Here is a 113,882-nt window from a genome sequence, read left to right as displayed (position 1 = left end):
GGCGATTCGGCAGGTGCGTAATGACGTCGGCAAAACCCGCATTGTTCCAGGCATCCAGAAATGAGGTGACCAGCGTAGCCAGTGAGCGCAGCGTAGCGAGTTTCTCATCACTAAAGGGATGTGGCTGGGTGTCGGTGACGCAGAGCGTGCCCAGCACCGCGCCGTCGAGGTTCTGCAGCGAGACACCGGCGTAGAAACGAATATGCGGATCGCCTTTCACAAATGGGTGCGTGACAAAGCGCTCATCCAGTAAGGTGTCATACACCACCAGATGTCCCTCACCATCAATGACGTGGCGGCAAAGAGATTCATCACGGGTCGATTGCTTAAGATCGAAGTTGCGGGACGCTTTAATATATTGGTTATGATCGTCAATAATTGAAATGAAGCTGCCAGAAATACCCAGCACCTGGCTGGCGAGATTAACGAATCTTTCCAGCACCTTATCCCGGGCTTCATCCGGGGACAAAAGTGCCTTGATCGCACTCAGACGTTTTACGTCGCTGCCATTTTGCTCGTTATGCACTGAAACCTCTCCTATGCAGGCGCAAAAATCGAAAATAATTTAGCTCAGAAATGCTCAATTAGCGCCCAATTATCAGATAAATAGCGGCTCAATCTGACAGTACTTTCACAGTGAAACAGTGTCGCATGATATCTGATCGCTGTCGAAATCATTTAACGCTCTTCTTTCATGTGCGCAACCTGCGGCGACTCCGTCCTGAAGCCCAGACCGATCAGGCGTCCCAGTACAAAACGCAGAAACGGCAGGCGCTGGATAATCACGGGAACCTTGCTGCTTCCCGTAGGTTTTCTTTTTGCTTTGCTGCGGCTCATTTTGATCTGCAAAAACTGTGTGGCGACGGTAGGGAACTGACGGCGCTTCTGCACTTTTTCCAGGTCGCGCAGCTGCAGTTCTCCTCGCTTCAGAGGATCGGTCAAAAGATTCGCCGTCGCTACCGCATCCTGAATCGCCAGATTTACGCCAACCCCACCAATCGGCGACATGGCATGCGCCGCATCACCAATGCAGAGAAGCCCGGGCTTCGCCCACTTATCCAGGCGGTCAATACGTATCGTCAACAGTTTGAACGCCTCCCAGCTCTTGATTTCCGCCATGCGCGCAGGCCCGAACGGCGACAGTGCGGCAACTTCCGCTTTAAATGCGTCGAGTCCGGCGGCCTGTTTCGCTTCAAACTCCCCTTTCGGAATAGTCAGTCCGCACTGCCAGTAGTCGCCGCGATCGATAACAATAAAGTTCTGGCGTGGCCCTTTATGCCCCATACCCAGATCGGGATCCTGCGGCTGTTTACTTAAGCGGAACCAGATGACATCGCGTGCTGCGCCGAATTCCTGTCCGGTCAGTCCCGCCGCTTCGCGTACACGTGAATGGCGGCCATCTGCACCGACCACCAGTTTACAGCGGATGTGCAGTTGCTGATTCCCGCGGGAAGCGATCACACCACTGACCTTGCCATTTTCAACATTCAGCGACTCAAAAGAGGTCGACTGCAGCAGGCTGAAGCCCGAATACCGGGCGCTCTGTTCAGCCATATAGTTCAGGAAATCCCACTGCGGCATAAAGGCGATAAAACGGCACTGAACCGGCAGCCGTGAGAAATCGGCCATCGTAATACTCTGTCCGCCGATTTCCGCCTCCAGCTTTTCAGCACGCTGATGCGGCAGCGTCAGGAAAGATTCCAGCAGACCGAGCTGGTGCATAATTTCCAGCGTCGAGGGATGGATGGTGTCACCGCGAAAATCGTGGAGAAAATCGGCGTGCTTTTCGATCACCACCACGCGCAGGCCTGCGCGGGCGAACAGATAACCCAGCATTAATCCGGCCGGGCCACCGCCGACGATACAACAGTCAGCGGTGAGAATTTCAGTGGAATGTGGCTGCATGTCAGCTCCCTGTCACGCCAGTATTGCTATGATTATTGCGTCGACCGTGGCGACGTTGCCGCAGTCGGTCGGGGATATTGTGCTCAGGCTAATCACTCAATGCGATTAATATCAACTGAAAACTGCCGAAGACCCGATCCTGTCCTCAGCAGTCAGGAGACCATCATGAACGTGATCCGCAACACGCTGTTTATTCTGCCGCTGTTAAGCCCGCTGATTGTGGCAGCCGCACCCTACGACACGCTGAAGTTTGCCCTGAACAAGCAGCAAATAACTGACGATTTGCGCCAGAAGTGCCAGTTATCACCAGCCATCTCCGATGAAAAACTGCGTCAGACGTTTCTTAACGATAAGCAGAACCAGAAGCAGAATCAGGTCACGCTGACTGCGGCGGCTCAGGCGCTGAAAAACCAGGATGATCCAGCCTACCGCGAACGCATGGCGCAAGTGGTTTGTCCACCACAGACGAATTAACCCTTTACCCCGATGAAATTGATCCTGACGTTTGTTTTCACCTTATCACTCAGTAAACTGGGGCGCTGGTCTGGTTGAACAAGAATGTCTCTCAATGAATGAAGAATCACCGCAGCCGGTTTATGTTCCCCGCTCCATCGCGGCGCGCAGTCGGATGTTTCGCGCCCTGCTCTATCGTGATAAAACGCCGCTGGCGATGCTGTTCTGTGCCGCGCTGGTCGGTACGCTGGTTGGCCTGGCGGGCGTGGCGTTTGCCCGGGCCGTTGAAACAATACAGCAGTGGCGTGCTGACACGCTTATACCATCGCAGTTTCAGGGCTGGATGCTCTACGCCGCCGCCTTTGCCATCTCGGCTCTGCTGGCGATGGTGGGATATTTTCTCGTCAGGCGCTTTGCTCCCGAAGCGGGTGGCTCCGGTATCCCTGAAATTGAAGGGGCGCTGGAAGAGCTGAGGCCTGTGCGCTGGTGGCGGGTGATTCCGGTGAAGTTCTTTGGCGGCATGGGCACGCTGGGTGCCGGTATGGTGCTGGGCCGGGAAGGCCCGACAGTGCAGCTGGGCGGGAACATTGGCCGCATGGTCATTGATATTCTGGGGATGCGCAGCAATGAGGCACGCCATACGCTGCTGGCAACCGGCGCGGCGGCCGGTCTGGCGGCAGCGTTTAATGCGCCGCTGGCGGGCATCCTGTTTATCATCGAGGAGATGCGTCCGCAATTCCGCTATAACCTGATTTCAATTAAAGCCGTGTTTACCGGTGTGATTATGGCCAGCATCGTGTTCCGCTGTTTCAACGGCGAACAGGCGGTGATCTCCGTCGGCAAGCTGGCTGATGCGCCCGTGCAGACGCTGTGGCTCTATCTGGTGCTCGGGATGATTATCGGTATGGTCGGCGTCCTGTTTAACCGCCTGATATTTATCACGCAGGACCTTTTTGCGCGCTTTTATGCCGGTAAAACGGCGCGCGTGGTGCTGGCCGGTGCATTGCTGGGCGGCAGTTGCGGTATTCTGGCTCTGCTGTTTGCACCTGGCGCAGGCGGCGGTTCAGAACTGATCCCACAGGCGGTCCATGGCGTCTTCCCGTTCACCCTGCTGCTGATCATCTTTCTGGTCAGGCTGGTGACCACCCTGCTCTGTTTTGGCTCAGGTGCGCCGGGCGGTATTTTTGCGCCGATGCTGGCGCTGGGTACGCTGCTCGGTACAGCCTTTGGGGTGGTCATGTCGGACCTGTTCCCGTTTTATCATCTGGAAGCGGGCACATTTGCTATCGCGGGGATGGGAGCACTGTTTGCGGCGTCGGTAAGGGCACCGCTGACCGGTATCGTACTGGTGCTGGAGATGACCGATAACTATCAGCTGATATTGCCGATGATTATTACCTGTCTGGGCGCTACGCTACTGGCGCAGTTTCTGGGAGGGAAACCACTCTACTCATCAATCCTCGCCCGCACGCTGGCGCGTCAGGCAGAAGCTACCCGCCCGTAGGGGCGGGTGACCGGCTTAATTACTTACCATCAAAATAGTCAGCAGGCATCTGTCCAGGTGCCTGATTGATCACTTCATCGTTATCTGGACCTTCATTCTTCATATAGGTCACTTTCGCAAACTCTGGAATGATCACATACGGATAGGCCGGCCCTTCATCGCGGAAGCGGTGCATATCTTCAATGAAGTCATTCTGATAACAGATAGTTTTTTCCGGATGCTGACCTTCACCGGCAATCCACTGCGGGAAGAAAATTGTGCCGTGAACCAGGGTGCGATTCAGATCAAACAGCAGGCTGACGCAGGTGCCGGTGGGCTCATGCCAGTCTACTTTGTAGATGCCAGGGGCGAACTGAATCGCATGCATTTTCTGGTTGGTAACCCAGCGGCCACCTACCAGTCCCTGATGAATGCGGTAGTCGCAGGTGGTTTCGTTGCGAGCATACCACTCATATTTCCAGCCATTATCATAGGTATAGACAAAATGTGTACCGACGAACTGAGAAAGATCGCTAGAGATATTCTCTGGAGATTCTGCAGACATTTTAACCTCTGTTTGAATAGCGCACTTGACAGGCGCAGATGAATTTCAAAAGAAAGCTATAGCGCAATAACTCGGTGAATATTGACTATGACGCAGATTGATTTTTTTGCCATCTGAAAACGGAAAAGGTTTGCGATGGGTAAATTAAAAACCCATTAAAAAACCCTTCCCGGCCCCCTGAAGGCTATACACTCCAGAAAAGAGATATTTTCATATAAATTACTAATTAAATCTTATAGATGAATAGTTTTGATGTGAGATATCTATCAGTCATCTATCACCATGCTGAGTAAGTCTTTCTTCAGTATAATTTCGATATAGAGCTTATTTTTCAATAATTTAAAAATCTATAACGGATGTATTTTCCTTTTTTTGGGTTGATTATGCTTTCATCATTACTTTGCCAGATAAGACTCTGTCAGGACAATTTGAAACTGGGCAAGTTGATGTGGCGTTGCTGACGCCAGAGACCACGCCGCCGACATTGCATACGCAGCAACTGTTCAATGAAGAATATGTTTGTCTGCTGAGTGAAAATCATCCTCTGGCGGGCAGTGCGACGCTGTCGCTGGATGAGTTTTGTGCGCAGGATCATGCGCTGGTTTCGTGGCCCGGCGGAAATTTTCATGGGGTTACCGACCAGGCTTTGGCTGCGATTGGCCGGGCCCGCCGGGTAACGCTCTCAGTTTGCAGTTTTCTGGTGCTCCCGGAAATTTTGCGCGTCACTGATTTGGTAAGCGTGGTACCGAAACGACTGGCGGTCGACACTACGGGTCTGGTCATGTTGCCAGCCCCCCTGGTCATCCCCGGCTTCAGCAAAATCATGGCCTGGCATAACCGAACCCATCATCACAAAGGGCATGAGTGGCTGCGTGAACGACTGCCGTCCGTGGCTAAAATGGTGGTGCGCTGACAGGGATACCGGACTGCGGCTCACTGTTTTGCGATTTTGTTTAAGCAACAGACAGGATAACGGGGCGTTATATCGCATTATGTCCGACGTCGAAAAGGCAAAATCGCGCTTTGCTATGTCGATAGCGGGGTAAAAATTGATGCTGGGGAATTCAGGAAAGAGAGTGTTGAGCTGAGGAAAAAATAGCAGGAGAATAAATCGCGCGTGAATCACTTTAAATATTATCAATAAAAGCTGCTTTGATAATGTTAATTACTCATATTTACGTTCTGAAAAGAACTGACAGACAACGTAAAATGATAAAAGCCCTGACTGAAATAGCCAGGGCTTTTAAGGTACTACAGATTTTACGTTTACCATTAACTAACTTAATTGATAGGTACTACTTCGGTACTGCTATTTATGAACAGATCCTGCGGATAATAATGATCACGATACTGAAATGTCACTATTATTAGCGGTTTCAACCACCTGATAGTCTTTCAGGAGACAAAGACAGGTCAGGCCCGTATAAATCTGCACACCCCCATCGCGATATATACTCTTTGATGCGTTGCCTTACTTTCATTACGACGTTTAAACCGCAATCGTATCCTGTCGTAACGTAACGTTCAGAACTACGAGGCCTTACATCATCGCGACGCGATACTACATACTTCTTACAGACTTACTTCGACTCCATTTAACAGGGTTATTTTAACTAACGAACAGTTTTAAAGAACAATGTTTAACAGAACCACCGACAAGTTCAACTCACAAATTTGTCGGACCTTTTTACTTTACTCGTAACGCTTTTGTTTCCGGTTTATCAGGGCAACTGCACGCCGCTGATGAGTCCTACTTTACGGATATAAAAAACGATGTCAACACTGGTTTTAAAAACATGTTTATATTTTCAGTGAATTTTTCAGGCAATAATTTAGCTCTGAAAACGCCCGTAAATTTATTATCAATGTTAAAAAAAATTGAGCTCTAATCTATTCAACCTGAATAATTAAGCAGGTCACTATCTATCCTGACACTTAACGGTAGCAATAAAAAAAGGCGCCCGCAGGCGCCCTCAAAACTCAGCATGCTGTAAAGATCTTTATTTCGCCAGGCTTGCCAGTAAAACCTTCGCGGTCTCGGCTGATGAACCTGGGTTCTGACCGGTAATCAGCAAGCCATCCTGAACCGTATAGGACTGCCAGTCATCGCCTCGTGAGTAGAGACCCCCGTTCTGTTTCAGCACATCTTCAACCAGGAACGGCACCACCTCAGTCAGGCCAACGCCCTCTTCTTCACTGTTCGTGAAGCCAGTAACTTTCTTTCCTTTGACCAGAGGCGTGCCATCAGCATTTTTCACATCACGCAGGACACCTGGAGCATGACAGACCAGCGCAACCGGTTTGCCCGCCTGCAGGGTTTGCTCAATCAGCGAAATGGAGTGTTTGTCGTTTGCCAGATCCCATAAAGGACCATGGCCGCCTGGATAGAAAACGGCATCAAACGCTTCCTGATCAACAGTATCAAGCTTGACGGTCGAGGCCAGTACTGCCTGAGCAGCAGAATCGGCATGGAAGCGGCGGGTCTCATCAGTCTGAGAATCGGGTTCATCACTTTTTGGATCGAGTGGAGGCTGTCCGCCCTTCGGTGAAGCCAGGGTAATCTCTACGCCCGCATCAAGAAATGCATAGTAAGGTGCTGCAAGCTCTTCCAGCCAGAAACCGGTCTTCTTGCCAGTGGTGCCCAACTCATCATGCGAGGTCAAAACCATTAAAATTTTCATTTCCGCTCCATATAACAGTTAGTCGGTTTCAGGTGTAAGGATAGTCAGAACCAGCGTCTGAGCCGCTATCTTCTGCGTTGACCCGTTAATCATGGCGGGGTTACGAATATTTATGAAATTTATTTCTTCAATTTCAGTTATTCACATAGCATTATAGCTTAATGAAATACGATCTGAATTTACTGCCAGTTTTGCTGGTCATGATGGAAGAGCGCAACGTTACTCGCGCAGCGGAACGGCTTGGTATAACCCAGCCGGCGCTTTCTAATGCATTAAACCGGCTGCGTGAAACGCTCAACGATCCGCTATTTATCCGCGAGCGTTACGGGATGCGACCGACGCCGAAAGCGGAACAGCTGGCTCAGGTGGTCGGTGCTACGCTGTCATCGATCGACAAGGTTATTCTTGGCCAGCAGGACTTTGATCCGCTTCATGCCACCCGGCTCTTCACGCTTGCGCCTAACAGCTATGTCGAATTCATCATGATGCCTGCCATCGTGGCTCGTCTGAGGAGCTGTGCGCCCGGCATCCGACTCCGCCTCACTCCTTTTGGCAATGACGTCACTGAAACCGGTGTGATTTCAGGTAATACCGATATGGTGCTGGGCCGTATCGTGGAGCCGCCCGACAATCTCGTCGTTCAGCACCTGATGAATGAAGGTCTGGCCTGCGTGATACGCGCCGATCATCCGCTGGTGGGCGAAAACCTCAGCGCAGAGCAATATGAGCAGTTAAAGCACGTCAACGTTCTGCCGCCTGGCCGTATGCGCGCCGGGTTATATCAGGCGCTTGAGCAGCGGGGCCTGCGTCGTCAGGTTGCAGTCTCCGTCACACACTTTCTGGCCGTGCCGGAAATGATTGCGGTCACGGACTACTGCGCGACCCTGCCGCGTTTGATCTGTCAGCACCTTTCACGCGATCAGCGGCTCAGAATCATTCCCGCGCCGGTTGACCTGGGCACCTTTCCGGTTGAAATGGGCTGGCATGCACGCTATCGCGACGATCCTGCCCATCGCTGGTTCAGGGCGTTGATAACGGAGACGGCACAGTCGCTGTCTGATCCTCAGATAAACAATTAGCACGATCACCATTGCCGCACTAATAGTTAATATTGATATCATAACCTGAGTTACTATTATTCCCATCGGAGGCAAACATCCTCCCAATTCATAACTCAGGAATATGACCATGAAAAACGTAAAAGCACTTTCAATCGCCGCACTCGCAACTCTTTCTCTGATCTCTTTTGGCAGCTTTGCCGAGAGCATTTCTGTCACCTCATCCACACTGGATGGCGCAGAATCAAAAATTGCTGCTCAGGCTCAGGAACAGGGCGCGCAGTATAAAATTACGGAAGCGAACACCAACAACCGTGTTCACATGACCGCAGAACTGTATAAATAACGGATGGTCGCAAACGGATTTGCCAGAAGAGGCTGCCCAATGGGCAGCCTTTTTTGTGTCCGATCAGGCCAGACGGGCGGCTGGGGCGCTACCGGTGCGCCACCATAGAATCAGAGCTGCCAGCGCAATTGCGCCGAGTACCGCAAACGCGGTGCTGTAGGAATAACGTGCGGCGATCATGCCCGTCATGGCGGGACTCAGCGCTGCACCTGCGCCCTGCATCAGCATTATAACGCTTTGCCCGGCGTTAACATGCCCCGTACCCCGCAGCAGGGAGACAATATAGCCTGGCACTGCCACACCGAGAATCCCAGCCGCAATACCATCCAGAACCTGAACCGGAATGACAAAAATCGGCCCGGCAAAGCCGGCGGCGAGAACCGCGCGCAGCGGTAATATCATCAGGGCGATCATGATAAACAGGCGATAGCCGTGCGTATCAACGCGTTTAGATACCCACAGCGCGACCGGGATCATCACCAGTTGGGAAATCACCACCGTTGCCGCCGCGTAAAGGCCCGGACTGATCGCCGCCTGGCCGCCTGCCGAGGCGACGCGCATGCTCAGCATCGGCAGCAGCGCGGCATTGGCAAGATGAAACAGCAGCAGCGTCAAACCGGCGATCATCAGCGCCGGGTTTCGCAACAACATTGATAAGTGCAGCGCTGGCTTACGCTCTTCATGCGGTTCATAACCGCGCGCCACATCGTTATCGATCTCATTTCCGCGAATTGCCAGCGTAGCGAAGGCAGCGAAAACCGCCATTACCGTCATAAGAATGAAAACGGCACCCATGCCCCAGTACCAGGCTGAAAAACCGGCCAGCAATGCAGCAATCGTATTACCGCCATGATTAAACGCCTCATTGCGTCCCATCTGCTGGTTAAAGCCGCGCTGACCCGTGAGCCCTAAGGTGATCCCCGCCACAGTCGGGCCGATAAACGCCGCAGCCAGGCCGGCTACAACCTGCGAGACCATCGCCGTCCAGGTCTGATTGCTGTACCACAGCAGCAGCGTGGCAACGGTAATCACCAGACAGCCCAGCAGCACAATGATTTTTTTATGGCGGGTCGCATCGGCGGCGATCCCTGCCGGCAGCGTGGCAAGTAATCCGGCGATACCGCCACAGGTCATTACCAGACCGATTTCGTCGGGTCGCCAGTGTCGCTCCGTAAGAAAGATGCCCAGAAATGGTCCCAGGCCGTCGCGGACATCGGCCAGAAAAAAGCTCATTAAACAGAGCGCGTAGAGTGAACGCTGAGACATGTTATTTCCCTGGAAGGTAAGTGTTAGAGGCAGTTGCGCTTCGGTTAAAAGGGAAATTATGTGTTACGCCGTGGAAAGTCACCTTTCGTTATAGTAACAAAATGAAAAAGGCCACCCGTAAACGCTACGGATGGCCTTTTTCTATTCACTCAATAACGAGAGCGAACTATTTATCTGTGCCAAAACCCTGCTTCAGCAGTGCTGGCAGTACATCCGGGAAGTAGATGTTTTTATAGTAACCGCTGACGCTTTCGCTCCAGCTCTCACCGTCATTACGACCAATCGTCTTCCAGTGCTGAACCATCTCATCGTTGTAGGCCGCAATCTGCTGCTCCAGACCCTGAGTCTGGTAAGTCTCATCATGGCGGAACGTCGCCAGAGGCAGACGTGGTTTCTGATGAGCCGGTTCGTCTACGTGACCGATTACCACACCCGCTACCGGGAAGGTCAGTGGCGGCAGCTCCAGCAGTGAAATCATCGCCTGCGGGTCGCGACGGATACCGCCAATTGGCACAATCCCCAGACCTTCCGCACGCGCAGCCGCCATTACCGATCCCAGCGCGATACCGATATCAGTAGAACCCGACACAATACTCTCAATGCTCTGATGGGCGATCTGCTGCTGATCGACAGCGGCCATTCCCACGGCTGATTTATGCATATCCAGCACAAAGGTGATAAACACCGGTGCTTTGGCAATCCACGGCTGACCGCCTGCAATGGCGGCGATCTGTGCGCGACGTCCGGCATCACGCGTGATCACCACAGAAACCTGCTGCGAGTTTACTGATGTCGGTGCGCGATAAGCGGTACTGATAATCCGATCCAGCACAGCTTCATCGACAGGTTGCTCAGTGAAACTACGTTCACTTTTATGACTTGTAAAAATATCAATCAGTTCGCTCATGGTTCCTCCCATATAAAGCGCAAGAATAGCAGCAAGTCACAAGGAAAAACTTAACCGCACTGGTCATGCTGTCGCGGCGTTTCTCAGCCTCCCCAGCGGCTTTTAAGATAGCTTACCGCCTGCTGAGTCTGCGGCTGATTCAGATAGTTCTCTCTGAACAGAATCGTGCCATCAATATTGGGGTTCGATTCATTAAGGTCGAGCTGCTTTTTCAGCTCCGGTACGCCGCCCTGCTGTGTCCAGTCAGGCTCAACTTTTGACGGCTCGCCCACTTTATAGAGAGCAAGGCCGATGTAGAGCCGGGTTTTAGTCGGTTTCACGACCTCTGCCCACCAGTTTGCCAGCACATCGTATCGGGCCGCCTGACGGGAAAAAGGCCAGTAGAGCTGAGGTGCAATGTAATCCAGCAAGCCCTGCTGCACCCAGCGGCGGGTATCGGCAAAAGCTTCATCATACGCCGCCGCTCCGCGAGTATCGGAACCGGCAGGATCATGCGACAGATTACGCCAGACGCCCGCCGGGCTGACACCAAACTCCACGTCCGGCTTCAGTTGTTTGATGGTACGTGACACCTGCTCAATCAGCTGCTGAGTATTGTGACGCCGCCAGTCCGCTTTGCTGGCAAACCCCTGACCGTAACGGCTGAAGGTCTGATTATCGTTGAGCAGTGAACCGGCAGATTCCGCATAGAAATAGTCATCGAACTGCACACCGTCGATGGGATAACGCGCCACCACCTCGGCCACAATACTGGTGATCCAGTCACGCGCCTCAGGGATACCTGGATCGAGCACATAGCGATCGCCTGCAGTGCGGATCCAGTCGCGATGCAGCACAAAAACGCTGGCCGGGTGCAGTGACAGCGTGCGGTTCAGTTCACTGACGGTAGATGATTTAGTGTTTACCGACACCCGGTAAGGGTTGAACCAGGCATGGACTTTGATACCGCGCTTATGCGCCTCATCCAGCATAAACTGCAGCGGATCATAGCCCGGATCTTCACCAATTTTTCCTGTCAGCATATCTGACCAGGGGAGGATTTTTGAGGGCCAGAGCGCCGTGGCATCAGGCTTCACCTGAAAAAACACCGTGTTGATGCCCAGGCTTTTCAGCTTATCCAGCTTGTCGATCAGCGATTGCTGCTGCTGGCGGATACGCTGCGCCGGATTGGTGCCATTCACCGAGGCAACCGGCGGCCAGTCAAGACGTGAAACCGTGGCTAACCAGACGCCCCGCATCGGTTCCTGCGCATGAGGTTGTGCTGGCTTGCCAGGCGTCGGTAGCGGCTGTTTCGTCACGGGCGGAAAAGGTGTGACCAGCGATTTCGGCGGCTCAGATGCGCAACTGACCAGCAACAACGCGGCAGCCAGCGCGGCGCCTCGCTTAATAGCCGCACGGGCCGGTGCAGTAAAGGGTTTAAAGGCGATGATAGACTCCAGTATTGTCTGGTCGGGGCGCAAAGAGGAGTATTCTCGGTGACTCTGATTAAATGTCAATGCGTTAGCACAGAGGCGGCAGTAAAACCGCCCTCCTTCAAAACAAGTGTCCCTGAACCCGCTAGCGCTGCGGAGTGAATACCATTCCGGCGGACGCAAGACAGGCTTTAAGTGTGCCAAACGCATCCTGACACTGCCGCTCATTGACGCAGGCGTAACCCAGCAGCAATCCGCGCGCCTCCTGAGGGTGCATATAATATTGCGAAAGTGGCCGTACTTTGACGCCGCGCTTTAGCGCCTCCGCGGCTATCGCCACGTCATCCGCGCCTGCTGGCAGCGGGATCACCAGATGCAGTCCCGCTTCATGATTGAATGCCGGTAAAAAGGCTGGCCCCAGATAGCGTTCGATCAGCCGGCAGAGAAACTGCCGCCGCTGGCGGTAAAGCAGGCGCATCCGGCGGATATGCTCCATGTAATGGCCCAGCCGGATAAACTCCGCCAGCGCACGCTGAATCAGCAGATGTCCGCCGCGATAGAGCTCTGCCGCGGCGATGCGCAACGGCTGTGCCAGCGGTTTCGGCACCACCATGTAGCCAATGCGCAGCGCGGGATAGAGCGTTTTGCTGAACGTTCCCATGTAAATGACCGGCGCATCCGCTTCCAGCCCCTGCAGTGAGGGATGAGGCTGGCCGGAAAAACGAAATTCGCTGTCGTAGTCATCTTCCACAATCCAGCTCTGATGGCGACGTGCAAGGGTGAGCAATGCCTGACGACGGGCCAGACTCAGATGCACACCCAGCGGATATTGATGAGAGGGCGTCACAAACACCATCTTTGGTGCCGGGCCGCTGTCCGGCACCAGTCCCTGCTCATCCACGGGCATCGCCCGAATCTTCAGGCCATTCATGCGTAGCAGATTGCGTGTTCCCCAGTAGCCTGGCTCCTCCATCCAGACCCTATCGCCAGGATCGCACAACACCCGCGTCACCAGATCAACCGCCTGATGAACCCCTTCGGTGATCAGGATCTGGTCAGCATCGGCCCGCACTGAGCGTGCCACCCGCAGATAATCCACCAGCGCATGGCGCAGATCGGGACAGCCACCGCCGCTGCTGTAGACCAGGCGGTGAACGTCAGGTTCGCGATTCAGACGCGCCTGAATCTGACTAAACAGCTTATGGGGGAATTCGGTCACATCCGGCGCGCCAGGGACAAACGCGCCCCACTGGTAAGGCGATGCTGTAGCATGCCCCAGCAGACTGGCGCCACGCTTCGACAGCGTTGCCGGTCGTTGCGCCTTCACCGCCTGAAGGTCGGCAATTGCATCACTCTGCAGAGAGTTTTCCGGCAGCGTCTCTGCAATCCAGGTGCCGCTGCCGGTCCGCGCAGTGACATAGCCCTGAGCCATCAGGCTCTCATAAACATGCATAACCGTGTTTCGCGACACGCCCAGTTCGCGCGCCAGATCGCGGGTTGGCGGCAAACGGCTTCCGCGCGGAAACACCTCTTCAGCGATCGCGGCCTGCATGCAGTTCAGCAGCCGCTGATGTAATGAGCCAGTTCTTATAAACTGTAACCGCGCTAATAGATGATCTGCGTATAAGAGTCGCAATTGGCTCCACCTTTCCTCTGACAATTGGCTCTGGCAACTCACCACGCCTCAGGCATAAATAAACGTGTTTGTCGGGAATTGTAAACACGCATATTAACGAGGTGGAATAAATGAGCGAAAAAAATAACCTGTTGCAGCAGCGCAAAGCACAGGCTCTCCCCAAAGGTATCGGTACGCTGTGCGACTGGTACGTTGCCCGGGCAGAGAACGCCACCTTATGGGATCAGGAGGGTAATAGCTGGATCGACTTCGCGGGCGGCATCGCGGTACTGAACACCGGCCACCGCCATCCACGCATTGAACAGGCGATTGCCGATCAATTAACAAAGTTTACCCATACGGCTTTCCAGATCACCCCGTACGAAAGCTACATCGCACTGGCCGAGCGTATTAATCAGCGGGTTCCCATCGCCGGTGCGGCGAAAACAGCCTTTTTCACCACCGGGGCGGAAGCGGTAGAAAATGCCGTAAAAGTGGCGCGTGCCTATACCCGCCGCCACGGCATCATCACCTTTGGTAACGCATTCCATGGCCGCACCTTTATGACCATGGCGATGACCGGAAAAGTGGCGCCTTACAAACGGGATTTCGGCCCGATGCCGCCGTCAGTCTTCCATGCACGCTATCCCAGCGCGGTTCAGGGGATCAGCATCGAGGCGGCACTGACCAGCCTTGAAGAAATTTTTACGCAGGACATTGCGCCCCATGACGTCGCCGCGATCGTGCTGGAGCCGGTGCAGGGCGAAGGTGGATTCCATGCGGCACCTGCAGAGTTTATGGTGCAGTTGCGGGAGCTGGCTGACCGTCACGGCATTCTGCTGATTGCGGATGAAGTCCAGAGTGGATTTGCCCGTACCGGCAAGCTGTTTGCCATGGAACACTACCCGGTGAAGGCCGATATCATCACCATGGCGAAAAGCCTGGCAGGCGGGATGCCGCTCTCCGCAGTCGCCGGTCGTGCAGAGGTGATGGATGCACCTGCACCAGGTGGGCTGGGCGGAACCTATGCCGGAAACCCGCTGGCTATCGCCTCGGCCCATGCGGTGCTGGATGTAATAGAAGAGGAGCAGCTCTGCCAGCGCGCCGTTGATCTCGGTGCCCGGCTTGAAGCAGAACTCCAGGAACATCAACGCAAACATCCGGACATTGCTGAAGTGCGTGCGCTGGGTTCGATGGTGGCGATGGAGTTCTATCAGGCCAGCACCGCGCAGGCGGTTCAGAAGATGGCGATGGAACAGGGCTTGCTGCTGCTGACCTGCGGAGCCAAAGGCAACGTCATCCGCTTCCTCTACCCGCTCACCATTCCGGATGCCCAGTTCAGCCAGGCGCTGACCATTCTCTCCACGGTGATCGATCACTGTGTCGCACCCGCCGGACATCCCGTCGTCCCGGCCTGATTTCGCTGACGCGTTAACGCAAGTTCATCCCCGTTCGTCCGGCCATCCAGGCCGGACGTCGACAGGAGACGTTTACATGACGATGACTCAGAGTGCGAATGCAGATTCGCTGGCTCAAAACCTGAAACCGCGCCACGTGCGTATGCTCTCAATTGCGGGCGTGATTGGCGCCGGGCTGTTTGTTGGCTCCGGCCATGCTATTTCTGAAGCGGGCCCCGCGGTGTTGATCTCTTATGCCGCTGCCGGTGCGCTGGTGGTCCTGATTATGCGGATGCTGGCCGAGATGGCCGTCGCCTCACCCGATTCAGGTTCGTTCTCAACCTACGCCGATAAAGCGCTGGGACGCTGGGCCGGATTTACCATCGGCTGGCTCTACTGGTGGTTCTGGGTGCTGGTGATCCCGCTGGAAGCCAACGCTGCGGGAACCATTCTTCATGCCTGGTTCCCCGATGTCGCCATCTGGCAGTTCACGTTTGCTATCACCCTGTTGCTGACCATTACTAATCTGCTCAGCGTGAAAAATTATGGTGAGTTTGAGTTCTGGTTTGCATTGATCAAGGTCGTTGCCATCATCCTGTTCCTGGGCGTGGCAGGTGCGGCAGTGTTTGGTCTGCTGCCTGACAGCAATACCAGCGGCCTGTCGCATCTCTATGACACTCACGGATTTATGCCGAATGGTATCGGCGCGGTAGTGGCTGCCATCCTGACCACCATGTTCTCTTTTATGGGCACAGAAATTGTCACGATTGCCGCCGCAGAGTCAAAGAATCCCGGCAAGCAGATTACTCAGGCGACTAACTCCGTCATCTGGCGTATTGCACTGTTCTATCTGCTGTCGATTTTCTTTGTGGTGGCGCTGGTGCCGTGGAATGCACCAGGGCTGGTTGAACAGGGTTCATGGCAGACGGTGTTACAGGCGATGAACATCCCGCACGCCCGACTGATTGTCGATCTGGTGGTGCTGATGGCGGTGTGCAGTTGTCTTAACTCTGCGCTTTATACCTCATCGCGCATGCTCTACTCCCTGTCACGCCGCAAAGATGCACCGGCGGCTGCCTCACGCACCAATCGCAGCGGCACGCCGTGGATTGCGGTGCTGCTCTCTACCGCGGCTGCATTTCTGGCGGTGATCGCCAATTATCTGGCGCCCAGCGTGGTGTTTGAATTTTTACTGGCCACGTCGGGAGCGATTGCACTGCTGGTCTATCTGGTGATCGCTGCGTCCCACCTGGTGCTGCGTAAAAAGCGCGAGAAAGCGGGTGAAGTCCTGAGTTACCGGATGTGGTTATTTCCTGGCCTGACGTGGGTCACTATCCTGTTTATCGTCACGGTGCTGGTAATCATGTTGTTTGATGCGAAACATCAGGCTGAATTACTGGCAACCGGCGGTTTGACGCTGCTGATTATTACCACCAGCCTGGTGCTGCGTCGTAAAAAGGAGAAGCGTCAGAGCACGAAATATTTTACTCAGCGCTCTTCTGACTCTTACTGATCTTCACGCAAGCTTTTTATAAATTAAACCCACCTTTGACAGCAAAGGTGGGTTTTTCTGCATATCAACAGATGCAACGCGTGTTAACCCTTAATTATGCAGGGGTTTAATAAGATGCGCACACTATCTGATGATCAATCCGGTAAAATGAATTCCCCGATGCTGACTTAAAAATTTCAAAAAAGATACTTCACTGACTCTTAGTGACTTAATGATAAACCCTGTATTGGCTATGGGTTTATATCTTTAGGTTCCATGTCACCGTTGCTGCTAAGGCATTGCACTGTCGTTCAGAATAAAACTTCAGGAGAAGCGTTAAAGATAGGTAACGTAAAGTATCCCTTTGCTCTTTTCAGGATTAAACCAGTGCATTTTTACTTCCAGAGGTAACTTGGTCAGCGATTCGGGATTCATCAGGTCAGCAGTAGTGACCACAGCCTTACCACTGGCGGGATCAAAACAGTCAAACACGACAGGATTTTGTCCGACATTCATATTACATGAACCATTAGTAATGGCTCCGCTGAAGGTGAGCATGCCTGAATTTGAATCCGCAATAACCGGTCCGGCCAGGGCAATCAGCAGCGTGCTAATGCAGACAGATAAAAAAGATTTCATTGTGCGTCCTCCTGAGTATGTATCACCTGTTATCGGCTCACATTCCCAAAGATTAAGTGCTGAGTGAACGAATAAATGTAAATTTACGAACGCTTAGCCCAATGAAATCCCTTAAAAAAACTTTTGTTAAGAATAATCCTAATCCAGCCAGCTAACGAGAGTGTAGACCATCGCTGGATAAATTTTCTTTCTTACATTCATTTTTTATTATGGCCTTGTAGCAGCAAATCATGGCCGCCTGTGACTTAATGACGCTTTGCAATAGTTAACACGCAATGCATAGCGCCTTCCGTAAGTGGAAAAGGTCATGATTAATGTGACGGTGGTAAACAGCAGGTAACTCTTCGCGCTTTAGATGACTTCACTACGCTGCTATTAAAGGCTTCCGTTGATCATGATTGAACAGTCAATATAAAATATCCGAAGAGAACGTTTATTTTACTCAAGCCATTCTCCTGCTGATTAATATTGCCAAAACACGTTCAGCTTATTCCAGATACTGGCTGAAACGCAGCAGATAACCATCGGGGTCCTGCACCAGAAACTCCCGCTGACAGGCGGTGGTCTCGCCGATGTCATAGTGGTTGTCCCGAAGCGGCCGATAGAGCGGAACAGCATGCTGCTGCAAACGCGTCAGCACAGCCTGAACATCATCGACTTCAATCTGGAAATTAATACCCCGCCCCAGCGGCCAGCGCAGATCGGCTATGTTCCAGCCCTGCGGGTGGAACTGCTCAATCATCAATTGCACCTCTCCATAGCAGAGGTAAGCAAAATCAGGCTGCTGGCGCTGAATTCTCACACTGAAACCCAGCACCACGGTGTAAAAATGCAGCGAAGCGGCAAAGTCAGTGACGGTCAGTTCTGGCACCATAGGGTTCCAGTAATGGGTTTGATTATCACTCATAGTAAGGTTCCATTTTGATCGGTTACTCGCCCCTCTGATCACCGGTTCTGGATTCTGCTTTGCAGCTCATCCAGCATCAGCCGCAGTGCGGCAGACTGGTGCTCACGCGACAGGTAAAGCCCCCATATGCCAATACGTTGCGGCTCATAATCGGGCAGTAATTTTACCAGCTTCCCTGTTTCCAGTGCATGGCGAGCCTCCTGCTCAGGCACCATCGCTATCCCGCAATGCGCTATCGCCGCGTCACACAACAGTGAAGAGATACCCGCACTGAAATTTCCTCTGACGGCAACCGCGATTTTCTCCCCGCCAGCCGCCGTAAAATGCCAGCTCTGTCCGGCAAAGCGACTGTAGTAGAGGCAATTATGCTGAGCCAGATCGTCCGGGGTTTCCGGGTTACCCCGCGCCTTAAGATACTCAGGTGAAGCGCAGAGTACCGAATGACATTCGCCAAGACGGCGTGCGATCGCCCCCGGCTCTGGCGAGTCGGTGATGCGAATAGCGAGATCGATACGCTCACCAATCAGGCTTACTGGCTGATTGTTAATTTCCAGCTCAATGCGCAGTGCCGGATAACGCGCCAGAAAATCGGGGATCACCGGGCCGACAAGATGAAGAGCCGTAAAGTGGGCGCAGGCGATGCGAAGCGTTCCGGCCGGGACGCCCTGGGTGGTTTCCTGCTGGATCGCCTCTGAGAGCAGGGCCAGCTGACGGGTTTTTTGCAGGATCGCCTCACCGGCAGGCGTAAGGGTCAGCTGGCGCGAAGAGCGATGCAGCAGACGCGTTCCCGCCCACTTTTCCATCTCCTCCAGATAACGGCTGACCATCGGGCGAGAGATCCCCAGCGATCGTGAGGCGGCACTCAGGCTGCCCAGTTCACATATCCGGTTGAAAACGGCTGCCGCCGTGACTCTGTCCATCCACTCCACCTGTTCGGATTATGAAACTCAGCATCTCTGATTGCGGGAATTCTAACAGATAGCCAGATGCGTAGAATAGCGCCACTGATACTGAACATCGCCCGTTACGCCTGCCTGAGTCGGGCATTTATCTCTGAGGATCCTCAATGAAAACTACGCTGTTACCTGTGATGCTGGTGCTGGCCTCGGCCTCCACCAGAGCGGCCACCCTGCAACTGCAAACCTATAATCCGCAGGAAAAGGGCATCTTTGCCGTCTCCTCAACGCTGGTTAGTGGGCCAACCGAAGCGATTCTGTTTGATGCCCAGTTCAGCACCCAGGACGGTGAAAAACTGGCAGAGATGATTAAAAAGAGCGGAAAAACGTTAAAGGAAATTGTGATCACTTCTGGCGATCCCGATTTCTACTTTGGTCTGGAGCCAATTGTTAAAGCCTGGCCGGACGTGAAGGTGGTTGCCGCGCCGGCGGTGGTGAAGCATATCCAGCAGACGCATGACGCCAAGCTGAAATACTGGGGTCCACAGATGAAGCAGGGCGCGCCGGATAAGGTGGTCGTGCCTGAAGTGACCCATCAGACCCGCTTTAGCGTCGACGGCGAGGTGCTGGAGCTGCGTCATCCGGAGCAATACGCCGCTTATATCTGGATCCCGTCTGCGAGCACCATTCTGGGCGGTACCGCCCTCTCCTCGGGCATTCATGTCTGGACGGCTGACACTCAGACCGTTCAGAGCCGCGCTGAGTGGCGTCATATCCTGACCGAAATGCAGACGCTGAACGCGAAGAACGTGATTCCGGGTCACTATCTCGGTGCCCGTCCGGCCGGTTCACAGGCGGTGGATTTCACCCTGAATTATCTGAAGAGTTTTGAGGCGGCGCTGGCGCAACATAAAACCTCAGCGCAGGTGATTACCGCCATGAAAGCCGCCTGGCCGAAACTGGCAGAACCGGCTTCACTGGAACTCAGCGCCAAAGTCAATACCGGCGAGATGAAGTGGTAAATCCCGCTGAGAGGTCAGCTGACTACCGGGTTTGCAACGTTTAAGCAGACCCGGCTGAACCCATTGACCTGATCTAAAGATGCCCGGGCGCTATCTTTTCGCCAGATAGCGCCTGTCATCGCGCGCCTGCAACCGCGCCTCCGCTGGTGAGGGGAAGATATAGTGAAACAGATCGCGGTAAAAACTCAGGTGCTTCAGTAATCCTTCCTGTATGGATCTACTGATGTCTTTGATCAGAAATTCCTGGGTGGTGCTGAAGTTAGTCACGCTAAAAAAGGTTTTGTCATAGACGTTGACCACACCTTCCCATTTCATCACCTGCTCTTCCGGGGAAGCCCCTTCTGAGGCGACAAATATCCCTTTATGGGATTTCACACCCTGCTTGCTGACATAGGTAGTTAACGCATCATAGCCGCGCTTGTTACGCCAGCGGCAGAATTCGTAGGGCACATCGTAATGGGGCAGCACAAAGTCCGGACTACGAAAATGTTCATCACCAATTAACCCATCCAGCGTAACCGTGAAATGCAGAAAGTCCTGCAGGAAGTCGAACTGGCGGGTTTTAGTCAGTGTGACATTAATGGTGTAGTGACCTGCATGCACATACCAGTAATTGGTAAAGCCGGTGACCAGAATACAGAACGCCTGCCAGTCACTGAGTCTTCGATCCCCCGCCAGCCCCCTGAAACGGCTGATCATCATCCGTGATTTGGGATGCTGATACGCTTTCAGCAGCGGATCGTTCATACCTTTCAGTAACATCAGGCACACTCCTTGATAGATTGCGCTTATCCTGCCACGCCCTGATCAGGGTGAAAAGTGTCGTTGGTCTGAATGTGACCCCCCATTAAAATCTGGCGGGTGGCGTGGAACGGACTATCGGATTGGGGAGAGGGGTTAGCGTTTTAAATTCGTCAGAGAGGGGAAACCGGAGGCATCGATAATGAAACAGGATGCCAGCCTTACGGGCTGGCCTGTCAGAGCTTCGCGAGCGTCTTCAGCGTTTCCGGGTTCTGCTGCACCATGCGGATCAGTAAAACTGCCTGGGCGTTAGGTCTCGCCCTGCCCTGTTCCCTGCAACCGCACCAGCTCCTGAGTTAACAACGTGACCAGCTTCCGCACTTTATCCGGGATAAAGCGGGCATCGGGGAAAACAGCATAAAGATAACGGTCGGGAAGCCGCCAGTCCGGTAAAACCCGCACCAGTCGGCCGGATGCCAGCGCGTCTGCGCCGATAAGTGTTTGTAACCCACCGATCCCCAGCCCCGCTTCAAGGGCCTGCATCAATGCATCACTGTTGTTAGAGCGAAAAGCACTTTCCACCGGCACAGACACCCTCGCGGTCGCGGACACCAGCTGCAGCGGCGCATCGGGCGATACGCCGCTAAAACGTATGTGGGGATGGTGCTGCAGGTCACTGGGAGTTTGCGGCGTGCCGTTTCGCGCTATCCACTCAGGGGAAGCCACCAGCACGGTTTCAACCGTGGTGAGTGAACGGGCAGCCAGTGTAGCGGGCGGCGATTCGCTGAGGCGGATTGCCACATCAACGCCTTCACCAATGAGATCCGACAGGCGATCCTCCAGCGCAATATTCAGACGCAGCGCGGGATGCGCCTGCTGGAATGCAATCAGATGCGGCATAAGCCGCTGCCCGATGCCGCTCGGCAGTTGCATATAGAGTTTGCCGTGCAGAGGCTGCGATTCAGGCCGTAGTTGCTGCTCCAGCTCTTCCATCGCGCTGAGCAGCTGCCTGACCTGCTGCAGATAATGCTGACCCTGCTCCGTCAGCGCCATTTTGCGGGTGGTGCGGTGCAGCAACACAACCCCCAGTGCCTCTTCAAGCGCGGCAATCTGCTGGCTTACCGCCGACTGCTTCATGCCGTTTTGCCGGGCCGCCGCCGAAAAAGATCCCGCTTCCGCCACCCGGATGAAGGTCTGAATCGCATTCAGTTTGTTCTGCATTTATTGATTTTCCTGATAAGTGACGTCCGGTTCAGGGGATTTAATCAGAAATAAACGCAGGTGAGAATGCGGCTTCTCTCTTAACAGGGCAATGATCATGAAAACGACGCAGGATAAGAAGGTTGCGCTGGTGGCGGGTGCCAGCGGGATTGTCGGTCAGCAACTGAGTCAGGCGCTGGTAGCAGACCACTGGCAGGTCAAAGCACTGACGCATCGGTCAGACTATGCAGTCAGCGGCACAGAGGTGATTGCGGTTGATCTGCGCGATAGCCAGCAGTGCCAGCAACGGCTGGCATCACTCACCGACGTCACGCATATCTTTTACAGCGCCTGGCTGAACGCTTCTGACTGGGGAACGATGGTCGGGCCAAATCTTGCCATGCTGCAAAATCTGGTTCAGACCATGGAGGATGTCGCACCACTTGAGCATGTCAGCCTGATGCAGGGATACAAGGTGTATGGCGCCCATCTCGGACGCTTTAAAACGCCGGCGCGGGAAAGCGATCCTGGTGTACCGGGTGCTGAGTTTAACGTCGCGCAGCTGAACTGGCTGAGCGCACAACAGCAAGGTAAAGCCTGGCACTGGAGTGCGCTGCGGCCCGGTGTGGTCGGCAGTGACAGGCCGGGCAACAGCATGAACCTGGCGCTGAGCCTGGCGCTGTACGCCTCAATCTGTCGCGCGGCGCGGCTGCCCTTACGCTTTCCCGGTTCGCCGGAAACCTGGCACAGTATGGTCGATTTTACCGATGCCACTCTGCTGGCCGACGCGACGATCTGGGCCGCACGCACTTCTGACGCACGCAATCAGGCCTTTAATATCAATAATGGCGATCTCTGGCGCTGGAGTGAGCTATGGCCGGTCATTGCAGCGTGGTTTGAACTGGAGATCGCGCCGCCGGTTTCGCTGTCGTTCCGGCAACTATTTCAGGATTATCGTGCGCTGTGGCGGGAAATCGCCGCTGCCGACGCGCTGCTCCAGCCCGATATTCTGGCGCTCAGTGATGGTGTCTTCGCTGATTTTGTTTTTGGCTGGGATTATGACATGTTTGGCGACGGCAGCAAGCTGCGGCGGGCGGGATTCCACGGTTATCGCGCAACGGATAAGATGTTCTGCGATCTGTTTGCCCGCTTCCGGGCGGCCCGGATCATTCCGTGATGATCCGCTGATTACCGATGCAGAGAGCAGGAAAGTCGCTCTCTGCATCGGGCCAGCATTAGCGCCCTTTCTTCTTACGTCCCGGCTGGACAAAGCGCTTGCGTGAGGCACCGTTAGCATCCGCTTTTTCAGCGGGTTTCGCCGCACTCTTCTGCGGTTTTTTAGCGGCGGCCGGTTTCGCCGGAGCTTTAGCTTTCTTCGCTGGTTTATCTTCTGAAGAGGAGTTCTCCAGCAGTTTAAACAGCTCAACGAGTTCGTCGTCAGTGAGATCGCGCCATTCCCCCAGCGGCAATCCCTTGAGATTGACGTTCATGATGCGGGTGCGCTCAAGCTTCGTCACTTCAAAGCCAAAATGCTTACACATACGGCGGATCTGGCGATTCAGCCCCTGGACCAGCGTGATGCGGAAGACAAACGGTGCTTCTTTCTTCACTTTGCACTTTTTGGTCACCGTGCCCAGCATCGGCACGCCCGCGCTCATTCCGGCAATAAACTCATCGGTGATCGGCTTGTCGACCGTAACGACATACTCTTTTTCGTGATTGTTACCGGCCCGCAGTATTTTGTTGACCAGATCACCGTGATTGGTAAGGAAAATCAGCCCCTGAGAATCTTTGTCGAGTCGGCCAATCGGGAAGACGCGCTTGCTGTGATTGACGAAATCGCTGATGTTATCGCGCTCGCCCTCTTCCATGGTGGTGATAATCCCCACCGGCTTATTCAGGGCAATCAGCACCAGATCGTCTTCATCGCGCGGCTCGATAAGCTGACCATTGACCTTCACCACATCGCCTGCAAATACCTGCTCGCCTACAGTGGCGCGTTTGCCGTTAATGAAAACGTTGCCCTGCTCGATGTAACGATCGGCGTCACGACGGGAGCAGATGCCGCTCTCGCTGATGTATTTATTAAGACGAGTTGATGAGTCAGTCAGCATGATTCCTCCAAAAAACGCGGACTATACCTTACCGGCGGGGGCTTGCGAAGTCTTTGCACCGGAAACTTTTGCTCTGCTTTGCCAGCCTGACGGCAGCGGGCATTCACAGATCAATCGCCATCTCAGTACAGCGCAAATCGCTGCCCGCCAGCTTTGACGGATAGAAACTTTCGCCCAGCGGCCGGAAGCCATGCTGCTGGTAAAAACCCACGGCGTTCGGCGTCGACGCGAGCGTCAACCGGCGGTAGCCACGCTGCAGCGCCTCCGCTTTGATGGTGTTGATGATTAGGCCCGCCATTCCCTGTCCGGTGAACCCAGGCAGGGTAAAAATGGCTTCCACGCTGGCGGCGGCAAGGTCCAGCGATCCCATAGCAACCGGTACGTCGTCCGGACCATCAATCACGAAGAAGGGATTCATGCGGATCATTGCGGGAAAGCTGGCGGGCATGCGGTCTGGCGTCCAGGCGGCGAGCACGTCGGGTGGATAAGCATGCTGGCAGCCATGACGGATGGCCAGATTTCTGATGTTCCATAAATGATGCGCCTCTTCGGGCGATGCCTGTCTGACAATCATAGTGCCCTCCGGCTCTGCAACAGAACCGCTACGTTATCACATCGCTTTGCGGCTATCTGCGAATACCGCCGGGTTCAGTGCCCCTGGCCTCGCCGCAGTTACGCGCGGTCATGAAGCGCTGCTGCATTGGCAACCGTGCTGTTTACGTGTTGCTGCATTTGCAACATCCACTTTATGCAACATTGGTTTTTAATCTAGTAACATCAATCTATTACGCTCTGGCATGGTTACTGCTTGGTCTTTTCTTTTATATCTGAAAGTTTGGAAAAATTAACTGTTCCATTAATCCAGCTATATGCCAGGAGAAAACCATGTCACTGAACCAACCTTTACAGTTCGCCTACTGGGTGCCGAATGTCTCGGGCGGACTGGTGATCAGTCAGATAGAGCAGCGTACCCGCTGGGATGCCGAATACAACCGCAAACTGGCGCAGATCGCTGAACAGGCGGGTTTTGATTACGCGCTGACGCAGATTCGCTTTACTGCCGGATATGGCGCAGATAATCAGCATGAATCGGTCACATTCTCGCAGGATTTACTTAGTCACACCTCGAAATTAAAAGTGATTGCCGCTCTGCTTCCCGGCCCGTGGAATCCGGTATTGGCGGCAAAGCAGATTGCCACTATCAGCCATCTTTATGGTCCACGCATCGCCGTTAATATTGTCAGCGGCTGGTTCCGGGGCGAGTTCAAGGCAATTGGTGAACCCTGGCTCGATCATGAAGAGCGCTATCTGCGTTCAGAAGAGTTTATTCGCTGCCTGCGCGGCATCTGGCGTGAAGAGAGTTTTAGCTTTGCCGGCGATTTTTATCGCTTCCGCGATTACGTGATGAAACCCAAGCCGTTGTCACCGCTCCCGGAAATTTTCCAGGGTGGCAGTTCACGCGCGGCGCGCGACATGGCCGCCAGGGTGTCAGACTGGTATTTTACCAACGGTAATACCCCGGACGGCGTTCGTCTGCAGGTCGCGGATATCCGTGAAAAAGCCGGACGTCATCAGCATCAGGTCAGAATCGGGCTGAACGGTTTTGTGATTGCCCGCGAGAGCGAACAGCAGGCGCAGGCGGTGCTTCATGAGATCATCAGCAAAGCCAACCCGGATGCGGTAAAAGGCTTTCAGCATGAGGTCAAAAATGCTGGCAGTGCCTCACCCGAAGGAGAGGGAAACTGGGCGAAATCGTCGTTTGAGGATCTGGTGCAGTACAACGACGGCTTTAAAACCAATCTGATTGGCACACCGCAGCAGATTGCTGAACGCATTATCGAACTGAAGCAGGCCGGTGTGGATCTGCTGCTGCTGGCATTTCTGCACTTTCATGAAGAGGTCGAATTCTTTGGCCGCGAAGTGATACCGCGGGTCCGCGATCTGGAGGCGCAGGCTTTGATCGAAGCGTGAAAACGACACGCCGCAGAAGAGAGTTATACCCGACTGCATCCGGGGCGTGATGAACGCTCAGATCTGCTGCAACGTCGCCCGCCGCTATCATTATGAGAGCGACAGACAACGTCTGCAGGGCTTTTCACTCCGCAAAGCAGATCGGTTAAAAGCGGGCGTTAAGCCCGACGTTCCATGTCACCTGATGCATGTCGCTGTTGCCTGTTACCGCCGAGACGCCCGCAAAGGCATTCACCGAGGTGCCAAGCGGCACGCTCGCACCCACCGCCATATCGATCCAGTTATCATCACTGGAATCGCTGCTGCGGGTAAAGGCGGTGCGGGTCGATTTCAGTCCGGCGGTCACCGCCGAATCGCTGTCACCAAACTGGTGGTTGTAGCTGACCTGCGCCCAGGGATTGATCAGCAAATCTTTGCTGTCGATACGCCAGCCCACTGCGCCGATTTGAGAGTGCAGCGTCTGGTCGCCAAAGCGCATTGAGGTGCTGCTGTTGCCCTCCTCTTTATAGCCATCGACCTGGGTGTAGTCGAGCGCATAGCTGGCCACCGGGCCAGTAGAAACATAGCTACCCAGCGGCAAATCCCAGCCGGTCTGCAGCCGCATTCCCAGCACCTTACCGTTGCTGTTGCCCTTTTCCGTGCGGGTCGCCGGTCCCAGCCTGATCTGACGCTCAATATCATCAAAGTCGAGATCGGCATAATGGGCGTCCGCATTAATCCATCCCCGATCGAGATAATTCAACTGACTCCAGAGTGCCACCAGATTGCCGCGTAAACGGTAATCAAAGCGCGACGAGGGATCCTGACGTTGCGAGGTCGTAGAGAGCATGGCACCGGCCTGCCAGTGATCGGTCAGCTGATAGCCCACACCCACGGTGCCGCTGGCGCTGGTCGCATCGCCATCCTGCAGGCTGTCGCCGCGGAAATCACGCTGCTGCCCGGCATAACCGCCGAAAACAGTAAACTCGCCAGCACTGGCGGGCTGCTGACGCTGCTGCTGCAGATGTCCATCCAGCGTATTGCGCGCATCGCCCACCAGCATCGACGGCGCCTGACTCAGTGCAGCTACCTGCAGCGGCGCATTCAGCACCGACTGAATGTAATCGGCGATCAGCGCATGGACCGCCGGGCTGGGATGCAGTCTGTCTGCAAACAGATACTGCTGTGACTGCGAAAATCCTGTCGTCGAGGAGGTGCAGTCCATCGCCGAGACACCTGGCGGACAGGCCATTCCGGCCGTATTCGTGAGTCCATACAGGCCCGGATTATCGATCACCTCATTAAACAGGCCATTGATATCCACTCGTGCGATGTTCCCGCGTGCGGTCACCAGCCCCTGCTCTTCAGCCTGGTTGTAACGGTCGGTGAGGGCCGCCGCCTCCTGACTCAGTAACTGCCAGGCGGCAATCAGCTGCTGTGCAATGGCATCCCGGATCAGCGGAATTGAAGAGATTTGTCCGGCCGCCTCGCCAAGCGCGGTTTCAATCGCCTGCTCTCTTGCGGCACGGTCAGGCGTAGTGGTGGTGCTCAGCGACTGAAACAGCGCCGCCGTGGCAGGTTGTGCCGCTGGACCAGGCACCTGCAGAATCGCCTGCAGCAGGGCGGGCGTTGCCCCTACATTGGGTACCGTCGGAACAATCACCGTTCCTGCTCCGGCATCCAGCAACCGGCTGACCTGTGAGGCCGCTGCACTGGCGCTGTTATCCACTATCTGCCGGGCAGCGAGAGGGGCAAGAGCCGCCGCCGCTAAATCATTGCCACCAATCCAGTGAATATAGAGACCGTCCGGATCAGCCCGTCCGCCCCGCGCCGCAAGGTAGTTATCAAGCTGATCCTGAGTGTTAAACAGGGGATTAATCGCAGGCACCGCAACTGCGCCACCTTCGGCATAGTTGTTTCCGCCCTGCGATGAAGGGCGCAGGTTATCACCCAGCGACTGCGCTACGATCTCGTCATAGAGCGGATGGGTCGCGCCATCATAGGTAAATCGCCCGACGTTCCCGCCATCACTCAGGCTATCGCCAAAGACGGTGAGGTCGCTCCAGGCCATCGCAGGCAGCGGCGACAGCAAGCTAAGCGTGGCACAGCAGAAAAGGTATTGCGCGTGAAGGGGTTTCATCAGCAGCTCCGCACAAATCAAATGAAAGTCAGTATGAGTAAGAACCGCACCGGCTGGCGCAGCAAGCTGTAAGCGTAGACGGCTGAGGAAAGGGGTGGCAGAAAATACGGGATCGCGCTCGCAAAGCGGAGAAATTTGACTTAAAGATCAGCCGTGCCGGTTCAGGTGAAATACCGGGAACCCGCCACAGCGTCGTTACACTGGCTACTTTTTGCTGGCGGGCTTCAGCCCGCGATTAAGATCCTGTAACCGTTTCATCGTCTTAACGGTACGCTGTGGCAGCGTTGAGGCAACGGACAGGATCAGCATCTCCAGACAGACCATAATCGTGCCGTGCAGGGGAATGCGTCCCTTCTCGCCGCCGCGCGGCACATTGATTACGACATCCGCCTCGCGGGCGAAAAAGGAGTCGGTGGCGTTGGTCAGCAGAATAATCGGAATATCCAGCCGCTTCGCTTCACGTACCACGGTTGTCCCTTCCCGGTGCGCCGACTGTTGCGCCATCATGATCAGCACGTCGCCACGCTGTAGCGCCAGCATCTGCTCTGCCAGCGCAATTCCAGCGCGGTTAAGGGAAAAGGCGGGCAGACCGATACGGTTGAGCAGCCGCACGCTGTAGTCCGCCAGAATACCTGAGGCGTTGATGCCAAAAATAGCGACCTGCCGAGCATCGCCCAGCAGCGCCACGCTATCCGCTACCGCCACCCGATTCTGCGGCTGCGACAGCACCTCACAGGCGTGCCGGTGGCCCTCCAGCACAAAGTCGATGGCGCTGTTCACATCACTGGTCACCTCACTGACGGTGGTAATCATCTTATCTTCAGAGGTCAGCGAAGGACCAAACCAGGCCTTTAGTGTCTGTTTGAGGTCGCGCAGCCCGCTAAAGCCCAGCGCCTGAATCGCGCGGATTACAGTGGCATCAGAGGTGTGATTCGCCACAGCGATCTCCATCGCGGTGCTCTCCAGCACCGTTTCCCGCTGTTGATCGATATAGCGCGCCACAGCCAGCAGGCGGGGTGAAAGCTGCTTTTCACGGGCGCGAAGACGTTCTGCCACCACATCCACTCTGTTTTTAACGGGCCTGCTCTGTTTCATGCTGCACCTGCAACTGGGGTTAAATGTGTGAAAGACTCATTGCTAGTCTGGCTAAATAGATAGTTTCAGGGCCGGGAGATGTAGTAAAAACGTCATGCTGTTTTATATTTCACCTGAAGAAGATGTGGATTTAACCAAAAACCTCACCTCCCCATGAAAATATATTCATTATTTTCAATTAAATAAAAATGCCAGCCAACATTTTTGCAGCGATAAACGACACGGAAAAAATGTAGTCAATTCTATTCAAATTATGTTTACTACTACAATATCGGATGTTTGAATGATTCTCAATTACAGATGAGAAGTATTGTCGTCCGGGAGACGAAATGATGTCTGACCCCTGATGCGATTCTCCTCTGCTTAAAGCGCTGCATATTGCAGACCACCTCCAGGGAAGCCCTGAGTGACAGACCGTCATGCAGGGCGTATTTGCTTCAGAAACTGCCAGTTACAGACACCAAAAGAAAAATGATAAACAAAGACTCACGATATCCGGCCCGGCACCCCGCTCTGGTCGTGGCGATCTGCAGCAGCATCATGCTGCCACAGGTCAATGCAGCAACCGACAGCGCCCCGGATATGACCGTGACCGCGGATGCCAGTTCAGAGGGAAATTACAGCGCCAGCCAGAGTAGCGTTGCCAGTAAAATGCCGACCGCGCGGATCGATGAGGCGCAGTCGGTCAGCGTGGTCACGCAGCAGCAACTGGACGATTACCAGGCAAGCTCACTGGCGGATGCGATGCGCTTTGTCAGTGGTGTGACCGAAGCGAACACGCTGGCTGGCACCGAAGATGGCTTTGTACGACGCGGATTTGGCAGCAACGCCGATGGCTCCATCTACCGGGATGGCATTCGCAGCAGTCAGGGATTGAATTTCGATGCCACGACCGAGCGGGTTGAGGTGCTGAAAGGCTCCTCCTCGCTGCTGTATGGCATTCAGAATCCGGGCGGCATTATCAATGTGGTCAGCAAAAAGCCGCAATACAGCTGGCACTCCAGCGTCAGCGGACGTTACGCCAGTGAAGGTGGCGGTGCGGGCACCCTGGATGTCACCGGCCCGCTGGGCAACGGCTTCGCCTTCCGGCTGATCGCCGAAAAGCAGAATCAGGATTACTGGCGCAACTTTGGCAGTGAAGAGCACACACTGCTGGCACCCTCTCTGCAATGGTATGGCGAGCAGGCAAGTTTTCTGATCAGCTATGCCGACTACCGCTATGACATTCCCTACGATCGCGGCACGGCCTTTATCGACGGCAAGCCGATCGACATCGGTTATAAAGATCGGCTGGATGACAAAGCCAATCACGCCTGGGGCCATAACAAAACCCTGAATGCTCATTATGACTGGCAGTTTAATGATGAGTGGCGCACCCGGTTAACCCTGGGCTGGAACCAGCGGCGCTATGACAACAATGAAGTGCGCGTGACGGCGGTGAACGCCAGCAGCGGCGTGGTCACACGTCGCGCCGATGCCAATCGCGGGTTTAACCACAAAACCAAATATCTGAGCTGGGATCTGCTGGGTAATCCCGAAATTCTGGGTATGCAGCACGCGCTGGTGGTGGGCACCGACTATGAGATGAACCAGACTTATCGTGCCCATCAGTATCAGGGCAAGGTCAACCGCCAGTTCAACTATTTCACGCCTGAATATGACCTGCTGTCACCGGTCACGGACGCCAGCACGGAAAATAGCGCAGCCGCCAATAACCTGAACCGCATTCATAGCCGGTCACTCTACGCCAAAGACAGCATTTCTCTGTCACCCGACTGGATTGTGGTGCTGGGCGGTCGTTATCAGCATTATGAACAGCGCGCCTCGCGCGGCTTTAATCCGCAGGTGGAAACCCTGAATGATGAGGGTAATAAGTTTCTGCCGCAGGCGGGGGTGATCTACAAATTCACACCTGACCTCTCTTTCTACACCAGCGTCAGCAAGTCGTTTACGCCGTCAACCGATGTGGATGATGATGGCAATGTCGGCAAACCGGAACAGGGCACCAGCTGGGAAGTTGGCAGTAAATGGCAACTCTCGCCGAAACTGTTCGCCACCGTCGCGCTCTATCGGATAGACGAAAAAGCGATGTCGCTGAATATTAATGGCAGCACGCGGGCCATTGATAAAGCCCGATCGACCGGCGCTGAGTTTGAGCTGAACGGCGAAATTGCACCCGGCTGGGATTTGAGCGCGAACTACAGCTATGATCAGGCAGAGATCGTAAATGACCGGGTTAATCCGGATAACAATGGTAATCGTCTGCAGAATGCGCCGCGCCATGCCGGTGCGCTCTATCTCAGTCATGAGATGCAAATCAGCAGCCTGCCCGGCTCGTTCCGGCTCGGCGGAGGCGCACGCTATGTCGGCAGCCGTGCGGGCGATCCCGATAACAGTTTCACCCTGCCCGACTATGTGGTGGCAGACAGTTTCGTGGCATGGAACAACCGCCTGTTCGGTGAAAAAACGCAGCTGCGTCTGAACATTAATAACCTGTTTAACCAGCACTATTACAGTTCAAGCGGCGGCAACCTGCGCGTCCGTGAAGGTGAAACCCGCAATCTGATGGTACAGGCCCGTGTTGAATTTTAAATCGCTGCGCTGTGCGTTAATGCTGAGCGTGATACTGGTCAGCGCTGGCGCACACGCCCGCACGCTGACCGACATCACCGGCCGCGAAGTAGAGATACCCGACCATCCGCAGCGTATTGTGCTGGGTGAAAGCCGGATGCTCTACAGCGTCGCGCTGCTGATGCCCGGCAATCCGCTGCAGCATATCGCTGGCTGGCCACAGGATCTGAAAAAGTATGATCCCCAGACCTGGCAGATTTTTGCCAGTAAGTTTCCGCAAATGGAGGACATTCCGGTTCTGGGTCTGGATGGCGTCAATGACATGAATCCCGAACAGGTGATCGCACTGAAACCGGACCTGGTGATCCTGCCGCAGCTGGCGCGCGGCAGTGAAAGCGGAGCAGTGCTGGAGAAGATGCTCAGCGCGGCGCATATCCCGGTGGTGAAGATCGATCTGCGGGTTGAGCTGCTGAAAAATACCGAGCGCAGCATGACCCTGCTGGGCGAGGTGCTGAATCAGCCCCAGCGGGCTGCTGACTTCAATCGCTTTTACCGCAGCCACATGCAGCGCATTGAGAGCCGACTGGCGGACTATCACGGAGCTAAACCTAAAGTTCTTTTGCAGCTGCATCTCGGGCGGCGCAGTGAATGCTGCGTGACGTCGGTGAATGGCAACCTGGGTGAGCTGCTGCGCTTTGCCGGGGGCGACAACATCGCCAGTCAGCAGATCAAAGGCGTGTTCGGACGGCTGAGTGAGGAGAGTGTGATTGCGGCACAGCCCGACTTTTACTTCGCCACCGGCACCGGCAGCGCCGGTGAAGCGGGAGCCTTAAAACTCGGCCCCGCCGTCATAACAGCGCAGACCCGGCAGAGCCTGCTGGCGCTGACCGGTCAGCAGAATGCGCTGAAGCAGCTGACGGCATTGCGGGACGGTCATGCCGGGGCAATCTGGCACAACTTTTACCTCAGTCCGTGGCACTTGGTAGCGACAGAATTCTTCGCCACCACGCTCTATCCGCAACTGTTCCGCGATGTCGATCCTGAACAGACATTGCGGCAGCTGTTCCATGATTTCCTGCCGATCCCCTATTCGGGCAGCTACCTCTACCGGCTCGCACCGGAGGCGACGCCGGGATCAGGCGGCTGACAGCCCGCGATTTTTCACCCGGACGATATCGGCCATCACCGACAGCGCTATCTCCGCCGGGGTTTTGCTGCCGATAGGCAGGCCGATGGGCGCATGGATGCGGTCCAGTTCGGCACGATCCATGCCGGCGATCTGTTGCAGTCGCGCCCGTCTTTTCTCGCTGTTTTTCGCCGAGCCCATGATGCCGATATAGAACGCGGGTGTCGCGATCGCCTCCATCATCGTCAGGTCATCAATGCGGGGATCGTGGGTCAGTGCCACTATCGCCACCGCTGCATGCGCGCCGTTCAGCTCCAGCCAGCGCGCCGGATGCTGTGACACCAGCGTCACGTTGTCCGCAGCGCTGAAGTGGCTCTCCAGCTCCGTCAGCATCTCCGGTCGGTGCTCACAGACCCGCACGTGAAAACCCAGCATCTGCCCAAGCCGGATGCACTCATATGCCACAGTCGAGTAGCCCGCGATCAGCAGTTCCGGTATCGCACCAACCGGCAGTAACATCTGCTGCTCACTGGCATCCAGCGCAGGCAACACCCTGTCCGGGGCGAGCACTTCCCACTGCGCACGTTCACCGGGTCGTATCATTTTCACCATCGGCTGCTGTCCGCTCAGCGCGCGCTGCATGGCCGTCAGCAGCGCCAGCGTGGCATCATCGGGCGGCAGAAACTCAATGACGATCTCCAGGCTGCCGCCGCACGGCAGGCTGACGTCAGGACGCATTCCGCCTTCACCGTACCGCACCCGCTGACTGCTGGCGCGATAGGCTCCTGCCGCCAGTTGCGCCAGAAAGTCCTCTTCAATGCAGCCGCCCGACAGCGATCCACAGTAAGCACCCGTTTCGTTGACCGTCATCAGGGTGCCAGGCGCGCGCGGCGAAGATCCATAGGTGCGCAGCACCGTGCAGAGCCAGACCTGCTGACCCGCCTGGCAGCTGCTCAGTGCCGCATTAATCACACGTTGATCCAGCGTAATCATGAAAATTCCTTTATTAACTGCAGATCAGCAGGGAGATCGATATCACACAAACAGCCGCGATCCTGAAGCGGCAGCCGGACGGCGAGTGACTTCACCGCCGCCTGCGGCCCGGCATCGCCCTGTAGCGTGCTCAGCATCGGATAGCAGGGGTGCTGAAAGCCAACCGGATGGCCCGGCCTGCCGTCAATCCACGGCCTGACGATCGGCGCGTCCGCCAGCGCGGCGCTGACGGCGCGGTAACTTTCAGGCGTGACAAACGGCATATCGCCCAGCGCAATCAGCCAGCCGTCATAGTCACGGCTGGCTTTGACACCTGCGGCGATTGATTCGCCCAGCCCGCCGCTGTCACACAGCACCAGGGTAGCCTGCGAGCAGAGCGCCTTAAGCGCAGCGGCGTCCGGGCGCGTGACCACAAACAGGTCAAGACCACTGGCAGCGGCCTGCTCCAGCGTGCGTTGCAGCACCGGTTTGCCATTCAGATCGGCCAGCAGCTTATGCTCACCCGCCTGCTGGCGAAAACGGCGACTCAGCCCGGCGGCCAGCACAATCAACGCTATCTTCACTCTTTCTCTCCGCTAAGCGTGAAAAACGGGCGCAGGTTTCAGCCCGCGCCCGCATATCCTCACATCGATCTGCTGGCAGCAGGTCAGGAACAGGCTCAGATAATCTTATCGAGAGTAATAGGTAAGTCGCGCACCCGCTTACCGGTGGCATGGAACACCGCATTACTGATCGCTGCCGCCACGCCCACGATACCCAGCTCACCCACGGCTTTACCGCCCATGGTGGTCGCCTCAAAATCGGGCTCGCCAACGTTGATGGTGGTAATGCTCGGGATGTCACCGTTAACCGGCACCAGATAGTCCGCCAGGTTGTTGTTGATCACCCGACCATTGCGTGGATCGACGATGCCCTCTTCCATCAGCGCCTGACCGACGCCCATGATCATGCCGCCAATCCACTGGCTGCGCGCCAGTTTAGGGTTGTAGAGACGACCGCTGTCGAGCGCCGCCACCATCCGTTTGACCCGGATAGTGCCGAAATCTTCATCGACCCGCACTTCCACAAACTGCGCGCTCCAGCTGTGGGCCGAGAATTTTTCAGGGCGGCTCATGTCATTAAGGTTGCGCACCATCTTGTCGCGCTCGCTCTGTGACAGATCGTCCGGGAAAGTGCCGCCTTTCACCGTCAGACTCTCCGCCGGTGCCAGGCTTGCCAGCCGGGCAAATGAGACCGCCAGACCGCTGCGCAGATTATGCTGAACCCCGTCGCCTTTCAGCGTGAGCTGAGATGCCGGAGTGCCATTCAGTGGCGACTGTGGCAGCTCGCTGGCGAGTTTCAGCAGCTGGTCGCGCATTCGTCTGGCGGTATCGTTCACCGCCGCGGTCACGTTGCCCGCAAGCTGCGATCCACCTGCGACACCGGCACGCGGCAGCTCAGTATCACCCAGCTGAACCTCAATGGTGGTGGAGGCGACGCCAAGAATGTCGGCAGCGGTCTGCGCCAGGATGGTATAGGTCCCGGTGCCGATATCCGCACCGGCGCACTGCACCACAAATTTACCCTGTGGCGTCAGGATGATTTTTGCCTCAGCAGGCAGTTTGTTGACCGGATAGGTGCCAGAGGCCATGCCCCAGCCAATCAGTTCACGCCCTTCGCGCATCGACCGCGGCGTCATAATGCGCTTATCCCAGCCAAAGGCCTCAGCCCCTTTATGATAGGCTTCTTTCAGGCGACGCGAACTCCACGGTAGATCGAGCTGATAATCTTTGTCCGCCCAGTTGCGCAGACGCAGCTCCAGCGGATCGATATTCAGGGCATAGGCCATCTCGTCCATCGCCACTTCCAAGCCAAAGGCGCTGGGGTTTTCACCTGGCGCCCGCATCCAGCCTGGCGTCACGGTATTGATCGGCCTGACCTGATGCTGGGCGGAGACGTTGCCCACCGCATACATGCGGGCGGTGACTTTGCTGCAGTTCTCAGCAAATACATCGATTAATGAGGTTTCACTGAAGCTGCGCTGGATAATCGCCTGGATTTTGCCGTCACGCGAGGCACCCAGTTCCAGCTGCTGCGAGGTGGCGGGACGTCCGCCCAGACCAGTAAAGGTCTGCGGTCGGGTCAGCGACACTTTGATAGGACGCTTCAGCGCTCGTGACGCCACACTGGCCAGTGCGACGTGGGTGTAAGGCACTGGCTTGGACCCAAATCCCCCGCCGACATAGGGCGAAATGATCCGCACATCTTCAACGTCAATGCCCATCCACTCGGCGATTTCCACCTGCGCGCCTGCCACCCACTGACTTGGCTCCCAGACGGTAATGCGTCCATCCAGCCACTCAGCGACACAGGCGTGCGGTTCCATCGGCATGTTGTATTCGCGCGGCGTGGTATAGCGCTGGCTCAGACGCACCTCGGCCTGCTGCATCGCCGCCTGTGCATCGCCCATATCGATATCCTGTTTCGATACCGGTTTCGGTTCGACACCCTCATCGGTGGCAAAAATCAGTGCAGGCGAGGTTTCATAGTCGATCTCCACCAGCGAGGCGGCATAAGTTGCCTGCTCAAACGTCTCTGCCACCACCAGACCGATGTTCTGGCCGTTGTGAATAATCACATCGTCCTGAATCGGGGTATAGGTTGACTGCGCCGCGCCGCCGTCTGCAATCGCGGTAGGTTTGTTGATCTTCAGGCTATTCAGATGGGTATAAACCGCCACCACTCCCGAGGCCTGCTGCGCCTTTTCCGTAGACATCCGGCTGATACGGCCGCTGGCAACAGTAGACTGGATCACCACGCCATAGAGCGGATTTCCCGGCTGATGTTCTACCGCATACCGCGCCTCACCGGTGACTTTTACTTTGCCGTCACCCCGCGAGCGCCCGGCGCCCAGTCCCTCAATCGGATCGGTGGTTTCTGGTTCCGCCGTGGCAGTATCACTGGCACTGGCGCTTTGCATACTCAGACCCAGGCTGCCCGCCGCTGAGATCGCCGCCGTCGCCTTCAGTAACTCCCGACGTGCTTTGTCATTTACGTCACTCATGCGGTTTCTCCTGCTGCCATCAGCGCACGTGCAATCACACGCGGCGCCAGTTTTACTTTATAGGCGTTGTGGGTCAGCGCCTGCGTCTCCTGAGTAATCCGTTCTGCCGCCTGGAAGACCGTCTCTTCATTAAACGGCTGGCCCTCCAGCGCCTGCTCCACCGACCTGACCCGCCAGGGTTTGGTGGCGACGCCGCCCAGCGCAATATGCACCTGACGCATCACACCGTTCTCCAGCGTGAAGCCTGCGGCCGCGCTGGCTGCAGCAAACTCATAAGAGCTGCGGTCACGGACTTTAAGGTAGTGTGAGTGCCGCAGTGACTCGGTTTGCGGCACTTCGATAGCCACAATAATTTCGTCATCGCGCAGATCGTGCTCACGATCAGGTGTGTCACCCGGCAGCAGGAAGAAATCATCAATCGCGATGCGGCGGGTTTCGCCCTGCTGATTCTGCAGCACCACGATGGCGTCAAACGCCACCAGCGCCACCGCCAGATCGCCGGGATAGACCGCGATGCAGCTGTCGCTGGCGCCCAGGATGGCATGATTGCTGTTAACGCCATCCAGTGCGACGCAGCCGGAACCCGGATTGCGTTTGTTGCAGGCGGAAAAGGTCGCCGGATCGCGGTAATAGGCGCAACGGGTACGCTGGCGTAAATTACCGCCCAGCGTGGCCATGTTACGAATCTGCGGTGACGCGGCCTGCCACAGGCTTCCGTAGATGGCTGGCGCGTTCTGCTGGCAGGCGGGATGATCCGCCAGGCTGCTCATGGTGACCAGCGCGCCGGCCGTGATCTTATCGTCGTCAAACTGCAGGTTTTTAAGCCCGGTCAATCCAGTGATGCCGATGAGCTGCGGCGGCGTGAAGACCCCACACTTCATCAGATCGAGCTGTGTGGTGCCGCCTGCCAGAAACTGGCTGCCAGGCTGCTGTTTCAGAGCTGCGGCTTCCTCAGGCGACTGCGCGACTTTCCAGCTGAATTCATTCATGCGGACTCCTTCGCCATCTCTGCTGCGGCCTGTTTAATCGCATCCACAATGTGCGGATATGCTCCACAGCGGCAAAGGTTGCCGCTCATATACTCACGGATCTCATCTTCTGAACCCGCATGGCCCTCTTTGATGCAGGCGACGGCGGACATAATCTGACCCGGTGTACAGTAGCCGCACTGGAAGGCGTCATTCTCCATAAAGCAGCGCTGCACCGGGTGCAGTTCACCTTCGGTGGAGGCTAGCCCTTCAATGCTGGTCACTTCGGCGCCATCCGCCTGAGCCGCCAGCGTCAGGCAACTCAGCACCCGCTGGCCATTAATCAGTACCGTGCAGGCACCGCACTGCCCCTGATCGCACCCTTTTTTGGTGCCGGTCAGGTTAAGATGCTCACGCAGCGCATCAAGCAGGGTGACACGGGGATCGACCTGCATCTGCTGCGACTGACCATTAACCTGCATTGTTAGCGATATTTTTTCCGACATTGTCTGCTTCCCATTGTTGGGGGCCAAAAGATGTAATTTTTTATAGGTTTATTTCTGACGGGGTTCGAATCGGGGGAAAATCGTGATAACCCTAATCTTTACGCGCGTATCTCTGCTTTAAGGTTTAGCAGCTTTTTGGCAATTTTGCGGGGAAGCAGGGAAAAGTAAGTGTTATCTGAATGGCGGAGCGAGGTTGAATCGGGATAAATATGTGTTCATACAACGCTCATCTAAATGATTTTATTAATTTTATTGAAAAAAGCTTTTATAGCCGTCGTTCATAGGGTTTATCTGTCCGCCTCATTAATCCTGCCGCGAAATGTGTAACCCTGAAAGGCAATTTCGGGTCTGATAGCAGGTCGGGTAGCGAAGCCGTAGTTAACGTCGATAAATCGGCCTGTCCCGACCAGGAAAACCGATCAAACAGGTCAGAGGGCCTATGCTGAAAGAAAATTTTAACGATCTGATCTATCTGGTGGTGGTAGCAGAAGAGCGCAGCTTCACCCGGGCAGCGGCGAAGCTGGGTGTGTCGCAGTCGGCACTGAGCCACGCGATTCGCGCTCTGGAAGAGCGTCTTAGCGTCCGGTTGCTGACGCGCACTACACGCAGCGTTGCCCCGACAGAAGCGGGTGAACGGCTGATCACTACCCTCGCCCCGCTGTTCAGCGAGATTGAGTCTGAACTGGTCAATGTCACTGACAGTCAGGGTAAAATCTCCGGCAACATTCGTATCACCGCAGGCGAACATGCGCTCACCTCTACACTCTGGCCGCTGCTCAGGCCCTTTCTTCAGCAATACCCCGATGTCCATGTTGAAGTGTCGGTGGATAACAGTCTGACCGATATTGTCAGCGGCCGTTTCGATGCGGGCGTGCGACTGGGTGAGCAGGTCGAAAAGGATATGGTGGCGGTGCGCATCGGGCCGGACTGGAATATGTGCGTGGTGGCAGCCAGCAGCTATTTTGATCAGCACGGCAGACCTGAGACGCCCTATGATTTACAGCATCATAACTGCATCAACCTGCGGCTGCCGACGCTGGGTGGCCTCTATAACTGGGAGTTTATGCGTGATGGCAAGGAGATCAGGGTCAAAACGCAGGGTCAGTTAATTTTTAATCATCTCGCGTCGCGCATTGATGCCGCACTGAGCGGGATGGGGATCTGCTATGTGCCGCAGGATAGCGTTGCGGAACACCTTAAAAGTGGCCGTCTGGTTCAGGTGCTGGCTGACTGGTGTGAGCCTTTTCCGGGTTATTATCTTTACTATCCCAGCCGCAGACAGCACACCAGCGCCTTTACACGCTTGATTGATGCGGTGCGCTATCGCGGTTGAGAGACAGCCGCGATAGCCAGTCAGCTGGCATTAAGCCGCTGTCGTTCAAGCTGCCGCGTTTTGCGGCCTGAAATCACCATCGCCACAATAAACACCAGTGCAAACAGCACCACGATCGTGGGTGCTGGCGCGCTGTCGATAAAGAACGAGAGATAGACCCCGCTCAGCGACACCAGCACCGACACCACGACCGCCACCAGCAGCGCATGTGAAAAGCGGCGGGTAAGCAGAACTGCGATAGCACCGGGCGCGATCAGCAGGGAAATCGACAGGATAATCCCTACTGCTTTCAGCGTCGCCACAATGGTCAGCGAGACCATGCAGAGCAGCCCATAATGCAGCCAGCGTGCGGGTAAGCCAGAGACCTGCGCCTGCTGCGGATCAAAACTGAATAGCATAAAATCACGCCATTTCACCGCAATGACCCCAACGATCACCGCTGCGATAAGCGAGGTCTGAATTATGTCAGCGCCCGTAATGCCGAGCATGTCACCAAACAGAATGTGATCAAGATGCACCTCCGGTTTCACGGCGATATAGAGGATCAATCCCACCGCGAACATGCCGGAGAAGACGATTCCCAGCACCGTATCCTGCTTGATGCGACTGTTGTCCTGCAGAAATCCACTGGCAACAGCACAGAACAGACCTGCGACAAACGCACCCACCGCCAGCGGCAGCCCGGCCATCCAGGCGAGGACGATGCCGGGGAATACCGCATGGCTCATGGCATCGCCCATCAGCGCCCAGCCTTTCAGTACCAGAAAGACCGACAGCAGCGCACAGGGGATCGCCACCACCAGCGCAATCAGCAACGCGCTGTTCATAAAAGCGAACTGGAAAGGTTCAAAGATCCACATCAGCCAGGCTCCTTTTCGGGACGATGGCGGCCACGACGCCGGTTAGCCAGCAAGCCATGTTTGGGCGCAAAGACAAACGCCAGCAGGAACAACAACGTCTGCGCCACCACGATGATGCCGCCCGTTGCGCCATCCAGGTAGTAACTCGCCCACGCACCGAGAAAACTGGTGATACTGCCAATCGCTACGGCAATCATCAGCAGACGCGGGAAGCGGTCGGTGAGCATCCAGGCCGTCGCGCCTGGCGTCACCACCAGACAGATCACCAGAAATGCACCGACGGTTTGCAGCGCCGCCACGGTTGAGACTGCCAGCAGGGTAAAGAAGAGGACTTTCAGTCGTTCAGGACGCAGTCCGATAGCGCGCGCGTGATTCTCATCAAAGAAGGTGACCATCAGATCCTTCCACTTAAACAGCAGAATGATGATCGACAGCCCGCCAATCAGCGCCAGCTGAAGTATATCTGCGGGCGCAATCGCCAGAATATTGCCGAGCACAATGGTCTGAATGTTTACCGCGGTCGGATTGAGCGACACCATAAACAGACCCAGACCAAAGAAGGAGGAGAAGATCAGGCCGATGATTGCATCTTCTTTTAAGCGGGTGCGCTGATTGAGTAACAGCATACTGCCCGCCGCCAGCCCACCTGAGAGAAACGCGCCCAGCGCAAAGGGCAGTCCCAGCATGTAAGCACCCGCTACGCCCGGCACGATGGAGTGCGACAGCGCATCGCCAATCAGCGACCAGCCTTTGAGCATCAGATAGCAGGAGAGAAACGCACACAGGCCGCCGACCATGGCGGAGACCCACATCGCGTTGAGCATGTAGTGATAACCAAAAGGCTCCAGTAACAGTTCCATGGTCAGTTTCCGTCTTCAGGTGCCGTACGTGGCGCAATAAAAGGCCGTTCATCGTCGGTGATAATCTGATCGTCCAGCCCTTTCACCATCACATGACGCAGCACCCCACTGAATGCACGCTCAAGGTTGGCGGCGGTAAAGGTGGTGCGGGTCGGGCCGCTGGCCAGAATGGTGCCTTTGACCATCACGGTGTAATCGCAGAACTCCGTGACCGATCCCAGATTATGCGTTGAGACAAGCATCGTCTTGCCTTCATCGCGCAGCTCACCCAGCAGGCTGATGATTCTGGCCTCGGTCTGAACGTCCACGCCGGTAAACGGCTCATCCAGCAGGATAACGCTGCCCTGCTGGGCGATGGCGCGCGCCAGAAATACCCTTTTCTTCTGTCCGCCGGAGAGTTCACCGATTTGACGATGGCGGTAATCCAGCATATCGACCCGCGCCAGCGCATCACTGATAATCTGCTGGTCGTGCGGTTTCGGTCGACGCAGCAGGCCCATATGACCATAGCGACCCATCATTACCACATCTTCCACCAGCACCGGAAAAGACCAGTCCACCTCTTCCGACTGCGGCACATACGCGACCAGACTCTGACGCAGTGCTTCACGGGTTGGCATGCCGAGCACTGAGATGCTGCCGCTGGCGAGCCGGACAAAGCCCATCAGCGCTTTGAACAGGGTTGACTTGCCTGAGCCATTGACGCCCACCAGCGCCGCAATCGATCCGCCCGGCACGCTGAAGCTGGCATCATGCAACGCGGTGTGACCGTTGCGATAGGTCACGGTAACATCGGAAACCACGATGGTGTCTGTCATTGCGCTTTCTCTCCCGCTTTGATGCCCTGTGCCAGCGTCTCCGTGGTGACTCTGAGCAGATCCAGATAGGTCGGCACCGGTCCCTGAGCATTGCTTAAAGAATCGACGTAAAGCACCCCACCGTAATGCGCACCCGTTTCCCGCGCGACCTGACGGGCTGGCTTATCCGACACGGTGCTTTCACTGAACACCGCCGGAATCGCATTTTTCTTCACCTGGTCAATCACTTTTCTCACCTGTTGCGGCGTGCCCTGCTGATCAGCATTTACAGGCCACAGGTAGAGTTCTTTCATACCCAGGTCGCGAGCCAGATAGGAGAATGCGCCTTCGCTGGTCACCATCCAGCGTTTATCCTCCGGGATGTCGGCAATCTGCTGGCGAAGCGGATCCAGCGCTGCGGTGATTTTTTGTTTATAGGCGCCTGCGTTCTGACGATAGGTTTCCGCATGTGCCGGGTCATATTTCACCAGCGCATCACGGATATTATCGACATAGATCAACGCATTGTCCGGAGACATCCAGGCGTGCGGATTCGGTTTACCGTTGTAAGGTCCCTCGCCGATACCAATCGGTTTTACCCCGGCAGAGACAATCACTTCCGGCACCCCATCCAGATGCTGGTAAAAACGCTCAAACCAGCGTTCGAGATTAAGACCGTTCGCCATGATTAACTGCGCACCCTGCGCACGTTTGATATCGCCGGGCGTCGGCTGATATTCGTGTATTTCAGCACCCGGTTTGGTAATGGAAGTGACTTCGGCCGCATCGCCCGCCACGTTTTTTACCATGTCAGCGATGACCGTAAACGTCGTCACTACCTTAAATTTTTCTGCTGCATAGCTGCTGGTCGCCATCAGGGTTGTCAGTAGCGCACTCAGTAGCATCATGGTTATTTTTCTTTTCGGGACCATAGGGCGATCTCCAGAGGTGATTAAAAACAGAACATAATTAGCATAGGCTATTTTTTATAGCACAGGCTATACCTTTGTAACAGCGAAGGGTTGTGAAGTTTCTTCAGCGTCCGGGCCCGAATGTGAAGTTTTGTAAGCTAGGTGTTTTACTTATTGATATGTAAAAAGTTAATTTCATTGATGGAAAGTTTATGGAAAGCGTGATGTATAGCTATAACCGGGTTTTACGCCTTTCTCATCTGTGGTTGAGTAAACCGCAAAAGCGATAACAGGATTACAAAAAGACCATCCTGGCTGTGCAATTGACCGAAAAGCGCTCTGACACCTGGCGGCACTCACATGACACGCATAGCAGACCGACAATTAAAATAATCTTATTGATAGGCTGAATTGATTAAGCTTCGTAAATTTTTTTGCTACAGTTAATGTTACTTACCGCAATCACCCAGGAGGATAATTTGTATTTTTCCAGCGACGAAAAAGCGAATGTCATCATTGGCGAAGCCGCAATGAACCTGTTTAATGCCGGTCAGGAAGTGAATGTTGAACTGCTGATTAATGAACTAAGGGTCATGGCTGACTCTGAAGTTAATGAGACTCGCCTTGAGCAGATGCAGCATGCGCTTCAATGGCTGATGGGGTTCAAAACCATCGGTTCCCGCAGCACCGCCCCGGCGAACTGGCTTGCCAAAACCACTGGCAAAGAGCCCGCTGCTCCCGTCTCTGCCGATGACATCTTCTTTAAACACTAACCCAGGTGTGCCGTTCCTCTCCGGCCTTAATATTCAGGTCGGAGCGTCGGTGGGGTGTGAATGATACAAGAATCTGGTACAATTTTTACCTCGCTACAAACTCCTCGTAACACCCTGTTTTAAAAGCCTTAGCACTTTTTGCACAAAAAAATTAATCCCAAAAATCCAAAATTCTGTACAAGTTTTGCAAAGATGTATAACTTGCGCATCCAGAGTGCATACATTTAAATCACCTGAGGACAACAACATGCGTCAGAACGGACAAGCCCCGGAAACGATCAGCGATATTGCCCGTTACTTTAATCAGGCCAGCTCACCGTCGCAACAGGAGACGCTGGGTTCGGTTGTGGTGGAAATTCTGCGCGCAGGTCATAGCCTTAGTCGGAAAACGATTTGCAGTAAACTGCTGAGTCGCCTTGAACTGGCTGCCACGCCAGAAGAAGAGAGTCATCTGCATGAACTCATTGCGATGCTGTTTCGTCGCGAAGATTAATGCCCTCTCACGGTCGTGCATGTTAATCAGGACGCCTGTTTCAGCCATCACCCAGGAAGATCTATCCTAGCAATAAAGCCCAGTTCTGCTTCCCGTATCGGGTGCACTAAGTCGCACCCGCTGACGCATACGGACCCGCAGCATGGCCATTGATTCGCAATCAGAGAAGCCAGTATGTACAGAAGTGAAGATGAGAAACTGACAGATGTTATGATCGGCGAAGCCGTTCTGACATTACTCAAGTCAGACAAACCGGTATCCAGCAACGCCTTAATCGCACAGCTCGAACTGATGGCTGCTGATGCTGACGACGCCGTGAAAGTGTCAGTGATTCGCAAAGCCATCACTGAAGTCCGTAATGGTATGGTTGCCGCGCGCAAACGCGTGCAGGGCGACGGTGCCGAACGTGATAACACGGCTCATCGTATGAACAGTGATGGCCCGCCTGAAGGTTCGAAAAAGCACTGATTGAGCGTACTGCGTACCTGATACATGCGGCTAATTTTAAGCGAAGCGGCAGACCTGAACAGAATTTTTAAGGCGGGCTGGGCAAAACGAAAACTGCGCCTACACTCGTTTTTGACTTCAACCATTGCATCTGACCCATTTTCCTCAGAGAAAGAATAATCATGCAGCATTCATCATCAGATTCTTCAATCATTGACTACTTCCGTAGCGCAGGCGACCAGCTTGCTCCGGAAACCGAACTGCTGGGCGCAGTGATTCGTGACATTGTTGCTGATCAGGGACGTGTAACCAATAAAGCGATCATCCTCTATTTGATCGCTGAACTGGAATGCACTTCAGATGTTGTCAGGCTGGATGTGTTACGCAAAACGCTGGAAATCGTGGTTGGCCGCACGCCAGACGATACCGGCATCTGATACGCCATTCTGCGTTACCTCTGGTAACGCAGGATACTCTTCCCCCTCGCCCGCTTTTGTTTCCTTCCCTCACTTTCGCTGTATACCCGATATGCCACACAGAAATTATCCGATATAAAAATTCTTTTGCAGGTTAATGATGTAGCAGGGATTTGATCCCGACGATAACGCTTTTTTGCAATCATGCCAGATGATGATCATTCAGGCTTAATAAGACCTGCCAATGAAAAGGCGAACTTCTTTATCAGAAATTCGCCACCCCTAATGAATAATCAACAGAAAGATCTGACTGACATTTTTAATGCGGTCATCAACCGTCACGCTGAATAAAAAAGAAACAAACGACTCACAAAAAATCCGTTTTAATGGCTGCCAGCAATATGCAATGCCTCTTATTCTCGCCGATGTCAAAGGTAGCAGGGCCGCTATCATGACACAGGCCGGGACAACGCCCGGCATCAGGCCTGGCAACCTTAATGCATCTTACGAGTGAAAAAGCTTATCGCTTCCTGACACAATGCTTTCAGCCTGCTGTCACGCGTCTCTTCGCTCAGGCGAAACAGCGCGTCCGTAATGTCGTGGAAATGAACCGGCTCTCCCGCCTTGATCAAATCACTGACTACCGCACCAACCAGCGCACGGATTTCATTATCGTTGTCGTACTTCACACGACCTCCCGATGGTGTATGCATATACAGTCTATCATTAGCGGGAGCCAAAAAACAAAAAAGCCGTCAAGCGGGAAATATAAGCGAAGCGGCAAAAAGGTTATTAACTATACAACCTCAGAATATTATCTTGATTTATTTTCACCCCATGCAGCCCTGAAGCTATAAATAGCCAAAACGTGGTAGCAACCGCTGTAATCTATTTATGCCCATGTATATTGAGAGTTGGATAGTTATATATCGCGGAAACAGACTTTTGGCTGAATGTGTTATAAACACTTTTTCGACTCACTGTTTTTTGCGATAACCTGCGCGGCAGGCTTCCCTGCCTGATATGTTCTGACCAGCCTGTGTTAAATGATCATCTGACAATGGCCAGCAGTATGATAAAACTATCGTCATCCTCTGGTGTCACGAGCAGCACATGGCTAAATTTACCCTGAAACAGATTGCTGCCCAGTCGGGACTCAGTCTGGCGACCATCGACCGGGCACTGCATCAGCGCGGCAACGTGCATGCCACAACCCAGCACCGAATCCAGCAGGCGATAGCGGACCTGGAACTGATGCAAAAAGCGGGACTCGCCAGGGGAAGAACGATCTATTTCGACGTCATCATGCATACACCTGACCGCTTTCAGCCACTGATACGTGAGGCGTTCAGCAGTCAGATTGCCAGTTTTACTGCCTTTAAACTTCAGCTGCGTTTCCACTTCGGCGCGAATTTGACTGCGGAGGCGATTAACGCGCTGCTGAATAAAAAAGCGTTGCATAGTCACGGCGTCATTCTTAAGGCAGCCTGTTCTGGTGAAATTCATCCCACCCTTGAATCACTGCTGAAACAACGCGTTCCGGTGGTCACCATGATGAGTGACCTGCCCGGCAGCGCGCGCCTGCGCTATATCGGCATGGATAATTTTGATGCCGGTAAAGTGGCGGCTTTTCTGATGTCAAAATGGCTGCGGGTAAGTCGTTCGCATATTGTGGCTGTGACCGGCAGTCACGATTTCATTGGCGAACAGGAGAGAATTCAGGGATTTCAGCGAGCAATGCAGGAGTTTGCGCCCCAGCATCAGGTGAGCGTGGTAGCAGGCGGTTATGGCATTGACGCCCGGATGCAGCAGTCGGTGACACAGTTCTTGCAGAGCCATCCGGATGCAGATGCGGTCTACACAGTCGGTGGCGGTAATCCCGGCATACTGCGCGCTTTTGCCGAACAAAAGCGGACGGTTAACGCTTTTATTGGTCACGATCTCGATCGTGAGAATCGTGTACTGCTGCAGGCCGGTAAAATTGATGCATTAATCGAGCATAATTTACAGCTTGATGCGCTGCACGCTTTCAGAACGCTGCTGGCGTTTCATGGATTTTTGCCCGCCTCAGAACCGCCCGCGCCCTACTCTAAAATCAACATCATCACCCGTTACAACATGACAGCCTGAAAAACTGTCAGGCAATTAATGAGCCCGGCTCATAACCGTTTGCCGACTGAGCGGGCTAATCACGCTCCGGCTTGCCGGTTACACTGTGCATGACACGTTAACAACAGGAGTGAGTAATGAAAATTATCGCCAACGGATCGCTGCCTTCGCGTAAAGGACCTGCTGAATATTTTACCGGTACGGTTCGGATTGATGCACCATTCCAGGCAACCGAACCCGCCCGCGTGGGTGGCGCAACGGTGACTTTTGAACCGGGTGCCCGCACCGCATGGCATACCCATCCACTCGGGCAAACCCTGATCGTCACGCATGGCCAGGGCTGGATTCAGTGTGAGGGTGAAGCCATTCAGGTGATGAACACCGGTGATATCGTCTGGATCCCGGAAAACGCGAAGCACTGGCACGGTGCAACGCCGGATAACGCCATGACGCATATTGCTATCGCTGAGTCACTGAACGGCTCGCCGGTTGACTGGCTGGAGCAGGTCAGCGATCAGCAATATCAGCGCTAAATCAGACGTGCATTCTGTCGCTAAAGTCTGACGTGATCGATCAGCGCCCTCAGCTTGGGGGCCAGATTTTTGCGGCTTGGAAAATAGAGATAGAAGCCGGCAAAGGCAGGCAACCATGCGTCGAGCAGGGTCACCAGTTCGCCACGTGCGATGTAAGGCTGGAAGGTTTCTTCCATGCCAAAGCTGATGCCGCCCCCGGCGCAGGCGGTGCGGATCATCACCCCCATGTCGTTGGTGGTGAGTTGCGGATTGACGGCAACATCAAACTCGCGCCCCTGCTCTGCAAACTCCCAGCGATAAGGGGCCAGACCAGGCCCTTTTCGCCAGCCTATGCAGCGATGATTGACCAGATCCTGAGGATGTTGCGGCGTGCCTGCGCGAGCCAGATAGGCGGGTGACGCCACCGCCACCTGACGCTGCGCGGTGGATACCGGCACCGCAATCATATCCTGAGCAATCACCTCCCCCAGCCGCACGCCCGCGTCATAGCCTTGCCCGACAATATCAAACTCCTCATCGGTGACGGTGATATCCAGCTCCACCTGCGGGTAAGCGGTAATAAAGCTCGCCAGTAGTTTTCCCCCCAGCATCCGCTCAGCAATCGAGGAGATCGCCAGCCGCAGCTGGCCCCGAGGTTCCGCAGCCAGTTCGGCAATATCGGTCACGGCGCGATTGAGCTGGTTGATCGCCGGCGCCACTTCGGCATAGAGCCGCTGTCCGGCTTCGGTCAGCTGAACCGATCGTGTGGTGCGCTGCATCAGCGTGAGGTTAAGCCGGTCTTCCAGACGCCGCAGACTCTGGCTGATCGCCGGACGCGTAACACCTAATTGTTCTGCGGCCAGCCGGAAATTTCGCGTCTGCGCCACAATCACAAAAACTTCGAGAGCATTTTTATCGGCATTCATTGGTCAGATTGAGTTACCAGTGCGTAAAGTGTTCGGTGGATTATCTTTATAATCCAGTCGCCGTATGATCGCCAGTGACAACCTGACTGGAGAAACAAAATGACTCAGAAAGTGATTTTAATTACCGGCGCCTCAAGCGGCATCGGTGCAGGCATTGCACGTGAACTGGCGAAAACAGATGCCATTCTGCTGCTGGGTGCGCGGCGGGAAAGCCGCCTGGCCGCGCTGGCTGAAGAGCTGCAGTTCAATGGTGCAGAGGTGGCGATCAAAGCGCTTGATGTTACGCGCCGCGAAGAGATGACGCAGTTTGTTGAGTATGCGCTGGAGAGATGGGGCCGGGTGGATGTAATGATCAATAACGCCGGTATTATGCCCTTGTCTCCGATGGCGTCGCTGCGGGTGGAAGAGTGGGATCAGATGATCGATGTAAACATCAAAGGGGTGCTGTATGGCATTGCGTCAGTGTTGCCGACCATGCTGGCCCACCAGCGCGGTCACATCATCAACGTCGCGTCGATAGGGGCGCTGGCCGTGTCGCCCACCGCGGCCGTCTACTGCGCCACCAAGTTTGCGGTGCGGGCGATTTCCGACGGATTACGGCAGGAGAACAGTCAGCTGCGGGTGACCTGTGTTCATCCCGGTGTGGTGGAGAGCGAGCTGGCATCAACCATTACCGATCCGGCAGCCGCCGAGGCGATGCAGCACTATCGCGCTATTGCATTGCAGCCGGACGCCATTGGGCGCGCCGTGCGCTATGCCATTGAACAGCCTGAAGAGGTGGATGTGAACGAAATCGTGGTGCGGCCAACCCGAACGCAGCAGTAAGCAACCCGCCCGATGCGCTGTGCGCATCGGGCGGGCGGCTTTACTGTCAGTAGAGGCTTCTGCGGGTACGCTGCACGGTGATAGCGATGGCCGTCAGTGCCACCAGCATCAGAAATATTCCCAGTCCAACCATGGCGTTAAAGCCATAGACTTTGAACAGCAGCAGACCGGCAATACAGCCGCTCAGGAATGAAAACACGGTAGTCAGATGGGTGTGCAGAACCTTCTGGAAAAAGCGACGATCGTCGGTTTCAAGATGCACGGCGTGAGAAGTATGGGCAAAGATCCACGACCCCAGCGCAATACCCGCATCGGTCAGCGTGCCGGTAATGTGGGTCGATCTGACGCGGCCATTGGAGAGCTGCGTCGATGTCGCATTATGAATCCCCATTAAAAAGCCCAGCATTAACAGCACTTCCCCGTTAAAGCTTGGCCGGTAGAACACGATCTCAAAGATTGATGCCGCCGTCAGTGCCGCCCCTTCCGCCAGAATGATCAGACAGAATATGGTGCGTAACTTATGTCTGATCCCCACTACCACCGCCAGCCGGGCAACGGTACAGCCCAGCACAAAGGCAATAATCAGTGCCATCAAAAACAGCATGGTATGGAGGTCGCTGGTGGTCACTTCCTGGGAGATTTGCGAGGTGTTACCCGTCATATGCGATGGAAAAAATCCAAACGCGCCCAGCGCCATGGCATTAAGGATGCCGGCGGTAGTGGCAAGCACCAGCGCCAGCAGTCGATCTTCGGTATGCGAACGAACTTTCTTCTTTTTTATCAGCACAGGCTTCCCCACCTCAGGTGAATGCAAAACGTTCTTATAAGGCTTCTAGCATACAACCTGATGGAAATTATTCCTGTCAGAACCAGATAACTCTGATGAAATAAGCCATTAATTTTGCTGATTTTTATAAAGCTGATTCAGTTTACTTTTAAAAGTGTCAACGACGCGATGATTCACCAGCAGCTGATCACCAGAGAGGCTGACGGTGAACTCAGTCAACGATGAAGAGTTGCGCGCCTGTGGACGTAAAGGAGCGATGTGGTTCAGCATCGTCCGCCACCTGATAGCTGACGCCCGGTGTCAGCACGAAACGGCGACCATCTGCCAGTTCAGTGTGCAACTCACCCGCCATACACAGCAAAATATGGCCCTTTGTGCACCAGTGATCGGCGACATAGCCTGGTGAATAGTCGACCATCCGCACCCGGATATCGTTAAACTTCACGGTTCGCCAGGTCGCCTGCCCCTGGTCGCCGGGATGAATCGTCTCTTCAATCTGATCCCACTGGGTCAGGCCAAACGGCAGATTTTCAATTTTCATGCGATTCCCTCAAGGCTAAGTGCAGGATAAACGTCAGGCCAGAGCCTGGGTAACGGCCTCTTCCGCGTGGATAAGCGTGGTATCAAACAGTGGCACGCTGGCATCCGTGGCATCCACCAGCAGTGTGATTTCGGTGCAGCCCAGAATAATGGCCTCCGCCCCCTGCGCGACCAGCTGCTGCATGATCTCACCATAACGGCGACGCGACGCGGGATTGATCTCGCCCAGACAGAGCTCGTGGTAAATCACCTCATGCACAAAAATCCGATCCTCTCTATCCGGCGTGATCACCTCAAGACCAAACTGCTGCTGAAGTCGCCCGCGATAGAAATCCTGTTCCATGGTGAATCGCGTCGCCAGTAATCCGACCTTACGCACCCCGGCCTGCTGAATGCGCCGTCCGGTGGCGTCGGCGATATGCAGCAGCGGGATGCCCGTTGCGGCGCTGATTTGTGCTGCCACTTTATGCATGGTGTTGGTACAGAGTACGATGAACTGCGCGCCAGCCCGTTCCAGATTGCGTGCCGCTTCAGCCAGTATCTCTCCCGCCTGCTGCCACTCGCCCGCGGCCTGTAGCTGCTCAATGCGCTGAAAATCCACGCTATAGAGCACCAGCTCCGCCGAGTGCAGGCCGCCCAGCCGCTGTTTAACCAGCTGATTGAGAATACGGTAATAGAGCGCGGTAGACTCCCACGACATACCGCCTAACAGACCAATGACTTTCACAATGCACTCCGGGTTCAGGGGTTTTATTCCAGCATGCCAGATCGACATTGATCGGCAACGGCTTTGTTCAGTTGATACTGTTCTGAGGTCTGAAGCGTCGGGCAATCACCATTAACAGCACAACGCCAGCGCTCATGATCAGCCAGGCCTGAGTCATTGACGTTCCGCTATCACGCACCCAGCCTGCCAGCAGCGGCATCAGAGCCGCAATCAGATATCCGCCTCCCTGTACACGTGACAGCAGAATGCCCGCTTCTCTGGCACTGCGCGCATGATCCAGCGTGACGATCAGCGACAGCGGAAAGAGCGCACCGATGCCCGTACCCAGTAACAGTGAAGAGAGTATCGGCATCGTACCCGGGTAAAAGACCAGACTCAGCAGCCCCAGCAGCAACAGGGCCAGCACGCCGAGCAGCAGCGGACGGCGATCGGGAAAGCGATGTAACGTCGCCGAGACGATGAATCCTGCCACCACTTCGGTTAACGTCAGGGCCGCGAGCAGATAGCCACTGTGGCGAGCACTCCAGCCTAGTTGAATATAGAATGGCGGCAGCCAGGCCAGCACTAATGTATAAGCACCCGTGCCAATGCCGAAAAAGAGCATCAGCAACAGGGTACGCCGCACAGGCAGCGTCGCTGCATCAGAGGCCACGCTCACCTGCGGCGATCGTCTGACTAAAGTCAGCCAGATCAGCAGTGTGACCAGCGTTAACCCGCCGGAAAGCGCCAGCGCGGGTTGCAGGCCCAGCCATGAAAACAGCGGGTCAGCACCGGCAGCAGTCAGTGCCGCGCCCGCCATAATGCCCGTGCTGAACAGCGCCATCAGCGTCGCCGCGCCCTCAGCAAAGCGTTGCCGGATCAGAGCGGGCATCAGCGCCTGTATCACACCAATCCCTGCGCCCCCCGCCAGCGCGGTGAGCAGCAGTTGAGAGGGAGTAAGCGTAACCCCGCGCCACAGGCAGGCGACCGTCAGACAGAGCAAACCGGCGGCGATTCCCTTTACCGGCCCGATGCGGGCGATCAGCCACGGGCCTGAGAGTGCGGCCAGACCCATCATCGCCACTGGCAGCGTGGTCAGCAGACTGAACGTCGTTGCCGACAGCCCGGCCTGCAGTTGCAACACCGGGAACAGCGGGCCGATAATCGCCAGCATAGGCCGCAGATTCAGCCCGATAAGAAAAGCGATCACGGCAAACAGAATGGGGAACAACACCTTATTTTTCATCATCGACGCCTTAACAGAGGATTGACGATGACAGCACCGGGCTGCCACCATTTATCTTAACGTTAAGATAAATTTCCCCCGGTGTTAAGAGGCTGCGCACAACCCGACAACATAACCACAATATTTAAAGGTGATTTATGCATGACCATATTGATTTCGTTGTCAGTCAGTGGGACGACGCGATGCCCGATCTCGACGCCTCTTCAATGCGGATCTTCGGCAGGGTGCTGCGTCTGATGAAACATCTGGCGAAAGCGCGCAGTCAGGCACTGGAGCCTTTTGGTTTTCAGGAGGGAGAATTTGATGTGCTGGCGACATTGCGACGGGCGGGATCGCCTTTTCGCCTGTCGCCCACCCAGCTCTACCAGGCGCTGCTGGTGACTTCCGGTGCGATGACAAATCGTCTGAACCGGCTGGAGCAGCAGCATCTGATTGAGCGTATTGCCGCGCCAGAGGATAAGCGCAGCATGCTGGTCGGGCTGACGCCGCACGGGCAGCAGCAGATTGAGCATGCACTCCGCGTCCATACCGCTACGCAGGAGGCGGTGCTGGCCCCGCTTGGCGCTTCAGAGCGTGCCGAACTGGAAAGGTTGCTGAAAACGCTGCTGCTGGCGTGTCCAGGCGAAGCGACAGCCGCAGAATAGCGCCGTCAGCGCTGCAGTTCGGCCACCGTCATGGTGAAGATAACCGGCAGGTGATCGGCGCTGGCATAGGCATGCGGCATATCGGTTCGCGCTACGGCTGCACAGCCCTGCTGCACCACCAGGGTCTGCTCACCCACCGTTAAGGCGAGCGTGCCCTGCTCGACATGCAACAGTTCGAGTGTGCCTGAGGAGTGACCGGCAGAACGGAAAGCTTCGCCCGCAAACATCTGCCAGCGCCAGAGCTCGATCATATCCGGCCCACGGGTTCCCGCCAGCAGCTGCGCATAACCGCCCTGCTCACCCTGCCACAGCCGGGGCATTTCGCTGTTCTCAATCAGCCAGGCGTCAGGCGCATGCGAAACGTTGACGATATCTGCCACCGAGACGCCCAGTGCGGCAGCCACTTTACAGAGAATGGCGATGCTGGGATTGGCGGCACCCTTTTCGATCTCCACCAGCATGCCTTTACTGACGCCAGCCCGGCGTGATAACTCATCCAGCGAGAGTTTCTGACTTTTACGCCAGCTTTTGATGCTGTCCGAAACAGCCTGATTGACACTGGCGACATCGGCACCCGCATCGGTCGTTATATTGACTTTTTTGGTCATCGGTCATTACTATGAAATAAATTAGTCACTGAGAGAGTATCCGATGTTATCTGTTCACCCGTCAATCGATCCTGCTGTTTTCGCGCTCGCTCCCGGCTTTCGTGCCATGAGTATTGTGGTGGAAGCCACACCGATTACCCGACCAGAAGTTGCCAGCGATGCACTGAAAAGCGCATGCCAGCAGGTGTTAAATGATGATGCGACGTGGGCAGACGCGCATCTCGCCGCCTGGGCTGAGGTATTTAAAGCCTTTGGTGCCAAAGCGAAACGTACACCCTGTTCGGCAGAAGCATTGCGTAAGCGTGTGCTGCGGGATGGCGCATTGCCTGCCATCGATCCGGTTGTCGATCTCTATAACGCCATCAGCATTCGTTATGCGCTGCCGGTCGGAGGTGAAAATATCGAGGCCTATGCTGGCGAGCCACATCTGGTGATTGCTGACGGCAGTGAACGTTTCGATACCGTTAAAGAGGGCGAGGTGGTTTATGAGTCGCCGGAACCAGGCGAAGTGATCTGGCGCGACGATCAGGGCGTAACCTGTCGCCGCTGGAACTGGCGTCAGGGTGTAAGAACCCGACTGGATGCCAGTGCGCAGCAGATGTGGTTCATTCTGGAAAGTCTGCCCGCTATGCCGCTTTCCGCGCTGCAACAGGCCAGCGACGATCTGGTTTCGGGATTACAGCAGATGATGCCGGGTGCGCAAATCAGTACGACGCTGATTGAAGCGCCAGCAAACTGAACATTGCCTCAACCGCGGCTGAACAAGGTTAACGGTTAGCGGAAACTGTGGCAGGATACGCGCCCTGCGTCTGGCCATACCCGGCTGACTTAACGGCACTCAACCGGTGACTAAAATGGCTAAAGTAAAATATATCCTGCCCCTGCTGCTGATCCTCGCCCTGGCCGCCTGGTGGTTTATCCCACACGACAGTGAGGAAGATAAGGCGTATTACGTCGCGGTGTTGTGCGCGATTGATCATGATAGTAAGCAGCCCCTCGACCGGCAGATGCAGAACGTCATTGAAGGCGGCAACTCTGATTATGCGCTGCAAAAAATGGCTTATAAACCGGGGCTGGGCCGCAGCGTGATTGCTCGCTGGCAGCAACTGACACCTGATGAGCAACAGCGCGCCGTGCAGGATAACCTCGCCTGCCAGCAATTGCTGAAACGCTGATTTCTGACGGGCGTGTTCATATCATTAATCATATGATTTCGCGCTGGTCATCATTATGGCCGCGCCCGTCCTGGCTTATCCCTACGCATCTGAAATTACCGTGTTTTTTGTCTACGACTTACAGGTAAGCGGGCTTATGAATCCCTGATAACCTGATGCCGGAAGAATATGGGCTTATGGCTGAGAATCCGGAAATCTCAAAAATTGAGTGAAACTAAAACGGGGATGCTGACAGTGGCACTTACGTCCATAAGCTTTCATTTTGAAAAAGCCCGCATTAGCGGGCCCTGAGCGTCATTTCAGTATGTTGTATCTGTAGAGCAAATTTCCGAAATCCTGTTTCATGCTAACGAAAAGAAGAATCTGGATAGTATTGTCCACGAAATCGTACAGAACACGATACTCTCCTTCAACATCAAGACGTTCGCGTAACAAAAGCCCGCGCTCTGAAAGATAAGCATTGTAGCGATACCTTTCAGGATCCTGACTGATATTGTCGACTGAATCCATGAGTAGATTATCGACAAATGCAGCCGCTTGCTGCGCCCCAACTGTTCCGCTCTTATAGGACTCAATGTCCTTGAGACACTGTTCAGCCAGAGGCGCGATTACCAGCTGATATTGTTCTGACACTCAAAGCCTCTCTATTATTTTCTTGCGGCACGTAACCTTCCCAGAACGTCTTCAGGGGTCATGCCTTTGCCATCAGCGACTTCCTTTTTAGCTTGCAAGGCCAGCTTGAAAAGGGCGTTTATGTTTCTTTCCTGCTCGATCTCTCTAATCTCAGCCTGACGCTCAGCAGCAGTCTGGATGAAGAGTTCAGAGACGCCGTTTTTTGTTACGTATACTCCTCCTTCGAAGGCGGCAGCATTTCCGAGACTGTCTCTGGCAAGCTTCTGGGACATGGTTTGATTTGAGTTCATACATGATTTCCGATTAGACAGGACGGGTAAAATCAAAGGGATTGCCGGTAGAGCCATCCAGATTTCATCGTTGATTAAAAAATTTCACAGACCGTAAGATTTGAACTGCCCCTCTCTTTTCCGAGGGTCATAGGATGAATATAACCTACGAGTGAAATCGTGTACATATTTATCCACCCTATCCACGTTACTGAATCAGGATGGCAAGGCATCGTCCTGATAGGTTTAAAATCAGAAGGTAGTCATGCTATTCAATGTATTGTATATAGCACGCAACACAGGACCGGCGTTGATGTCTGAAATCGACTGAAATCGTCAAAAGATCGCCTTAACCACTAGCAATCACCTCTTCTGCCTATTGCCGATTTGTTAACACAACCCGCTATCGACTCTCAGCCTGCTTTAATGCCAGTAGCCTGTATGGTATGAAATCACTTAAAAGAGAAAAATATGACGATGCCAGAACGCAAAAATTACCCGCAACTGGGCGAAGTAAAAGCGCCTTATGTCCACGCAGTGAAGCATGGCGCGACGCTGTATGTCTCAGGACTGACCGCTTTCGGTACGGCGGCTCAGCAGGGAGATATGGCTGAACAGGCAGAAGCCATTTTTAATCAACTCAGGGCGGTTGCCGCGGCTGAGCATACGTCGCTCGCAGCGCTGCTGAAGGTCACGATATTCATCACCTCTTTCACAGAGATCACCGCGCTGCGGGAAGTGCTTTATCGCAACTACGGCGAGCATCTGCCCGCCAGCTCGCTGGTACAGGTCAGCGGACTTTTCTCCGCTGACCTGCGCATAGAGATAGAAGCCATTTTTGCCCTGTGAGTAGAAAGCAGCGACATTCCCGATGCTAGAGTTGCAGATCCGCGGCGGCTGCACCCCGTGCCAGATAACCGATCCGATAGACTTCCTGCTCGCCAGCGGGGCGCTGGTGTGAAGCGTTAACGTCTACTCCCTGCCAGCGGCTCACATCCCAGGCGCTGATCCCTGTTGTTACCGGCAGTGTCGTAAGGTCTGAATGCGGTGGAATCGTCCAGCGGTTCAGCGTTATAAAGCGGGCATCGGCCAGATCAGGGATATGGGTCTGCCCCTCAAGCGCCAGCCAGCTTTCGATGATCGGCCAGCCAAAATCCCTGACCAGCGTCGCAAAGCCAGGACTTTGCAGGAAACGCTGCATACCACTCGCCTCCCGCCAGAAATAGAGCGGCGCATAACGGTTTTCATTCTGTCCGTCATCATCACGGCAGGTGTAGAGATACGCCTTGGCCACCAGCCCTGGAAAGCCATCAAGGCGGGCACCGTTCAGACTGATGCGCTGTTCGATGATACCCATGTCGTAGTCAGCGGGCAGGGTAAAACGGTAGTGCATTATAATCATAACGCCTCCTGTGCCAGCATCCGGCCGCCGCTAAAGCTCCACTCTTCGGTGCTGTTAAACTGAATGATGATCATCACGTCGTCAGGATCGATCGCCATCTCCGCCTGAAGCGTCGTACAGAGTGAATGATAAAACCGCTGCTTCTGTTGCCGGGTTCGCGGTCGGCCTGCCGTCACCTGAAACAGCACGAAATTATCGCTGCGCCCGCCGCTGAGATAGTGACGATCAAATACCCGCTGTCCGGCGGGCAGCATCTCAATCACCTGAAAGCAATCATGCTCAGGAACGTCAAATTCTGCGACCAGCGCCTGCTGAAGCAGCGTGGAGATCTGATGCAGAGCCGCCTCGCTGTAGCCCTGACGCAGGGTAATTCGGGTATAGGGCATCAGTGATTATCCTCCAGATAACCCAGCGCGGTGACGGCGGCGGGCCAGCCTGCGTAAAACGCCAGATGGGTGAAGCTCTCCACCAGCTCATCCTGCGTCAGCCCATTTTGTCGGGCGAAATCGATGTGCCACGGCAGCTGCTGGACCCGCCCCAGCGCGGTTAACGTTGCCAGCGTCAGCAGGCTGCGTTCACGCGGTGACAGCAGTTCGCGCTGCCAGATATCACCAAACAGCACCTGCTGTGTCAGTTCGGCCAGTTTTGGCGCGCGCTGCGCCAGTGTTTCCCGATCAAGCGATTTTTTCATTGCACACTCCTCAGTGGTGAGACAGAGTGTCACTCAGGCCTTCAATCCTGAAAATCAAATTAATCAGCTCTTACCATCCATAATTACAGGACAATAATGAACAAGGTACCGGAGTCCCTCGATATGGATGCGCTGCGCAGTTTCGTCGCGGGCATTGATGCCGGCAGCTTTGCCCTGGCGGCACAGCATCTGTGTCGGTCTGCCTCGGCCGTGAGTGCGCAGCTTAAGAAACTGGAGCAGCAATGCGGCACGGCGCTGGTGATGAAAAAAGGGCGGCATGTGCAGCTGACCCGCAGCGGTGAACAGCTGATGAGTTACGCCAGACGCCTGCTGTCGCTGAACGATGAGACATTGCGGGCAGTGAAAGGCGAAGCGTTACAGGGCGAAATACGCATCGGGATGCAGGAGGATTTTGGCGAGGCATTGATGCCGGACATTCTCGGCGCGTTCAACCGGCAGCATCCGGAGGTGATGCTGACCGCACGCGTCGACAGAAATCTGCCGCTGCTTACGGCGCTGGCCCGTCATGAGCTGGATCTGGCGCTGCTGTGGCAGGCAGAGCAGCAGGCTGGCACGCAGTTAATTGGTCAGTGTCCGTTAGCCTGGATACAGCATCCGGCGTTTGATCTGGCGGGATATCTGCAGCGCGGCGAGCCGCTGCCGCTGGTGGCATTCGATGCGCCGTGTGTCATGCGATCGCGCGCCATCGAGGCGCTGGATAAGGCAGGTATTCCGTGGCGGGTTGTGTTCACCAGCCACAGTCTTAGCGGGATCTGGGCGGCATTACAGGCCGGGCTGGGCATCACCCTGCGCACCCGCGCAGGGTTGCCGGAGACGCTGGTGATTGAATCACACCGGCTGCCAATGCCCGGCTATCTGGGTATCGCGCTCGCCCGCTCAGATCAGGGTGACGATCCGGCGCGAGCACTCTTGCAGCATCTGATCACGCAAGCCGCCCTGCCCTTTATTCAGCGCTGACTGCTGACTGAAATGCCCGCTGAACCAGAGACGAACAGTATTCTGCTGAGATTTCGCGGTCACCGAACAGAATATGAAACATCACCGGCGCCACGACCACATCGATGATGCGATCAACGTCAAAACCTGATTCGCCGCGTGCCTCGGCCCGACTTTTCAGTGTTTGAAGATGCTGATAGGTAAACCCACAGCATTTCTGGCTCGCCACTTCAGCCTGACTTCCTATCACATCAGCCAGAAGCTCACGACCGACTTTGGACGACATCTCTTCAGCATACTGCTGGATGAACGCGGTAAGATCGCCGGCCGTCGATCCGGTATCTTCCGGTTCTGCAATGGGCCGCATCCGTGCCACGGCCACATCCGCCAGCAACTGGGACAGATCGCCCCAGCGCCGATAGATCGTGGAAGGTGTCACACCTGCCTGTTCGGCGATCATCGGCACTGTAATAGCTGAACGATCAAGCGTTTCAAGCAAGCGGTTAACGGTGTTATGCACTTCCGCCTGAATACGTGCGCTGCGCCCACCCTGCCGAATCATCTCCCTCGCCATCACTTTCTCCCGCTTTTATCAGCCTGAACGTCATGGTTAAAGCAACGAAGTTGCATTAACAGATACCGGCAGTGTACCGCATCTCAGGCTGAGCAGGCGCTAATGTGTGCTATCGGACGATTGAGAATCAAGGCTGCAGTTTACTCAGGACAGATTTAACCGGCTCGGCGGTGAGATGTGACGAACGGTTATCTGATGCGCCTATCCATAAAAGACTGACTGCCATAACTGCTGAAATAAAAATTGTACGAATATCCATAAAGCCTCCCTTGATTAAGGTGGCTAAAGTAATCCACACAGCGGAGTATTAATCGCGGGATAAGAGAAGGTTTAAAGGGACTTTGCGCGAAAAGGTGGCGCAGATTTCGCCACGCCTGAATCACAAACGGGAAAGATCAAACTTATTCGGTAACGATGTTGCCAGCCGCAAGCCAGTCACGTCGTGTCAGGGTGTACATCAGGCTGGGAGGCAACCCCTCAGGATCGTCGACCTTTTTCAAAAAGGTCAGGCCCGCTTTTTCCAGTACCCGCCGCGAAGCAAGATGGTTTTCGCGCGTCACACCCGTAATGATGCTCAGCCCGGCCTCTTCGAATCCGTAGCGAATGGCTCTGCGGGAAAGCTCGGTGGCATACCCTTTTCCCCAGGCAGCAGGCTCAAACCGGTAACCGAGATTATTCGTCTGACGACCGTCAAACTGGCTTCTGAAAACGCCCCCAAAGCCAATGATTTTATCCGGATGGGCTTTCTCAAATATCGTCCAGTCGCCAAAACCCTGTTCCTGATAGCTCTGTAATATGCGCTCTATGGCCTGAATGGCATACGTTCTGTCGGGCCATGGACCTCGCGGGTTAAATTTATGCGTTTCGGGGTCGCCATAAATTCTGAAGAGGTCGTCAAGATCCTCGCGAAGAGTATATCTGTAGAGCAGCCGCTCTGATTCCCAAACCATCATGCGCTCCTTTTGGGTGCTGAATAAGCAATCTTTACTCTTTATATCAGCAACTTCTGCTGTCACCAACTCTGTTAATACGCTTAACGAACGGCGGCTAATTTCAGTGCGCAAGTCGCGGTTTTCGTGCTCATCTGATTGCAAAATATGGATCTCTCATCAGAGGCTGTCACTACGTTGTGTTGTGCTTCTGATATTGGTAAAGGGTGGAAAGAGGTTGCCGCCCCAGGTAATAAGCTGTTTTCGCGGCGGGAAGACGGATTCACCTGGGGCGATTGCCATAAAGGGTGGCGCACGGGTTCTGAATACGCTGCATGGGTGTTAAAGTGCAGCTTAAACTGGCGCGTCGGGTCTGTGTAGTCTCACCTTCAGCGTTATGAGGATCTGAATAGTGAAAGGAAAGTGCAAAAATGTCTGAACAGAGCAGCATTATCACTGAACTTACCGAACTTGAAGGTCTTTACGGCACGGTCGCCCGGCCCTCTGTCGCTAAAGAGACGGATCATATTCATCCCGCCTATCGTCCGTTTATCGCCGCCTCGCCTTTTGTGGCGCTGGCAACGTCGGGGCCTGAGGGACTGGATGTTTCACCGCGCGGCGATCCGGCCGGATTTATCGAAATCGAAGATGACAAGACCCTGTTACTACCCGACAGACGCGGCAATAACCGCATCGACAGCCTGCGCAACATTCTGCATGACAATCGGGTAGCGCTGCTTTTTCTCATCCCTGGCATTGGCGAGACGTTGCGCGTGAACGGCACGGCAGCGATAAGCACCGACCCGGCGCTGCTTGAGCGCTTTGCCATCAACAATCAGCTGCCAAAAACCGTATTGCGCATCACTGTGGAGAGCGTTTTCTTTCAGTGCAGTCGGGCGATTATTCGCTCCGGATTATGGGATGCCGAAACGCAGATCTCACGGCAGTCGCTGCCCAGCACCGGTTCGATCCTCAAACAGATTGCAGAGATTGATGGCGATGCCTACGACAAAGCGCTGCCTGAGAGATTGAAGAACTCACTTTATTAATCGCCGTTCAGGGCCTGGAGGCTTAACTTCCTCCAGCGTGCTGATGAGTGAAGTACTTATACTTTCGGAACGGAGATCACAGTGCGCCTGCAGTCACGCCTCTAAGCGCAAACTGCGATAGCGTTACGCAAAGCTCTCCAGTATCTGCTTTGCATGCAGGTAGTCGTAAGAGGTCACTTCAATTTTATTATTACTGAGATCGCTGAAATAGACGGACATCGACACGTCGTGGTCACTGACGCTGAAAGGGATTTTATTGTTACGGAGTACAGGCATAAGTTCGTTGAAAGATAATGCTGCCACCCCGAAAGCCACCGTATGGCCTGGTGGCTGAGATTTTCGCAGGAAAAGAGAGAGTGATGCCCTGTTATTTCTTATGACCAGCGGCCCACCCTGTTCAAACCAGAAGTACAGGGAAGTTTCGCGTTCAAAGCCCAGGATCTCGTTGTACCACTTTTCTGCCTGTTCAATATTTTCAACGTAGAGATGGATATGATCAATCTCAGCTATCTTCATCATCTGGCTCCCTGATTGCTATTAACAGTGAGACTCGTCGAAACGTTGTTGATAAACAACCCGCAAAGCACATAACAACATAACATTTACCATAATTCAGTTCGCAAAGCGGTCACCCTAAAGCTCCTGCGATAGTCATTTTGCTGAGTTTTTTTAATAAAAGCCTCACTTACCCTTTGCTATGCAGGCCAATGCAAACCTTCCTCGTTCGGCTACAGATTCCGATATATCGGATGCCAGCTGAGTAGCCATGGTTAAGGCTTCTTCATCCATATTTTCTAATTCTTTAATCAGCATTTCTCCGGCTATACGCCGCACCATGGGTGAACGGTCGACTATTGCCAGCTTTAAAGTCTCAATAAATGGCCTGGAAACGACTAGTATTCTTTCTTTTAAAACAGGGACACGGCGTCGTATGCCAAAGGCTTTATCAATCCACTTCCATTCCAGCCCCTCGGACCAGATAATTTTGCCTTCGAACAGGCAGCGGTACGCCTTCCCACGCAGTGAGGGCTGAATGGAGGATTCAGCAATCTCAGACAGGAAATTATCTAATACTGACGTGCGTCCTGCCTGGGTAAAAACAGTGGCAGCAGGCCCCGAAGAAGCGCAGATAAGTCTTTTTTTCAGAGAGGCGGTGACATTCTCCATTGAAATAATGTCTGTCAGTACCTCGTGTTCCTTCTCATCCGCTCTTCCCCATGAGTTCCAATAGGGTAGCGTTACAAACAAGACATCCACGATAACTTCCGGGTCTGAAGCTGCTGCGATTGAGAGCAGTGCTTCACGGGCAGCTTCTCTGACCTGAGGAACCCAGTCATTCAGTTTTCTGACGGCTAAGGCAAACAAAAAACTGTTGGGTGCCCCAACTGATAACGTCCGTAATGCACGCTCCCGCCGAAAACCATCGGCATGACATAAGTCCAGCCACCTGAGAGAACCAATCTGAAGAGTTTGAATGCCTGCCTGTTTATAATCCAAACGATAAACTAAGAGATCGATCTCCCTGCGTATTAATCCCTCCCACTCCTTAAGACTTTTTAATGGTAATTTCGACGTTGCCGCCACAAAGGGTGATATGTCGGGTCTTAATCTCTGATACAGAATATCGAAAGTGAGTGATTTTTTAACCGCTTCAGTAACTTCCTGTTTAAGGCTTTCCTTCAGTAACATGTGCCTGTTTCCTCATATTAATTTTATAACGGCTTCAGTTTATCTTTTAAGTGACGGTGGCCCAAAGTCAGCGTGTGGTTACCAGCACATTAATTTCCATCAGGAGGTTAGAGATATCACCGCAACAAACGTTAAAGCAAAGATATTGCATTAAGGCACAGATAGCCGTATACCTTATTAAAAGCTAATACTTTGCATTAAGGTGATTTCCATGAACCCCACATTGACGCCTCAGGCTGCTGCCCGCACCACGCTTTTCAGTTTTACCGGTGCGGCGCTGATCTCCGCCACCAGCAGTGCGCCAACGCCGCTCTACCCACTTTATCGCAGCCTGTTCCATCTGACGCCGACCATGCTGACACTGATTTTTGGCGCCTATGCATTCGCGTTGCTGGCCGCGCTGCTGACAGTGGGTAAAGTGTCCGACTATACCGGCCGCCGTCCGCTGATGCTGCTGGCGCTGGCGATCAATGCGGTCGCGCTGGTGATCTTTATGACTGCCAGTTCTGCTACCACCTTAATCGTTGCCCGACTGGTGCAGGGCTTTGCTACCGGTATTGCCTTGCCGACCTTTGGTGCCAGCCTGATTGACGCCAGTAAAACCCGCGGACCTCTGCTGAACTCGTTCACCGCCTTTCTGGGGATGACGCTGGGCACGCTGGCGGGCGGCATACTGGTCACCTTTGCGCCCTTTCCCACGGTGACGCTCTATGCGCTGCTGCTGATACTGATGCTGTTTGCCATGGCGCTGTTGCCGCTGATACCTGAAACCATTGCGCCTCAACCGGGTGTTCTGGCCGCACTGCGACCCCAGGTCAGCATACCGCGACGCGCACTGGGTCCGTTGTTAATGGTGACGCCGGTTAACATCGCAACCTGGATGCTGGGCGGATTTTACCTTTCACTGATGCCCTCAATGGTGGCGAACGCAACCGGCCTGACATCGCCTTTTATCGGCGGCTCGATTGTGGCAACGCTGATGCTGAGCGCAACGGCAGCAGTATTTCTCTTTCGCCCGTTACCGCCCGCGCGGGCATTAGTTATCGGTACGCTGATGCTGATAGCGGGCGTCAGCGTCACTCTTGCGGGCCTTTCTCTGCACAGCGTGGCCTGGCTCTATCTCGGCACTGCCATTGCGGGTCAGGGATTTGGATCGATTTTCTCCAGCGTGCTGAAGATCATTATGCAGTTAGCTGAAAGTCATGAACGCGCCGGACTGTTCTCCGCCTTTTTAATCAAAAGCTATCTCGCCTTTGCCCTGCCTGCGATTGCCGCCGGAATGGCAGCGCCCCATATCGGGCTGAACCAGACCGCCTGGTTCTATGGCATGACTATTATCGTGCTGGCGCTGGTGTCGCTGCTGGCGATCAGAGGTCGCGCTTTAGCCGGAGCGGCCAGTTAATAAACCCGCCCGACGCGGCCAGATATCTGCCGCGTCATCCACAAACGGTAATTTTCACATACACTCAACGGATTAATTTCAGGCGCAGTTGCTGCGTGATACCGTGAGTATGATGTCGAAATCCCAATCTGATGCGGTTTTAGCCCGGTTTTCATCCGCCACACGACGCTGGTTTTCTGCCACCTTCGCTGCACCCACGCCGGTGCAGCAGGCGGCATGGCAGGCGATAGCCAGCGGAGAACATGCGCTGGTGATCGCCCCGACCGGTTCAGGGAAGACGCTGGCGGCCTTCCTCACCGCCATCGACACGCTGTTTCAGTTCCGAACCAACCAGCACTCACCCTCGCGTGAAACGACCACCCGCATACTCTATATTTCACCGGTTAAAGCGCTGGCCGCGGACGTACAGCGCAACCTTAATCTGCCGCTGGTGGGCGTTTACGCTGAGCGGCAGGCACTGAATGAGCCAGAGATCACTCTGAATATCGGAATGCGATCCGGCGATACGCCCGGTGCAGAGCGCGCCAGGCTGGTGCGCCGCCCGCCCGATATCCTGATCACCACGCCCGAGTCACTGTTTCTGATGCTGACCTCAAAAGCCCGCACGACGCTGCAGGGCGTGACCACGGTCATCGTCGATGAGGTGCATGCGGTGGCGGGATCAAAGCGGGGTTCCCAGCTGGCGCTGAGCCTGGAGAGGCTGGATGCGCTGCTGCCACAGCCCGCCCAGCGTATCGGGCTTTCCGCCACGGTACGACCGGTTGAGCGGGTGGCCGCCTTCCTTGGCGGCTGTCAGCCCGTTCAGGTCGTTAATCCGGCCGCCGATCGGACGCTGCACCTGACCATCGAGGTTCCGGTCGAAGATATGACCGATATCGCCAGCCCCGATGACCTGACCGGTGAAGCCACCTCTGCCAGCGGTTCGATCTGGCCGCACATTGAAGCGCGCATTCTGCAGCAGGTCATGGCCCATCGCGCCACGCTGGTGTTTGTGAATTCGCGTGGCCTGGCAGAAAAGCTGACGGCGCGGCTCAATGCGCGTTATCTGGCGCAGCAGACAGCCGCTGGCGATCGGGATGCAGCACGCGACGACAGTGACGATCTTATTGCCCGCTCGCATCACGGTTCCGTCTCGAAAGAGCAGCGAGGCGAGATTGAAGCCGCACTGAAGCTGGGCAGACTGCGCTGCGTGGTGGCGACTTCCAGTCTGGAACTTGGCATTGATATGGGACCGGTGGATCTGATGATCCAGGTGGGCGCACCGCTTTCAGTCGCCAGCGCACTGCAGCGCGTGGGACGCGCCGGGCATCAGGTTGGCGGCGTATCAACCGGCATCCTGTTTCCGCGCACCCGGCGCGATCTGCTGGATTCGGCCGTCATATTGCAGTCGATGCGTGCGGGCCAGCTCGATGCGCTGGCTCCGCCGCGTAACCCGCTCGATATTCTGGCGCAGCAAACCCTGGCGGCCGTCGCAATGGATCCCTTACAGGTCGATGATTGGTACGCGCAGGTCTGTCGGGCCGATCCGTTTCGCACTCTGTCGCGTCGGCTGTTTGATGCCACGCTCGATATGCTGGCGGGTAAGTTTCCCTCAGACGCTTTTGCTCAGCTGCGGCCGCAGCTGGTGTGGGATCGTCAGAGCGGATTGCTGACGCCGCGACCCGGCGCTCAGCATCTGGCCGTGACCAGCGGCGGCACCATTCCCGATCGCGGCATGTTCAGCGTCATCCTGCCGGAAGGCGAAGAGCAGGCTGGCTCACGCCGTGTCGGCGAACTGGATGAAGAGATGGTCTATGAGTCGCGGGTCAATGACATTATTACCCTGGGCGCAACGTCGTGGCGGATTCAGCAGATTACCCACGACCAGGTACTGGTGGTGCCTGCGCCAGGCCGTCCGGCTCGTCTGCCTTTCTGGCGCGGAGAAGGTGTGGGCCGCTCGGCCGAATCGGGTGCCAGCCTCGGGCTGTTTCTGCGTCATCTGAGTGCGGCTTCACCGGTAGACGCGCAGGAGCAGTTGCGCACGCTGGGGCTGGATGCCCGCGCAGTCACGAATCTGCTGGCTTTGCTGGCTGAACAACGCGCCGTCACCGGCGTACTGCCGGACGATCGTACATTGCTGATCGAACGCTGTCGTGACGAAATCGGCGACTGGCGGGTGATCCTGCATTCGCCCTGGGGAAAGCGGGTCAATGCGCCCTGGGCGCTGGCGATTGCCGCCCGAATCCAGCAACGCCTGGGCATTGATGCTTCTGTCGCGGCCAGCGATGACGGCATTGTGGCCCGCTTTCCCGCCAGTGAGGGAGTATTACCCGGCGCTGACCTGTTTATGTTCGACGCCGACCAGTTGACCCGGGAGGTCACTGAGAGTGTCGGTCAGTCGGCGCTGTTTGCCGCCCGCTTCCGTGAATGTGCCTCACGCGCTCTGCTGCTGCCGAGGCGTAATCCGGGCAAACGTTCGCCACTCTGGCAGCAGCGGCTGCGCGCCGGTCAGTTGCTGGAAGTTGCACGACAGTATGACGATTTCCCAATCCTTATCGAAACCGCACGCGAATGTCTGCAGGATGTCTACGATCTGCCTGCCCTGCACCAGCTGATGGAACAGATGGCACAGGGAAAGGTAAAACTGGTCGAGGTGACGACCGAACAGCCCTCCCCTTTTGCCGCGCCGCTGCTGTTTGGCTATGTTGCAGAGTTTATTTACGCCAGCGACGCCCCCCAGGCAGAACGGCGCGCCTCACTGCTGGCGCTCGACAGTAACCTGCTGGGTGAGCTGCTCGGCCAGACCAGCAAGCGTGATTTGCTGGCACCTGACGTCGTTGAGCAGGTTGAACAGGAACTGCAGCGCATCGATTCCCGCTATCAGGCACAACACGCCGAAGGCATTATCGATCTGCTGCGCGATCTTGGCCCGCTCGCGGTTGCCGGTATTGCGGCACGTTTCAGTGGCAACGCTCAGCAGATCGCGGAAGCCATAACGCAGTTTGCTGCCGCGCAGCGAATGATCCCGATCACCCTTGCCGGTGAAGAGCGCTGGGCAATCATTGAAGATGCAGCCCGCCTGCGCGACGCACTGGCCGTTGTACTGCCTGACGATCTGCCCGAAACATTTCTGGAGCCGCAGGCCGATCCGCTACGCGATCTCATTAATCGCTACGCCCGAACCCATACCCTGTTCACTGCCCGACAGCTGGCCACGTATTTTGGTCTGGGTATCGCCATTGTGAATGAGGTGCTGCTTTCCCTGCATCAGCAGGGCAACCTGCTCAATATGGGTTCGCCAGAGGGCGCATCGGATACGGAGTGGGTTTCCACAGAGATCTTCAAACGGTTACGCTTACGTTCACTGCAATCAGCACGTGACGCAACCCGGCCTGTTCCACCTGCCGCCTGGATTAGTCTGCTGCTGGAGCGTCACGGTGTGCTTAACACGCAGCGTGAAGAGCATCAGGGTGTCAGCGGGCTGTTACGGGTGATTGAGCAACTTGCGGGCGTGCCGCTACCGGCCTCGCTGTGGGAGCCACAAATCCTGCGTGCCAGGATAGCCGACTATCAGCCCGCGATGCTCGATGAACTGTTAGCCAGTGGCGAGGTTACCTGGTGCGGACACAAAGCGCTGGGTCAGAATGATGGATTGATCTCGTTGCACCTCACGGAATATGCCGCTGAAACACTGCCGGTGATTGACACTACGCAGCCTCTGACGCCGATTCTGCAGGCGACTCTCGAAGCACTGAGCCGGGGTGGCTCGTGGTTTGTTCATGAGATCATGGCACAGATGAATGAGGCAGAAACGCAAACCACCGACATTTATGCTGCCCTGTGGCAACTGGTGTGGCAAGGCTATGTCACCGCCGATAGCTGGATTGCGGTGCGTGGGCTGCTGACCACGGCAGGCGCCCCCCGTTCACGTCCCGCGCGTACCCTGCGCACCCGTTTTGGTCAGCGTTTTACCCCGGGCGCACTTTCTGCACGCCGACCAGCGGTCAACACGCTGGCTGGTCGCTGGTCGCGGATTAACCGACAGGAGATTGATCCTGCCCGGCTGGCCCTGTCGCTGGTGGAAAATCTTCTCGACCGTTATGGGGTGATCAGCCGTGGTAGCGCGATATCGGAGCAGATCCCCGGAGGATTCCCGGCGTTACAGCCGGTATTACGCAGCATGGAAGATGCCGGACGGCTGCTGCGTGGCAGGTATGTCGCTGGTGCGGGCGGCGCGCAGTTTGCCGACCATAACACCATTGAGCGGCTGCGGGAGCTGGCAGAAAAGCCGCTGACCGCGACAGAGGCGGTGGCGCTGGCCGCACCGGACCCGGCGAATCCGTTTGGCGCGTTACTGAGCTGGCCGCTCCACGCCAGCGGCATCCGCCCGACCCGCCGTCAGGGGGGACGCGTGGTGATTGCAGGCGGCGCGCTGTTGCTTTATCTGACGCCCGGAGGCAAAGAGTTGCTGACATTCATCGACGATCCCGCGCTGCAGCAGGTCGCGGTGGCGGCGCTGGGCCTGGCACTGAAGCGTGAAAAGCCCGCGAGTTTCACGCTGGAGAAGGTAGATGGTGAACCGGTTTCGCAGTCACCACTGCTTAACGCGTTGCGACATGCCGGATTTTCACGCGTGCCACAGGGGTTTAGCTGGTATAGCTGAGTTGTTTTCGCGCCCGTTTTTTTCGCGCACAAAGTCGATAAATGCCTGAAGCGGGGCGGGGATCAGGCGGCGATCGTTGTAGTAGAGCCACGGACCGGAGAAAGTCAGCCACCAGGGTTGCAGCAGCGGGTCCAGCCTGCCGCTGTCAAGGGCTGGCCTGAGCCACTCATCAAACAGATATATCACGCCGCTTCCGGCGATGGCCGCCTCCACCGCCAGATCCATTGCGCCACCGACCGAAACCACCAGCGGCCCGCTGGTTTCAACGCTGATCTCTTCGCCCTCGTGGCTGAAGGTCCAGTCAGCCATGATGCCGCTGGCATAACGGCCACGCAGACAGCGATGATGGATCAGGTCGCGCGGATGTTCCGGTCGGCCATGTTCTGCCAGATAAGCCGGAGAAGCCGCCAGCGCGAACCGTTGCTGTCTGGGGCCAATGGGCATCGCCACCATATCCTGCTCCAGCCGCTCATCATAACGAATCCCGGCGTCACAACCGTCACGAAAGACATCCTGCACGCTGCTCTCCGCCACAATTTCCAGCCGGATGTCGGGATAACGCTGCAAAAATTCCGGCACCAGCGCCGGCAGCACCAGCCGGGTTGCACTGACCGGCACATTCAGCCGCAGCGTGCCACCAGGGGTGTTACGGTAGCGATTAACCGCATCCAGCGCGGCGTTAACTTCATTGATCGCGGGCAGCAGACGTTCCATCAGCGCCCTGCCCGCTTCGGTTAACACCACAGTGCGGGTGGTGCGGTGAAACAGACGAATGCCCAGCTGTTGTTCCGCCCGTCGTACCGCATCGCTCAGGCGTGACGCATTGCTGCCGGTGACGCGTGCCGCTTCCCTAAACCCTCCCGCTTTTGCCACCACCACGACGGCATCCAGCAGCGCCATATCGATCGCCATTGTGCATCACCCCGTACAGTCTGTCCTGATTTCACCGGATAGTTGCACAGCTGAATCACCGTTACAATTGATCTACATTCACGCAGGAGGTTTTCATGTCAAACACCACCATGACTTTTACGTTAGGCGATCGTGAAGTTAACCGTATCGGCTACGGCGCAATGCAACTGGCCGGGCCGGGCGTGTTCGGCCCGGTAAAAGATGAAGCCCGGGCAATCCGGGTTTTGCGCGACGCTGTCGCGGCAGGCGTTAATCATATCGACACCAGCGATTTTTACGGTCCGCACGAAACCAACCAGCTGATTAAAAAGGCGCTCCATCCCTATCCGCAGGATTTCTGCATTGTCACCAAAGTGGGTGCCCGACGCGACGCCAAAGGCGGCTGGCTGGCGGCGATGGAGCCAGAGGCGCTGACGCAGGCAGTTGAAGATAACCTGCGCAACCTGGGGCTGGATGTGATTGAGGTGGTGAACCTGCGCAGTATGTTGCATCCGGCCAGGCCCAAAGAAGGCTCTCTTAAGCCACAACTGGAGGCGCTGCTGGCGTTACAGGCACGCGGACTGATTCGCCATATTGGACTGAGTAACGTTACCGCCACGCAGATCGCAGAAGCTCAGGCGATGACGCCGATTGTCTGCGTGCAGAATATGTATAACCTGGCGCATCGACAGGATGATGAGCTGGTGGATCAGCTGGCGCAGCAGGGAATTGCGTATGTGCCGTTCTTCCCGCTGGGCGGCTTCTCTCCGTTGCAGTCGGATCAGCTTAATGAAGTGGCTGCATCCCTGAATGCCACGCCGATGCAGGTCGCACTTGCGTGGCTGCTGCGGCGATCGCCAAATATTCTGCTGATTCCAGGCACCTCTTCCCCGGAACATCTTAAAGAGAATCTTGCCAGCGGCAGCCTGGAACTGTCGGATGAGGTGATGGAAAAGCTGAACGCTATTTAACATCAGGCCCGCACGATGCGGGCCTGATGCTGTACTGATTCAGAAACTGCTGAGGCAGGCCGCAAGTTGCGGCTTGTCGCTACAACTGATGTGATGATCGATTCGGTTAATCATATAAGGATAAAACGGGTTAGAGGTGGCGCGCATAATTGAGTCCAGCCCGACAATCAGCACTGCACTCTCGCCGCGCAGTGACAACGTCCCAAAACTGATACCAAACTCATTCTTCTGCGCGGGCGCACTGCCATATAACCCATCCTCGGCCGGGAACGGAATCGCAACGTGCGACAGCGAGTAGAGACCCGCAGGATAGGCAATTGCCAGCGGCTGAATCCGTTCCTGCATCTCTCCCGCGGGAACGCTTTTTGTCACCATCTCCAGTGAGGTGGCGGAGGCATTAGTGATCACCGTGGATGAGTAATTCCGACGCGCTGCAGGCAACAGCTGATTAACCGCGGTATATGAGGAGTGGCGGAATAACGGACTGACGCTGACCGCCTGATTGATATCGAACAGCACCAGTTCGCTGCCGTTCACTGGCAGATAATTATAGAGCGAGCGGATGACCGAAGGCGTACTGACGGTGGAATCCATTACCGACTGAAAGGTTAGCACGGGCGGGAAACCGGAGAGCTGCTGATTACGCGCATATTGCAGGATCTCTTTCTGCAGCGCCTGCGTCAGCAAATAGGTCTGCCGGGCAGCGTGAACCGGAAAAGAGTTGTATTTAAACGGATTAAACTCCGGCACGATATTCAGCCAGGCCGTTTTCGAAAAGGCAGGGAAAACAGAGGGCAACCCGGCAACACCTGCGAACCGGGCAAAACGAGTCACACCGATCATCGGCGATAACAGAATCAATTGCTGCGGACGACGCAGCGTGTGATCGCCCAGGCTGTCGAGCGCATATTTTACCGCCAGCGCCCCGCCGTTCGAGAAACCCACCAGATGCAGCGGCGTCTGCGTGCCCGCCAGCCGGGTCGCTTCCCGCACCGCCAGGCGTGTGGCGGCCATCCAGTCCTGCCAGTCAACATCGGTCAGACCCGCAGGCACCGTACCGTGACCCGGTAACCGTATCGCCACCGCCACATAGCCCTGCTGACGGTAAGCCTCTGCCACATGCCGCAGACTGTAAGGACTGTCGGTCAGTCCATGTAACAGCACTACCGCACCGCGCGGCCTGCCCGTCGGTTGCAGAATATAGGAACGGTTCCAGTCCTGCGCGAAATGCCCCGGATAGATCATGCTGCCAGCATAGTATCGGTTGAGTGGCGTTTTTTCTTCCGCATCCAGTCGGTCGCTGACCTGCTGCTTCATCTCGTCGAACAGATGATTTTCGGCCTTGAGGTAGTCAGCATAGGTCGCATTATCAAGCTGTTCCACTGTCAGTTCATGCGGGACCCAGGTGTGCCAGCGATGTAACTCCGGCCCGCGCTCCGCTTCATAGATTCGAATAATCAGTAGCAGCAGTAACAATACTCCAGACACAATCGCAAGACGCCAGAGCCTGCGGGTGACGGTTTTCCACCTCCGGGTCATAAATCCTTTCCTGAAAAATTAAAATGCATAGCGAAACCACGCGAACAGCACGTTGCCATTATTGTACGTGCCCGGAATATAGGTGAACTGTACATTCAGCGCCTTATAACCGGCAGAGAACAGCGGCAGAATAATCGGTAGCGGAATATAGTTACCAAAATCTTCGCGTGCGGTGATACCGGCGGTTAATCCCGCGCCAAGACGAAAGTCCTGATTCGAACCAGGATACCAGCCCTTCTCCCAGCCATAACCGACAATCGGCTGCCACTCATTGTGTGAGTCTTTGAAAGCCATTGCATAAAGCGCGCTCCAGTTGCCGCTGTCGCTGTAGCGGGAAATGCCCAGACCGCCTCCCCAGGGATTCTCGTTATAGTTATCGGTTTTTTCTTTGTCGTACATAAAGCGGGCGTGCCAGCTGATAAATGGCAGGTAGAGATCGGTATGCTGAGGCGCGTTCCAGGTCTGCGCAACATCGTCAGTGAATCCATTCCACCAGGAGGAGATTGGTGTGTTTTCAGCATGCAATGGCGCAGTAGTCAGCAATGCGGCAAAAACTGCCGTGGTGGTTGAAATTTTCATAGTGCGTACCGGTCAGCGTGCGGAGCAGATGAAAAATGAGTATAGCGCAGAGCCTGATGCAATCTTTGTCAGCGGTCATGCTTCGCTTAACCGGTAGTTTCTGAAGACAATAACGACAGCTTATTCAGTCAGGGTCTGGCGATTTCAGCCTGAAATCGCCAGACCTGTATGGAAATTAATCGAGGGAAAATTGCTGATTACAGTGAATGTTGTCTGCTGGGATTTAGTGAGGATAAGGACCGGGAAAATGCGGTGCAACGGTATGTAAGTAAGAAGATAACAAGATAACAAGATAAGGAGGTAAGGAGGTAAGGAGGTAAAACCGGATTCAGCCGGTGGGCTGAATCCGGTGGGAGACTCACGAGGCTTGAGCCTCTTTTGGCTTTTCACCAAACTTCTCTTTCATGTGTGACTCAATCTCTTCCAGGCTTTTGCCCCGCGTCTCTGGCACCATCGCCATCACGAAGAACAGCGACCCGACGTTAATCGCGGCAAAGATGAAGAAGGTGGTGCTACCAGCATATTCCATTATCGGTGGAAAACCGAAGGCGACTATCGCGTTAAAGATCCACTGTAGTGAGACAGCGCCGCCGGTTAATACGCCACGCAGCTGCATCGGGAACAGCTCCGACATCATCAGCCAGTAGACCGGCGAGATGCACATCTGCATGCAGAACAGGAACAGCAGAATACAGGCCAGGGCGAGGTAGCTCTGCATCAGGCTGGGAGCGATAAAGGTCATCACGCTGCCCAGCATAATCTGCGAAGCGACCACCAGACACAGGCCGGTAATCAGCATCGTCCGGCGCGGGAAGCGACTAACCGCCCAGATACCGACAATCGCCGCCACCACTGAGACCACGCCGTTACCGATGGTCGCGGCAATCGAGGCGCTGGTGCCAAGTCCGGTCTGTTTAAGGATGATCGGGGTGTAATACATAAAACCATTTACCCCGGTGAACTGGGCGACAAAGCCCAGACCGACGCCGATAACCATCAGGCGAATCACCCACTTTTCACGGATCAGGGTTTTCGCATCCGGCCCACGTTCCGCCGCCCTCGCCTGCTTCTTCATCTGCGCCATCTCATGGCGCACTTCACGCGGCGTTTCACGCAGATACTTCAGGATCTTTTTAGCCTCTTTCAGACGCCCTTCCGCCACCAGCCAGTGAGGTGAGGCGGGAACGAAGAACGTGCCGATAAACAGCAAAAGACCCGGTACCATGGCAATTGCCAGCATGTAGCGCCACAGGTGCTCATCATGCAGCAGATAGCTCAGCAGCGTACTGGCAACATAAGCAATGAGCTGTCCGGTAACGATCATCAGCTCATTGCGGCTGACCAGCGGCGCACGCAGGCGCGGTCCGGCAATTTCGGCGATAAACACCGGCACGGTAGAGGAACCGCCACCGACAGCAATCCCCAGCAGGAAGCGCATTGCCACCATGACATTGACAGAAGGCGCCAGCGCTGTTCCCAGTGAACCCAGCACAAAAATAACCGCCAGGCTGCGTAGTGTAATACGCCGGCCAAACCGGTCAGAGAAGAAACCACTCAGGAAAGAGCCTATCGCGGCACCGAACACCAGCGAAGAGGCTACCAGCCCTTCAGTGAATGAATTCAGTCCAAGTCCACCCTGATCGGGTGGTGAGGTCATGTAGGGTAACGCACCCGAGATTATCCCGGTGTCATAACCAAAAGCCAGCGCGCCCATAGTGGCAACCAGTACCACTAAAAAAATGCGCTGGCGTACCGTATCCGCAGGCGCGTGATCGCCCGCTTCACCAGAGTCTGGTGTATTCGTACTCATAATATCCCTGCCATTAATTAGTTAAACATCCGTTTGATTAAATTTCATACGGAATAGAAATGGAACATATTTACCGAGTGGGTAAAGAAGTGTAGACGGTATTTAAAAGTTAGCTTTAGCAATGCGATTTTTATAACAGGGATAGTTAACCGGATAAATAAACCAGCGCAATAATGACGTCGTGAAAGTTATTTTAACATTAGGTTAACACTTTCAGTTCCTGCTGAATCCAGCTCAGGAAATGCGCGACGCGGGGAAACTGGGCAAATCCACGCGGGAAGACCAGATGATGGGCGCTGACGGGCAGACTCTCCTGTTCGGACAAGACTCTGACCAGTTTTCCACTGCGCAGATAATCCTCCGCCAGCAATTCACTTTCAAATATAAGACCGTGGCCTAACATCGCCGCCTCAAGACTCATATAAGAGCGATCAAAGCGAAATAACCACTCTTTATCTGGCTGAGGTAATTGCTGAGAAGCAAACCACTGCGGCCACTGAATAAGCGGCGACTCCGATAATATCAGCGCATGATGAATTAAATCAGCGGCCTGATTAACAGGATGTTTTTTCAGATACTCAGGCGAGGCCAGCACCGACATTCTTTCGTGGCGGATCGTTTTAATCTCAAATGAGTTCCAGTCCGGGAATCCATGGCGTATCGCAATATCAATATTGTCGCGGCTGAAAGATAAATTCTCGTAAGAGCAGGAGAGCGTGAGCTGGAACTCGGGATAGCTGTCGCGAAATTTATGGATGCGCGGCAACAGCCACAGCAGACCGAAACTGGGCGCGCAGTGGATCCTGAGGTTGCTGCGGGCTTTCTCGTTACTGATGCGTGCAGTCGCCTGCGTCAGACTCAGCAGTATCGGACCAATCTCCCTGAGGTAATGCTCACCCGACAGCGTCAGCACTACGCCCTTTGCCGAACGATTAAACAGAATACAGCCCAGTTCACGCTCCAGTTTTGCCAGCTGATGACTGGCCGCCGAAGGCGTAATACTTAATTCCTCGGCCGCACGCGCGACATTACCAAAATGGGCCACCTGCTCAAAAACCCGCAGTGATTTAATCGAAGGTAAGTGATCAGACTGCTTTTCCATCCGCCTCTCCACACTGGAATTTTGTGATGTGTGCCCATTTTTAAATCGCAGAATTGTTAACTGCATCAAACCAACAAATTCATTCAGCATCAAATGAATTTTTTTGCATTGCCAATATTAGCCGCTTTATCAATTCTGATCGTGACCCTGCCGGTAGCGATACCGAACCACTAATAATTATTTTTCTGGAGTGGACAATGTTACTCGAAAATAAAGTTGCGATTATTACAGGTGCCGCCTCTCAGCGCGGCATTGGCCGGGCTACAGCCGCCTGTTTTGCTCAGCATGGCGCGCGCGTGGTGGTGCTCGATTTAGATCTGCAGGCCGCCCAGGCCAGCGCACTGTCTTGTGGTGATGGGCATCTCGGCCTGGCCACCGATGTGACCGATCCCCTCTCTGTTCGTCGTGCCATCGACCAGGTCCTTGAGCACTTCGGCCGTATTGATGTGCTGGTCAACAATGCAGGTATTACTCAGCCGGTTAAAACACTGGAAATCGGCATCGAGGATTACAACCGTATTCTTGATGTCAATCTGCGCGGCACGCTGCTGATGTCTCAGGCGGTGATCCCCACCATGCAGCAGCAGAAAGGCGGCAGCATCATCTGCCTGTCCTCGGTCTCAGCACAGCGCGGCGGCGGGATTTTCGGTGGCCCGCACTACAGTGCCGCTAAAGCGGGCGTTCTGGGCCTGACTAAAGCGATGGCGCGCGAATTTGGCCCTGACCAGATACGCATTAATGCCCTGACGCCCGGTCTGATCCAGACGGACATCACTGGTGGCCTGTTACAGGATGAACGCCGCCACGCCATTCTCGACGGAATTCCGCTCGGCCGCCTTGGGTCCGCCAGTGACGTCGCCAACGCTGCGCTGTTTCTCGCCAGCGATCTCTCCGGTTATCTCACCGGCATCACGCTGGATGTGAACGGCGGCATGCTGATCCATTAAATAGCGCCCTTCCCTGCCCGCACGCCTGGCGGGCTAACTTCGGGAGTGAACACCATGACCACGCTTAATCTGAGCGCAGCCTCTGCTGCGCGCGATATCACCTATCGCAAAATTGCCTGGCGCCTGATGCCCTGGCTGATGCTCTGTTATCTCTGCGCCTATCTTGATCGCGTCAATGTGGGCTTCGCTAAATTACAGATGATGGATGATTTGTCTCTCAGCGAAACCGTGTATGGACTGGGTGCCGGGATCTTTTTTATCGGCTACTTCTTCTTTGAGGTGCCGAGTAACCTGATCCTGCACCGTGTCGGCGCACGCCGCTGGATTGCCCGCATTATGATCACATGGGGCATCATCTCAGCCCTGTTCGCCTTTGTAGAAACCGCATGGCAGTTCTACCTGCTGCGCTTTCTGCTCGGCGTCGCCGAGGCCGGTCTTGCGCCAGGTTTACTGCTCTACCTGACCTACTGGTTTCCATCACACCGTCGCGCGCGTATGACCGTGCTCTGGTTTGTCGCCATTCCACTTTCAGGGATGATTGGCGGCCCGCTCTCAGGCTGGATTATGGCGACCTTTGCAGGCTTTCACGGATGGGCCGGCTGGCAGTGGATGTTTATGCTGGAAGCTATCCCCACTCTTATTATGGGATTAGTGGTACTGCTGGTTCTGAAGGATCGCGTTGAACAGGCAGAGTGGCTGGATGAAGATGAGAAACGCCGCGTGCGTGCCGATCTTGACGAGGATAATCAGCAGAAAGCCTGTCATGGCACGGTAAAAGCCTTTGTCGCCGACCGTCGTCTGTGGCTGCTGGCGCTGATCTACTTCTGTGTGGTGATGGGTCAGTACGCCCTGACGTTCTGGTTACCGACGCTGGTGAGAAACTCAGGCGTCAGTGAGCCGCTGCATATTGGGCTGCTGACCAGTCTGCCTTACCTCTGCGCCATTATCTTTATGCTGCTGGCCGGGCGCAGTGGCGACCGCTATCGTGAACGCCGCTGGCATCTGATTGTTCCGATGCTGATCGGACTCACCGGACTGACGCTGGCAACTCTGCTGAGCCATAGCGTCTCCCTGTCACTGCTCTCCCTTTGTATTGCCGCTGCGGGCATTCTTTCCGCCTCATCGCTGTTCTGGATGTTGCCGACCAATCTGTTAGGTGGCGTCTCTGCCGCCGCAGGCATCGCCGCCGTGAACTGCATTGCTAATCTGGCCGGTTTTTTCTCACCGTGGCTGATAGGCACCATCACCACCGCAACCGGTACGCCCGCTTCCGGAATGTACTTTATTGCTGCCGTCCTGCTGGGTGGCGCGCTATGCGTGCTGCGCATCCGGGCAGCGGACGTTAATCGTTAATCAGGAGGTAATATGACTGACTCTCGTCACGCTTCACACGTGCTCTCATTGCAGCAACGAGCCACCAATATTCGCCGCCATGCCTTATTAATGGGGCAGATTCAGGGGCAGGGATATATCGGTCAGGCGCTGGGTGCAGCCGATTTGCTTGCTGTCAGCTATTTCCACGCCATGAATTACCGGCCGGATCAACCTGAGTGGGAAGACCGCGATCGCTTCTATCTGTCGATTGGCCATTACGCTATCGCCCTTTACGCCGCCCTGCTGGAAGCAGGCGTGATACCTGAAGAGGAAAGGGAAACCTATGGGACTGATGAGAGCCGCTTGCCGATGTCCGGCATGGCTGCCTATACCCCAGGCATGGAAATAACCGGCGGTTCACTGGGTCATGGCTTAGGTATTGCTGTGGGTGCCTGTCTGGGGCTGAAACAGAAAGGCTCGCAGGCACGAGTCTATAACCTGCTTTCAGATGGTGAACTGAATGAAGGCTCTACCTGGGAAGCGGCAATGTCCGCCTCACACTGGCAACTTGATAACCTGATCGCCCTTATCGACGTCAACAATCAGCAGGCTGACGGCCATAGCAGTGAGATTCTCGCTTTTGAACCCATTGTGGATCGCTGGCAGGCTTTTGGCTGGTACACCCAGCGGGTTGATGGCAACGATATCTCTGCTTTGCAGGCCGCCTTTGATGCGGCTCGCAGCTGGCCCGAACCCCAGCCGCGCGTCATCATTTGCGATACCCGAATGGGCAAAGGGGTGCCGTTTCTGGAAAGTCGTGAGAAAACCCACTTTATTCGGGTCGATGCCAATGAGTGGGACAAAGCCCTGACTGCACTTGAGCAAGGAGTCTGAGATGAGTTCACAACCGCAAAAAAAACGTCTGACCACATCCGCCATGATCGCCTCGATCGCCGCTGAAGGCCAGCCCACGGTTTCAGCTCCTTTTGGACATGCCCTGGTCTCTCTGGCAGAGCAGCGCTCAGATGTGGTCGGGCTGACGGCTGATTTAAGTAAATACACCGATCTGCACCTGTTCGCAGAGGCTTTTCCGAAACGCTTTTATCAGATGGGCATGGCGGAACAGTTACTGATGAGCGCCGCAGCAGGTATGGCGCGTGAAGGGTTTATGCCTTTTGTCACCACTTATGCCGTCTTTGCTTCCCGCCGCGCTTATGATTTTATCTGCATGGCCATCGCCGAAGAGAATCTGAACGTTAAAATCGCCTGCGCACTGCCGGGCCTGACCACCGGTTATGGACCGAGTCATCAGGCGACTGATGACCTGGCAATCTTCCGTGGCATGCCGAACCTGACTATCATCGATCCCTGCGATGCACTGGAGATTAGCCAGGTGATACCGGCTATCGCTGAACATCAGGGTCCGGTCTATTTGCGCCTGCTGCGCGGTAAGGTTCCGCTGGTGCTGGATAAATATGACTATCGCTATCAGCACGGTAAGGCTCAGCGCCTGCGCGGCGGTAAGCATGCCGTTATTATCAGCAGCGGATTGATGACCATGCGGGCGCTCGAAGCCGCTGAAGCGCTGGAGAAGCAGGGGATTGAGGTCGGTGTGGTTCATTCACCCATGATTAAGCCTCTGGATGAAGAGACCATCCTGCGTGAGGCGGGGGTAGCACTGCATCATAACCAGCTGGTTATCACCGCTGAAAATCATTCGATAACGGGTGGCTTAGGCGAAGCTATTGCCGGCCTGTTAATGCGAAACCATGTGACACCGCGCTTTAAACAGATTGCTCTGCCGGATGCTTTCCTTGCAGCAGGCGCACTACCGACGCTGCATGACCGTTATGGCATATCAACTGATGCCATGGTTAAGCAAATCACCGCCTGGCTTGAAGCCTGATTCATATCAAAACCGGGCCTGGCCCGGTTTTCTTCTGCATAGGTTCGCTGCTGCCGTGGAAGATCATCATTGCATTACGTCACTTCACATCGGTCTGATTACTGATTGCAGTGGTCAGCACTCTCTGCGCATCAGCAACTACGCTGTATGCTGATAACAGCCACTTATAACCCGGTTCAATGCCATACAGACGTTATTTCTCGCAATTCACTGTAAACAGCAGTGCAGTGAGCCATCGCCTTTTATCAGGTAGGCCGATAGGGGCTCTTCGTCCGTAAGCTGCCGATTTCATCTGCTTTACCCAATACAGTGAATCTGATGCCATGCAACTACCTTTCCGTCATGAGCAGACTGTGACAATCTTTTCGCGCTGATCAGGTTTTAATGGAGTTCCCTGCCAAAGCTGCATCTTGTATCGCACCTCTTCAAAAAAAATTTTATCGCGCAGAAAAAGTTATCCACTTTTTCTGTGGATAAGTGAGGGATAGTTTCTGAGTATCTTTTTTCACTCTCTGTTCAGGACTTTACTGCTCTTAAGATACGCCTCTTTTCTGATCTTATCCGTTCGCCCTCAGGCCTAAACGAGGGAGCGTTTAACTGCAGGCATGGCGATTTCAGGCTGAAATTCTTGAATCTTTTATATTAAAAACAAACAGTTAATCACGAAATATCGCTGGCGGGCTAATGTTTGGAGAAAGGCCAGGCAGAGGGTTTAGCGGAGTGTGTGAAGCCGGTACGCTGTGACTGAGGTTCAGTGGGGGTTGATTGGTCACTAATGAACCAGTCCCGGAAAATCATTACTTGCAATATTCTGACCGTCGGATGCGCGCTGACGGCGATGAGATTCATCAACGATAGCATCAGACGAAAAACGTTATCTCTGTTTATAGTGACCTGTGCGGTTTGGAAGGGGCCTGGGTATCTGGCGAAAGAGTTCAGCGAAGTGGCGATTTCATGCAGTTTTTCAGCAAGAGATAATAAAGCAATTTATTATATTTCAATATCTTAAGCAGGAATTCACACTTAAAAATCTGGCGATTTCAGCCTGAAATTTGGGTGTCCGCCATCTCTTTTAACGACGACTCGCTACAAAAATCGAAAAAAAAGCCAGCGTTTATCGCTGGCTGATTTGAGTGCATATACGTTAACGGTTGAGATATTTTTTCAGGGTCTCCGCAATAACTTTATCCAGCTCTTCCTGCAACTCTTTCGACTGCCGGTTAAATTCATAACTGAACATCCGTCCGCGTACCTTTTTTCGGGCGAACCGATCTTTATCAGCAAAAGACCAGAGCGCAGTCGCCTGGGTTTTATCTTTCTCCGGTTCTTTGATCAGAGTCTGGCTGCCCTGTCGAATCAGACGCAGAATATGATTTTTAAGCTCGTCCTCGGCCAGACCTTCACGGGCACAGACCACATCAATTTCCCTGGAAATGGATTTGATCAGAGCTTCAACGCTTTGCCCCGACTCACTCAACTTGTCAGCAGCCTGTAACAACGCTTTATAGTCGGGATAGGTCAGCTCAGCGTGATTAGGAAAAAGTGAAATCAAATCTGATGGAACGCTGGCGGCCTGCAGGGCACGCGTCACTTTCGCCTGGGACAAACCCTGATTTTCAGCAATCTCCTTCTGCGACAAACCGCCATCTTTAAGTGTTAACAGACGCATACCCACTTCGCGCAGATTGTGTTCCCGTGCCGTCTGAATATCCTGCGCCAGTCGGCGGGCTTCATCAGCGGTGATGGCCGCGTCAGTGATCAGCACGTCCAGGCCGGTTTTGCAGTAGAGTGCGGCTGCACGACGACGTGAGCCATCCAGGATTTCGATGCGGTCATCGCGCATCACGCCAATAGCGGGAAAGAACTGCTGCAGCTTAATGGTCCGGATAATGTCGCGCAGCGAATCAGGTGTCAGGCCTGCCTGATCGCGACCGTTGGTTTCCATTGTGACGAACGTTTTGCTTTCAACGTCGCTGGCGGCAATGCGTTCAAAGCGAAACAGGGCGCGCTTGCCCGTTGCCAGAACGAATGTCTGGTTGTGCTGGCTGTCTGGCGTGTCATTTTCCAGTGGAGTCTGGCTGAAGGTTCTGCCAATCGTAATTCTTTTTGCGCTCATACAAACCTCAGTTCAGGCGAATAAATTCGATACGGTCGAAGACGGCTTTAGCAAAGTCTTCTGCGGCGGATCGTGCATTCTTCAACGCTTCGCTGCTACCGACGTATGTCGAAGGATTGGCGGAGATAACCGTATCAAAGGATTCGCCACAACGTTCGAAACCATCAAGGCGGGGAAGGGCAGCATCAAGCATGTCGCCACCAAAAATCTCTTTTGCCAGGCTGTGACAGAGTTTGTGGTCTGCTTTATTGGAGAGCTTCGACATGAAGCCAATATTACCCTGCAGCCGACAGGTCGCGCCGGAGTCTTCGATAATCGCAATCAGTTCCGGAAGACGTGTCAGGTATTTTAGTGTCGAGTGAAAGTCTACCTGAGCCGGTGGCACCGGAGTCATCAGAAGATCTGACGCTGCAATCGCATTCTTCAGGAAGGCATCAAGATGCGGGCCGCTGTCGATAAAGATAAAGTCATAATCTTTTTTCAGTTTGGCAATAACGTTGTCATACAACACGGCGTGAACGTTCTGTTGCGGAAGATGCTCAGCACAAAGCTGATCCCAGCTTGAGGCGATAAAGGCGTCATCAATCGATGCTGGCAGCACATCCACACCCGGAATGATCGACGGAACGATAAACTCGTTGACCAGCTCATCTCGTGAGACATTCTGCAGCATTGCCTGCGCCGCAGTCGCTTCCACCAGCCCGACGGAGCGCTCGTGGTTCAGAAACATGGTTGCTGAGGACTGCGGATCAAGGTCGATAACCAGGATGCGCAAATCTTCAAAAAGCAGATGTGGATGTGCACGTAGCGCATGTGCCAGCGAGACGGTAGAAACCGTTTTGGAGACGCCGCCCTTCAGATTACCAACAAACAGGGTATAGGCTTCACTGTGGCGATCGCGATACTTCGGCACGCCACGATGATGATAGATATCGATAATATTCTGAATCGACATAGCATATTTAACGGAAGAACCGGCCGCACGTTTATCAAATTGATAACCGCTTTCTTCCATCTCATTGACTGCGTAATCCACACTGGCTCGGGTCAGTTTGGGCAACTTTGCCAGCGCCGCTTTGGCATAGACCTGATAGTAGGTATTTTCATGCAGTTCCTGCTTTTGCGCCTGAATTTGCTCGGTGAGGCTTAGCAGCATGCGTTCTGAACGCTGCGCAACCTTCATCACCTGCTTGTCATCATTAGCCATAGTTGCTCCAAACATGTAGGATTTATGACTTTATACAGAAATCCTGCACGTGAGGCAATAAATTATCTTCTCAACATAATCTCCGTTTTTATGTAACCACACGGGTTTTGGTGAGCTTCATCACATTATTTCGTCTGGCCGAATATATTTTGCAGGTTAATTGCGGTCAGCATTCACTGTAATCAGCAGAACATTCACTGTAGTGAGCAAACAGGTTTAAAAATCATCAGACAAACCGGGTACATTGAGCGGGAAAGGGGGAGAACACAGAAGACGAACCTTGAGATCAAACGTTCACTGTAGTCAGTAAAGCTTGTGTCTCTTTCGGTGACGTTATGGAGCAGGCGAAAGAGCGATGGATACATTGATAAATGGATTTCAGGCAGTGACTGCAGGTTGCTGTGCTGATCTTTGCCACTGCATCACTTCAACATTCACTATAGTCAGTAGCGTTTTACGTGTTCAGCTCTGTGAAGAGCAACGTTCACTGTAATCAGTAAACTTGCCGATCAGGAGCCAGAAGAGGGAGCAGGGCAGAGTAAACGTTCACTGTAGTCAGTAAGGATGGGTTGAAAAATCCTCAGCGGATGATAAAAGCATCGGAATCTGGAGAGGGAATATACACCGGCAACGTCACAACCGACTCTGTTCTGCGATACAGAAGCGTAAAGCCCATAAACGTTCACTGTAATCAGTAAATCCAGAAAGCAGTAAACATTCACTATAGTCAGTAACATCACAAACAGAAGAGGGATTAGAAGGAGAACAACCGCGCAAACATTCACTGTAGTCAGTAGTTCCTGGTTAGCAGTAAGTAGACAGAAGCGATTCTGTTCTGCATCAGCGCGTGCCGACAGGGTCGTAATATGAGTCAGTAGATAGCAGTAAGAAGACAGAGGCGATTCCGTTCTGCATCAGTGTGTGCCGAGTGGTCGTGAAAGACTCAGGCCATGCGAGCAACGGCTTCTTCTGTCGTCCTTCAGCCAGTCATGCACCAGCCCCGTATCGTATACATCAGCAATGCCGTCAGCAGGTTCACTTTAACGTTCACTGTAATCAGTAGAATGCACGATGCCTTCAGGTACACCGCAGCAAACATTCACTGTAATCAGCAGAACGTTCACTGTAATCAGTACAAGATTAGCATCTCGCCATGGCAGTTATGACTCGCCTCAGACCGGGCATCTGGTAACAACGTTCACTGTAATCAGTAGCGATTCGGAAAGCCGTTTAAGAGATTCAATGGTGAGGCGAGGGTAGTGCCCATCAGCAAACATTCACTGTAATCAGTAACAGTGTCACGCTGTTCTCTCTGGTTACGTGTGTCATTCAGGTCATACGTATCATGTGAATCACGCTGAGCAGACCCCTCATGGTAAACCGCATCCAACCCTGATTTGCTGGCCAGCCAGTAATGCTCTTTGAGAACAGGGCAGAGCAAAGGCATTCACTGTAGTCAGTAAAAAGGATTCACTGTAATCAGCAGAGAGAGGCTTAGCCAACCGAAGTCAGGGCATTCACTGTAATCAGTAAACACAGTATAATTGAGTGCTAACAAATATGAGAGTAAGTACTAACTTACTTGTTAAGCCTTATAAAATGGCACGCAGAGGGGAGAGGGGGGAAGAACACACTTTTGCCCGGAGGCCCGTATACTGATTACAGTGAACGTTACTGATCACAGTGAATCTCTGGAGAGTACTGATTACAGTGAATGAAGAGTGGATGGCGCAATGTCACCGGTAACGCAGAAAGTGACACTGCCACGCAGGAATACTGATTACAGTGAACGTGAGGGGTTAATCATCAAACTCGATCTCATCCAGCGAATCGATGCTCTCAAGATTACTGATGCCATCAAGCTTAGGCGTACGGCTGTGGATAATAAAAAAGACTGAGCGGCCACGCTTCACTTCTGAGTAATCCAGATAACCGATCTCTTTCAGCTGCTCCATCGCGCGCCGCACGACATGGTTCTGCGTGGTGGTCTTAGAGCCGAGATTCAGGCGCATACGCAGGCGTGCAAGCGAGATAGGCGCTGGATTAGTTGGCAGGCTTTCCAGGAAGGTGTAAAGCGCCTGCGCAGACTCTTTACGCTTCAGACGGGATATCGCACGGAGCTGAAGCAGGACCTTGTGGTCGAAGTTATAGAGTTCGAACAGCTTGGGGTCGGCCTGGATGCGCACAATATCTTTTTCGCGATCGTAATAAGCAGACTGAACAAGGTGGGTATGATAGGCCTTGCCGTTGCCTTCAAAAGAGAGCGTATTGGTCGCGATGCGGCGCAGAGAGGCATCAAGACGCTTGCGCAGGGCGGCTGAAGAGTTGGCAGAGGGAATGCCACACATCTTCACAAAATCGATAAACGGCAGCGTGACGGTATCGCCTTTGGTCGGATAGCGGGAAAACGATTGAATAATACCCGCCCAGGTTTTGAAATCGTTATCCATATCCAGCCGCGCGCCGGTAATGGTAATCTTTTCGTAGCCTTCCGCTTTCACCAGCGTCAGATTCTTCAGCTCTTTCGTCGCATCTGTTGATGCCATCGCACCGGATTTACCGCGTGCAGTAGATTTCAGCGTCGGCACGAACAGCCCAAGACGCATTAAAGCGACGGGCTGAACAGTATTATTCTTGTTGGGATGAAGCTGAATAACTTCACCGCTGTTTTTTGTCACTGACAGAAAAGGTTCAAGTAACGCTTTGTTTTCGTTGTCTTTATCTGCCATGGCGTAAGATCTTCATTCTGTGGATGAAAGGGATCGTTTTCTGACTACAGTGAACATTAGCACTGTTTACAGTGAACATTCTACCTGGTACAGTGAATAAAGTACTGATTACAGTGAACACTTTACTGATTATAGTGAACGCGATCACCCTTTCAGCCCTTGTGGGGTGCGGCCTGCGACGATCGGGGATCTCTTAGGATCTCTATATGATCTATTAAGGATCGTTTATTAGGATCTGGTCACTGTATAAGTGGAAAACTTAAGGCGTAACATCTTTTTCAAATGTGCTGACCATCAGCAAAAACTGGCCCGCAATCTGCCCACTGCCTGACAGGCTAATCAGCTACAGCAGCCTTCATTCTCAATAAATAAACAACTTCCTCACTATTATTCATTTTTCATCATCAACTACAGCGCGTATTGTCTCTCCATCACTGACAGAATGAGGAAAACGGCACCATGACTGAACATGCCTTATCACGTAACCCTACAACTGGTGAAATTCTGGCACGCTATCCTTTGCAGAACAGTGCAGAGCTGGAACAGACACTGACTGAAAGCGCATCTGCTTTTGCAGCATGGAAACGCAGCACCATGACGGACCGCATTCGCGTATTGCGTCAGCTTGGCGAACAGATCCGTCTGCGTGAGCAGGATCTTTCCCGCATGATCACCCTGGAGATGGGTAAACCCATTGCACAGGCACGCGCTGAAGTTCTGAAATGCGCTAACTTATGCGACTGGTATGCGGAACATGGCCCTGCAATGCTGGCCGATCAGCCTACGCAGATTGCCGATGCGTGGCAGCGATTCCGTCCCATCGGGGTGATCCTGGCTGTAATGCCATGGAATTTCCCCTTGTGGCAGGTTCTGCGGGGCGCAGTGAGTATGTTGCTGGCAGGCAACACCTATCTGCTCAAACACGCGCCTAACGTCATGGGAAGCGCCACACTGATGGCTGAGCTGTTCAGGGCAACCGATCTGCCTGCTGGCGGCTTTAACCTGATCAACGTTGACAATGATGGTGTCTCCGTAGCCATCAAAGATGACCGTATTGCCGCCGTTGCCGTTACCGGAAGTGTCCGGGCTGGCGCCGCGATCGCCGCACAGGCGGGCGCAGCACTTAAGAAAACCGTGCTGGAGCTGGGTGGATCCGATCCCTTTATCGTGCTGGCGGATGCCGATCTTGATGAAGCGGTTAAATCAGCCGTTATTGGACGTTTCCAGAATACCGGACAGGTGTGTATGGCTGCCAAACGCTTTATTTTGGAAGCTCCGATCGCTGAAGAATTTGAAAAACGCTTCACTGCCGCGGTCCAGGCACTCACCATGGGCGATCCGCTGGATGAAAATACCTTCCTGGGCCCGATGGCACGCGCCGATCTGCGTGACGAACTGGATGGACAGGTAAAGGCCACGCTGCGTGAAGGTGCACGTCTGGTACTGGGCGGCGAGAAAGTGGCAGGGCAGGGTAACTACTACGCGCCGACCATTCTCGCTGATGTCACCAGCGACATGACCGCGTTCAGGCAGGAGCTGTTTGGCCCGGTAGCCGCTATTGCGGTCGCAAGGGATCCACAACATGCGCTGGAGATCGCCAACGACAGCGAATTTGGCCTCAGCGCCACCGTCTGGAGCGGTAATGAAGAGATTGCCGATCGGCTGGCGCTGCAGCTGGAAGTCGGTGCTGTGTTTATTAATGGCAACGGCGCGTCCGATCCGCGCGTTACCATCGGTGGTGTGAAGAAAAGCGGCTACGGCCGTGAACTGTCGCACTTTGGTGTGCACGAATTCTGTAACGTGCAGACCGTGTGGAAGAATCGTCGCTAGTATTTACTGTGCCGACGGAAGATAAGCGGGCGCTGTTTTAGCGACCACACTGAGCGGACGCAGCAACCGATGCGGTGCAAACGCACTCAGCATTGGTGAGCCTGTGCCGCTCAGCATCTCCTCAGCCACCAGCCTGCCCAGCAATGGGGCAAGTGTCATGCCGCTATGGCTGATCATCAGATAAACGCGTGCTGACTCGCTGATGTAGCCTAATGCCGGCAAGCCATCTGCCGGACGCGACCGCTGTCCTGTTTCAATCCGCTCAATTCTCGCGCCTTCCGTATTTCTAAACATCCGCCGCAATCGACGCAGCATCTCTTTGCCAATCAGTCCATCCGGCGAGACCGGCCGCGCCGGATCGGCATGCTGATCCAGATCCAGCGCCTGCAGCATCAGGCGGCCGCCACCATCCGGCCGCACATTCAGTTCCGGGGTAATCAGATTGCATTTAAGTGGGATCGGCAGAGGCTGCGTCTGCGCCAGAAAACTGCAGGCAACAGGATCGGCGCGGTTCGCATCGGTCATCGCCAGTTCAAGCCCGCACTGGCTTATCAGTTCCGGTGCCCAGCGGCCGGTCGCCAGCACCAGCTGATCGCCGCGCCATTCATCCCCACTGGCCAGCGTAAGATGGACATCCTGCGCCGATTCAGTCAGCGTCGTCACTTCATTGTTGCAGACCAGCTGCCCGCCACTGGTACGCAGCTCTGCCAGCAGAGAGGCGATAAACAGGCTCGGATAAAGCAGACACTCCGACGGGAAAGACCAGGCGTGCTGAACGCGGGGATCAAGTCGCAACTCGGGCATTGCACCCAGAAGTGCGGCGCGGCTACGTTTCTCTACGGGGTAATCGAGCGTCGTAAGCTTTGCTGCGCGCTGCGCCAGCTGGCGCAGGGATGAATCATCGGCTGCCCACTCCAGCGTGCCGGTTTCCAGCAGCCATCGGGGTGATGCAGGATGGCTGGCCTGCCAGCGCTTATGCTCGTCTATCGCATGGGCATTAAGATCATGGTAGCTGGTGGGTTCTTTGCCGTTGGCATTGACCCAGGCATAGCTGATCTGACTGGTTCCGCTGCCAGGATAGTTTTTATCGAAGACGGTGACCTGTGCGCCCCGTCGCGACAATGACTGCGCGACGGCTAAACCCAGCACGCCTGCACCGATTACGGCAATACGTTGTGGCATATCTGGTCTCTCCTGAACAGGGATTAGTGAAAACTGCTACCCGCCGGTTCGTTTACTATTGCGAAGTCAAAGAAGTACGTCAACCACGGCGTCAGGCGGTGGTTTCATCGAACCACGCGGGCACCGGATCGGCCAGAGTGATCCACTGTTCAGGCCCTGCTGCCATCTCCTGTGGTGTCAGCAGCGCATGATCCAGCGCGGCACGGACGCTCTTCTCGTCCATCTCAATGCCGATAAAGACCAGTTCCTGGCGCGCATCGCCGGTACCTTCCTGCCACTGTTCAGCGATAAAGTTGAGCGAATCCGCATCCTGTGGCCATTCAGTTCGCGGCACGCTGACCCACCAGCGCCCGGCATAACCCTGACGTGCCACCGCGCCCGCCTGCGACCACATCGCGGCATATTCCGGTCGACTGGCCAGCCAGAAGTAGCCTTTAGAGCGGATAACGCCGTCAAGCTGGTGGTTTACTGCATGCCAGAAACGCTGCGGATGGAACGGACGACGGGCGCGATAGACAAAGTTACGAATGCCATACTCCTCCGATTCCGGCTGATGCTCACCGCGCAGGGTCTGCAGCCAGCCGGGTGCCTGCGCTGCCCGGTCAAAATCAAACCGGCCGGTATTCAGCAGGCAGTCCAGCGGAACCTGCCCAAACTCACTGTTCACAATAAGCGCGTGCGGATTAAGCGCCTGCAGCATGCCCTTCAACTGGTGCAGCTGCGCCGGGCTGAGCAGGTCCGTTTTGTTCAGCACCAGCAAATCACAAAACTCAATCTGATCCACCAGCAGATCAACCACTGAGCGCTCATCCTGCGCGCCCAGCGATTCGCCACGTGACTGCAGATCATCGGCTGAGCGATAATCGCGCAGGAAGTTAAAGCCATCGACCACGGTGATCATACTGTCCAGCCGGGCATAGGCTGACAGACTTTCACCCGCTTCATCTTCAAACGTAAAGGTTTCGGCAACCGGCAGCGGTTCAGAAATGCCGGTAGACTCAATCACCAGGTGATCAAAACGCCCGGCCTGAGCCAGACGTTTTACCTCCAGCAGCAGATCTTCACGCAACGTGCAGCAGATGCAGCCGTTACTCATTTCGACCAGCTTTTCATCGGTGCGGGAGAGCTGCGCACCGCCATCGCGCACCAGCGCAGCGTCAATATTAATTTCAGACATATCATTGACGATCACCGCGATCCGCCGTCCTTCGCGGTTGTTCAGAATATGATTAAGCAGGGTAGTTTTACCGGCACCGAGAAAGCCGGAGAGAACGGCAACCGGCAGACGGGGATCGTCGGATGTCAGAGCAGAGAGTGTCATGGTGTTACCTGTAAGAACGCGATTAGAGATACGTTATAACATAACATTAGTGAGTTTGTTTTCAATCCGGATTTGTGTTTTTGTTGTGGGTACCAATGAGCGTTAAAAGGGAGTGGAAATGCAACAACTCACGCTTGTCCCGCGTCTGATGCCAGCCGTCAGGTCCGGAGAGAAAACCTCGACGATTCGCTGGCAGGAGGGCGATATCACCATGGGTCCGCTGAGACTGGTGAATCAGCAGGATGATACGGACGCGGTAATCGTGTGGGTGAAGCAGGTCGACACGCTGCGCTTAAGCGAAGTCGCCGCGACGCTGGGGAAACAGGAGGAATGGCCTGATGAGGTGCTGCTGGAAGGGATGCGCGAGCACTATCCGGAGATCAGGCTGAGCAGTGAGGTGCAGCTAATCACTCACCTCACGCCCGCAGAAACCCTGCAGAAGCTCACTAAACAGTGATCAGCTGTGCTCAATCACCAGCAGCGCCATCGTATCGGCTTCCAGCGCCCGAAAGATATGCAGCTCATCGCCCGGATAGGTAATGTAATCCCCCACATCCAGCTCCACCGCACTGTCGACCGGGCCCACCAGCGCACGCCCTTTAGCGATAATAATATGCTCAATGGTATTGGGGATATGGGGCTGTGAAATGCGTTCGCTGCCGGGCTGAACTTCCAGCAGATAGATATCACGCCGAACGCCGGGCGGGCAGGAGGCCAGCAAAACGGCCTGATAATCGGCCAGATCGGCGGTTACCGTCAGGCCCTCTCCACGCCGAATCACCTGCAGACGACGCGCATCCGGCTCCAGCAGACGTGAAAATGGAATGTTCAGCGTTACGCAAAGCGACCACAGGGTTTCAATGCCCGGATTGCCATTACCCGCTTCCAGCTGTGACAGCGTAGATTTGGCGATCCCTGCTCTGCGCGCCACTTCAGCCAGTGAAAGACCGGCTCGCTGACGTTCACGTACTAAGGCACTGGCAATAATGCTGATAGGGGTATTCAAACGCACTCCTGATAACCTGAATGTTTTTTATATCGAACATAACGTTCATCTTGTAAAACGCTTTCGCAGTGTTCATTATATCGGATTATATGTTCATTATGAGACAGAGTGATGCTTTTTCCGCAAATGCAGTTGCTGGACAAAGGGGTGATCAAAGCGATTTTTCTGGTCTGCCTGGCTGATGGAATTGTTGGTTTATCCTATGGCTCGCTGGCGTCGGCCGACGGGTTTCCGCTCTGGGTGCCGCTGGCGCTCTCAACGCTGGTGCTGGCGGGGGCGTCGGAGTTCCTGTTTATCGGCATTGTGGCCGGTGGCGGCAGTCCATTTACCGCCGCCGCAGCGGGCCTGCTGGTAAACGCACGTCATTTGCCGTTTGGCATCGCGGTCAAGGATCTGGTGGGGCAGGGTCCGTCAGGCTGGCTGGGCTGTCACATCATGAACGATGAAAGTGTGGTGTTTGGGATCTCTCAGCCGCAACTGGCGCAGCGCCGCAGTGCTTACTGGCTGTGCGGTATCGGTATCGGCTTGATATGGCCGGTCAGCGTCATGATCGGGGCAGCAATCGGGCAGTTTATTCCTGATGTCTCGGTGATCGGACTGGATGCGGTGTTTCCGGCGATCCTGATTGCTCTGATCTTCCCGGCGCTGCGCCAGCGACGCACCCGGATCCCCGCGACCGTCGGCGCGCTGCTCTCCTTGCTGGCGACGCCACTGGTTCCGGCGGGCATGCCGGTGCTGTTTTCACTGCTGGGCCTGCTGACATGGAGATCGCGCAAATGACACATCAGGGAATGATTATCGCCGGGATTGCCCTGCTGGCTGCCGGAACCTATCTGATGCGGTTTGCAGGCGTCAGGCTGGGAAACCGTCTGCCAATCAGCGAGCGCACCCAGCAGATGCTCTCCGACGCCGCCACGATATTGTTGCTGGCGGTAGCGGCCACCACCACGCTGTTTGAAGGCCAGCATTTTGCCGGTGTGGCACGGGTGGCGGGCGTGGGCTTTGCCCTGTTGCTGGCGTGGCGTCGTGCGCCGCTGATTATGATTATTCTGGGGGCGGCGGCGATGACGGCGCTGTTGCGTTTTCTCGGCATGCCCTGAGGATGTTATTAACCCCGGCAAAAGCGGGGATGTTATCGCGGTGAAAATTTGTCAGGATGGCACTCTCTCAGGCGTGATTAGCCCGATAACCTTGCAGGGATTGCTGAATGAACACTATCCGTACCTGTTTCCTCCTGATGCTGCTGACCGTGATGACAGCCGGTTTAACCGCCGTTCCGGCTATTGCCCGACCCGATATGCGTCCGCTGGGCAAGAACATCGCCGACACAGGCTCCGCCTGGTATCGCTTCCAGAGTAAAAAGTTTGTCTCACAGGATGGGGAACGGCACTATCGGGTGTGGCTTGCTATCCCCAAAAGCGATGCGCCGCCAGGCGGCTATCCGGTGCTCTGGCTACTGGATGGCAATGCGGCGATGGCACATTTGACAGAACCTCTGCTTAAAAAGCTGAGCAGCGGCACGCCGCCAGTGCTGGTCGCGGTGGGTTACGACACCCATTTGCCCTTTGATGTGGTGGCGCGTAATTACGACTACACCCCACCCAATGATGCGCCTGATACTCTGGTCACTCAGCCTCATGGCCGCAAAGGCGGAGGCAGCCATCAGTTTCGTCAGCTGCTGCTGAACACAATTGTCCCGTGGGCAGAACGCCTTGCGCCCAGTAATCCGCAGCGGCGTGCGCTCTGGGGGCACTCCTACGGCGGACTGTTCGTGCTGGATACCTTCTTTCATGCCGCCTGGTTCAGCCATTATTTTGCGGCCGCTCCCTCGCTGAGCTGGAATCATCAGCGCATTCTTACCCTGGCCCGACGCGCCGACGCCGGACCGCTTAAACATTTGTCGCTCTATCTGATGGAGGGCGATGACATCACCGAACGCCGAACCGGCCACTCTGACGCTCTTCAGCAGGAAGAGCGTGCGCTTACCGACATCCTGCGCCCGAGCGGTGCCAGACTGATTCTGACGCGTTATCCCGGTCAGAGTCACGGCCAGATATTACCCTCATCGCTGGTGGATACGCTGGAAATAGTTTCCGGTAGCCGGGATTGATATCTGACCGGGCATCGCGGCATGATGGCGTTTCATCACCTGCCCGGAGTTCACGCATGAATCGTCCGCTACAGATTGGTCTTTTGCTGTTCCCTGATGTCACTCAGCTCGACTTAACCGGCCCGTGGGAGGTGTTTGCGCGCACGCCTGGTGTCGAGTGCCATCTCATCTGGAAAGATCGCCAGCCGGTGCGTTCCGATCGCGGCCTGTCGATATTGCCGACTACTACGTTTGCAGATTGCCCGCCACTGGATGTGATCTGTGTGCCTGGCGGGCCAGGACAGATTGCCCTGATGTCGGATGACGTCACGCTGAATTTCCTTCGCCAGCAGGCCGATCAGGCGAAGTGGGTTACGTCGGTCTGTACCGGTTCGCTGGTGCTGGGGGCCGCCGGATTGCTAAAGGGATATTGTGCTACCTCGCACTGGAGTTCCATCGATCAGCTGGCACTGCTGGGCGCGGAGCCGGTCAGTGAGCGGGTGGTGCGCGACCGCAATCGTATCAGCGGCGCAGGCGTGACCTCTGGCATCGATTTTGCCCTGACGCTGGTGGCCGAAATTGCGGGTGACGCGGTGGCGAAAGCGGTTCAGCTGCAGATGGAATATGATCCCGAACCGCCGTTTACCAGCGGTTCACCGCATACCGCACCGCCACAGGAAGTGGAGCAGGCACGGGCTAAAATGGCTGAGTTTCTTGCCACTCGTCGCGCGGCAACCGAACGAGCCGCCCTGCGACTACAGGCTGATTAGCTTACTGACGCCGGGGATGCGCAACAGCAGCAGTGACAGCGCCATTGAGAAGATTAACGTCAGGGCGATGACCAGCAGTTTATCGCCCAGCGTCTGGATGCGGATTGCCGCCGCCAGCAGGCCAAAAATCAGATAGTGCAGGATATAGACGCCGGTCATGGTCTTCCCCAGGGTCGTCAGAAACGGCGTCAGCCACTGGACTTTTTCCGGCAGGCGAATGGCGTTAATGCTGATCACAATCAGCACCACCAGCAGATAAACCTGCGAGCCCGTCAGCACCACATCGTTATGGGTCGCCAGAAAGCGCGCAAGAAAGTAATGACGCTCATACAGCCAGGTAAAGAGATAAACCGCGGGCAGCAGCAGCAGGCTGATCTTTATCACTCTGGGTGATGTCAGCAATTGCATCACGCGCGGCGCGGCCATCAGCCGACCTGTGAGGTAGTAGAGCACCCAGGTCCAGATTCGGTATTGCGGCAGCAGCGAAAAGGCCCGCTGGCCCGGGTAGAGGCTGGCGAGCAGGTCATAGGCAAAAGCTAACACCAGCAGCAGTAAAATCCCCGATGCCATCAGCCCAGGCCGCTGAATGAGTCGGTCAATCAGCGGATGCGACACATAAATCACAATCAGCGCAATTACAAACCACGGCTGAATCAGATAGCCCTTATGATGCATCCCGGCAAACCAGAAAAAGCTGAACCAGAAGATAAAAATCAGCAGAATGCGGCGAATTTTGCCGAGCTGCCACGCGGGCGTATGCAGCTCACCGGCGTCGATATAACCGCTGAGCAGAAAATAGAGCGGCGTGGCGATCGTCGAAACAAAACTCAGCACGTTCAGCGTCAGATTAATGTCGTAATGGTAGCTATCGTAGCTCTGGTAAAGCGTGAAAAACGAGACGGCGGTGATACAGGCCAGCGTCTTCAGCATTGCCAGTCCGCTCTTATTCACCGCGCGCCTCCCGGCCATGGAAGCAACGATAGATGACCGGCAGCACCAGCAGGGTCAATACTGTCGCGAACCCGAGTCCAAAAATAATGACCACCGCCATGCTCTGGAAAAAGACGTCGCGCAGCAGCGGCAGCAGGCCCAGCACCGTGGTGAAGGCGGTCAGCAGAATAGGACGCAGACGTGAGGTCGCCGCATCAATAATTGCCAGCTGCAGCGATTTCTCCTGCCGGAACAGCCTGATCTCCTCAATCAGCACGATCCCGTTACGGATCAGCATGCCCGACAGGCTCAGCAGCCCAATCAGCGCCATAAAGCCAAACGGAATACCGGTGAACAAAAAGCCACAGGTGACGCCAATCAGCGCCAGCGGCACGGTGATCCAGATAGCGACTGCGTCGCGCAGCGAGTTAAACATCAGCACGGTAATGATGAACATCGCCAGGAATCCCACCGGCAGCGAACTCAGCAGCCCGCTCTGTGCTTCACGTGAACTTTCCAGCTCACCTCCCCATTCAAGCCGGTAGCCCGCCGGGAGTTTAAGCTGGTCGATCTGTGGCTGAACCCGCGCCACCACTTGTGCGGAGGTTAACCCTGAAGCGGGATCGGGATCGGTCTGCACCGTCAGCACGCGCGTACGATCGCGGCGCATAATCAGCGGATTCTCCCACTCCAGCCGGAAGTCGGAAATCACATTGCTCAGTGGCACAAAGTGCTGCAGGGCGGCACTCCACAGCTGAATATTCTCGATGTGATCGACACTCTGCCGCTCTTCATCAGCCGGATAGAGCATCACCGGCATCAGCCGCGAACCGTCACGGAAAATGCCCACCGCGTCACCGCTGAAATTCATTCTCAGCGCCTGATCGATGTCACGTTTATCGATACCCAGTTCCTGACCACGCAGCGCCGAATAGACCGGGCGGATCACTTTGCTGCGCTCCTGCCAGTCATTGCGCACCGGAAACGTTGAGCCATCCGCCAGGAAAATGGCATCCAGCTGGCTGCCGATGTGGCGCAGCACTTCGGGATCGGGGCCGATCACCCGCAGGGCAATGGCGCTGTCACTGGCGCTGCCAAACTGGATACGTTTGATGCGCTGATTCACCTGTGGGAAGTTCTGCTCAATATACGCCTCGGTTTTCAGCGCCAGCGCATCAAGCTGTCGGCCATCCTTAACCCGCACCATAATCTGGGCGAAGTTGCTATACTGCCGTGCCGCGTCGTAGGTCAGGGTAAAGCGCAGAGCGCCCTGGCCCACCGTCGTGACCGTGGCTGCGACCTCAGGATCCTGGTTAATGAACCGGGCAATATCCGCCGCCGTATTCGCGGTGTAATGAATATCGGTGCCATAGGGCAGCCAGAGATCGGTGAAAAAGACCGGCGTGCTGGAGGAGGGGAAAAAGTTCTGCTTCACGAGTGTAAAGCCATATAGCGACAGAGCCAGCAGTGCCACCATTACCGTCAGCGTGGTCAGGCGGAAACGCAGCAGGCCGCCCAGCGCCTGACGATAGAGCCGAAATACGATGCCCTGATAAGGCGTGGAGGGTTCGGTTTGCTCAGGCTGAGCCGTGCTGCGGCGCTTCTCACTCCAGTTGATAAACACCGGCGTTAAGGTCAGCGCCGTGACCCAGCTCAGCATCAGTGAAATCAGCAGCACCTGGAACAGCGATTTACAATATTCGCCGGTCGAATCCTGCGACAGGCCAATCGGCGCAAAGGCGAGAATCGCAATCACCGTGGCACCCAGCAGCGGCAGGGCAGTGCGCCGTACCATACGGGCAATGGCCTGCTGTAAAGGGTGACCGCGCTGGTGATCGATTTTGACCCCTTCGACCACCACAATGGCATTGTCCACCAGCATGCTGAGCGAAATAATCAGCGCGCCCAGCGACACCCGCTGCAGCTCAAGTTTAAACAGGTACATGATCAGGAGTGTGCCAAGCACGTTAAGCGCCAGCGAGGCGGCAATCACCATGCCGCTGCGCAGGCCCATAAACAGCAGCAGCGTTCCCACCACAATCGCCAGCGCCATCAGGAAGTTGAGGATAAAGCCATCAACCGACTGTTTCACCTCATGGGCCTGGTTATAGAACACCTTCAGACTGATACCGGCGGGCGTATCCTGCTGGTAGTGCGCCATTCGGGCGGAAAGCGCGTCGCCAACATCAATCACATTGACGCCGGGCGCGAACGAAATGCCGATAGCCAGAGCCGCTTCACCGTCTGCAAAGTAGATATTGGCGGGATTGTCGGTAACGCCACGCGTCAGGGTGGCGATATCGCGCAGATGCACGTTCTGTGGGTTGCCAGCGGGCAGAATCGGCAGATTAGCCAGATCGTCCAGCGTCTGCAGTTCGCCGGTGGGATGAAAACGGATCGATTCGCTGTCGACCCGCAGCGTTCCGGCACTGGCAACGCTGTTATTCCGGCTCAGCAGATCGGCGACGCGCTGCGGCGTCATACCATAGGCGGTCATTTTGCTGGCGGAGAGAGCGATGCGGATCTCCTCCTGCTCGACGCCCGCTACCGCAACTTTAGCCACACCCGGCACCAGCACCAGATCGCGCCGCAGCTGATCGGCATAGTTGCGCAGTTCGCTGTTCGTAAAGTCTTTACCGTGGATGACGAAGAAGTAACCGTAAACATCGCCGAAATCATCGTTAACCAGCGGGGCCTGAACGCCAGGCGGGAACTGCCGGGCCGCATCGCCGACCCGACGACGTAACTCATCCCAGATTTGCGGCAGCTGATCGGCCAGATAGCGGGTATGAATATTAACGGTAATCTGCGACAGGCCATTGCCAGAAATGGACGTGACATTGTCCAGCGACGGCAGGCGCTGCAGCGCATTCTCCAGCGGCAGCGTTACCTCCTCTTCAACCTGCTGTGCGGACGCGCCGGGATAGTGGGTGACAATAACCGCAGACTTAATGGTAAACAGCGGATCTTCAAGGCGGCCAATGTTGAGCAGCGCATAGATGCCGCCCACGCCCAGCAGCAGAATGACCATCCAGATGCGAATGGGTTTATCAAGAAAATGCTCCTGAATACGCATTATAACCCCCGCTCGCGCTGCCAGATGCGCACCGCTTCACCGTCACGCAACTCACCCACTCCGGCGGCAACGATACGGTCGCCCGGCTTCAGCCCGCTGATGATTTCTATGCCCTGGGCGGTGAGACGGCCCACTTCGACAGGTCGATCTTTGATGCGCAGCGCCTCGCCATCCTGCTCAACCAGCCAGACGTGCGGTTGATTAGTGGGGCTGCGATCGGGATTGAACACCGCCGCCGCAGGCACGACCAGACGCGGCTGGGCAGGGGCATTCGGCAGGTTATGCAGCCTGACGCGCACCGAACCGCTGAGGCCGGCAACGCCAGGGAGATCAGCCGGACGCGGCATGGTCAGCACCACCTGATAGGTCAGCGTGGCGGCATCCGTCTGGCTGGTATGCTCTTTATATTGTGCGGTGAAAAAGCGGCCTGGCAGGGCGTTAAACTGCACCTCAGGCTGATAGTCAATATTCTGGATATCGAGGCTGGTGAAGAGGGTTTCGGGCAGCGTAAAGATGACGTCGAGCAGATCGGCACGGGTCAGCAGCGCAATGGGCTGTCCGGCGGCCACGACCTGATGATTACGCGCCTGTACCCTTGCAATCACGCCATCAAACGGCGCGCGAAGGCTAAGAAACTGTAACTCCTCCTGTGCGATTTTCAGCGCAGTCGCGGCGGCATCGCGATTAGCACGCTGCACATCCATTTCAGACTTTGAAACGGCGCTGCGCTGGGCCAGCGTATTGAAGCGCTGAAATTGTCGCTCCGCCAGTTGCAGTGCAGTCTGGCGGTCGCGTACCCGTAGTTTCGCATCTGCATCATTCAGGGTAGCGAGAAGCTGTCCCGCTTTCACGGGCGTTCCGTCACGAATATCAAGCTGTACCAGCTGGCCTGCCCGTTTAAAGGCAAGATCGGTATTATCACCCGCCTGAATACGCGCAGGAAATACCCGGATATTTTGAGCGATGTCCGACTCAAGGGTGAAAACTTTAATTACGCGGGGCGGGGGAGCATCCGGTTCTTTTTTTTCATCGCACGCTGTCATAAAAAAACAACAGAGCAAAATGAGGATAACCTTGCGTTTAATCATTTTCTTCGCCTTAACATCAGCTTTTAAACTGCGGTTTGATAAGCATTAAGGCGTAATAAACCCTGATGCTTATCGCGACCGGGATAAACTTATTTTTAATCTTCGTCATATAAGTTTAACGAAGCGGCAGGGCCGCTTCGCCTGAATCGGCTTACGCCGCCATCTGAGAGACCGCCAGCCAGGTCAGTAAGCCCACCAGAGTCGTTGCGGCGACCGCGAGAATAACGAAACCGCAAAGCATGATAATGCTCTGTTTTTTCATCAGAGTTTCCTTTTGCGAGCCAGAGTATAAACCGATGCACACTGCATCAGCATACTTAAACCTTAGCTAAACAAAAACAACGTTGTCATTCTCATAATATAGGTTAGATTTAATTTAGCCATTTTATGTTATTCGTCAGACGTTTCTTACGTAAATATGATATCGGTCATTACCTGCAGGAGGGGCTGCCTGCAAAATGCATGTCTTTTAATTGCGCCTTTATTTCATCGCTAAATGGCACGAGGTTTATATATGCTAAATAATGATAAGCAGGATAAAGCGTTAGCTTTATCTGAGCGCCCCTGGTATCAGCGTAGTGTGGCAGAGATATTCTCCGAACTGCAGAGCTCATCAGCAGGATTATCCACCGCCACTGCGCAGGAACGCCTGCAGAAACACGGTCCCAATGCCCTTCCGCAAAAAGCTGAGAAATCGGCTCTGCTCAAATTCATCGCGCATTTTAAAGATGTGCTGATCTATATTCTGCTGGCCGCGGCGGTGATCACCGCGATCATGGGTCACTGGGTCGATACCTTTGTCATTATCGGCGTGGCCGTCATTAACGCCCTGATCGGCTTTATTCAGGAGAATAATGCCGAGAAGTCACTGAAAAGTATTCAGAACATGCTCGCCAGTGAAGCGATGCTGGTGCGGGATGGCAAACAGGTCACGGTCGCGACGCGCGATATTGTGGTTGGTGATGTGGTGATGTTACGCCCGGGCGATAAAATCCCGGCTGATCTGCGACTGTTTGAGGTCAATAATCTTCGGGTTGAAGAGGCGATTCTCACCGGGGAGTCGACGGTGGTGTCGAAGAACACCGATACGCTGAGCGGTGAAAAATCGCTGGGCGACCGTCTGAACCTGGCTTTTTCAGGCACTACCGTCAGTTCCGGCACCGCCGCAGGCGTGGTGATCGCCAGCGGCGGTGATACTGAGCTGGGCCATATCAACGAAATGATCAGCGGCATAAAAGAGGTTAAAACCCCGCTGCTGGTGCAGATCGACAAACTCGGTAAAGCGATCTTTTTCATCATCCTGCTGATGATGGTCGCCCTGTTTATCTTCGGCTATCTGCTGCGTGACATTCCACTGGGCGAGTTGTCGCTGTCCGTCATCAGCCTGGCGGTTGCTGCGGTTCCGGAAGGTCTGCCTGCCATTATCTCTATCATCCTGTCGCTGGGCGTGCAGTCGATGGCACGCACCCAGGCGATTATCCGTAAGCTGCCGACTGTTGAAACACTAGGCGCGATGTCGGTGATCTGCTCCGATAAAACCGGCACGCTCACCATGAATGAGATGACGGTGAAAGCGGTGGTGCTCGCGAAGAGCCGCTGGCGTGTCAGCGGAAACAGCTATGAACCCAAAGGGGAGATTGTTGCTGAGCAGGGCGACGCAAGTGGACTCTCTGCGGCACAGGATCCGCTGTTTCAGCAGTTCCTGCATGCGGTAGACACCTGTAATGAAAGCCAGCTGCGTCAGGAAAGTCAGGGTCACTGGACGATTGTTGGCGGCCCGACTGAAGGCGCGCTGAAGGTGCTGGCGGCGAAGGGCCAGACGACACCTCAGCCGGTTGAGGTGGTGAGCAAGCTGCCGTTCGATTCCCTCTATAAATATATGTCGGTCAGCTGTGTTGCCAACGGCGAATCTTATGTGCTGCTGACCGGTGCGCCAGACGTGCTGCTGACGCTGTGTCAACAGCAGCAAACGCCGGAGGGTGCAGAGCCGATAGACCGTGCGTACTGGGATGCCGCCATCACCACCTACGCCAGCGAAGGGCTGCGCACCGTTGCCGCCGCCTGGAAGAGAACCTCTGCACCCGTTACCGCGCTGGATCATGCCGATCTGAGAAGTGACATGGTGCTGCTGGGTCTGGCCTGTATGATGGATCCCCCCCGTCCCGAAGCGATTGCCGCCATTGACGAGTGCCAGAAAGCGGGCATTCGCGTCAAAATGATCACCGGCGACCATCAGGAAACCGCGATGGCGATCGGTCAGATGCTGGGAATCGGCAACAGCCAGGCTGCTATCACTGGCTACCAGCTTGAACACATGAGCGACGCCGAACTGGCCGATGCGGCAAAAACCTATGACATTTTTGCCCGCACCAGCCCGGAACATAAACTGCGTCTGGTGAAAGCGCTGGAAGCGAGCGGCGAGATCGTTGGCATGACCGGCGACGGCGTCAATGATGCTCCGGCGCTGAAACAGGCCAACGTCGGTATTGCGATGGGTATTAAAGGCACTGAGGTGACAAAAGAGGCGGCCGATATGATTCTGGCCGACGATAACTTTGCCACCATCGCTGCGGCAGTCAAAGAGGGACGTCGGGTCTACGACAATCTCAAGAAAACCATCCTGTTTATCATGCCCACCAACCTGGCGCAGGGTCTGCTGATTATTATCGCGATTCTGATGGGCAATCTGCTGCCGTTAACCCCGGTACAGATTCTGTGGATGAACATGGCAACATCCGCCACGCTGTCGTTTGGTCTGGCGTTCGAGCCTGCTGAAGCCAATGCGATGCGCCGGCCACCGCGCAATGTTAAAGCGCACGTGATGGACGCTTACGCTATCTGGCGCGTGGTGTTTGTCGGTCTGCTGATTTCAATCAGTGCCTTTGTGCTGGAAGCCTGGCTGCAACCGCGTGGCTACAGTGCCGAGTTTATCCGTACCGTGCTGCTGCAGATGCTGGTGACTGCGCAGTGGGCCTACATGCTTAACTGCCGTAACTCTGATGGCTTCTCACTGGATCGCGGTCTGCTGAAAAATCGCGGTATCTGGCTGGTGACGCTGGTACTGATTGTCCTTCAGGCGATCATTATTTATGTGCCATTAATGAACACGCTGTTTGGTACCCGTCCACTGCCGATCAACTACTGGCTGATTTCGCTGATTGTCAGTATCGCGATCTTCATCATAGTTGAGATTGAAAAACGCCTCACCCGCGCATGGCGGGTGAAGACGCCATCACTGAGTTAATTCTGTCTCCGGGTCCTGCTGCGGATTGCTCGCCAGCAGGACCTTTTTAATCAGATAGGTCAGTGGAATAGCCAGTATCCCGCCCGTAATCCCCAGTAACGCCTGCCAGAACAGAAACGCCAGCAACTGCGTGGTCAGCGCCAGATTGAGTCGCTTCCCAATCAGCAATGGTTCGATCACCGAACTCAGGCAGAGGTTCAGCACCACAAAGAAACCTGCTACCGCCAGCGCGATCTGTAAATCAAACATGATGTAACTCTGGATCACCGGCGGAATCGCGGCCAGAAAGGAGCCAAGCACCGGCACGTAATTAAAGATGAACATCAGCACGCCCCAGAAAAAGGCAAACTTCAGCCCGATCAGATGCGCACCGACGCCCACGATTAACCCGCCCAGAATACTGGTCAGCGTTTTTACTCTGGCATACACAATCACGCTCTGAATTCCCTCCTGCAGCGCCAGATAAAAGGCCTGATGTTTTCCCTTTACCCGCTGTTGCAGTGCAGCTTTCAGCAGCGGCATCTCATAGAGCATAAACAGCAGCATCAGGAACACCATGATCCACCATGAGATGACGCCAGGGATTTGCGTCAGAAACGCGGTGACGATGCGCACTATCGCACCCGCATCCACAAAGGTCAGCAACTGGTCGGGCGTCATACCGATATCAAGCCGGGCAAAGGCCAGCGTCAGCTGTTCAAGCCGGGCCGCCAGTAGCACGGGCGCCTGACGGCTGAGCTGCATTAAATCGGGCGTCAGCACGGTTAACTTGAGGATAGTGACCACCATGATCAACAGCATCAGCATAATCACCAGCAGTGACGAGACGATGCGCGGTATGCGTTTGTTTTCCAGACGGGTAATCAGGGGATCAAGCATGATGGCCAGTAACATCGCCAGCAGGACCTGATTGATCAGCGGTGCTGCCAGATAAAGGCCGGTCAGAATAATGGTCAGACAGGCGAGGATAAACAGCACGCGTGCCAGCGGCGGCCAGAGGGTAAACCAGCTCAGTCCCATGATTGGGCTCCTTCAGCAAAGATAAGCTGCAGTATAGATGAGGCTTAAGCTTCAGTGCCTTGCGTCAGGTCAGAGGGGGGGAAGGCTTCTCTCAGGGCATAAGAGACGATCATCGGTGGCTCCTGACCCTTGTTCAACGCATGAAGGCGCGGCTAAAGCTATCCGGATAGTTTATTTACGATCCGGTTTCAGCCGACGATCAAACCGGAACGGAATGGCCTCAGCCTGTTGAACTATCCGGAAGAACTCGGGATGTTCAGGATTTAACAGATAGTTATATTCTACAGGGGAGAGGGCACTGGGAACACGCAACGCAACCGCATCGCAGGCAGAGCACCAGGCGTCTCCATAGTCAGCCAGTTCTGCCGGTGCGTCTTCATCGGCCCAGTTTGCAGGCAACTCAGTGATATCAGCGGTCTGAATCAGCACATCGGGAACATCGATGCGCAGAAGTGTGAAAGCATCCAGGATGTGTGCTGAATGCAGATGGACCAGTGTTTCCAGTAAAGTCAGCGATGCTGTTTCAGAAACATAAACCATGGATATGCCGATGCTGTTCCAGCGGCCGCCCGCCTCTTTTGCGCCAAATCCCGTCCAGGCTGTCGAAAGATACTTTGTCTTGGTCAGCCTGTAGAGAATCAAGAGTAAACTCCGTGCTCCAGGCGCGTGATTAATTTCATGACCTCGTAAGCCCCGGTTTCAGACGCCATCAGTTCTGCGGGCATTTTCCAGCTCAGCGCCCTGTTAGGCTCATTCAACCATTTTAGCGCTTCATCCTTATCACCTTCGAACAGTTCAACTGCGCGATCAATGACACGGATAATACGTACCAGTCGTTCACTTTGTTCAGCGCTGAATTTCGCTTTGACGCTTCGGCTGAACGTCGTGGAGGGAATACCGGACATTTTGCGCAGATCGTTTTGCGTAATCTTCGCCCAGTTGACGATCAGGTGAGCTACGTTGCCATCAAGGCCTTCATTAATCTGGGCAAGCAGGGCGACACCATCAGCGTTGTTCAGGCCTGCGGCCTGCCATAAGCGTGGCGGCCTGGTTTTATTCGCAGAAAAACTGAATGTTTTCATCTGTCACCTCCAATTGGTCATTTAACTATAACCATTTGGTGGGTGGTGGCGCAAATTTCAGGCTCTGATAAATCAGGAAAACCGGTCACTCTGAACCATTCAGAGTCATGTGTCAGAGCAAGTCGCGACTCACACATATTCATGAGTTTCATTCATATCGCGTTATTGATCTGAATAATGTGCAGATTGTCGATCTCATCAGCCAGTTTCTTAAAGAGCGAAATCTGCAATAGCGGGCAGGCAAAGATCAGGATTAATCATCATTGATGAATAAAAGTAATAAGCCCTAGCTAATTACCCTACTTAATCCAATAAATTATTTTACGTTATGATTTTCACACACAACGGCTGAAGGATAACGCCATGCCAACTCTAAAACTCAACAATGGTAGAGAACATCAATATCCTCGTTTTTGAACGCAGTTCTGAGGATATGTTGCAAATTGCGGCGCTTGATTCCGCAACCAGCACATTCTTCTCTCATTCCTATCCGGCGATGATGGAGTGGCTGACTGGCCGCAAACCTGACGTTTAAAACGCAACAGAAGAGGCTTTCAATAATGCAAAAACGCTATCTCGGAAAATCAGGGCTTGAAGTGTCAGCACTCGGTTTGGGCTGTATGGGCCTGAGTCATGGCTATGGTCCGGCGACCGACACCCGTCAGGCTGTTGAGCTGATTCGCGCCGCGGTTGAACGTGGGGTGAAATTTTTCGACACAGCCGAAGTTTATGGCCCATATCTTAATGAAGACGTGGTGGGTGAAGCGTTACAACCCTTACGCGACCGGGTGGTTATCGCTACCAAATTTGGTTTTACCTTTGGTGAGGACAATAAACAGCAGATTTTAAACAGCCGCCCGGAACATATTCGCAAAGCGGTTGAAGGCTCGTTGCATCGTCTGAAAACCGATGTGATTGATTTGCTGTATCAGCACCGCGTCGATCCGGAAGTCCCTATCGAAGATGTTGCGGGAACCGTGAAAGACCTGATTTCAGAAGGTAAGGTCAAACATTTCGGCCTTTCTGAAGCGGGTGCACAAACCATTCGTCGTGCACATGCCGTACAACCTGTTACTGCACTGCAAAGCGAATACTCAATGTGGTGGCGCGAGCCCGAGCAGGAGATCCTGCCATTGCTGGAGGAGTTGGGGATTGGTTTTGTGCCATTCAGTCCATTAGGCAAAGGATTTCTGACGGGCGCGATTAAGTCAGGAACGACGTTTGGCAGTGACGATTTCCGTAGTAAGGTGCCGCGTTTTGCCGCTGAAGCGATTGAAGCCAACGAAAAGCTGGTCACATTACTGGGTGAACTGGCTGCCGGAAAAGGGGTTACGTCTGCACAAATAGCACTGGCATGGTTGCTGGCACAAAAACCGTGGATTGTTCCCATCCCCGGGACTACTAAACTGCACCGGCTGGATGAAAACCTGGGTGCTGCCGACATCACTCTTTCACAGGACGACGTGCGGCAGATAGAAGAGGCGCTTGAAACGATAGAAATCGTCGGCGAGCGTTACTCCCCTGAGCATCAGGCTCGTGTGGGCCGTTAAGATTCAGGCGGGTCTGCATCGAATTGTAGACCCGCTATTCCGGGTGCCGAAGCGCATCTATCATCAGCACAAAAGCGGGCGGATGCTGTTTACGGCTCGGGTAACAGAGATAATAACCGGGAAATGCAGGGCACCAATCCTGCAGAATCTGAATTAGCTTTCCGGATTTTACATGCTCCCTGATCGTATCTTCAGGAACACAGGCAATACCAAAACCCGATAATACGGCATCGATTCTTTCTGACAGAAAATTAAACGTGACCTGTCCTTCAACTCTGACACGTAACGATTTTCCTTCCTTCTCAAACTTCCAATGATAAAAGTTTTAATTTCGGCCATACGAGAGTTTGAGCTGCATGCTCCCCTGCGGATAAGCGGATATTGCCAGAGGGCGTTCCATTAAGTTGAACCAGAGTTTCCAGCTCCTGCTCAAGATCGGCAATACGTGGCTCAGATGGGCCTGATTAGATAACGCGAGATTAAAACGGCGTGCCTGACGTGCCGAACATGTCTGGGCCTATGCCTTTCACACGCCGTCGATACGGAGTTTTATCTGAGAAGGTCATGGTGAGGGGCGGGTTCCATTTCCAGGCGAGCCCCAGGCATAAGAAAGCCTTTATCTGGCGGACAGATCAGTCTATTTTAAAGGAAATGATCATTCTCTAATGGTGTTTGCGATGAACGATAACCGTTATAAAGAGCGGGGACGACCGCGGGCGTTTGATGCCGATGCGGCACTGGACAGCGCAATGCTGGTATTCCGGCAAAAGGGCTATCACGCCACCTCGATCGGCGATTTGGGCCAGGCTATGCAGCTCACTACCGGCAGCATCTATAAAGCTTTTACCGACAAGCGCACGCTGTTTGCAAACGTCTTTGCTCGCTATCTCTCAATGCGTAACAGCAGTTTAGCTGCGCGGCTGGCGCAATGTGAAAATGGCCGTGAGCAACTGGCGGCGCTACTCAATTTTTATGTGGATTCAGTGCGCGATGTCGAAGGTGAGCGCGGCTGTCTGGTGGCTGTCAGCGCCTTAGAGCTGCAAACTCTGGATGAGGAACTTGCCGGAGCCGTCAGCGCGGCGCTGATACGCAACCAGCAGAATCTGCAGCAGATAATCAGCCTGGGTCAGCAGGATGGTTCGGTCAATCCTGCACTGGACAGAGAGGCCACCGCTTCGCTGATGCTATGCATTGTTCTGGGGATGCGGGTAGCCGGTAAAGTTGCTGCTACCCGGCCCGATGCCAGCATCATCCCCCTGGCGCTAAAGATACTCGACTAAATTTTTTACACATTAAGGAATCGATCGTTTCCTTATTATCCGGAGGTTATATGCGCGTATATCCACTCTACCAGCACCACTTTATTAACATTGACTCGCAGCGGCTGCACTACCTCAACGCAGGCAGTGAACACGCTGAGGCTGTGGTTCTGCTCGCGGGTTTCCCGCAAAGCAGTTATGCCTGGCGGGAGGTTATTCCCTTGCTTGCCAGCCGCTTTCATGTGATCGCAACCGACCTGCCAGGGCAGGGTGATTCTGACTTTCCAGCCAGTGGTTACGACACTGACAGCGTGGCAGAGCGCATACTGGCGCTGCTGAACCAGCTGGGTATCGAACGCTTTCATCTGGCCGGGCATGATATCGGGGCGTGGGTCGCCTGGTCACTGGCGGCAGGCCATCCCGAAAAGGTTAGCCGTCTCGCGCTGCTGGATGGCGGTATTCCCGGTATCACGCTGCCTGACTTAATGCCAATGGTGGGTGATAGCGCCTGGAAAACCTGGCATTTTGGATTTCACTGTGTGGATGATTTACCGGAAGCGCTGATCACTGGCAGAGAGGCGATCTACCTCGACTGGTTTTTTAACCGTAAGTCAGCCAATCCACATCGCATAGATGCGGCGGCCCGTCATGAATATTTGCGCGTTTTTCAGCAGCCCGGGGCCCTGCGGGCCGGACTGGCTTTTTACCGCGCTTTCGCACAGTCGGCAGAGCAGAATCGACAGCGCGCGTTAAAAGGCAAACTGGCTTTACCGCTGCTGGCTGTCAGTGCCGACCAGGGATCGATACCCGATATGGCCACCCCGCTGCGCACCGTAGCGCATCAGGTAAGCAGTGAAACTGTTCTCAACTGCGGTCATTTTATTCCCGACGAACAACCCGAGAAATTAGCGGAAATACTGGCAGACTTCTTTATTCCCTCTCCGGATAAAAGCGAAATATCACCTCAGTGACAGTAGTGAAAGTAATGTCGTGTGGCGGATTATTAATATTATTGCTGATCCGCTGTTATCTCATACAGGTTTCCAATAAATAACACTATCTTATTGATTTTTAAGTATGTAGAGCAGGCTGTTGCGCGTTGCTTTCTGTCGCGTGCTGTGAATAAATAAACGGTCATCAACGTCCGCCATCAGGATGAGATTAAAATAGCGGTCGGCAACAGAGTGCCGATCGCATATTGCCGGGGCTGCTATGAATCAGGAAAAAGCACGACTGGCCGGGGAAATAAAAGCCAGAGTTAATGAACTTGAATCGCAGTTAGTGGCGATTCGACGTGATATCCATGCGCATCCGGAACTAGGCTTTGATACGCTGCGCACCGCCAGTCTGGTCACAGAGTATCTGCAGGCGCTGGGACTCAATCCCCGCACCGGCGTTGGCCGCAGCGGTGTTGTGGTGGATATCGACGGCGCAGAGCCGGGTAAGACGCTGCTGTTGCGCGCCGACATGGACGCGCTGCCAATCCATGAGCAGACCGGTCTGCCGTTTGCCAGCCGCTATCCCGGAAAAATGCACGCCTGTGGGCATGATATTCACACCGCAACGATGCTGGGTGTCGCAACGATCCTGCCGCACTATCGTCAGCAGCTCAAAGGCCGGGTCCGGCTGATATTCCAGCCCGCGGAAGAGACGCCAGAAAGTGGCGCTGAGGCGATGATTGCGGACGGCGCGGCAGATGGCATCGACTGGGCCGTGACCCTGCATAACAAGCCTGAACTGGCTGCGGGGGAAGTCGCCCTGACGCGCGGGGCCAGCACTGCCTCCAGCGATGAATTCGACGTTACGGTGCATGGCGTATCGACCCACGCGGCACGTCCGCACATGGGCACCGATCCGATCATCGCTACCGTGCATCTCATCAGCCAGCTACAGACCCTCATCTCGCGTGAACGCGATCCCGCTCACTCCGCCGTATTGACCATCGGGCACATTCAGGGTGGTACCACCCACAATATCATTCCCGATAGCTGCCTGTTTCAGGGCACCATCCGTACTAAGTCGCCGGAAGTACGCGCTGCTATGGAAACCTCGTTTAAACGGATGTGCGAAGGGGTGGCGCTGGCGCAAAACGTGCGGGTGGAGGTTAACTTCCAGCGTGGCGTGCCGCCTCTGATGAATGACGATCGCCTGATCGATTCACTGGAACAGATTCTGTCGCATCAGTTTGATAAGCCCATCATCGCGCAGCCCAGCGCCAGCTTTGGAGCCGAAGATTTTTCACTGTTCACGGAACGGGTACCGGGCTGCCAGATTCATATTGGATCGGCCACGCCGGGCCGTGACGATCACCTGCATAACTCCGACTATCAGCCGGACGAACGCAGCATTACCGCCGGGACGCAGGCGCTGACCCGCCTTGCAATTGATTTACTCTCTTAATAATAAATAAATGAGGTTTATATGATGATGCGTAACCGCCTGTTTACGGCTTCTCTGACCGTGGCGCTGCTCGCCACTTCCGCGTTCAGCCAGGCGAAAGATTTCGGCACCCTGAAGTTTGCGACTGAAGCGGCTTATCCTCCGTTCAACCAGACCACACCGAGCGGCAAAATCGTCGGTTATGAGCCGGATATGGTGGCGGAGCTGGCTAAACGTGCTGGCTTCAAATATGAAATCATCGCCCAGAAATGGTCGGGCATGATCCCAGGTCTTATCGACGGTAAATATGATGCGGTGATCGATGCGGTGACCGTAACGCCAAAACGTGCTGAAGCGATCGATTTTACCCATCAGTACACCGTCAGCGTCTCCAGCTTTGTGACTGCGAAAAAAAGCCCGCTGGCCACGCTGCCAGGCAGCGGCACGATTGTGACGGCGGATGATGACGCCGGCATGAAAAAAGCGATCGACGATCTGAAAACCACCTTCAAAGGGAAAACCATCGCGGTGCAGGTCGCCACCATTCAGGCGGATTTCCTGCAGAAATACCTGGGCGACGTTGCCACTATCCGCACCTATCAGGCGGGTCCTGAAACCTTCGCCGACCTGATGAATGGCCGGGTGGATGCCGTCATGGCGTCTCGTACCAACCTCAACGCCTTTGTGAAAAAACATGCTGAGGCGATCAGCAGCAGCGGCTATGGCTTCTCCGGTGGCGTGCTGGGCGCAGGCTCGGCGATTGGTCTGCGTAAAGGCAACAGTGAGCTGCAGCAGGTGTTGAATCAGGCGCTGGACTCCATGATCAAAGATGGGACGCTGAGCAAACTGTCGATCAAATGGTTTGGCGAAGATGTCGCGCCGAAAGCGTAACCGCTGATGCTGATGAATATTGACTGGCAGATACTGGGCTTCGGGGATGAGGGCTGGGGTGGCGTGCTGCTTAATGCCGCCGCCGTCACCGTCAGCGTGTCGTTATGCGCCTGGCTGCTGGGTGCGTTGCTGGGCAGCGTGCTCTGCTGGATGCAGATTGCCGGTTCACGCTGGCAGCAGCGACTGGCGGCAGGCTATATCACACTGTTTCGCGGCGTGCCGGAACTGCTGGTGATCTACCTCTTCTACTTCGGTGGACGACAGGTGGTCTCCACCGTGGGCACCGCGCTGGGCTTCCAGGGACCGTTTGATGTGAACGGCTTTGTGGCGGGTGCGATTGCCATCGGGCTGATCTCCGGTGCCTATCAGAGCGGGGTATTCCGTGGCGCCTTCTACGCCATTCCCGGCGGAACGCTGGAAGCGGCGACCGTGACCGGCATGGGACGGCTGATGATGTTTCGCCGCATTATCGTGCCGCAGGCGTTACGCACCGCGCTGCCCGGCATGGGCAACCAGTGGCAATCGGTGATTAAAGAGTCGGCGCTGGTCTCGGTAACCGGGTTGGTGGAAACGATGAACCAGGTCTCCACCGCAGCCAACTCCACCCAGATGTCCTTTTTCTTCTACAGCGTGGGGGCGGTGATCTACCTGATTATCACCACCTGTTCCGATATGGTTTTCCGCTACGTGGAAAAGTTTGCGATGCGCGGTCAACAGCGCGTGAAGGGGTAAGGAGACCACGTGGATATCATATTTTTACAGCAGACGCTGCTGGCGCTGCTGAAAGGATTGCCGCTGACCATCAACCTGGCGCTGCTCTCACTCTTTGGCGGCGGCGTGCTGGCGCTGCTGCTTAACCTGCTGCGCATGACGCGTGTCGGCAGCGTTTTCTGTCGCTTCTACGTCTGGCTATTTCGCGGTACGCCACTGCTGATCCAGATCTTTATGGTCTATTACGGCCTTGGCAGTTTACCGGCGGTGCGGGAAAGCCTGTTCTGGCCGCTGCTGCGCGATCCCTACTGGTGCGGCTTGCTGGCGCTGATACTGAATGATGCCGCCTACACCTCGGAGATCCTGCGCGGCGGGCTGCGTGCCGTCAGTCAGCAGTCGCTGGAAGCCGCTAAAGTCTCGGGCATGTCGTCGTATAAGATCTTTACCCGCATCACCTTACCGATTGCGATTCGACAGGCATTGCCGGCCTACAGCAATGAGATCATCTCGATGATCAAAGCAACGTCGCTGGTCAGCACTATCAGCCTGATGGAGATGACCGGCATTGCCGACTCGATAGTCTCTTCCACTTTCCGGGCGCTGGAGGTGTTCCTGAGCGCGGCGGTGATCTACCTGATACTCACCATGCTGGTCAGCAAAGGCGTATCGATGCTGGAACGACGCTTATCACCTTACTATTTTGGAGCACGCTCATGACCGCACCTACCATCATGCTGAGTCATCTCAGAAAGAGTTATGCGGGACACGAAGTGCTGCACGACATCAGCCTGACCGCGCAGGATGGCGATGTGATATCGCTGATTGGTGCCAGTGGGTCGGGCAAAAGTACGCTGTTACGCTGCATCCCGTTTCTTGAAGTACCACAGGCGGGTGAAATTGCGGTAGGCGAGGTGAACGTTACGCTGGATAACGCCGACGAAAAACTGAGCCGCGAGCAGCGCCGTCGCATCAAGCTGATGCGAATGCAGCTCGGCTTTGTATTTCAGAGCTTCAACCTGTGGCCGCATAAAACGGTGATGCAGAACATCATTGAAGCGCCGGTTCATGTGCAGAAGCGCAGCCATAAAGAGGCGATTGAAGAAGCAGAAGCGCTGCTCCATAAAGTGGGACTCTATGCAAAACGCGACGCCTGGCCGTCGCAGCTTTCCGGCGGACAGCAGCAGCGCGTGGCGATTGCACGGGCGCTGGCGCAGCAGCCGAAAGCGATACTGTTCGATGAGCCAACTTCCGCGCTGGATCCGGAGCTGGTGGGCGAAGTATTGCGGGTGATCCGCAGTCTGGCGGAAGAGGGACGTACCATGATTATCGTCACCCATGAAATGGGCTTTGCGCGCGACGTGTCGAACAAAGCGGTGTTTCTGCACCAGGGAATGATTGAGGAGTCCGGTTCGCCGGAGCAGGTGTTTCTCGATCCGATCTCGCCACGCTGCCGCGCCTTTGTGAACAGCCACTTTGAGCGCAATGCAGGCTGAAGCGGCATTCTGATAAGGCTGACGCGCGGAAATTTCATGTTTTGAGATCAGAAAACCCCGGAAGATTTTCCTGATGCCAGTCAGTTAAGCGACAGGTGATAACGCAGTCTGGTGCCGGGCAGGGGCTGGCGGTCCTCGCGCCGCTGCGCGGTTC

At 54.9% G+C, this 113,882-nt stretch carries 108 protein-coding genes and 3 pseudogenes (1 of these 111 running past the window's edge); 49 read left to right on the top strand and 62 right to left on the bottom strand.

All coding sequences use genetic code 11. The features are described from left to right. Together HFD87_RS06845 and HFD87_RS06840 are read right to left on the bottom strand one after the other, a co-directional pair. Positions 1 to 526: the beginning of an EAL domain-containing protein gene (locus tag HFD87_RS06845; protein ID WP_050679293.1), read on the bottom strand. 1,241 nt of this gene lie to the left of the window's left edge; only the first 526 of its 1,767 coding nucleotides appear in the window; its start codon is at positions 524 to 526; the stop codon falls past the left edge of the window. A gap of 152 nt (positions 527 to 678) precedes the next feature. Then, positions 679 to 1,905: an FAD-dependent oxidoreductase gene (locus tag HFD87_RS06840; RefSeq protein ID WP_167423138.1), complete on the bottom strand. Its 1,227-nt coding sequence runs from the start codon at positions 1,903 to 1,905 to the stop codon at positions 679 to 681. A 165-nt stretch (positions 1,906 to 2,070) separates the two neighbouring features. Here HFD87_RS06840 and HFD87_RS06835 point away from each other — a divergent pair, with 165 nt between their 5' ends. Further along, on the top strand, positions 2,071 to 2,379 hold the full coding sequence (locus HFD87_RS06835) for a YicS family protein (protein ID WP_167423137.1): 309 nt from the start codon (positions 2,071 to 2,073) through the stop codon (positions 2,377 to 2,379). 154 nt (positions 2,380 to 2,533) lie between these two features. Next, positions 2,534 to 3,862: a H(+)/Cl(-) exchange transporter ClcA gene (clcA, locus tag HFD87_RS06830; protein ID WP_061902398.1), complete on the top strand. Its 1,329-nt coding sequence runs from the start codon at positions 2,534 to 2,536 to the stop codon at positions 3,860 to 3,862. Positions 3,863 to 3,881: 19 nt separating this feature from the next. Here the strand turns inward: clcA and HFD87_RS06825 are convergent, their stop codons facing one another. Then, positions 3,882 to 4,406 (bottom strand): phenolic acid decarboxylase, encoded by a 525-nt coding sequence (locus HFD87_RS06825; protein WP_010246964.1) that lies wholly within the window; start codon positions 4,404 to 4,406, stop codon positions 3,882 to 3,884. 400 nt (positions 4,407 to 4,806) lie between these two features. On the opposite strand from HFD87_RS06825, the gene HFD87_RS06820 reads away from it, so the two are divergent. Further along, complete coding sequence (locus HFD87_RS06820) at positions 4,807 to 5,319, top strand: LysR substrate-binding domain-containing protein (RefSeq protein WP_256378157.1); 513 nt, start codon at positions 4,807 to 4,809, stop codon at positions 5,317 to 5,319. Positions 5,320 to 6,406: 1,087 nt separating this feature from the next. On the opposite strand, the gene HFD87_RS06815 is transcribed toward HFD87_RS06820, so the two are convergent. Then, positions 6,407 to 7,087, bottom strand: a complete 681-nt coding sequence (locus tag HFD87_RS06815) for a type 1 glutamine amidotransferase domain-containing protein (RefSeq protein ID WP_033768834.1) — start codon at positions 7,085 to 7,087, stop codon at positions 6,407 to 6,409. A gap of 161 nt (positions 7,088 to 7,248) precedes the next feature. Between HFD87_RS06815 and HFD87_RS06810 the strand changes: the two genes are divergently transcribed. Beyond that, positions 7,249 to 8,166: a LysR substrate-binding domain-containing protein gene (locus HFD87_RS06810; RefSeq protein WP_167423136.1), complete on the top strand. Its 918-nt coding sequence runs from the start codon at positions 7,249 to 7,251 to the stop codon at positions 8,164 to 8,166. A gap of 109 nt (positions 8,167 to 8,275) precedes the next feature. Continuing rightward, the gene (locus tag HFD87_RS06805; RefSeq protein WP_150011679.1) at positions 8,276 to 8,491 is read left to right on the top strand and encodes a YdgH/BhsA/McbA-like domain containing protein; all 216 of its coding nucleotides are present in this window, start codon (positions 8,276 to 8,278) and stop codon (positions 8,489 to 8,491) included. A gap of 63 nt (positions 8,492 to 8,554) precedes the next feature. Here the strand turns inward: HFD87_RS06805 and HFD87_RS06800 are convergent, their stop codons facing one another. The 4 genes from HFD87_RS06800 to HFD87_RS06785 form a co-directional block, all read right to left on the bottom strand. Continuing rightward, the gene (locus HFD87_RS06800) at positions 8,555 to 9,757 is read right to left on the bottom strand and encodes an MFS transporter (protein WP_167423135.1); all 1,203 of its coding nucleotides are present in this window, start codon (positions 9,755 to 9,757) and stop codon (positions 8,555 to 8,557) included. A 166-nt stretch (positions 9,758 to 9,923) separates the two neighbouring features. Then, on the bottom strand, positions 9,924 to 10,664 hold the full coding sequence (locus HFD87_RS06795; RefSeq protein WP_039389726.1) for a nitroreductase family protein: 741 nt from the start codon (positions 10,662 to 10,664) through the stop codon (positions 9,924 to 9,926). Positions 10,665 to 10,747: 83 nt separating this feature from the next. Then, entirely contained in the window at positions 10,748 to 12,124 is a 1,377-nt protein-coding gene (locus tag HFD87_RS06790; RefSeq protein ID WP_194716229.1) for a glycoside hydrolase family 10 protein, read from the bottom strand. A 97-nt stretch (positions 12,125 to 12,221) separates the two neighbouring features. Then, complete coding sequence (locus HFD87_RS06785) at positions 12,222 to 13,712, bottom strand: PLP-dependent aminotransferase family protein (protein ID WP_181955671.1); 1,491 nt, start codon at positions 13,710 to 13,712, stop codon at positions 12,222 to 12,224. A gap of 110 nt (positions 13,713 to 13,822) precedes the next feature. Here HFD87_RS06785 and gabT point away from each other — a divergent pair, with 110 nt between their 5' ends. Both gabT and gabP read left to right on the top strand, forming a co-directional pair. Then, complete coding sequence (gene gabT / locus HFD87_RS06780; protein WP_033760699.1) at positions 13,823 to 15,109, top strand: 4-aminobutyrate--2-oxoglutarate transaminase; 1,287 nt, start codon at positions 13,823 to 13,825, stop codon at positions 15,107 to 15,109. 76 nt (positions 15,110 to 15,185) lie between these two features. Then, on the top strand, positions 15,186 to 16,601 hold the full coding sequence (gene gabP / locus HFD87_RS06775; RefSeq protein ID WP_167423134.1) for a GABA permease: 1,416 nt from the start codon (positions 15,186 to 15,188) through the stop codon (positions 16,599 to 16,601). A 315-nt stretch (positions 16,602 to 16,916) separates the two neighbouring features. On the opposite strand, the gene HFD87_RS06770 is transcribed toward gabP, so the two are convergent. The 3 genes from HFD87_RS06770 to HFD87_RS06760 all read right to left on the bottom strand — a co-directional run bounded on the left by HFD87_RS06770 (position 16,917) and on the right by HFD87_RS06760 (position 19,046). Continuing rightward, on the bottom strand, positions 16,917 to 17,219 hold the full coding sequence (locus HFD87_RS06770; RefSeq protein WP_033787153.1) for a hypothetical protein: 303 nt from the start codon (positions 17,217 to 17,219) through the stop codon (positions 16,917 to 16,919). Positions 17,220 to 17,706: 487 nt separating this feature from the next. Continuing rightward, positions 17,707 to 18,126 (bottom strand): VOC family protein, encoded by a 420-nt coding sequence (locus HFD87_RS06765; RefSeq protein ID WP_167423133.1) that lies wholly within the window; start codon positions 18,124 to 18,126, stop codon positions 17,707 to 17,709. A gap of 38 nt (positions 18,127 to 18,164) precedes the next feature. Continuing rightward, the gene (locus HFD87_RS06760; RefSeq protein WP_154210174.1) at positions 18,165 to 19,046 is read right to left on the bottom strand and encodes a LysR family transcriptional regulator; all 882 of its coding nucleotides are present in this window, start codon (positions 19,044 to 19,046) and stop codon (positions 18,165 to 18,167) included. 146 nt (positions 19,047 to 19,192) lie between these two features. On the opposite strand from HFD87_RS06760, the gene HFD87_RS06755 reads away from it, so the two are divergent. Continuing rightward, positions 19,193 to 20,044 carry a Vmh family MBL fold metallo-hydrolase gene (locus HFD87_RS06755; RefSeq protein ID WP_167423132.1) on the top strand — a complete coding sequence of 284 codons (852 nt, stop codon included), beginning with the start codon at positions 19,193 to 19,195 and terminating at the stop codon, positions 20,042 to 20,044. 90 nt (positions 20,045 to 20,134) lie between these two features. On the opposite strand, the gene HFD87_RS06750 is transcribed toward HFD87_RS06755, so the two are convergent. The 3 genes and pseudogenes from HFD87_RS06750 to HFD87_RS06745 all read right to left on the bottom strand — a co-directional run bounded on the left by HFD87_RS06750 (position 20,135) and on the right by HFD87_RS06745 (position 22,006). Continuing rightward, positions 20,135 to 20,806 (bottom strand): hypothetical protein, encoded by a 672-nt coding sequence (locus HFD87_RS06750; RefSeq protein ID WP_022624527.1) that lies wholly within the window; start codon positions 20,804 to 20,806, stop codon positions 20,135 to 20,137. A 215-nt stretch (positions 20,807 to 21,021) separates the two neighbouring features. Continuing rightward, positions 21,022 to 21,117: pseudogene (locus HFD87_RS22935) on the bottom strand (transcriptional regulator); the annotation flags it as partial. Continuing rightward, complete coding sequence (locus HFD87_RS06745) at positions 21,095 to 22,006, bottom strand: LysR family transcriptional regulator (protein WP_167423131.1); 912 nt, start codon at positions 22,004 to 22,006, stop codon at positions 21,095 to 21,097. The pseudogene HFD87_RS22935 and the gene HFD87_RS06745, both read right to left, overlap by 23 nt. A 97-nt stretch (positions 22,007 to 22,103) precedes the next feature. On the opposite strand from HFD87_RS06745, the gene HFD87_RS06740 reads away from it, so the two are divergent. Continuing rightward, positions 22,104 to 23,162, top strand: a complete 1,059-nt coding sequence (locus HFD87_RS06740) for an SDR family oxidoreductase (protein WP_010670548.1) — start codon at positions 22,104 to 22,106, stop codon at positions 23,160 to 23,162. 58 nt (positions 23,163 to 23,220) lie between these two features. Here HFD87_RS06740 and rluF read toward each other — a convergent pair whose 3' ends face one another. Then, on the bottom strand, positions 23,221 to 24,099 hold the full coding sequence (gene rluF / locus HFD87_RS06735) for a 23S rRNA pseudouridine(2604) synthase RluF (protein WP_010670549.1): 879 nt from the start codon (positions 24,097 to 24,099) through the stop codon (positions 23,221 to 23,223). A gap of 103 nt (positions 24,100 to 24,202) precedes the next feature. Next, positions 24,203 to 24,673 (bottom strand): GNAT family N-acetyltransferase, encoded by a 471-nt coding sequence (locus HFD87_RS06730; protein WP_010670550.1) that lies wholly within the window; start codon positions 24,671 to 24,673, stop codon positions 24,203 to 24,205. A 311-nt stretch (positions 24,674 to 24,984) separates the two neighbouring features. Between HFD87_RS06730 and sfnG the strand changes: the two genes are divergently transcribed. Next, complete coding sequence (gene sfnG / locus HFD87_RS06725) at positions 24,985 to 26,070, top strand: dimethylsulfone monooxygenase SfnG (RefSeq protein ID WP_010670551.1); 1,086 nt, start codon at positions 24,985 to 24,987, stop codon at positions 26,068 to 26,070. 145 nt (positions 26,071 to 26,215) lie between these two features. On the opposite strand, the gene HFD87_RS06720 is transcribed toward sfnG, so the two are convergent. Both HFD87_RS06720 and HFD87_RS06715 read right to left on the bottom strand, forming a co-directional pair. Further along, entirely contained in the window at positions 26,216 to 28,189 is a 1,974-nt protein-coding gene (locus tag HFD87_RS06720; protein ID WP_167423130.1) for an autotransporter outer membrane beta-barrel domain-containing protein, read from the bottom strand. Positions 28,190 to 28,393: 204 nt separating this feature from the next. Beyond that, positions 28,394 to 29,284: a MurR/RpiR family transcriptional regulator gene (locus HFD87_RS06715; RefSeq protein ID WP_163763467.1), complete on the bottom strand. Its 891-nt coding sequence runs from the start codon at positions 29,282 to 29,284 to the stop codon at positions 28,394 to 28,396. 471 nt (positions 29,285 to 29,755) lie between these two features. Here HFD87_RS06715 and HFD87_RS06710 point away from each other — a divergent pair, with 471 nt between their 5' ends. Both HFD87_RS06710 and HFD87_RS06705 read left to right on the top strand, forming a co-directional pair. Beyond that, entirely contained in the window at positions 29,756 to 31,876 is a 2,121-nt protein-coding gene (locus HFD87_RS06710; protein WP_045139990.1) for a TonB-dependent siderophore receptor, read from the top strand. A gap of 19 nt (positions 31,877 to 31,895) precedes the next feature. Then, positions 31,896 to 33,002 (top strand): ABC transporter substrate-binding protein, encoded by a 1,107-nt coding sequence (locus tag HFD87_RS06705; protein WP_167423256.1) that lies wholly within the window; start codon positions 31,896 to 31,898, stop codon positions 33,000 to 33,002. On the opposite strand, the gene HFD87_RS06700 is transcribed toward HFD87_RS06705, so the two are convergent. The 5 genes from HFD87_RS06700 to HFD87_RS06680 all read right to left on the bottom strand — a co-directional run bounded on the left by HFD87_RS06700 (position 32,991) and on the right by HFD87_RS06680 (position 38,491). Then, positions 32,991 to 33,974, bottom strand: coding sequence for an XdhC family protein (locus HFD87_RS06700; protein ID WP_033760766.1), 984 nt, complete (start codon positions 33,972 to 33,974; stop codon positions 32,991 to 32,993). The genes HFD87_RS06705 and HFD87_RS06700 overlap by 12 nt on opposite strands. Next, on the bottom strand, positions 33,971 to 34,537 hold the full coding sequence (locus HFD87_RS06695) for an NTP transferase domain-containing protein (RefSeq protein ID WP_033768802.1): 567 nt from the start codon (positions 34,535 to 34,537) through the stop codon (positions 33,971 to 33,973). The genes HFD87_RS06700 and HFD87_RS06695 overlap by 4 nt, the downstream gene beginning before the upstream one ends. A gap of 95 nt (positions 34,538 to 34,632) precedes the next feature. Next, positions 34,633 to 37,017, bottom strand: coding sequence for a xanthine dehydrogenase family protein molybdopterin-binding subunit (locus HFD87_RS06690; protein WP_167423129.1), 2,385 nt, complete (start codon positions 37,015 to 37,017; stop codon positions 34,633 to 34,635). Further along, a complete protein-coding gene (locus HFD87_RS06685) occupies positions 37,014 to 38,006 on the bottom strand; it encodes a xanthine dehydrogenase family protein subunit M (RefSeq protein WP_167423128.1) in 993 nt (330 codons plus the stop codon). Before HFD87_RS06685 ends, HFD87_RS06690 begins: the two co-directional genes overlap by 4 nt. Then, a complete protein-coding gene (locus HFD87_RS06680) occupies positions 38,003 to 38,491 on the bottom strand; it encodes a (2Fe-2S)-binding protein (protein ID WP_022624540.1) in 489 nt (162 codons plus the stop codon). The genes HFD87_RS06685 and HFD87_RS06680 overlap by 4 nt, the downstream gene beginning before the upstream one ends. Before the next feature lie 439 nt (positions 38,492 to 38,930). Here HFD87_RS06680 and HFD87_RS06675 point away from each other — a divergent pair, with 439 nt between their 5' ends. Next, entirely contained in the window at positions 38,931 to 39,824 is an 894-nt protein-coding gene (locus HFD87_RS06675) for a LysR family transcriptional regulator (protein ID WP_010246903.1), read from the top strand. Positions 39,825 to 39,844: 20 nt separating this feature from the next. Here HFD87_RS06675 and HFD87_RS06670 read toward each other — a convergent pair whose 3' ends face one another. Genes HFD87_RS06670 through HFD87_RS06655 form a run of 4 tightly spaced genes read right to left on the bottom strand, consistent with a single transcriptional unit; the run spans position 39,845 to position 43,249 of the window. Further along, a complete protein-coding gene (locus HFD87_RS06670) occupies positions 39,845 to 40,684 on the bottom strand; it encodes a metal ABC transporter permease (protein ID WP_052271319.1) in 840 nt (279 codons plus the stop codon). After that, positions 40,684 to 41,544 (bottom strand): iron/manganese ABC transporter permease subunit SitC, encoded by an 861-nt coding sequence (gene sitC, locus HFD87_RS06665; RefSeq protein ID WP_010246899.1) that lies wholly within the window; start codon positions 41,542 to 41,544, stop codon positions 40,684 to 40,686. The genes HFD87_RS06670 and sitC overlap by 1 nt, the downstream gene beginning before the upstream one ends. A 2-nt stretch (positions 41,545 to 41,546) precedes the next feature. Further along, positions 41,547 to 42,362: a manganese/iron ABC transporter ATP-binding protein gene (locus HFD87_RS06660; protein ID WP_167423127.1), complete on the bottom strand. Its 816-nt coding sequence runs from the start codon at positions 42,360 to 42,362 to the stop codon at positions 41,547 to 41,549. Further along, positions 42,359 to 43,249 carry a metal ABC transporter substrate-binding protein gene (locus tag HFD87_RS06655; protein WP_371742417.1) on the bottom strand — a complete coding sequence of 297 codons (891 nt, stop codon included), beginning with the start codon at positions 43,247 to 43,249 and terminating at the stop codon, positions 42,359 to 42,361. The genes HFD87_RS06660 and HFD87_RS06655 overlap by 4 nt, the downstream gene beginning before the upstream one ends. A gap of 482 nt (positions 43,250 to 43,731) precedes the next feature. Here HFD87_RS06655 and HFD87_RS06650 point away from each other — a divergent pair, with 482 nt between their 5' ends. The 4 genes from HFD87_RS06650 (at position 43,732) to HFD87_RS06635 (ending at position 45,402) form a co-directional block, all read left to right on the top strand. Beyond that, positions 43,732 to 44,025 (top strand): hypothetical protein, encoded by a 294-nt coding sequence (locus HFD87_RS06650; protein ID WP_010670559.1) that lies wholly within the window; start codon positions 43,732 to 43,734, stop codon positions 44,023 to 44,025. A gap of 247 nt (positions 44,026 to 44,272) precedes the next feature. Then, on the top strand, positions 44,273 to 44,518 hold the full coding sequence (ycgZ, locus tag HFD87_RS06645) for a regulatory protein YcgZ (RefSeq protein ID WP_010246891.1): 246 nt from the start codon (positions 44,273 to 44,275) through the stop codon (positions 44,516 to 44,518). Between the two features lie 174 nt (positions 44,519 to 44,692). Beyond that, positions 44,693 to 44,986, top strand: a complete 294-nt coding sequence (locus tag HFD87_RS06640; protein ID WP_010670560.1) for a hypothetical protein — start codon at positions 44,693 to 44,695, stop codon at positions 44,984 to 44,986. A gap of 161 nt (positions 44,987 to 45,147) precedes the next feature. Next, positions 45,148 to 45,402 (top strand): biofilm/acid-resistance regulator YmgB/AriR, encoded by a 255-nt coding sequence (locus tag HFD87_RS06635; RefSeq protein ID WP_010246887.1) that lies wholly within the window; start codon positions 45,148 to 45,150, stop codon positions 45,400 to 45,402. 473 nt (positions 45,403 to 45,875) lie between these two features. On the opposite strand, the gene HFD87_RS06630 is transcribed toward HFD87_RS06635, so the two are convergent. Next, entirely contained in the window at positions 45,876 to 46,070 is a 195-nt protein-coding gene (locus HFD87_RS06630) for a hypothetical protein (RefSeq protein WP_010246886.1), read from the bottom strand. Positions 46,071 to 46,494: 424 nt separating this feature from the next. Here HFD87_RS06630 and HFD87_RS06625 point away from each other — a divergent pair, with 424 nt between their 5' ends. Next, positions 46,495 to 47,511: a substrate-binding domain-containing protein gene (locus tag HFD87_RS06625; RefSeq protein ID WP_167423126.1), complete on the top strand. Its 1,017-nt coding sequence runs from the start codon at positions 46,495 to 46,497 to the stop codon at positions 47,509 to 47,511. A gap of 116 nt (positions 47,512 to 47,627) precedes the next feature. Further along, the gene (locus tag HFD87_RS06620) at positions 47,628 to 48,023 is read left to right on the top strand and encodes a cupin domain-containing protein (RefSeq protein ID WP_167423125.1); all 396 of its coding nucleotides are present in this window, start codon (positions 47,628 to 47,630) and stop codon (positions 48,021 to 48,023) included. 20 nt (positions 48,024 to 48,043) lie between these two features. On the opposite strand, the gene HFD87_RS06615 is transcribed toward HFD87_RS06620, so the two are convergent. Further along, positions 48,044 to 48,928: a LysR family transcriptional regulator gene (locus HFD87_RS06615; RefSeq protein WP_167423124.1), complete on the bottom strand. Its 885-nt coding sequence runs from the start codon at positions 48,926 to 48,928 to the stop codon at positions 48,044 to 48,046. Between the two features lie 99 nt (positions 48,929 to 49,027). Between HFD87_RS06615 and HFD87_RS06610 the strand changes: the two genes are divergently transcribed. Then, positions 49,028 to 49,753, top strand: coding sequence for an SDR family oxidoreductase (locus HFD87_RS06610; RefSeq protein WP_167423123.1), 726 nt, complete (start codon positions 49,028 to 49,030; stop codon positions 49,751 to 49,753). 46 nt (positions 49,754 to 49,799) lie between these two features. Here HFD87_RS06610 and HFD87_RS06605 read toward each other — a convergent pair whose 3' ends face one another. The 4 genes from HFD87_RS06605 to HFD87_RS06590 all read right to left on the bottom strand — a co-directional run bounded on the left by HFD87_RS06605 (position 49,800) and on the right by HFD87_RS06590 (position 53,032). After that, a complete protein-coding gene (locus HFD87_RS06605) occupies positions 49,800 to 50,540 on the bottom strand; it encodes a YoaK family protein (protein ID WP_029519590.1) in 741 nt (246 codons plus the stop codon). A 211-nt stretch (positions 50,541 to 50,751) separates the two neighbouring features. Beyond that, positions 50,752 to 51,081 carry a DHCW motif cupin fold protein gene (locus tag HFD87_RS06600; RefSeq protein ID WP_010670565.1) on the bottom strand — a complete coding sequence of 110 codons (330 nt, stop codon included), beginning with the start codon at positions 51,079 to 51,081 and terminating at the stop codon, positions 50,752 to 50,754. Between the two features lie 33 nt (positions 51,082 to 51,114). Beyond that, complete coding sequence (locus tag HFD87_RS06595) at positions 51,115 to 51,807, bottom strand: aspartate/glutamate racemase family protein (RefSeq protein WP_167423122.1); 693 nt, start codon at positions 51,805 to 51,807, stop codon at positions 51,115 to 51,117. A 67-nt stretch (positions 51,808 to 51,874) separates the two neighbouring features. After that, positions 51,875 to 53,032, bottom strand: coding sequence for an MFS transporter (locus HFD87_RS06590; RefSeq protein ID WP_167423255.1), 1,158 nt, complete (start codon positions 53,030 to 53,032; stop codon positions 51,875 to 51,877). A 137-nt stretch (positions 53,033 to 53,169) separates the two neighbouring features. On the opposite strand from HFD87_RS06590, the gene HFD87_RS06585 reads away from it, so the two are divergent. Beyond that, positions 53,170 to 53,676, top strand: a complete 507-nt coding sequence (locus HFD87_RS06585; RefSeq protein ID WP_010670568.1) for a MarR family winged helix-turn-helix transcriptional regulator — start codon at positions 53,170 to 53,172, stop codon at positions 53,674 to 53,676. Between the two features lie 5 nt (positions 53,677 to 53,681). On the opposite strand, the gene HFD87_RS06580 is transcribed toward HFD87_RS06585, so the two are convergent. Then, positions 53,682 to 54,284 (bottom strand): helix-turn-helix transcriptional regulator, encoded by a 603-nt coding sequence (locus HFD87_RS06580; RefSeq protein ID WP_010670569.1) that lies wholly within the window; start codon positions 54,282 to 54,284, stop codon positions 53,682 to 53,684. A gap of 43 nt (positions 54,285 to 54,327) precedes the next feature. On the opposite strand from HFD87_RS06580, the gene HFD87_RS06575 reads away from it, so the two are divergent. Both HFD87_RS06575 and HFD87_RS06570 read left to right on the top strand, forming a co-directional pair. Next, positions 54,328 to 55,023: a B3/4 domain-containing protein gene (locus tag HFD87_RS06575; RefSeq protein WP_167423121.1), complete on the top strand. Its 696-nt coding sequence runs from the start codon at positions 54,328 to 54,330 to the stop codon at positions 55,021 to 55,023. Positions 55,024 to 55,138: 115 nt separating this feature from the next. Then, positions 55,139 to 55,459 carry a hypothetical protein gene (locus HFD87_RS06570; RefSeq protein WP_167423120.1) on the top strand — a complete coding sequence of 107 codons (321 nt, stop codon included), beginning with the start codon at positions 55,139 to 55,141 and terminating at the stop codon, positions 55,457 to 55,459. A gap of 294 nt (positions 55,460 to 55,753) precedes the next feature. On the opposite strand, the gene HFD87_RS06565 is transcribed toward HFD87_RS06570, so the two are convergent. Continuing rightward, a complete protein-coding gene (locus HFD87_RS06565; RefSeq protein WP_010246865.1) occupies positions 55,754 to 56,092 on the bottom strand; it encodes a type II toxin-antitoxin system RelE/ParE family toxin in 339 nt (112 codons plus the stop codon). Between the two features lie 14 nt (positions 56,093 to 56,106). After that, entirely contained in the window at positions 56,107 to 56,382 is a 276-nt protein-coding gene (locus HFD87_RS06560) for a hypothetical protein (protein ID WP_010246864.1), read from the bottom strand. 450 nt (positions 56,383 to 56,832) lie between these two features. On the opposite strand from HFD87_RS06560, the gene HFD87_RS06555 reads away from it, so the two are divergent. Then, on the top strand, positions 56,833 to 57,210 hold the full coding sequence (locus HFD87_RS06555) for a RidA family protein (RefSeq protein WP_033787194.1): 378 nt from the start codon (positions 56,833 to 56,835) through the stop codon (positions 57,208 to 57,210). Between the two features lie 25 nt (positions 57,211 to 57,235). On the opposite strand, the gene HFD87_RS06550 is transcribed toward HFD87_RS06555, so the two are convergent. The 3 genes from HFD87_RS06550 to HFD87_RS06540 are packed head-to-tail and all read right to left on the bottom strand — an operon-like array spanning position 57,236 to position 58,454. Then, positions 57,236 to 57,763 carry a DUF4865 family protein gene (locus HFD87_RS06550; RefSeq protein ID WP_033760812.1) on the bottom strand — a complete coding sequence of 176 codons (528 nt, stop codon included), beginning with the start codon at positions 57,761 to 57,763 and terminating at the stop codon, positions 57,236 to 57,238. Beyond that, on the bottom strand, positions 57,760 to 58,149 hold the full coding sequence (locus HFD87_RS06545; protein WP_167423119.1) for a tautomerase family protein: 390 nt from the start codon (positions 58,147 to 58,149) through the stop codon (positions 57,760 to 57,762). The genes HFD87_RS06550 and HFD87_RS06545 overlap by 4 nt, the downstream gene beginning before the upstream one ends. Then, positions 58,149 to 58,454: a carboxymuconolactone decarboxylase family protein gene (locus tag HFD87_RS06540; RefSeq protein WP_010246860.1), complete on the bottom strand. Its 306-nt coding sequence runs from the start codon at positions 58,452 to 58,454 to the stop codon at positions 58,149 to 58,151. The genes HFD87_RS06545 and HFD87_RS06540 overlap by 1 nt, the downstream gene beginning before the upstream one ends. A 96-nt stretch (positions 58,455 to 58,550) precedes the next feature. On the opposite strand from HFD87_RS06540, the gene HFD87_RS06535 reads away from it, so the two are divergent. Then, entirely contained in the window at positions 58,551 to 59,432 is an 882-nt protein-coding gene (locus HFD87_RS06535) for a LysR substrate-binding domain-containing protein (protein ID WP_033779946.1), read from the top strand. Here HFD87_RS06535 and HFD87_RS06530 read toward each other — a convergent pair. The 3 genes from HFD87_RS06530 to HFD87_RS06525 form a co-directional block, all read right to left on the bottom strand. Then, a complete protein-coding gene (locus HFD87_RS06530) occupies positions 59,419 to 59,985 on the bottom strand; it encodes a TetR/AcrR family transcriptional regulator (RefSeq protein ID WP_167423118.1) in 567 nt (188 codons plus the stop codon). The genes HFD87_RS06535 and HFD87_RS06530 overlap by 14 nt on opposite strands. Before the next feature lie 127 nt (positions 59,986 to 60,112). After that, complete coding sequence (locus tag HFD87_RS23045) at positions 60,113 to 60,244, bottom strand: hypothetical protein (RefSeq protein WP_010670579.1); 132 nt, start codon at positions 60,242 to 60,244, stop codon at positions 60,113 to 60,115. A 142-nt stretch (positions 60,245 to 60,386) separates the two neighbouring features. Then, a complete protein-coding gene (locus HFD87_RS06525) occupies positions 60,387 to 60,935 on the bottom strand; it encodes a GNAT family N-acetyltransferase (protein WP_010670580.1) in 549 nt (182 codons plus the stop codon). A 410-nt stretch (positions 60,936 to 61,345) separates the two neighbouring features. On the opposite strand from HFD87_RS06525, the gene HFD87_RS06520 reads away from it, so the two are divergent. Then, the gene (locus tag HFD87_RS06520; RefSeq protein ID WP_010246855.1) at positions 61,346 to 61,963 is read left to right on the top strand and encodes a pyridoxamine 5'-phosphate oxidase family protein; all 618 of its coding nucleotides are present in this window, start codon (positions 61,346 to 61,348) and stop codon (positions 61,961 to 61,963) included. 123 nt (positions 61,964 to 62,086) lie between these two features. Here HFD87_RS06520 and HFD87_RS06515 read toward each other — a convergent pair whose 3' ends face one another. Together HFD87_RS06515 and HFD87_RS06510 are read right to left on the bottom strand one after the other, a co-directional pair. Then, positions 62,087 to 62,479 carry a VOC family protein gene (locus HFD87_RS06515; protein ID WP_167423254.1) on the bottom strand — a complete coding sequence of 131 codons (393 nt, stop codon included), beginning with the start codon at positions 62,477 to 62,479 and terminating at the stop codon, positions 62,087 to 62,089. Between the two features lie 165 nt (positions 62,480 to 62,644). Beyond that, entirely contained in the window at positions 62,645 to 63,652 is a 1,008-nt protein-coding gene (locus tag HFD87_RS06510; protein WP_167423117.1) for a hypothetical protein, read from the bottom strand. Between the two features lie 211 nt (positions 63,653 to 63,863). On the opposite strand from HFD87_RS06510, the gene HFD87_RS06505 reads away from it, so the two are divergent. Both HFD87_RS06505 and HFD87_RS06500 read left to right on the top strand, forming a co-directional pair. Then, positions 63,864 to 65,054 carry an MFS transporter gene (locus HFD87_RS06505; RefSeq protein ID WP_167423116.1) on the top strand — a complete coding sequence of 397 codons (1,191 nt, stop codon included), beginning with the start codon at positions 63,864 to 63,866 and terminating at the stop codon, positions 65,052 to 65,054. 109 nt (positions 65,055 to 65,163) lie between these two features. After that, positions 65,164 to 69,696, top strand: coding sequence for an ATP-dependent helicase (locus HFD87_RS06500; protein WP_167423115.1), 4,533 nt, complete (start codon positions 65,164 to 65,166; stop codon positions 69,694 to 69,696). Here HFD87_RS06500 and HFD87_RS06495 read toward each other — a convergent pair. After that, the gene (locus HFD87_RS06495) at positions 69,661 to 70,608 is read right to left on the bottom strand and encodes a LysR family transcriptional regulator (protein WP_167423114.1); all 948 of its coding nucleotides are present in this window, start codon (positions 70,606 to 70,608) and stop codon (positions 69,661 to 69,663) included. The two genes, HFD87_RS06500 and HFD87_RS06495, sit on opposite strands and share 36 nt — an antisense overlap. Positions 70,609 to 70,703: 95 nt before the next feature. On the opposite strand from HFD87_RS06495, the gene HFD87_RS06490 reads away from it, so the two are divergent. Then, positions 70,704 to 71,558 carry an aldo/keto reductase family oxidoreductase gene (locus HFD87_RS06490; RefSeq protein WP_167423113.1) on the top strand — a complete coding sequence of 285 codons (855 nt, stop codon included), beginning with the start codon at positions 70,704 to 70,706 and terminating at the stop codon, positions 71,556 to 71,558. Between the two features lie 39 nt (positions 71,559 to 71,597). Here the strand turns inward: HFD87_RS06490 and HFD87_RS06485 are convergent, their stop codons facing one another. The 4 genes from HFD87_RS06485 to HFD87_RS06470 form a co-directional block, all read right to left on the bottom strand. Beyond that, positions 71,598 to 73,097, bottom strand: a complete 1,500-nt coding sequence (locus tag HFD87_RS06485; protein ID WP_033787208.1) for an alpha/beta fold hydrolase — start codon at positions 73,095 to 73,097, stop codon at positions 71,598 to 71,600. 18 nt (positions 73,098 to 73,115) lie between these two features. Continuing rightward, positions 73,116 to 73,676 (bottom strand): lipid IV(A) palmitoyltransferase PagP, encoded by a 561-nt coding sequence (pagP, locus tag HFD87_RS06480; protein WP_167423112.1) that lies wholly within the window; start codon positions 73,674 to 73,676, stop codon positions 73,116 to 73,118. Between the two features lie 358 nt (positions 73,677 to 74,034). Then, positions 74,035 to 75,486, bottom strand: coding sequence for a sugar porter family MFS transporter (locus HFD87_RS06475; RefSeq protein WP_158132394.1), 1,452 nt, complete (start codon positions 75,484 to 75,486; stop codon positions 74,035 to 74,037). Between the two features lie 199 nt (positions 75,487 to 75,685). Continuing rightward, entirely contained in the window at positions 75,686 to 76,588 is a 903-nt protein-coding gene (locus HFD87_RS06470; RefSeq protein WP_010246833.1) for a LysR substrate-binding domain-containing protein, read from the bottom strand. Between the two features lie 197 nt (positions 76,589 to 76,785). On the opposite strand from HFD87_RS06470, the gene HFD87_RS06465 reads away from it, so the two are divergent. Genes HFD87_RS06465 through HFD87_RS06450 form a run of 4 tightly spaced genes read left to right on the top strand, consistent with a single transcriptional unit; the run spans position 76,786 to position 80,755 of the window. Further along, on the top strand, positions 76,786 to 77,535 hold the full coding sequence (locus tag HFD87_RS06465; RefSeq protein ID WP_045139970.1) for an SDR family NAD(P)-dependent oxidoreductase: 750 nt from the start codon (positions 76,786 to 76,788) through the stop codon (positions 77,533 to 77,535). Between the two features lie 54 nt (positions 77,536 to 77,589). Further along, a complete protein-coding gene (locus HFD87_RS06460) occupies positions 77,590 to 78,888 on the top strand; it encodes an MFS transporter (protein WP_033779972.1) in 1,299 nt (432 codons plus the stop codon). 12 nt (positions 78,889 to 78,900) lie between these two features. Next, positions 78,901 to 79,743, top strand: coding sequence for a transketolase (locus HFD87_RS06455; protein ID WP_060679379.1), 843 nt, complete (start codon positions 78,901 to 78,903; stop codon positions 79,741 to 79,743). Between the two features lies 1 nt (position 79,744). Next, a complete protein-coding gene (locus HFD87_RS06450; protein WP_022624574.1) occupies positions 79,745 to 80,755 on the top strand; it encodes a transketolase family protein in 1,011 nt (336 codons plus the stop codon). A gap of 1,144 nt (positions 80,756 to 81,899) precedes the next feature. On the opposite strand, the gene HFD87_RS06445 is transcribed toward HFD87_RS06450, so the two are convergent. From HFD87_RS06445 to HFD87_RS06435, 3 genes are all read right to left on the bottom strand, one after another. Further along, positions 81,900 to 82,871, bottom strand: a complete 972-nt coding sequence (locus HFD87_RS06445) for a ParB family protein (RefSeq protein WP_010246824.1) — start codon at positions 82,869 to 82,871, stop codon at positions 81,900 to 81,902. 7 nt (positions 82,872 to 82,878) lie between these two features. Beyond that, positions 82,879 to 84,078: an AAA family ATPase gene (locus tag HFD87_RS06440; RefSeq protein WP_010670591.1), complete on the bottom strand. Its 1,200-nt coding sequence runs from the start codon at positions 84,076 to 84,078 to the stop codon at positions 82,879 to 82,881. A 1,799-nt stretch (positions 84,079 to 85,877) separates the two neighbouring features. After that, positions 85,878 to 86,807 (bottom strand): RepB family plasmid replication initiator protein, encoded by a 930-nt coding sequence (locus tag HFD87_RS06435; RefSeq protein WP_010246820.1) that lies wholly within the window; start codon positions 86,805 to 86,807, stop codon positions 85,878 to 85,880. A gap of 459 nt (positions 86,808 to 87,266) precedes the next feature. On the opposite strand from HFD87_RS06435, the gene HFD87_RS06430 reads away from it, so the two are divergent. Further along, the gene (locus HFD87_RS06430; protein WP_163641555.1) at positions 87,267 to 88,637 is read left to right on the top strand and encodes an aldehyde dehydrogenase family protein; all 1,371 of its coding nucleotides are present in this window, start codon (positions 87,267 to 87,269) and stop codon (positions 88,635 to 88,637) included. 3 nt (positions 88,638 to 88,640) lie between these two features. Here the strand turns inward: HFD87_RS06430 and HFD87_RS06425 are convergent, their stop codons facing one another. Continuing rightward, complete coding sequence (locus HFD87_RS06425) at positions 88,641 to 89,819, bottom strand: FAD-binding oxidoreductase (protein ID WP_167423111.1); 1,179 nt, start codon at positions 89,817 to 89,819, stop codon at positions 88,641 to 88,643. A gap of 91 nt (positions 89,820 to 89,910) precedes the next feature. Continuing rightward, positions 89,911 to 91,140, bottom strand: a complete 1,230-nt coding sequence (zigA, locus tag HFD87_RS06420; RefSeq protein WP_010246814.1) for a zinc metallochaperone GTPase ZigA — start codon at positions 91,138 to 91,140, stop codon at positions 89,911 to 89,913. A 118-nt stretch (positions 91,141 to 91,258) separates the two neighbouring features. Here zigA and HFD87_RS06415 point away from each other — a divergent pair, with 118 nt between their 5' ends. Then, complete coding sequence (locus tag HFD87_RS06415; protein WP_167423110.1) at positions 91,259 to 91,597, top strand: ASCH domain-containing protein; 339 nt, start codon at positions 91,259 to 91,261, stop codon at positions 91,595 to 91,597. Here the strand turns inward: HFD87_RS06415 and HFD87_RS06410 are convergent, their stop codons facing one another. Then, the gene (locus tag HFD87_RS06410) at positions 91,598 to 92,146 is read right to left on the bottom strand and encodes a helix-turn-helix domain-containing protein (RefSeq protein WP_033768731.1); all 549 of its coding nucleotides are present in this window, start codon (positions 92,144 to 92,146) and stop codon (positions 91,598 to 91,600) included. A gap of 111 nt (positions 92,147 to 92,257) precedes the next feature. On the opposite strand from HFD87_RS06410, the gene HFD87_RS06405 reads away from it, so the two are divergent. From HFD87_RS06405 to HFD87_RS06390, 4 genes are all read left to right on the top strand, one after another. Further along, on the top strand, positions 92,258 to 92,926 hold the full coding sequence (locus HFD87_RS06405; protein WP_010246808.1) for an AzlC family ABC transporter permease: 669 nt from the start codon (positions 92,258 to 92,260) through the stop codon (positions 92,924 to 92,926). After that, positions 92,923 to 93,246 (top strand): AzlD domain-containing protein, encoded by a 324-nt coding sequence (locus tag HFD87_RS06400; RefSeq protein ID WP_167423109.1) that lies wholly within the window; start codon positions 92,923 to 92,925, stop codon positions 93,244 to 93,246. The genes HFD87_RS06405 and HFD87_RS06400 overlap by 4 nt, the downstream gene beginning before the upstream one ends. 107 nt (positions 93,247 to 93,353) lie before the next feature. Then, positions 93,354 to 94,256, top strand: a complete 903-nt coding sequence (locus HFD87_RS06395) for an alpha/beta hydrolase (RefSeq protein WP_167423108.1) — start codon at positions 93,354 to 93,356, stop codon at positions 94,254 to 94,256. Positions 94,257 to 94,312: 56 nt separating this feature from the next. Next, positions 94,313 to 95,005: a DJ-1/PfpI family protein gene (locus HFD87_RS06390; RefSeq protein WP_167423107.1), complete on the top strand. Its 693-nt coding sequence runs from the start codon at positions 94,313 to 94,315 to the stop codon at positions 95,003 to 95,005. On the opposite strand, the gene HFD87_RS06385 is transcribed toward HFD87_RS06390, so the two are convergent. From HFD87_RS06385 to HFD87_RS06375, 3 genes are read right to left on the bottom strand one after another with little or no spacing between them, the layout of a single operon-like run. After that, a complete protein-coding gene (locus HFD87_RS06385; protein WP_010670598.1) occupies positions 94,991 to 95,956 on the bottom strand; it encodes an acyltransferase family protein in 966 nt (321 codons plus the stop codon). The genes HFD87_RS06390 and HFD87_RS06385 overlap by 15 nt on opposite strands. Then, complete coding sequence (locus tag HFD87_RS06380) at positions 95,949 to 99,011, bottom strand: efflux RND transporter permease subunit (protein ID WP_022624583.1); 3,063 nt, start codon at positions 99,009 to 99,011, stop codon at positions 95,949 to 95,951. Before HFD87_RS06380 ends, HFD87_RS06385 begins: the two co-directional genes overlap by 8 nt. After that, positions 99,011 to 100,099, bottom strand: coding sequence for an efflux RND transporter periplasmic adaptor subunit (locus HFD87_RS06375; protein ID WP_033768724.1), 1,089 nt, complete (start codon positions 100,097 to 100,099; stop codon positions 99,011 to 99,013). Before HFD87_RS06375 ends, HFD87_RS06380 begins: the two co-directional genes overlap by 1 nt. Positions 100,100 to 100,613: 514 nt before the next feature. On the opposite strand from HFD87_RS06375, the gene HFD87_RS06370 reads away from it, so the two are divergent. Continuing rightward, entirely contained in the window at positions 100,614 to 103,343 is a 2,730-nt protein-coding gene (locus HFD87_RS06370) for a cation-transporting P-type ATPase (protein ID WP_010670601.1), read from the top strand. Here HFD87_RS06370 and HFD87_RS06365 read toward each other — a convergent pair. From HFD87_RS06365 to HFD87_RS06355, 3 genes are all read right to left on the bottom strand, one after another. Next, on the bottom strand, positions 103,332 to 104,363 hold the full coding sequence (locus HFD87_RS06365; RefSeq protein WP_167423106.1) for an AI-2E family transporter: 1,032 nt from the start codon (positions 104,361 to 104,363) through the stop codon (positions 103,332 to 103,334). The two genes, HFD87_RS06370 and HFD87_RS06365, sit on opposite strands and share 12 nt — an antisense overlap. Positions 104,364 to 104,534: 171 nt before the next feature. Then, entirely contained in the window at positions 104,535 to 105,005 is a 471-nt protein-coding gene (locus HFD87_RS06360) for an RES family NAD+ phosphorylase (RefSeq protein ID WP_045139959.1), read from the bottom strand. After that, the gene (locus HFD87_RS06355; RefSeq protein WP_167423105.1) at positions 105,002 to 105,445 is read right to left on the bottom strand and encodes an antitoxin Xre/MbcA/ParS toxin-binding domain-containing protein; all 444 of its coding nucleotides are present in this window, start codon (positions 105,443 to 105,445) and stop codon (positions 105,002 to 105,004) included. The genes HFD87_RS06360 and HFD87_RS06355 overlap by 4 nt, the downstream gene beginning before the upstream one ends. 385 nt (positions 105,446 to 105,830) lie before the next feature. Here HFD87_RS06355 and HFD87_RS06350 point away from each other — a divergent pair. Together HFD87_RS06350 and HFD87_RS06345 are read left to right on the top strand one after the other, a co-directional pair. Beyond that, a pseudogene (locus HFD87_RS06350) lies at positions 105,831 to 105,980 on the top strand (aldo/keto reductase); the annotation flags it as partial. A 25-nt stretch (positions 105,981 to 106,005) separates the two neighbouring features. Next, on the top strand, positions 106,006 to 106,995 hold the full coding sequence (locus tag HFD87_RS06345) for an aldo/keto reductase (protein WP_167423104.1): 990 nt from the start codon (positions 106,006 to 106,008) through the stop codon (positions 106,993 to 106,995). A gap of 34 nt (positions 106,996 to 107,029) precedes the next feature. Here the strand turns inward: HFD87_RS06345 and HFD87_RS06340 are convergent. Continuing rightward, positions 107,030 to 107,447, bottom strand: a pseudogene (locus tag HFD87_RS06340) (LysR substrate-binding domain-containing protein); the annotation flags it as partial. A 213-nt stretch (positions 107,448 to 107,660) separates the two neighbouring features. On the opposite strand from HFD87_RS06340, the gene HFD87_RS06335 reads away from it, so the two are divergent. The 7 genes from HFD87_RS06335 to HFD87_RS06305 all read left to right on the top strand — a co-directional run bounded on the left by HFD87_RS06335 (position 107,661) and on the right by HFD87_RS06305 (position 113,728). Next, complete coding sequence (locus HFD87_RS06335; protein WP_167423103.1) at positions 107,661 to 108,275, top strand: TetR/AcrR family transcriptional regulator; 615 nt, start codon at positions 107,661 to 107,663, stop codon at positions 108,273 to 108,275. A gap of 50 nt (positions 108,276 to 108,325) precedes the next feature. Then, positions 108,326 to 109,225, top strand: a complete 900-nt coding sequence (locus tag HFD87_RS06330; RefSeq protein ID WP_167423102.1) for an alpha/beta fold hydrolase — start codon at positions 108,326 to 108,328, stop codon at positions 109,223 to 109,225. Between the two features lie 241 nt (positions 109,226 to 109,466). Beyond that, positions 109,467 to 110,654 (top strand): M20 family metallopeptidase, encoded by a 1,188-nt coding sequence (locus tag HFD87_RS06325; RefSeq protein WP_010246783.1) that lies wholly within the window; start codon positions 109,467 to 109,469, stop codon positions 110,652 to 110,654. A 21-nt stretch (positions 110,655 to 110,675) separates the two neighbouring features. After that, positions 110,676 to 111,524 (top strand): transporter substrate-binding domain-containing protein, encoded by an 849-nt coding sequence (locus HFD87_RS06320; protein ID WP_022624593.1) that lies wholly within the window; start codon positions 110,676 to 110,678, stop codon positions 111,522 to 111,524. Between the two features lie 6 nt (positions 111,525 to 111,530). Then, entirely contained in the window at positions 111,531 to 112,256 is a 726-nt protein-coding gene (locus HFD87_RS06315; RefSeq protein ID WP_010246779.1) for an ABC transporter permease, read from the top strand. Between the two features lie 9 nt (positions 112,257 to 112,265). Further along, positions 112,266 to 112,952, top strand: a complete 687-nt coding sequence (locus HFD87_RS06310) for an ABC transporter permease (protein ID WP_033760892.1) — start codon at positions 112,266 to 112,268, stop codon at positions 112,950 to 112,952. After that, entirely contained in the window at positions 112,949 to 113,728 is a 780-nt protein-coding gene (locus tag HFD87_RS06305) for an ABC transporter ATP-binding protein (RefSeq protein WP_010246775.1), read from the top strand. The genes HFD87_RS06310 and HFD87_RS06305 overlap by 4 nt, the downstream gene beginning before the upstream one ends. The last annotated feature ends 154 nt before the right edge of the window (positions 113,729 to 113,882 follow it).

The organism is Pantoea sp. EKM21T, assembly GCF_011800405.1.
GTDB classification, from domain to species: Bacteria; Pseudomonadota; Gammaproteobacteria; order Enterobacterales; family Enterobacteriaceae; genus Pantoea; species Pantoea agglomerans.
Note: the sequence above shows the minus strand (reverse complement) of the source record. Positions and strands in the feature narration are given on the sequence as shown.

Excerpts from the sequence above, each read along its gene's own strand:
- HFD87_RS06840 (WP_167423138.1), bottom strand. The coding sequence starts at position 1,905 with ATGCAGCCACATTCCACTGAAATTCTCACCGCTGACTGTTGTATCGTC.
- HFD87_RS06835 (WP_167423137.1), top strand. The coding sequence starts at position 2,071 with ATGAACGTGATCCGCAACACGCTGTTTATTCTGCCGCTGTTAAGCCCG.
- clcA (WP_061902398.1), top strand. The coding sequence starts at position 2,534 with ATGTTTCGCGCCCTGCTCTATCGTGATAAAACGCCGCTGGCGATGCTG.
- HFD87_RS06825 (WP_010246964.1), bottom strand. The coding sequence starts at position 4,406 with ATGTCTGCAGAATCTCCAGAGAATATCTCTAGCGATCTTTCTCAGTTC.
- HFD87_RS06815 (WP_033768834.1), bottom strand. The coding sequence starts at position 7,087 with ATGAAAATTTTAATGGTTTTGACCTCGCATGATGAGTTGGGCACCACT.
- HFD87_RS06810 (WP_167423136.1), top strand. The coding sequence starts at position 7,249 with ATGAAATACGATCTGAATTTACTGCCAGTTTTGCTGGTCATGATGGAA.
- HFD87_RS06805 (WP_150011679.1), top strand. The coding sequence starts at position 8,276 with ATGAAAAACGTAAAAGCACTTTCAATCGCCGCACTCGCAACTCTTTCT.
- HFD87_RS06800 (WP_167423135.1), bottom strand. The coding sequence starts at position 9,757 with ATGTCTCAGCGTTCACTCTACGCGCTCTGTTTAATGAGCTTTTTTCTG.
- HFD87_RS06795 (WP_039389726.1), bottom strand. The coding sequence starts at position 10,664 with ATGAGCGAACTGATTGATATTTTTACAAGTCATAAAAGTGAACGTAGT.
- gabT (WP_033760699.1), top strand. The coding sequence starts at position 13,823 with ATGAGCGAAAAAAATAACCTGTTGCAGCAGCGCAAAGCACAGGCTCTC.
- gabP (WP_167423134.1), top strand. The coding sequence starts at position 15,186 with ATGACGATGACTCAGAGTGCGAATGCAGATTCGCTGGCTCAAAACCTG.
- HFD87_RS06770 (WP_033787153.1), bottom strand. The coding sequence starts at position 17,219 with ATGAAATCTTTTTTATCTGTCTGCATTAGCACGCTGCTGATTGCCCTG.
- HFD87_RS06765 (WP_167423133.1), bottom strand. The coding sequence starts at position 18,126 with ATGAGTGATAATCAAACCCATTACTGGAACCCTATGGTGCCAGAACTG.
- HFD87_RS06760 (WP_154210174.1), bottom strand. The coding sequence starts at position 19,046 with ATGGACAGAGTCACGGCGGCAGCCGTTTTCAACCGGATATGTGAACTG.
- HFD87_RS06755 (WP_167423132.1), top strand. The coding sequence starts at position 19,193 with ATGAAAACTACGCTGTTACCTGTGATGCTGGTGCTGGCCTCGGCCTCC.
- HFD87_RS06750 (WP_022624527.1), bottom strand. The coding sequence starts at position 20,806 with ATGTTACTGAAAGGTATGAACGATCCGCTGCTGAAAGCGTATCAGCAT.
- HFD87_RS06745 (WP_167423131.1), bottom strand. The coding sequence starts at position 22,006 with ATGCAGAACAAACTGAATGCGATTCAGACCTTCATCCGGGTGGCGGAA.
- HFD87_RS06740 (WP_010670548.1), top strand. The coding sequence starts at position 22,104 with ATGAAAACGACGCAGGATAAGAAGGTTGCGCTGGTGGCGGGTGCCAGC.
- rluF (WP_010670549.1), bottom strand. The coding sequence starts at position 24,099 with ATGCTGACTGACTCATCAACTCGTCTTAATAAATACATCAGCGAGAGC.
- HFD87_RS06730 (WP_010670550.1), bottom strand. The coding sequence starts at position 24,673 with ATGATTGTCAGACAGGCATCGCCCGAAGAGGCGCATCATTTATGGAAC.
- sfnG (WP_010670551.1), top strand. The coding sequence starts at position 24,985 with ATGTCACTGAACCAACCTTTACAGTTCGCCTACTGGGTGCCGAATGTC.
- HFD87_RS06720 (WP_167423130.1), bottom strand. The coding sequence starts at position 28,189 with ATGAAACCCCTTCACGCGCAATACCTTTTCTGCTGTGCCACGCTTAGC.
- HFD87_RS06715 (WP_163763467.1), bottom strand. The coding sequence starts at position 29,284 with ATGAAACAGAGCAGGCCCGTTAAAAACAGAGTGGATGTGGTGGCAGAA.
- HFD87_RS06710 (WP_045139990.1), top strand. The coding sequence starts at position 29,756 with ATGATAAACAAAGACTCACGATATCCGGCCCGGCACCCCGCTCTGGTC.
- HFD87_RS06705 (WP_167423256.1), top strand. The coding sequence starts at position 31,896 with ATGCTGAGCGTGATACTGGTCAGCGCTGGCGCACACGCCCGCACGCTG.
- HFD87_RS06700 (WP_033760766.1), bottom strand. The coding sequence starts at position 33,974 with ATGATTACGCTGGATCAACGTGTGATTAATGCGGCACTGAGCAGCTGC.
- HFD87_RS06690 (WP_167423129.1), bottom strand. The coding sequence starts at position 37,017 with ATGAGTGACGTAAATGACAAAGCACGTCGGGAGTTACTGAAGGCGACG.
- HFD87_RS06685 (WP_167423128.1), bottom strand. The coding sequence starts at position 38,006 with ATGAATGAATTCAGCTGGAAAGTCGCGCAGTCGCCTGAGGAAGCCGCA.
- HFD87_RS06680 (WP_022624540.1), bottom strand. The coding sequence starts at position 38,491 with ATGTCGGAAAAAATATCGCTAACAATGCAGGTTAATGGTCAGTCGCAG.
- HFD87_RS06675 (WP_010246903.1), top strand. The coding sequence starts at position 38,931 with ATGCTGAAAGAAAATTTTAACGATCTGATCTATCTGGTGGTGGTAGCA.
- HFD87_RS06670 (WP_052271319.1), bottom strand. The coding sequence starts at position 40,684 with ATGTGGATCTTTGAACCTTTCCAGTTCGCTTTTATGAACAGCGCGTTG.
- sitC (WP_010246899.1), bottom strand. The coding sequence starts at position 41,544 with ATGGAACTGTTACTGGAGCCTTTTGGTTATCACTACATGCTCAACGCG.
- HFD87_RS06660 (WP_167423127.1), bottom strand. The coding sequence starts at position 42,362 with ATGACAGACACCATCGTGGTTTCCGATGTTACCGTGACCTATCGCAAC.
- HFD87_RS06655 (WP_371742417.1), bottom strand. The coding sequence starts at position 43,249 with ATGATGCTACTGAGTGCGCTACTGACAACCCTGATGGCGACCAGCAGC.
- ycgZ (WP_010246891.1), top strand. The coding sequence starts at position 44,273 with ATGCGTCAGAACGGACAAGCCCCGGAAACGATCAGCGATATTGCCCGT.
- HFD87_RS06640 (WP_010670560.1), top strand. The coding sequence starts at position 44,693 with ATGTACAGAAGTGAAGATGAGAAACTGACAGATGTTATGATCGGCGAA.
- HFD87_RS06635 (WP_010246887.1), top strand. The coding sequence starts at position 45,148 with ATGCAGCATTCATCATCAGATTCTTCAATCATTGACTACTTCCGTAGC.
- HFD87_RS06625 (WP_167423126.1), top strand. The coding sequence starts at position 46,495 with ATGGCTAAATTTACCCTGAAACAGATTGCTGCCCAGTCGGGACTCAGT.
- HFD87_RS06620 (WP_167423125.1), top strand. The coding sequence starts at position 47,628 with ATGAAAATTATCGCCAACGGATCGCTGCCTTCGCGTAAAGGACCTGCT.
- HFD87_RS06615 (WP_167423124.1), bottom strand. The coding sequence starts at position 48,928 with ATGAATGCCGATAAAAATGCTCTCGAAGTTTTTGTGATTGTGGCGCAG.
- HFD87_RS06610 (WP_167423123.1), top strand. The coding sequence starts at position 49,028 with ATGACTCAGAAAGTGATTTTAATTACCGGCGCCTCAAGCGGCATCGGT.
- HFD87_RS06600 (WP_010670565.1), bottom strand. The coding sequence starts at position 51,081 with ATGAAAATTGAAAATCTGCCGTTTGGCCTGACCCAGTGGGATCAGATT.
- HFD87_RS06590 (WP_167423255.1), bottom strand. The coding sequence starts at position 53,032 with ATGAAAAATAAGGTGTTGTTCCCCATTCTGTTTGCCGTGATCGCTTTT.
- HFD87_RS06585 (WP_010670568.1), top strand. The coding sequence starts at position 53,170 with ATGCATGACCATATTGATTTCGTTGTCAGTCAGTGGGACGACGCGATG.
- HFD87_RS06580 (WP_010670569.1), bottom strand. The coding sequence starts at position 54,284 with ATGACCAAAAAAGTCAATATAACGACCGATGCGGGTGCCGATGTCGCC.
- HFD87_RS06575 (WP_167423121.1), top strand. The coding sequence starts at position 54,328 with ATGTTATCTGTTCACCCGTCAATCGATCCTGCTGTTTTCGCGCTCGCT.
- HFD87_RS06570 (WP_167423120.1), top strand. The coding sequence starts at position 55,139 with ATGGCTAAAGTAAAATATATCCTGCCCCTGCTGCTGATCCTCGCCCTG.
- HFD87_RS06560 (WP_010246864.1), bottom strand. The coding sequence starts at position 56,382 with ATGAACTCAAATCAAACCATGTCCCAGAAGCTTGCCAGAGACAGTCTC.
- HFD87_RS06555 (WP_033787194.1), top strand. The coding sequence starts at position 56,833 with ATGACGATGCCAGAACGCAAAAATTACCCGCAACTGGGCGAAGTAAAA.
- HFD87_RS06550 (WP_033760812.1), bottom strand. The coding sequence starts at position 57,763 with ATGATTATAATGCACTACCGTTTTACCCTGCCCGCTGACTACGACATG.
- HFD87_RS06545 (WP_167423119.1), bottom strand. The coding sequence starts at position 58,149 with ATGCCCTATACCCGAATTACCCTGCGTCAGGGCTACAGCGAGGCGGCT.
- HFD87_RS06540 (WP_010246860.1), bottom strand. The coding sequence starts at position 58,454 with ATGAAAAAATCGCTTGATCGGGAAACACTGGCGCAGCGCGCGCCAAAA.
- HFD87_RS06535 (WP_033779946.1), top strand. The coding sequence starts at position 58,551 with ATGAACAAGGTACCGGAGTCCCTCGATATGGATGCGCTGCGCAGTTTC.
- HFD87_RS06530 (WP_167423118.1), bottom strand. The coding sequence starts at position 59,985 with ATGGCGAGGGAGATGATTCGGCAGGGTGGGCGCAGCGCACGTATTCAG.
- HFD87_RS23045 (WP_010670579.1), bottom strand. The coding sequence starts at position 60,244 with ATGGATATTCGTACAATTTTTATTTCAGCAGTTATGGCAGTCAGTCTT.
- HFD87_RS06525 (WP_010670580.1), bottom strand. The coding sequence starts at position 60,935 with ATGGTTTGGGAATCAGAGCGGCTGCTCTACAGATATACTCTTCGCGAG.
- HFD87_RS06520 (WP_010246855.1), top strand. The coding sequence starts at position 61,346 with ATGTCTGAACAGAGCAGCATTATCACTGAACTTACCGAACTTGAAGGT.
- HFD87_RS06515 (WP_167423254.1), bottom strand. The coding sequence starts at position 62,479 with ATGAAGATAGCTGAGATTGATCATATCCATCTCTACGTTGAAAATATT.
- HFD87_RS06510 (WP_167423117.1), bottom strand. The coding sequence starts at position 63,652 with ATGTTACTGAAGGAAAGCCTTAAACAGGAAGTTACTGAAGCGGTTAAA.
- HFD87_RS06505 (WP_167423116.1), top strand. The coding sequence starts at position 63,864 with ATGAACCCCACATTGACGCCTCAGGCTGCTGCCCGCACCACGCTTTTC.
- HFD87_RS06500 (WP_167423115.1), top strand. The coding sequence starts at position 65,164 with ATGATGTCGAAATCCCAATCTGATGCGGTTTTAGCCCGGTTTTCATCC.
- HFD87_RS06495 (WP_167423114.1), bottom strand. The coding sequence starts at position 70,608 with ATGGCGATCGATATGGCGCTGCTGGATGCCGTCGTGGTGGTGGCAAAA.
- HFD87_RS06490 (WP_167423113.1), top strand. The coding sequence starts at position 70,704 with ATGTCAAACACCACCATGACTTTTACGTTAGGCGATCGTGAAGTTAAC.
- HFD87_RS06485 (WP_033787208.1), bottom strand. The coding sequence starts at position 73,097 with ATGACCCGGAGGTGGAAAACCGTCACCCGCAGGCTCTGGCGTCTTGCG.
- pagP (WP_167423112.1), bottom strand. The coding sequence starts at position 73,676 with ATGAAAATTTCAACCACCACGGCAGTTTTTGCCGCATTGCTGACTACT.
- HFD87_RS06475 (WP_158132394.1), bottom strand. The coding sequence starts at position 75,486 with ATGAGTACGAATACACCAGACTCTGGTGAAGCGGGCGATCACGCGCCT.
- HFD87_RS06470 (WP_010246833.1), bottom strand. The coding sequence starts at position 76,588 with ATGGAAAAGCAGTCTGATCACTTACCTTCGATTAAATCACTGCGGGTT.
- HFD87_RS06465 (WP_045139970.1), top strand. The coding sequence starts at position 76,786 with ATGTTACTCGAAAATAAAGTTGCGATTATTACAGGTGCCGCCTCTCAG.
- HFD87_RS06460 (WP_033779972.1), top strand. The coding sequence starts at position 77,590 with ATGACCACGCTTAATCTGAGCGCAGCCTCTGCTGCGCGCGATATCACC.
- HFD87_RS06455 (WP_060679379.1), top strand. The coding sequence starts at position 78,901 with ATGACTGACTCTCGTCACGCTTCACACGTGCTCTCATTGCAGCAACGA.
- HFD87_RS06450 (WP_022624574.1), top strand. The coding sequence starts at position 79,745 with ATGAGTTCACAACCGCAAAAAAAACGTCTGACCACATCCGCCATGATC.
- HFD87_RS06445 (WP_010246824.1), bottom strand. The coding sequence starts at position 82,871 with ATGAGCGCAAAAAGAATTACGATTGGCAGAACCTTCAGCCAGACTCCA.
- HFD87_RS06440 (WP_010670591.1), bottom strand. The coding sequence starts at position 84,078 with ATGGCTAATGATGACAAGCAGGTGATGAAGGTTGCGCAGCGTTCAGAA.
- HFD87_RS06435 (WP_010246820.1), bottom strand. The coding sequence starts at position 86,807 with ATGGCAGATAAAGACAACGAAAACAAAGCGTTACTTGAACCTTTTCTG.
- HFD87_RS06430 (WP_163641555.1), top strand. The coding sequence starts at position 87,267 with ATGACTGAACATGCCTTATCACGTAACCCTACAACTGGTGAAATTCTG.
- HFD87_RS06425 (WP_167423111.1), bottom strand. The coding sequence starts at position 89,819 with ATGCCACAACGTATTGCCGTAATCGGTGCAGGCGTGCTGGGTTTAGCC.
- zigA (WP_010246814.1), bottom strand. The coding sequence starts at position 91,140 with ATGACACTCTCTGCTCTGACATCCGACGATCCCCGTCTGCCGGTTGCC.
- HFD87_RS06415 (WP_167423110.1), top strand. The coding sequence starts at position 91,259 with ATGCAACAACTCACGCTTGTCCCGCGTCTGATGCCAGCCGTCAGGTCC.
- HFD87_RS06405 (WP_010246808.1), top strand. The coding sequence starts at position 92,258 with ATGCTTTTTCCGCAAATGCAGTTGCTGGACAAAGGGGTGATCAAAGCG.
- HFD87_RS06400 (WP_167423109.1), top strand. The coding sequence starts at position 92,923 with ATGACACATCAGGGAATGATTATCGCCGGGATTGCCCTGCTGGCTGCC.
- HFD87_RS06395 (WP_167423108.1), top strand. The coding sequence starts at position 93,354 with ATGAACACTATCCGTACCTGTTTCCTCCTGATGCTGCTGACCGTGATG.
- HFD87_RS06390 (WP_167423107.1), top strand. The coding sequence starts at position 94,313 with ATGAATCGTCCGCTACAGATTGGTCTTTTGCTGTTCCCTGATGTCACT.
- HFD87_RS06380 (WP_022624583.1), bottom strand. The coding sequence starts at position 99,011 with ATGCGTATTCAGGAGCATTTTCTTGATAAACCCATTCGCATCTGGATG.
- HFD87_RS06375 (WP_033768724.1), bottom strand. The coding sequence starts at position 100,099 with ATGATTAAACGCAAGGTTATCCTCATTTTGCTCTGTTGTTTTTTTATG.
- HFD87_RS06370 (WP_010670601.1), top strand. The coding sequence starts at position 100,614 with ATGCTAAATAATGATAAGCAGGATAAAGCGTTAGCTTTATCTGAGCGC.
- HFD87_RS06365 (WP_167423106.1), bottom strand. The coding sequence starts at position 104,363 with ATGGGACTGAGCTGGTTTACCCTCTGGCCGCCGCTGGCACGCGTGCTG.
- HFD87_RS06355 (WP_167423105.1), bottom strand. The coding sequence starts at position 105,445 with ATGAAAACATTCAGTTTTTCTGCGAATAAAACCAGGCCGCCACGCTTA.
- HFD87_RS06345 (WP_167423104.1), top strand. The coding sequence starts at position 106,006 with ATGCAAAAACGCTATCTCGGAAAATCAGGGCTTGAAGTGTCAGCACTC.
- HFD87_RS06335 (WP_167423103.1), top strand. The coding sequence starts at position 107,661 with ATGGTGTTTGCGATGAACGATAACCGTTATAAAGAGCGGGGACGACCG.
- HFD87_RS06330 (WP_167423102.1), top strand. The coding sequence starts at position 108,326 with ATGCGCGTATATCCACTCTACCAGCACCACTTTATTAACATTGACTCG.
- HFD87_RS06325 (WP_010246783.1), top strand. The coding sequence starts at position 109,467 with ATGAATCAGGAAAAAGCACGACTGGCCGGGGAAATAAAAGCCAGAGTT.
- HFD87_RS06320 (WP_022624593.1), top strand. The coding sequence starts at position 110,676 with ATGATGATGCGTAACCGCCTGTTTACGGCTTCTCTGACCGTGGCGCTG.
- HFD87_RS06315 (WP_010246779.1), top strand. The coding sequence starts at position 111,531 with ATGCTGATGAATATTGACTGGCAGATACTGGGCTTCGGGGATGAGGGC.
- HFD87_RS06305 (WP_010246775.1), top strand. The coding sequence starts at position 112,949 with ATGACCGCACCTACCATCATGCTGAGTCATCTCAGAAAGAGTTATGCG.